Origin of the sequence: Marinobacter nauticus (genome assembly GCF_003634635.1) — a bacterium.
GTDB classification, from domain to species: domain Bacteria; phylum Pseudomonadota; class Gammaproteobacteria; order Pseudomonadales; family Oleiphilaceae; genus Marinobacter; species Marinobacter nauticus.
Genome location: NZ_RBJB01000003.1, coordinates 1,078,140 through 1,193,482 on the forward strand (window position 1 = coordinate 1,078,140; position 115,343 = coordinate 1,193,482).

Genomic DNA, 115,343 nt, shown 5'->3' on the forward strand with positions numbered 1-115,343 from the left:
TAGATCCTCACCTTGTTGAATTCCTCAAACTCATTCAGATCCGGCCAGGTTCTGGCTTCGATCACAGCCTGCTGCACATAACCGGAATGACCAAGATCCTTCACTCGCGAATCCGCCAGCAGCACTTGGGGCGCGGCTGCTTCGAAGGCCGCCAGTAACGGGCGATTTTCAGGGTCGTACAGAACATCCGCAGCGGTAATCAGGTCGACGCTCCCGGGCCGGTTTGCCCAGTCGTCACACAGATCAATCTCCACATTGTTCAGGCGGGCATTGGCAGCCGCGGCATCCAGCGCTGCCGCGTCGATGTCGCAGGCTATGGACCGGGCAGCACCGGCCAGTGCGGAGGCGACAGCCACGACCCCTGAACCGGAGCCAAAATCCAGCACGGTCTTGCCAGCCACCACGTCCGGATGCTGCAGAATCCACCGGGCCAGCACCTGCCCGCTGGCCCAGCAGAACGACCAGTACGCCGGCTCGGCCACCACAGCCTGGGCTTCATCATGGCTCAACGGTCCATCCAGCACCCCCGGGTCAAACAGATACAGCTGGATATCCGGGCAGCCCGCAGGCGCCGAAACCGCCACCCGACCTCGACTCAGTGTTTTCTGAAGATGCCGATTGAGAACATCCGGGCTCATAATTTTCCCTCGCCAGTGCTGAAAGGACGTGGGATTGTACCCTTGTCCGGGATGCCGGGATATCGCCGGTTCGGTATACTGCCGCCTCACCCTGAATCACAGTGATCCGTTGATATGGCCAGCAGACCCGATACCGACGACTACCTCAACCTGTTCCTGAACGATGTGCCGCTGATGGACGTCCGGGCGCCGGTGGAATTTGCCAAAGGTAGCTTCCCGTCTGCAGAAAACGCCCCGCTGATGAACGACGAAGAACGGCACCGGGTGGGCATCTGTTATAAGGAAAAGGGCCAGGACAAGGCCATTGAACTGGGGCACCAGTTGGTCTCCGGCGACATCAAGGCCCAGCGAATTGAAGCCTGGAAGCGCTTTGTGGCACAACACCCGGAGGGGTATCTGTTCTGTTTCCGGGGCGGATTGCGCTCGCGCCTGACCCAGCAGTGGATCAGGGACTCCGGCATCGACTACCCGCTGGTGAAAGGCGGCTACAAGGCCCTGCGTCGCTTCCTCATTGACAGCCTGGAAGCACAGATCGAATCAGGTCAGTTCCGGATTCTCAGCGGCCGCACCGGTACTGGCAAGACCCGGGTACTGATGCAACTGCCCAATCCGGTCGATCTGGAGGGCCTGGCGAATCACCGGGGCTCCAGCTTTGGCCGGCAGGTAACTCCCCAACCCTCCCAGATCGACTTCGAGAACCGGCTGGCGGTGGCCATGCTCAAGGCCAGGCACCAGGTGGGAGGGCCAATCTACCTTGAAGACGAAAGCCGCCTGATTGGCCGCTGCGCCCTGCCGGAAACCCTTCGGGCCCGGATGTCTGAATCACCCCTGCTGATTCTGGAACAGGCCATGGAAGAGCGTATTGCCATCATCCGGGCCGACTACGTTGAAGGCATGCTGGCCAGTTACCGGGCCAGGGACGGTGAAGACGCCGGCTGGCTGAATTTCCGGGACTACCTGTTGAGCGCCATCGACCGCATTCGCAAACGCCTGGGCGGCGAGCGTTACCAGAAACTCCGTAACCTGATGCTGCAGGCTCTGGATCAACAGGAAGCCAATGGCTCCCTGGAAGGGCATCATGGCTGGATTGAGGCCCTGCTGACCGACTACTACGACCCCATGTACGACTACCAGCTTACCCAGAAACATGGCGAAATACTGGTACGGAGCGGCCCCGAAGTCATCACCGAGTGGGCCAGATCCCGCACCAGCACGTAATCCTGGGCGTTGGCAGTAATGCCGTGTACAGCTTTCTCTGCTATATAGTTGGTTCAGACAAATCCCGCTGAACCACGTCATTTGTCGATAAGAACTCACTCAGAAAATATTAACGATCAAGGAGTTTTCCCTATGGAAGAGTTATTCGGTGCTAACGGGCAGGCCTCTGAATGGGCGGATCAGGCCATTGCCCTGATCATGGCTTATGCCCCAAAGGTTCTGCTGGCGATTGTTACGCTGATTATCGGCCTCTGGCTGATCAACCGGTTCGTCAGGGTGCTGGACAACCGCCTTGGCAAAAAAGATCCGACCCTGAACAAGTTTCTCTGTGGCCTGATCAGCGCCATTCTGAAGATTCTGCTGCTGATCTCCGTCGCCTCCATGGTGGGCATCGCTACCACTTCGTTTGTCGCCATCATCGGTGCCGCCGGCCTGGCGGTGGGCCTGGCCCTGCAGGGCAGCCTGGCCAACTTTGCCGGTGGCGTGCTGATCCTTATCTTTAAACCCTTCAAGGTCGGCGATGTTATTGATGCCCAAGGCTTTCTGGGCTCGGTGCGGGAAATCACCATCCTCTACACCATCGTCGACACCTTCGACAATCGCCGGATCGTGATCCCCAACGGCCAGCTTTCCAACGCCAGCCTGACCAACCTGAGCGCCTACGAAACCCGCCGCTGCGACATGAGCTTCGGCATTGGCTATGGCGATGACATCGACAAGGCCAAGGCCATCTGCAAACGCCTGATCGAAGAGGATGAGCGCGCCCTGAAAGACCCGGCGCCGCTGATCGTTGTTGGCGCCCTCGGCGAGAGCTCGGTAGATCTGACGGTGCGCGCCTGGACCAAGGGCGCCGATCTGTGGCCGTTCTACTGGGATATGCAGGAGCGGGTGAAAAAGGCCTTCGACGCCGAGGGTATTTCGATTCCTTTCCCGCAACGGGACGTGCACATGTACAAGGCTGATTAAACGGAACCGTTTCACATGGAAACATCCGGTAACTCGCAAAGTGCGTATCCTGAACTAAGCTGACGACAAGGCGGGGTTAAAAACCTCGCCTGCCATCGGGGCCCGGCCCGGGAAAGGCGGATGGCTCCACAACACTGTCGATGCTGTCAGGAGGTTGTGAACATGCCGGCAAAGCAGCTGAAAACATTTCTGGATGAGGCAGGTGTGGACTACATGTGCCTCTCTCACCCCCCAGCCTTTACCGCCCAAGAACTGGCCCATCACGTCAGGATTGCCGGAGACCGGGTAGTAAAAACCGTCATTATCGAACTCGATGGCAAAATGGCCATGCTGGTCATGCCGGCCACCTGGCGTATTCGCTGGGACAGACTGAGCAAGATTCTGGACACCGATTTTGTCGACCTGGCCGACGAACAGGCCTTTCAGGATCGCTTCCCCGATTGCGAAGTGGGCGCCATGCCGCCGTTTGGCAACCTCTTTGGCATGAGCGTTTACTGTGCCGAGGCTCTGACCGAACAACCGGAACTGGCCTTTGCCGCCGGCAGCCACAGCGAATCCATTCACATGAACACCCGGGACTTCCTGAGTCTGGTTCAACCCATGGTCATCAACCAGGGCTTCACCCGGCCGGGCGCCCGCAAACCGGCCTGGCTGGTCCGCAACCCCCGCCGCTCCGGCAACCGGGAGGAGACAGCGGCCACCTCCATGGCAGGCTACTGATCCACCCGGGATTGACCCCGGTCGCTTGTCTGCAGCACGGCATCGCGTAAACTGAGGCCAGCAGACAGGAACCGGATATGACACAGACCTTTGACACCATCATCGTAGGCGCCGGCATGGTCGGCGCCGCACTTGCCACCGGGCTGGGCCAGCAGGGCATCCGCGTGGCCCTGATCGACCAGGCTTCCCCCGCCCCCTATCAGCCAGACAGCCACCCGGATATCCGGGTATCTGCCCTCAGCGCCGGCAGCGAACGCTATCTGGCCAGCCTGGGTGCCTGGCCGCGAATACTGGCCATGCGCGCTACCCCATATTGCCGCCTGGCGGTCTGGGACGAGACACCAAATCCGCTCAAACGACTGGTGCCCCGAAGCCTGACCGAGGTGGCATTCGACGCCAACAGCCTGGGCGCGCCGCATCTTGGCCATATCGTTGAAAACAGCATTACCCAACTGGCCCTGTGGCAAACTGCCGAAACGGAACCTGACGTCACCCTGATCACAGGCCACAGCGTTCGGGATCTGGTCCAGAGCGCAGAGTACGCCACGGTGACCCTGGATGATGGCCGCCAGTTGCAGGCCCAGCTGGTGGTCGGCGCCGATGGCGCTATGTCCCGGGTGCGGGAATTGGCAGGTATCGGCGTTACCCGGGATCAGTATGAGCAGCAGGCCATGGTGATTTCGGTGCGCTATCGGGGCGGCGTGGAAGACATTACCTGGCAGGGCTTTTACCCCAGCGGCCCCAGGGCCTTCCTGCCCCTGCACAGCGCCGGCGAGCAACACCCCGGAGAGAGCTGGGGCTCCCTCGTGTGGTACGACCACCCGGCCCGACTGGACGAACTCAAGGCCATGGACGAACAGCAACTGATGACCGAGATCCAGCAGCATTTCCCCGAACGACTACCGGAACTGACCCACATTGACGCCAGGGCCAGCTTTCCCATCGCCCGCCAGCATGCCAAGCACTATTACCAGAACCGGGTGGTGCTGGCAGGCGACGCCGCCCACACCATCAATCCGCTGGCGGGCCAGGGCGTCAATCTGGGCTTCCAGGACGCCCAGTGCCTGCAGGGCGTGCTGAAAGAAGCCCGGCGCGGGGGCGAAGACCTGGCCAGTGCGCACTGGCTCAAACTCTATGAACATCGCCGCCGGCCCGCCAACCAGCGGATGATGCTGACCATGGATCTGTTCTACCACCTGTTCAGCAATGCCATTCCGCCGGTGCACCTGGCCCGCAATCTCGGGCTTGGCGCGGCCCGGGTACTGCCGTTCGCACGCAATCGCGTCGCTCGCTACGCCATGGGCCTGGATGAACAGTTGCCCGCGCCGATTCAACAAATCGTTAATCGCCTGCCCGGCCTGGGTGGCCTATAGTGGCGTACGCGCATTTACTCGACACAAGGAGCCGTTATGTCTGAAACCATCTTCACCAAGATCATCAACCGGGAAATTCCCGCCGACATCGTGTACGAAGACGACATCAGCCTGGCCTTCAAGGACATCAATCCACAGGCCCCGGTGCATCTGCTGATCATTCCGAAGAAAGCCATTGCCACCATCAATGACATTGAGGAAGACGACCGTGAGCTGGTCGGCCATCTTTACTGGGTGGCGGCAAAGCTGGCCAAAGACATGGGCTTTGCCGACGATGGCTACCGGGTAGTGATGAACTGCGGTGAGAATTCCGGCCAGACCGTGTTCCACATTCACCTGCATCTGCTCGCCGGCAAGCCCCTGGGCTGGCCGCCATACACCGACAAGATGAAACAGGCCTGAGCATCCTTCTCACAGACTTGTCTCACAGAATGACAAAGGGCAGCACCGAGGCTGCCCTTTTTGGTTACTGTACGGCCGACCGCTTCAATCGTCGGCTCCAACGCTGTTTGGCATAGCGGCGCAGGTTGGAGACATTATCGGTCTCATCCATGATCTCCGTACCCAGCAGGGTTTCCAGAATATCCTCCAGAGTCACCACCCCAAGCCAGGTCCCCAGTTCGTCGTACACCACCGCAATGTGCTGGCGCTCCCGCAGCATTTCCGAAAACAGAAATTCGATGTTGGTGTTGGCTTTTACCTGCTTGATCTGGCGCAGCCGGCTTTGCAGGTCGTCATCGTCGCTCATGCTGATCAGGTCTGCCCGATGCACGTACCCCAAAGTCTCCCCGTCTTCGTCAATCATCGGGTAGCGTGAAAACGGCGACTTCATCACTTTATCCCGGAATTCCGGCACGGTGGTGTCCGGATCAATAAATTTGCACACCGTGCGGGGGGTCATGATGGAACTGACCTTGATCTCGTGGAAACGAAGTACGTTGTGGATAATCCGGCGCTCTTCCTCATCCAGAGCCTGCTGATCACGGCCGATCTCTACCAGCGCACTGATTTCGGCCCGGATGTCGGTATCGCCGTCACCCGGGGCAATCCTGCGCGTAACCTGCTTCGACAGCCAGACAAACGGCAGCAGGGCTTTCATCATGAATCCCAGCACCGCCGGCAGCGAAGGGGCGATCACACGCCAGTACTTGGCGCCGATGGTTTTCGGGATGATTTCCGAAAAGATCAGGATCGCCAGGGTCATCGCCGCTGACGCCGCACCCAGCCAGACCTCACCGAAGACAACCGCCACCTGGGCTCCAACGCCGGTAGCGCCGGCCGTATGGGCAATGGTATTGAGGGTCAGGATCGCGGAAAGCGGATCGTCGATTTCATCCTTGAGCCGGCGCAAGCGTGCAAACAGTTGCGGCCGATCATTTTTCAGGGACGCGATGTAACTGGGCGTGATAGACAGCAGGGCTGCTTCGAGAATAGAACAGAGAAATGAAAAGCCGATGGAGATAATCGCGAATGCGACAAGGAGAATCATAGGGCCTCAGAAATGGATTTGTCCCCGCCATGATAGCGCAACTGCGGGCAGGGACAAGAGCGGAAACGGCCACCAAAAGCAGCCGTTTCCAGCCACCTGGGATTAGCGGCCAACCACCCGTTCTGCTTCCTCCATCGGGGTATGGCGAACGTCTTCGCCCTTGACCATGAAGATCACGTTCTCGGCAATGTTGCAGGCATGATCGCCCACCCTTTCCAGAGCACGAAGCACCCACATCACTGACATGCAGCGGGAAATATTGCGGGTATCTTCCATCATGAAGGTCAGCAGGGTGCGGGCAGCAGCCTGGTACTCTTCATCCACTCGCTTGTCCTCTTTCATGATCCGCAGTGCCTGCTCGGAATCCAGCCGGGCAAAGGCATCCAGTGCATCATGCAGCATGGTCAGCACATGGTTGCCAATGTGACGGATTTCGACGTAACCGCGGGGCGCCTGACCTTCCTCCACCAGCTTGATGGCCATTTTGGCAATCTTTTTGGCTTCGTCTCCAACCCGCTCCAGATCCGCCACCATCTTGATCACAGAAATCACCAGGCGCAGGTCCCGGGCAGTGGGCTGACGACGGGCGATGATCAGAGTGGCCTCTTCGTCCAGGTCCACTTCCATTTTATCGACTTTCTTGTCGTTGGCGCGCACTTCCTCCGCCAGGTGGCTATCGCCATCAACCAGGGCCTGCACTGCCCTTTCGACCTGGGTTTCCACCATTCCACCCATCTTGAGGAACTGGGTCTTCAGCTCCATCAGTTCATCATTGAACTTGTGGGAAATGTGATCCCCGTAAACGTCGTCCTTTTTATTAGGCATAGTGTCTGTCTCCGTTATCCCCGAACATGCATCAGCCGAAACGGCCGGTAATGTATGACTCCGTCAGCTCATGTTCCGGAGAGGTGAATACTTTGTCGGTTTCGTTCACTTCCACCAGGTGGCCAAGGTGGAAGTAGGCGGTGCGATGGGACACCCGGGCCGCCTGCTGCATGGAGTGGGTCACAATGACAATGGTATAGCTCTCGGACAGCTCCGCAATCAGCTCCTCAACCTTGGCCGTGGCAATCGGGTCGAGTGCGGAACAGGGTTCGTCCATCAACACCACCTCCGGGCTCACGGCAATCGCGCGGGCAATACACAGCCGCTGCTGCTGGCCACCGGACATCCCGGTGGCGGTGGCATCCAGACGGTCTTTTACTTCGTTCCAGAGCCCCGCCTTGCGCAGGCTGTTCTCCACAATGTCATCCAGATCGGACTTGCGATTGGCCAGGCCGTGGATGCGTGGGCCATACGCCACGTTATCGTAGATCGACTTGGGAAACGGGTTCGGCTTCTGGAACACCATGCCCACTCGAGCACGCAACTCCACCACATCCCGCTTGGAATCGTAGATGTCCTGCTCGTCCAGCTGCAGCGAGCCCTTGACCCGACAGATGTCGATGCTGTCGTTCATGCGGTTCAGGCAACGCAGGAAGGTGGACTTGCCACAGCCCGACGGCCCGATAAACGCAATCACCTCGTTACGGGCAATATCCAGGCTGATGTTCTTGATGGCCCGGTCTTCACCGTAGAAGACCTCGACGTTGCGCAACTTGAACTTGGGATCGTCGGCAAACGGCGTTCCGACCGTTTTACCCTCTTCAATCACTGTCTCTGCCGGTCGTTCATCCTGCACCGGAATGGCCTTCTCTTCAGGCACATCAGCCTCACTGGTTACCGTTGTATTCAGGGTATTCATAAAACTCCTCCTCACCACCGGCGCTCAAGACGCTTACGAAGCCAGATGGCCAATGCATTCATTCCAATCAGGAAAGTCAGCAGCACCATGATGGCTGCTGACGCTCGTTCGATAAAGGCAAGCTCCGGGCTGCCGGCCCACAGGAACACCTGTACAGGCAATACCGTGGCGGAATCGAAGAAACCATCGGGCACATCCACGATAAAGGCCACCATGCCAATCAACAGCAAGGGTGCAGTTTCTCCCAGCGCCTGGGCCATGCCGATGATGGAACCGGTCAGCATACCCGGCATGGCCAGCGGCAGCACATGGTGCAACACCACCTGCATTTTGGAGGCACCGATGCCCTCGGCCGCCTCACGGATGGAAGGCGGCACACTCTTGATCGCCGCACGGCTGGAAATAATGATAGTGGGCAGGGTCATCAGGGTCAGTACCAGACCACCCACCACCGGCACCGAACGCGGCATGCCGAACAGGTTGATGAACACGGCCAGACCCAGCAGACCGAAGATGATTGAGGGTACCGCCGCCAGGTTGTTGATGTTGACCTCAATGAAGTCGGTCAGTTTGTTCTGGGGCGCAAACTCCTCCAGATAGATGGCCGCAGCCACCCCGATCGGGAACGACAGCGCCAGAGTCACAACCATGGTCAGCAAAGAGCCAACAATCGCCCCGAGAATGCCGGCACGGGACGGATCCCGGGAGTCGCCACGGCTGAAAAACACATCGTTGAAACCGGTATCCACCACGCCGCGCTCATACAGAGCATCCACCCAGCCGCGCTGCTTTTCATTGAGCTTGATGGAGTAACTCGCATCCCCGGCATGTTTGACGTACACATCCACATCGGTATGGGACAGGAAGGTCATGGTCTGGGTGGTGTTGAGCAACTCGGGGTTTTCCCGAAGCGCATCCCGTAACTGATTGGAGGCATAGGGGTTGATCAGATCACGGACATCGTCCCTGTCCGACTCCCCGGCCTCAGGGATTTCTTTCATCAAGGCGCGGATCAAGGGCTCGACAAAGTCGGCCATTTTCATCTGGCGTTCGTCGGACGCGTCGTCCAGATACATGGCCTCACCGTCGATATCCACCTCCAGGGTAACGGTGGTTTTGATAAAGGCGGTATGGCCCTTGCCAATAATATCGGCAAACAGGATCACCAGAGCCGACAGGGCAATGGCGATGGCAGCGATACCATAGGCACGGAAGCGGCGTTCCTTGCGGTAACGGCGCTTGAGCGACTGGCGGACAAGTTCCGCCTGTGAACGTTGATCAGTCATACTGTTCCCGATATTTGCGGACAATTTTCAGAGCAATAACGTTAAGCAGGAGCGTGGCCAGGAACAGCATCGCACCCAGGGCGAAGGCGGCCAGAGTTTTGGCGCTGTCGAACTCCTGGTCACCGGTCAGCAGGGTGACAATCTGCACGGTTACGGTGGTCACCGATTCCAGCGGGTTAGCGGTCAGATTCGCCGCCAGGCCTGCAGCCATCACCACGATCATCGTTTCACCAATGGCCCGGGATACCGCCAGCAGTATCCCGCCCATGATCCCGGGCAACGCCGCAGGAAAGATAACCTTTTTCATGGTCTCGGACTGGGTGGCGCCGAGCGCCAGCGAACCATCCCGGAGCGTTTGCGGCACGGCGTTGATAACGTCGTCGGAAAGAGAAGAAACGAAAGGAATAATCATGATGCCCATCACCCCACCGGCTGCCAGGGCACTTTGGGAAGACGCATTGATACCCAGGGAAGCGGCAAAATCACTGATAAACGGCGCCACCGTCAGGGCGGCAAAAAAGCCGTAAACCACAGTCGGGATACCCGCCAGCATTTCCAGCAGCGGCTTGAAAATACCCCGTACCCGCTTGTTGGCATACTCAGACAGATAGATGGCCGATAACAGCCCTACCGGGACCGCAACCACCATGGCAATGGCAGAGATCAGCAGCGTGCCTGTAAACAGGGGCACCATCCCGAAGGCGCCCTCGGCTGCCACCTGATCGGCGCGCAACGCCGTCTGGGGGCTCCACTGGGTGCCGAAGAAAAACTCAAAGAAGGAAATCTTCTGGAAGAAACGGAAGGTCTCAAAGGCAACCGAAAAGACAATGCCAACCGTGGTGAGGATCGCCAGCGCAGCACAGGCGAAAAAGATCCACTTCAGGGTGGTTTCAACCTGGCTCCGGGCATTCAGCTTCGGGCTGATCCGGATCCAGCCCAGAAAGCCGGCCAGCACTGCAACGGCCACAACCAGAACCGACATGTAGAGCCGACTTTGAGCACGCAACGCCTGCAACCGCTCGGCTGCCTCGGCAATCGGAGCCTCGACAAAGCCCGGAGGCAGGGCGCCACTGGCCACATTGCTGATTTTGCTGAGCAGCAGACTGGCCTGCCCTGCCCCTTCCGGCACCAGGTCTGGTGGCAGGGAGCCGATCACCAGCAACTGAATGACTTTACCCTGAAATGCCGCCCACAGTGCCAGCACAATCAATGCCGGAATGCCGCACCAGAGCGCAGCACGGGCACCGTAATAGAACGGCAGGGATTTGAGATGCCGGATACCACCCATAGGCATGGCCAATGAGCGGGAGCGGGCATATCCAAGACCATAAGCCACCACCACGAAGGCAATGACCAATAGCATGAGGTTAGCCGGTTGCATGAAAATTCCTGTTTGACACGTTTAGCAGGTCACAAGTGTAAAGCGTAAAAAACCAATTCGCACTTTCAACTATCTTACGTGCGAAAGGGTGCGGCCCTTCAGAGACGCACCCTTTCGCTCACTACTCGCGGTAGTCCGCGCTTACATCAGCTCGTCTTTGGTCAGGTTAGGCATCTTTTCAGCCTTCTCCTGCAGATCCATCAGCGCATCGCGCGGCGGAACGATCAGACCAACGCTTTTCAGGTAGCCATTCGGGCCCATGGCGCCCATGCCGGTGAACTCCTGAGCGTATTCCTGGATACCGGGAACCACGCCCACGTGGGCTTTCTTCACGTAGAAGAACAGTGAACGGGCAACCGGGTAGTCATCGGCAGCGATACCTTCGGCAGTCGGAACCTTGCCGTTCAGAGTAGCGGCCTGCAGACGATCAGCATTCTCTTCCAGGAAGCTGTAACCGAAGACGCCGTACATGCCGGTATCACCAATCAGTTTCTGGACGATCAGGTTGTCATTCTCACCCGCTTCGATGAAAGCGCCGTCTTCGCGAATGCTCTGACACACACCTTCCATGTCATCTTCACTCATGTTGGCAACCGCAGGCAGGTCTTCACAGCCGCCCTGCAGAGCCAGCTCGTTGAAGGAGTCACGGGTACCGGAAGTCGGAGGCGGCCCCATCACACGGATCGGCTTGTTCGGCAGACTGGAATCGATGTCGCTCCAGTTCTTGTACGGGTTGGCGATCAGCTCATTCTCGTTTTTCGGGTTGGGTACTTCTTTACCCAGCGCCAGGAACAGCTGCTCCAGGGTTACTTCAAGATTTTCGGCTTCTTTGGAGCTGGCGATCACGATGCCGTCAGAACCAATGCGGAACTCGGTGATGTCCTTCACGCCGTTGCTCTGGCACAGATCAAACTCGGACGGCTTCATACGACGGGAAGCGTTGGTGATGTCCGGGTGCTGGGTGCCTACGCCCTGACAGAACAGCTTCAGGCCGCCACCGGAGCCGGTGGATTCCAGCTTGGGTGTCGGGAAATCGGTGTTGGCACCAAAACGCTCGGCTACCACAGTAGCGAACGGATACACGGTGGAAGAGCCCACGATGCTGATGGTGTCGCGGGCCATGGCCGGTGCAGACAGGGCGGCAACAGAGCCGGCCAGCGCAACGGTTGCAAGTGCTTTGTTCAGTTTCATCACGTCGAGTCTCCATTATTTACTTTGGACGTTGTGTCGGATGTGCTTTACCGATGACTGCATCCTAGGGGCACTCTGTGACAACTTTGTTACAGCTTTTGAAATATAGCTGTCATTGTTCAAATTTTCTTGCAGCCCCGCGCCAGCCCGTTACCATGCACAGAAAACAACTCACAAGCTGTACAGGCGATCCTGATGACTGCGTACGATGATGACAAACCGGCCCCCCGGGGCGAGATGATGCTGCAGGTGGTGCCACTGCCGTCAGACACCAATGCCAACGGCGACGTCTTCGCCGGCTGGCTGGTCAAACAGATGGATATTGCGGCAGCGACCATGGCCGGTCGCATTTCCCAGGGCCGTAATGCCACCGTCGCGATGGACAGAATGGAGTTTCTGTCACCCTTGCGTGTGGGCTCCCAGGTGGGCTGCTACTGTGAATTGGTGGACATCGGCCGCAGCTCCATGAAAATCAACGTGGAAGTCTGGACACTGGACCGCGCCTCCAAGACACCCCGCAAGGTGACTGAAGGTCTGTTCGTGTACGTGGCGATTGATGAGCATGGGCGCATCCGGGAAGTCCCGGAGCAGAATCACTAAGCCCGCGCCATCAGCTGCTGAATCAGCGCCTGGTACTTCGGGGCCAGTTCTGAAGCCCGCCAGGCTTGTGGCGGGTTAAGCTCGGGAGGTTGCTTTAACAGCAGCACCAGCCGTTCAGCGGCCGCCAGGGCTTCCCCGCCGGGATCGGATTCCAGGCTCCGGTATCGGCAGTCTGCCGGCACATATTCCCGGTAGGCCAGCCGGTCCGGTGCCAGCGGCAAGCATCCCGATGCCATCGCCTCCAGCATCGCCAGACCCTGGAAATCGTGCAGGGCGGTCGACACCACGATATCGGCACTGCGCAACAGCTGATCGTAATCTTGCCGGTGTTCCAGAAAGCCCCAGTGTTCAATGCGGCGGGCAAATTGCTGGTAAATCCGGTCAAAGGCTTGCGGGCGGCTGCGAAAGCCTTCACCCACCACACTGATGCGATAGCCCAGCTTGCGCTGCTCCAGCTGTTCCAGCAGGCCGAACAACCGGTCGGGCCCCTTGTCGTATTCCCAGCGATGATTCCATAACAGATGCGGCCGTTCCCGGTTCACGGACCGTGGCTGCTCGATAAACAACCTGTCTTCAATCGGCACCGGCAGCACCGAAGACCTTTCCCTGAGCGTTTCCATCACACCGTCGGGCACCGCATCCGGCATTTTGTTGAGAAAGTCTTCGACACCCTGCAGAAAGCTGTCCCGGTTCCAGGCACTGTTAAAGACCACTGCATCGGCGGCCAGAGCGCTGTAGAGATTGACCATCTGCGGCTCTACCCGGCCTCGCTGCTGATCGCTGACCGGAAAGGCAAACTGGTTCTCATGCATATAAAGCAGGCAGGGGGTGTTCGCGATTCGAGGGTGCAGCCCGCGCAAGGTGGCCAGATCAACCATGGAAGTGGCAATGACCAGATCCCAGGATTCGTCCAGGCCGGGCTGATGCAGCCAGCTCACCGGATTACCTCGAATCCGCCACTGAAAGAATCTGGGCGGAAGCGCCAGCGTCTGCCAATGATAATCGGGCAGCATGGTGACCAATTGCTCGCGCCAGCGCTGATGACTGGCAGCATCATAAGCGGACAATAACAGAATGCGTTGGGTCATGACGGTCCAAAGCAGGAGGTCGACGTAATCGGCAAGTATATCAGGCCTCGGGCTTTCCCCGGCTCAGTGACCACAGGCCGAACACCGGTCCCGGCAAAAGCAGCAACGCTACCCAGCCCCCCCAGGCATTCCAGAGCCCACTGGTGAGCCAGATGGCGGGCAGGGTCAGGCCAAAGCCGACCGCGTTCATGACCGCCAGAGATGAGCCAACGGTTTCTTTCGGGGCCGTGACTGCAGCCAGCGCGGAGAATTGCGGGGAATCGGCCACCACAGCGACGCCCCAAACCAGTAACGCCGCCATCAACAACTCCGGGGGCAGCCCGTTCATCCAGGGATAGAGCAGGCACAATACCCCGGACACCATCAACGCCCGCCGGGCAACCCACTCACTACCCCGAGTCCGACTGATCCGGCCGCCGCCAATACATCCAGCCGCACCCATACCGATCACCGCAAACGACAACCAGGGGATCAAGGCATCACCCTGTCCCAGCCGCTGCAGTTCTCGCCCGATCAACAGCGGCACCAGCGTCCAGAAGGCGTATAGCTCCCACATGTGGCCAAAATAACCACCGGCCACGGCCCGGAACCGGGGCAGGCGCAAAGCAGACAGTCCCTGTCTCAGGGGAAGCCGCCCACTGGCTTTGGGCAGGTGCGGCCCGTCACCCAACAGAAACACCAACAGCCCGCCCAGTAGCGCCAGACAGGACGATGCAAACAGTGGCCACTCCCAGGGCATACCTGATGTTGCCCCTCGCATCAGATGTGGCAGAGCGGTACCCAGAGTCAGCATACCCACCAGCCAGGCCAGGGCGGCGCCGGCGTATTTGGGTGTCCAGGCAATCACCAGTTTCATACCCAGGGGATAAATTCCGGCCAGACACAGGCCGGTAGCGAACCGGAACAGGCTGTCCAACGGAAACACCCCGGCCACCACTACAAAGCCGGCGTTCGCCAGTGCGCCCATCAGGCTCGAAATAAGGAAGATGCGGCTGGCGCCGAAGCGATCCGCCAGGCCGGTCACCGCCAGAGCAAGCGTACCGGCAATAAAACCCGCCTGAACAGACAGCGTAAGCCGGCCCAGATCCGATTCCGCTAACCCGAGTTCGGCTGACAGGGATAGCCAGACCCCGTTGATACTGAACCAGAGGGAGGTGCCGAACAATTGTGCGAGCACAATGACTGGCAAAGGATAACGTTGCAGTAGGCTGGTCATATTATTGTCTTTGTGGTTACCGGAAAGCCAAGCCTAGCTCGAAACCCGACTGAGACCCCATGCGACTTTGGTGCCCGGTCACGGTTTGGTTAAACGATCCAGCCGCAGGCGCTCCCGGTCATCAAACAGCCGCCGGCCTCCCCAACTGACCGCCATCATCGCGCCAAACCCCGTGCCGACGGTAATAATCAGCATAACCAATATCTGGTACTTAACGGCGACCGCGGGCGGGCTGCCCGCCAGTATCTGACCGGTCATCATGCCGGGCAGGCTGACAATGCCGGCTGCTGCCATGGCGTTAATGGAGGGCATCATGCCACTGCGCATGGCTTCCCGACGGATGTCTTCCAGTGCCTGTTGCCAGGTCTGGCCCAGCATCAGCCGGTTCTCGATTACCGCCCGCTGGCGCCAGACCGAATCATTCAGACGATCCAGGGCCAGGCTGACCCCGGTCATGGTGTTGCCCAGCATCATACCCAGCAAAGGAATCGCGTACTGTGGGGTATACCAGGGCTCCGGACCAATCACCACCGCCAGTGCCAGCACGGTCACGGTAAACGACGACACGAACATCGCGCCGGTGCCGATCCCGAACGCCCACCCGTCTTTCAGGCGTCGGCCCTGGCGCGCCACCACTTCCCGACCAGCCACCAGCAGCATGACCGCCGCCAGCAGCGCAATCCAGTAGAAGGCGGAAGAGGCAAACAGGGCTTCCAGTACCAGGCCAATCAATGCCAGCTGAATAACCGTTCGTATGGCCGCCACCAACAGGCTGCGGGTGATGCCCAGCCGCCCCAGGTAGGCTGTCGCTGCCAACGCCAGTACCAGCAAGGCCGCCAGGCCCAGTTTCCACCAGGCCAGGTCAATCACTTCCATGGACAGGCTCCAGTGCGGATCCTCGAATCCGATAGTGAACGTTGGCTACCCGATGAATCTGGGCGGAATCATGGGCGACCCACAGAGTGGCGATCTGCCGCTGTTCAATCTCCTGCAACAGCCAGCGTTCGATCGCCTCTGTCGATTCGTTATCCAGATTGGCGGTCGGTTCATCCAGCAGCAGCGCGTCTGGTTCCTGAACCAGGGCCCGCCACAACGCGAGTCTTTGTCGCTCACCGGAGGACAACCGGCTGACCGACCAGTCCATCACCTCGGCAGGGAAACCCAGAGCGGCAGGCAAACGCTCACCAGCCCCCTCGGGAAAGTGGGCGCTTACCTCATCAAACCACCACTGGCTTTCCGCCGGCACCATCACCACCTGGCGCCTCCACTGATGTGCCGGTACGCTCTGTTGATTGAGGTTATCCAGAGAAATCTGACCGCCGTGGGGTTCCAGATCGGCCACCGCGCGCAGTAACCGGCTCTTGCCACTGCCAGAGGGGCCCGACAGGCACACCACCTGTCCGCGGGGAACAGTTAGCGATACCTCATTCAGCACGCCAATGCTGACACCTTGAAGCAACAACCCTGTCAAAGCCGGCTCACCAGGGCAGTTCCTCACCGTTGCTGTGCCAGAACGACCCGGTGTTCTCCAGAGTCAGATTGGCAATGCGCTCGGCCAGCCCCCTGGCAGACTCCTCCGGCGTGATCAGCCCGCCAAAGTTCACCATTCGCGTTTTCACATAACCGGGGTGCAGCTGCGCCACGGCAATGCCCCTGGGTTTGAGATCCACCGCCAGGGATTTTCCGAAAGCGTTCAGCGCAGCCTTCGATGCCCGATAGCCATAACGGCCGCCGGAGTCGTTGTCGGCGATAGAGCCCATCCGGCTGGTTATATTGGCGATCTTGCTGCCCTGCCCCATCAGAGGCGCCAGGGCTTCGGCCACGCGCAGTGGCGCGTAGGCGTTGATTTCCATCTGGGTGCGAATGGAGTCGAAGTCGATACTGCCCAGCTGCTCGTCCTGAAGCAGGCCGGCGTTGTTGATCAGCAAGCTGATACGCTTGCCCGCCAGACCGGATTTCAGCTTATCGATGCCGGCATCGGTGGTGACATCCACGCCATCGATCACCTGACCCGCCACACCGGCAAGCTCTTCCGAGGACTGTCGGCATACGCCAATGACCTCGCAGCCCTCAGCGGCATAATGCCGGGCCAGCTCCAGACCAATACCCCGATTGGCACCGGTAATGACCACCACATTGGAATCAGACATAGCCTTTTTCTCCTATTGGTTTCTCCGCTCGTTCCGGCAACCATACTGACAACGCTGCCGCTGTGGCTACCAGGGCAGCGGAAATCCATAAACAGGCTTCCAGCCCGTAGGCCTGGTACACCCAGCCAGAGAGAATGGTGCCCAGCAGCCGGCCGGCGGCGTTAGACATATAATAGAACCCCACATCCAGCGATACACCGTCACCCCGGGCGTAGCTGACAATCAGGTAGCTGTGCAGCGAGGAGTTGATGGCAAACAGCACCCCGAACAGCAGCAAACCGCCAATCACCACCACCTGTGCCGGCCAACCGGCCAACAGAGCCCCGGCAATGGCGGCAGGAACCAACGCCAGCACTGCCGCCCAAAGCACGGCACCGGACTTACCGTTGGCGTGGCCGGTGATTCTGGGCGCAATGGTCTGGATAAAACCGTAACCGATAATCCAGCTGGCCATAAAGCCGCCAACTTTCCAGTGGTCCCAGCCGAACACCGTGGCCATGTACACCGGCAACGCCACTACAAACCACACGTCCCGGGCGCCGAACAGGAACATCCGGGCCGCCGACAACACGTTGATGGCCCGGCTCTTGGACAGGATCTCGCTGAACTTTGGCTTGGCCTTGCTCTTGCCCAGGTCCTGCCCCAGCAGGAACAGACTGGCCAGCCAGACCAGGCCCAGCGCTACCGCCATGAGGATCACCGCACCGGTAAACCCGGCGGCCATCAGCAACACGCCACCGAGGAAGAAGCCCACCCCTTTCAGGGTGTTCTTGGAGCCGGTGAGAATGGCCACCCACTTGTACAGGGTGCCCTGCTGCTCATCCGGCACCAATAACTTGATGCCGCTCTTGGCGGACATCTTGTTCAGGTCCTTGGCAATACCCGACAACGCCTGCGCCGCCATCACCCAGGGCACCGTGAGCATGGCCGCCGGCACCGCCAGCATGGCCAGCGCGACGATCTGCAGGAACAGCCCGATGTTCATGGTGCGGTTCAGGCCCATGCGGGCCCCCAGGTAGCCGCCCACCAGGTTGGTCACCACCCCGAAGAACTCGTAGAAGATGAACAACAGGGCGATTTCCAGGGGCGAATAGCCCAGCTGGTGAAAGTGCAACACCACCAGCATTCGCAGGGCGCCATCGGTCAGGGTGAAGGCCCAGTAGTTGCCGGTGATCACCAGGTACTGGCGAATGGCGGCATTCATATCAGGCCTGGCCTACCTTGCGTGCCAGTTCGACGGTGCGGTTGGCGTAGCCCCATTCGTTGTCATACCAGGCGTAGATTTTCACATGGGTGCCGTTGACCACCAGGGTGGACAGGGCATCGACGATGGAAGACCGGGGGTCGGTTTTGTAGTCGATGGACACCAACGGCCGCTCTTCGTAGCCCAGAATGTCTTTCAACTGGCCCTCAGCCGCCTCTTTCAACAGTTGGTTGACGGTATCCCGGTCCGTCGGCGTCTCTACTTCAAACACGCAATCGGTCAGTGACGCATTGATCAGCGGAATCCGCACCGCGTGGCCATCCAGCTTGCCTTTCAGCTCCGGGAAGATCTCGATAATCGCCGTGGCGGAACCGGTGCTGGTGGGGATCAGCGAGCTACCACAGGCACGGGCCCGGCGCAGGTCCTTGTGGGGCGCATCGATATTGGTCTGGGTGTTGGTCAGGCTGTGGATGGTGGTCAACGAACCGTGTTTGATACCGAGTTTCTCGTGGATTACTTTCACCACCGGTGCCAGGCAGTTGGTGGTGCAGGAAGCCGCGGTGATGATGCGGTCATTGGCCGGGTCGAAGATGTGCTCGTTTACGCCCATGACAATGTTCTTCGCGCCCGACTCTTTCACCGGCGCAGTCACCACCACCCGTTTTACACCCTGATCCAGGTAGCCCTGTAGAACAGCCACCTTCTTGTTCACACCGCTGGCTTCGATCACCAGGTCGCAGCCGGACCAGTCGGTATCGGCAATGGCTTTGTTGTGGGTCACGCGGATGCGCTGGCCGTCAATCACCATGTCATCGCCATCGGCGGTGGCTTCGTAGTTCCAGCGGCCATGCACGCTGTCGAAGTTAAGCAGATGTGCCAGAGTATGGGTGGGTGCACCCGGGTCGTTGATGGCAACAAATTCCAGCTCCGGCCAACCCCATGCGGCCCGCAGCGCCAGCCGGCCAATGCGGCCGAATCCGTTAATTCCTACCTTGATCTTGCTCATGGTGTTCTCCTTGCGCGATTCGCAATCCGTGTAATGGTTCTGTTCAGGAGCATTGAACTGCCGGGCGGTCGGCCATGGCCTGCAACCTGGCCAGGGGCTGCGCGATCAATGCTGTATTGTTCCGTGAAGTTTCATCCAGAACCCGCACTATCCAGTCTGGCAGGTGCGGATGAAGGTAATAATAGACCCATTGGCCCCGGCGCTCTGTTTCCAGAAGGCCGGCATCCCGCAGGGAGGCCAGGTGACGGCTGACTTTTGGTTGGGAGACGTCAAACGCCTCGGTAAGCTCACACACACACAGCTTGCCCTGGTCTTTGATCAGCAGCAGAGCTGCCAGGCGCAGGTCGTCGGCCATGGCCTTGAACACAGCCACCGGGTTGTAGTCGGCCGGTTTCAGGCCGGTCTCTTTCTGGTGCACCAGGGTGAACAAACCAATACGCTCCCTGATCTCTTTCAGCGTCAAGGCAAAAGTGGCGTGCCGATTGGCCTCAGCCGGGTCCGGAAAGTCCCAGGCAATCTGCTGGGCACCGGACGATACCCTGGCGCACTCCCGGGCAGCTTTTTCACACAGGGTAATCACGTAATCCCAGTACTGGTCCTGCAGTTCAGACAGCGACTTGCTATAAAGCCCATCCACCGGAATGCCGGCTTCCTGCAGCACCTGTAGCGCCAGCGGGTGCGGTTCACCGGGCTCGGTGCCGGCACTGGCCACCTCGAACCGGTCGCCAGCCATGTGTCGAAGCAGCGCTTCTGCCATCAAGGAGCGGGCGCTGTTGGCCGTACAGACAAACAAGACTCTTCTTTTCATACGAGATTCCGTATATTCGATTTGCCACATATTCATTTTTTGGGATAATAGCCGTCAACTGTGACAGAGTAAAGACGGCAAACGGACCCATCATGAACATCGACAACCTACCGAGTATTGACGCCGAACTAATGAAAGCACCTACAAATGAGGATCTGTTCGCCGCGGTGCCTTCCGACCACAAACCCAGAATTCTGCTGCTGTATGGCTCCCTGCGCGAGCGCTCGTTCAGCCGCCTGGCGGTGGAAGAAGCCGCCCGGTTGCTGGAAGCCATGGGCGCGGAAACCCGCATTTTTAACCCCCGAGGACTGCCCCTGGCCGATGCCGAGGATGCCTCCCACCCCGAGGTTCAGGAGCTGCGGGAACTGGTGCAGTGGAGTGAGGGTATGGTGTGGTGCTCCCCTGAACGCCACGGCGCCATGACCGGCATTATGAAAACCCAGATCGACTGGATACCGCTGTCCCTGGGTGCGGTTCGGCCGACACAGGGCAAAACCCTGGCAGTGATGCAGGTATGTGGTGGCTCCCAGTCATTCAACGCCGTTAATCAGCTGCGGGTGTTGGGCCGGTGGATGCGCATGGTCACCATTCCGAACCAGTCCTCGGTGCCCAAAGCCTACATGGAATTTGATGGCAACGATCGCATGAAGCCCTCGCCCTACTACGATCGCATCGTGGATGTCATGGAAGAGCTGATAAAATTCACTTTGCTGGTACGGGACCGCAGTGATTACCTCACTGACCGCTACTCCGAACGCAAGGAAAGCGCCGAAGAACTGTCGAAACGTGTGAACCAACGTTCCATTTAAGGGTGTGCCATGAGCAGTAACAGCGATGTGAACACGGTTGAAACCACTGACGGCGGCCTGGACCTGTTCGGGCGCTACCTTTCCGTGTGGGTGGCACTGGCCATTGTCGCCGGTGTAGCTATCGGGCAGCTTGCCCCCTCGATTCCCGAGACCCTGTCCCGCTTTGAATACGCCCAGGTGTCCATCCCTATCGCCATCCTGATCTGGGCGATGATTTTCCCGATGATGGCACAAATCGATTTCAGCGCCGTGGTCGGGGTGCGAAAAGAGCCGAAGGGCCTCGCCATCACCACTATCGTGAACTGGCTGATCAAACCCTTCACCATGTTCGCCATTGCCTGGTTTTTCCTGATGGTGGCGTTCGAGCCCTGGATCGCCCCGCAACTGGCCAGCGAGTACCTGGCCGGTGCCATTCTGCTGGGGGCTGCGCCCTGCACCGCCATGGTATTTGTCTGGAGTTACCTGACCAAAGGCGATGCCGCCTACACCCTGGTGCAGGTGTCCCTGAACGACATCATCATGCTGTTCGCCTTTGCGCCGATTGTGGTTCTCCTGCTGGGGATTTCCGACATCCAGGTACCCTGGGATACGGTGATTCTGTCGGTGGTCTTATACATCGTGATCCCGCTTACCGCCGGTTACCTGACCCGCCGGGCCCTGATCGACCGCCACGGCGAGCAGTGGTACGACGACGTGTTCATGAAGCGCATTGGCCCGGTGACACCGGCGGCGCTGATCATCACCCTGGTGTTGCTGTTCGCCTTTCAGGGTGAAGTCATTCTGCAAAATCCGTTGCATATACTGCTGATTGCCGTGCCACTGGTTATCCAGACGGTGCTTATCTTCCTGCTGGCCTACGGCTGGGCCAGGCTGTGGAAAGTACGCCATTGCATTGCCGCCCCTGGGGCCATGATCGGTGCCAGCAACTTCTTTGAACTGGCGGTGGCGGCGGCCATCGCCCTGTTCGGCCTGCAATCGGGCGCGGCCCTGGCCACGGTGGTGGGCGTACTGGTGGAAGTGCCGTTAATGCTCGCACTGGTGCGCATTGCCAATAATACCCGGGACAAGTTCCCGGCCTGATCACAAGGACTTTCAGGAGCAAGCATGCCCCCCGGTTCGACAACAGGACGAATTCGCGAAATCTTCCTGGCCTTCCTGGCCCTGGGCCTGACCTCTTTTGGCGGCCCGGCCGCGCACCTGGGTTATTTCCGCAATGAATTTGTCGCCCGGCGCCGCTGGCTGTCCGAGCAGGACTATGCGGACCTGGTCGCCCTGTGCCAGTTCCTGCCTGGCCCCGCGAGCAGCCAGGTGGGCTTTGCCATTGGCCTGCAGCACGGTGGAGGCTGGGGGGCCGCGGCGGCCTGGACCGCCTTCACCCTGCCCTCGGCGATCATTCTGGTGGCCTTTGCCCTCAGTGCCAGCCTGCTGGATGGCCCGGTCAGCCAGGGCATTATTCATGGTCTGAAAGTGGCAGCCGTCGCGGTGGTGGCTCATGCGGTGCTGGGCATGGCTCGTACCCTGTGCCCGGACCAGCAAAGGGCAGGCATTGCGCTGGCGGCGGTTCTACTGGTGGTGTTTGTGGGCGGCACGGCAGGGCAGATTTCTGCGATCACCCTTGGCGCCCTGGCCGGGCTGGCTCTGTGCCAGTCTGCCGATGATGGCACGGCCGGGCATTCCGGCCTGTCTGTGTCTGCGGCTACCGGCAAGCTTACGGCCTTTCTGTATGTTTTGCTGCTGGCCGGACTCCCCCTCCTGGTGTGGCTGACACCCTCTACCCTGCTGGAAATGCTGGACGGCTTCTACCGAACCGGTGCCCTGGTGTTTGGCGGCGGCCATGTAATGCTGCCCCTGCTGGAAGCGGAAGTTGTGCAAACCGGCTGGGTAACCGCCGACGAATTCCTCGCCGGCTACGGCGCCGCCCAGGCCATTCCCGGCCCGCTGTTTACCTTTGCTGCCTATCTGGGGGCGGTCATGGGGCCCTCAGCACCCATTATCTGGGCCCTGCTGGCCCTGCTGGCCATTTTCCTGCCCGGTATGCTGATTCTGTTGGCGGTACTACCCCACTGGAACAACTTTCGCCGCTGGCACCGGGCGCAAGCCCTGATGCGCGGCGCCAACGCCGCCGTAGTGGGCATTCTCGGTGCCGCGCTTTACCAGCCGGTATTCACCAGTGCCATCGTCGGCCCCGGCGAGTTTGCCCTGGGCCTGACCGGTTTTATGCTGCTAAGCATATGGAAGCTCCCGGCCTGGGCCGTGGTGATTGTGATGGCCACCGGCGGCGTGCTGCTCGGTGCGTAACCTGCCGCGCCTGTTCAGCCGGCAGCCACCCTGCTAATATCGCGCTCGTTTTTTGAGCGCGCCGAACCCGTTAATCAGCACCACCGACCGGAATTAAAAGAATGGATATTTTCCAGGCCCTTTTCCTTGGCCTCCTCCAGGGACTGACCGAATTCCTGCCCATATCCAGCTCCGCCCACCTGATCCTGACACCGGCCTTCTTTGGCTGGGAAGACCAGGGCGTCGGCTTCGACTTGTCGGTGCACGTGGGCACGCTATTGGCCGTGGTGCTCTACTTCCGCCGGGATGTCTTCGGCATCGCCCGGGACGGCCTGATTTCCATGGGCCAGCGCAAAATCGTCGGCCAGGGCGCCCTGGCCTGGTACCTGGTGATCGGCACCATCCCGGCGGGCCTCGCGGGCCTAGCCCTGCTCGACATGATCGACAACGAACTGCGGGGCGCCTCGGTGATCTTCTTCACCACCCTGGTGTTCGGCATCCTTCTTGGCATTGCCGACTGGCTCCCCAAACGCCAGCGCACCATGGATTCCCTGAACTGGAAAGACGCTGTTATCGTTGGCGTCGCCCAGGCCATGGCTCTGGTCCCCGGCACCTCCCGCTCGGGCGTCACCATCACCGCCGGCCTGTTCCTGGGCATGACCCGGGAAACCGCCTCGCGGTTTTCCTTCCTGCTGGCGATTCCGATTATCGTGCTGGCGTCGGCGGTAAAGCTGCTGGAAGTGGCCACATCCGACGTAATCGTGGACTGGAATGGTTTCCTGATTGGCGGCGTCACCTCGTTCCTGATGGCCATTACCGCCATCCACTTTTTCCTGAAGTGGCTGAACAAGGTGGGCATGTGGCCGTATGTGATCTACCGGATCATTCTGGCTGGGGTGATTTACGCGGTTCTGATGTAAACCGTTTTCTTTAAATACTTGGCGGCCTGCACAGCACCAAGAGTGCCGGGTTGGGGTTGGCTTTCCAAAAAATTTGTGGAGCCAGGGATGGCGGAACACAAGCGCCACAGGGATGTGCCGAAGGAGCGCTTTTTGGAAAGCCAACCCCAACTCGGCACCGACTCCACACTTGGCAGGCTTCTAAATCAGCAGGCCTCCAAAGGCGCATAAGCCAAAACAAGCCACTTGGCGCCCTCATCGAAATTCACCTGCACCCGCGTATGATGCCCCGTACCCTCGGAGTTCATCACGATACCCTCGCCAAACTTGGGATGGCGCACCCGCTGCCCCAGGCTGAAACCGGACTGCTGGGCCGAATCCTGGGCAAACAGACTCTCATTCGGTCGCTCCACCATCGCCGGCCGCGTCACCGTATTACGCAACCGCACCTCCTGCAGGCAGTCCCCCGGGATCTCCCGCACAAACCGGGACAGTGCGTGAAACTTCTCCTGACCATACAACCGACGGGATTCCGCGTAAGTAAGTACCAGCTTCTTCATGGCCCGGGTAATGCCCACATAAGCCAGGCGGCGCTCTTCCTCCATGCGCCCGGGCTCCTCCAGCGACATACTGTGCGGGAACAAACCCTCCTCAACACCTGCCAGGAACACCATCGGAAACTCCAACCCCTTGGCCGAATGCAGCGTCATCAACTGCACACTGTCCTCATGGGCATCGGCCTGTGATTCGCCGGCATCCAGCGCCGCCTGGGCAATAAACTCCGCCAGCGGATCTACGCCTTCTTCTACATCATAATCCGCGAGCGCGCTGACCAGTTCCTCCAGGTTTTCCACCCGGGCCTGACCCTTCTCGCCCTTCTCACTGGCGTGATAATCCTTCAGGCCACTGGACTCAATCGCCTGCTTCATCAGCCCCTGCAGGGACGCGTGGCCAGCCATATCGGATAGCGTGTTGATGATCTCCATAAACTGCTGCAGGCCGGTTTTCGCCCGTCCCTTCACCTGGCCTGCGGCCAGCAACCGCTCGGACGATTCCCACAGGGAAATACCCTGGCCGGTGGCGTATTCACGAATTTCCTGCAGGCTCTTGGCACCAATGCCGCGGGTGGGAATATTCACTACCCGCTCAAAGGCGGCATCGTCCCGGTGGTAATGCACCAGGCGCAGGTAAGCCAGCGCGTTTCGGATTTCCTGACGGTCGTAGAACCGCAACCCGCCGTAAACTCGATAAGGAATACCCTGGCGCATCAGGGCTTCTTCGAGCACCCGGGACTGGGCATTGGAACGATAGAGAATGGCGCACTCGCTGCGCAGATTGCCCTCGCTGACCCAGGCCGAGATGGAATCGGCAATATAATTGGCTTCATCCTGCTCGTTGAACGCGGCGTACAGGCTGATCGGCTCACCTTCCACCCCGTCAGTCCAGAGTTCCTTGCCCAAACGCCCCTGGTTGTTGGCAATCACCGAGTTGGCGGCTTTCAGAATGGTCTTGGTGGAGCGGTAGTTCTGCTCCAGCCGGACCAGCCGGGAATTGGGGAAATCCCGCTGGTACTGCTGGATATTCTCGATCTTCGCGCCCCGCCAGCCGTAGATGGACTGGTCGTCATCGCCCACCACCGTCAGCGGCACCCGGTTGCTGGCCAGCACCTGCAGCCAGGCGTATTGAATGGTGTTGGTGTCCTGGAACTCGTCCACCAGTATGTGCTGGAAGCGCTGCTGGTAGTGACTCAGCAATTCCGGACGATGCAGCCAGAGTTCGTGGGACCGCAGCAACAGTTCGCCAAAATCCACCAGGCCGCCCTGCTGGCAGAGCTTCTCGTACTGGCGGTAGATCTTCAGCATGGTATTGGTGAAGTGATCGCCCGGATTCTCCTGAATATGATCCGCCCGCAAGCCCTCATCTTTCTGGCTGTTGATAAACCACTGGGCCTGTTTCGGCGGCCACTGGCTTTCATCAATGCGGTTTTCCCGCATCACCCGCTTGATCAGCCGCAACTGATCGTCGCTGTCCAACACCTGGAAGTTTTCCGGCAAGCCGGCGTCTTTCCAGTGGGAACGAAGCAAACGATGGGCAATTCCGTGGAAGGTGCCGATCCACAGACCACGGGTGGGAATCTGCATCATCTGCTCCACGCGATAACGCATTTCCTTGGCGGCCTTGTTGGTGAAAGTCACCGCCAGAATGGACGTGGGCGGCACCCGGTCAACCGACATCAACCATGCCATCCGGTGCACCAGCACTCGGGTTTTGCCACTGCCGGCACCGGCCAGCACCAGCAAATGGTCGTTCTGCGCCGTCACCGCTTCGCGCTGGGCGTCGTTCAGGGAATCAATAATATGAGAGACATCCATGGAGCAAGGCTTCATTACTGGTTAAATTTACAGCCCAGTATACCAGCCAAGAGCCCGGCTGCCTCCCCTGGCACAAACTACCCCCTCAAGAGTATATACAGGCCAATTCAAGGCTCTAGGCTTAAAGAGACAGCCAGTGTGGCCGATACAGCACTTAACACACTGACACATTAATTCTGTGTCATGCGTTCAAAAAACAACCTACACTCGCGCCGTTCAGAGTTGTGGGCCACGCATACAGGGATTTCATACATGCTTTCATCTCTCAAAATCTCACACAAACTCGCGCTGCTGGTGATTGTAGCCGTGGTGGCTTTCGTAGTGAGCCAGGCCTTTTCCATCATCACGGAACGAAACAACTCGGAACGACTGGGTGAGGTGCGCAACCAGCTCTATCCGTCCCTGGAACTCTCCACCATCAACCGGGGTCTGCTGCAACTCATCGAAAACCAGATCAACAGCGCCGTGACCACGGGCGACGATCAGCAGATCGCGGCTACCCGAGAGCAACTCGCCGAGATTATTGAGAATCTTGACCGCATTGCCCAGCTTAACCCGAGCCAGCAGAGCGACGTAAAAGCGCTGAAATCCGAGCTGAACGGCTACTACAGCACCGCCACGCGCATCGCCACCGCGATTATCGAGGGCACCGCCGATTTCAGTCGCATAGGCCAGGAAGCATCCGCCAACGCCGAGCGCCTGGCGGGCTTGCGCTCGGATCTCGACCAGATGCGTAATGCCATGGAGAGCCGCCTGACCCAGGCCATCGACGACACCACGGCGGCCAGCAGCGAAGCCGCTACCGTCTCCGTGACGATCGTGGTGGTCGCCCTGGTTGTCCTGATTGCACTGAGCCTGATTATCGGTCGATCGGTCTCCGGCAGCCTGCAGCAAATCATCAGTTCCCTGCGGAACATGGCTTCTGGCGAAGGCGATCTGACCTCCCGCATCGAGTACACCGGCAAGGATGAACTCCGGGATCTGGTGGACCAGTTCAACCGCTTTGTTGAAAAACTGCATAAATCCTTTGCCACCATCCAGCAGGACATCGGTGAGCTTAACGGCGTCGCCACTCATCTGGGCAGCACCAGCCGCACCAATCTTGAACGCATCAGCCAGCAGGCCCAGGCCATCTCCTCCACCCGCAATTCCGTGGAAGAGCTGGTAAAAAGCGTTGAGGAAGTGGCGGGCTTTGCCTCCAGCGCCTCTGACCAGACCCAGGACGCATCCAAGTTTGCGACCACCGGGCAACAGAAGGTCGAGGGCAACATACAGACCATCCAGCGACTGATGGCAGAAATCGAGAACACTGCCAGCCTGGTCAACCAGTTCGACGAGTTCTCCGTGAAGGTGGGCGGTCTGCTGGAAACCATTCAGACCGTGGCCGAGCAGACCAACCTGCTGGCCCTGAATGCCGCCATTGAAGCCGCCCGCGCCGGTGAACACGGCCGTGGCTTTGCCGTGGTCGCAGATGAAGTACGCGGCCTGGCGGTGCGCACCCACAAGGCCACCGAAGAAATCCAGCAGGTGATTTCAGAACTCTCCAAAGCCTCCGGCGCCGCCGTGCATTCCATGCAAGGCAGCGTAGACATGGCCAGGCAGGGCGTGGATGCGACCACCGAGTCTGGCGAGGTCCTGCGCAAGATTCTCGAGAACGTTCAGCAGATCAGCGAGCTGAACGAGCAGATTGCCGCGGCCACCTATGAGCAGAGCACCACCTTCAGCGAAGTCACTGGCCATATGGGCGACATGCATCGCAACGCCGAGGCCGTGATGGAAAGCACCGATGAGCTGGATACGGTCAGCCGCAAGATCCAGGACGTCAGTAATGGCTTGCAGAGCGTGGCCGGGCAGTTCCGCGTTTAAGTAAAACCCCAGAAAAAGGAAACTCCTGATGAAAAAACTGTTTACTGCAGCGCCCCTGGCGCTCGCCATTGCCGCGACCCCGGCTCTGGCACAGAGTACCGAGGACACCCTCGAGCGCATGCAGCAGCAGCTGAATGCCATGCAACAACAGCTGAACTCCGCGAAAGACACCGGCATTCGCTTCAACGGCTTTTTCAGCACCGGTTTCGCCCGGGCCAGCAACGATGCCGGTTACGCCGGAATCACCGACGAATCCGAAGTGGCGGATCTGAGCCTGTTCGCCCTGCAGGGCACCTTTGACGTCACACAGAAAAGCCAGATCGTGATGCAACTGGTCGGCCGGGGTGAAGATGACTGGGAACCCCAGGTGGAGTGGGCCTACCTGAGCCACCGCCCCACCAACAACCTGCAGATTCGGGCCGGCAAGATGCGGATTCCGTTCTTCATGTACTCCGACTCCCTGGAAGTCGGCTACGCCCAGCCGTGGGCCCGCCCGCCCCAGAGTGTGTATGGCCCGATTGCCGTGACCAGCTATGTCGGTGCGGATGCCAGCTACAACCTGAATTTCGACAACTCCTCGCTGACCGCGACCGGCTTCACCGGCTTTACCGATGAAGATGGCAACTCCGGCGATGTGCAGTTGCGCAATGTCGCTGGCGTGAACCTGACCTGGACCGACTACGTTTGGACCCTGCGTGGTGTGGCGGCGACCGCCGAGGCGGATATTGATGCGACCCGGCTTGGCGCACTGGCAGCCCAAAGCGGCATTACCCTTCCGCCCGGCATTACTCAACTTGCCGACGGTGATCGCGGTAACTTCTTCGGCCTAGGCGCCAGCTACGACGACGGCAGCTGGCAGATCATCGGTGAAGTCACCCGCGTTGAAGTGGATGGCAAGTTTGCCGATACCGATTCTGCTTACCTGTCTGTGGGCCATCGGTTTGGCAGCTGGACACCTTACGTTGCAGCCGGCTGGACCGAGAGCAAGGATGACGACGAGCGCACCGGTTTCTTCATCCCCGGCGCCGTCCCCGAGTCCATCCTGAACTATCAGCGCAACGAATACAGCATCGGTACCCGCTGGGACATTACTCCGGGCGTGGCCATCAAGGCGGACATCACTCATGTGCGCGGGCTTGAGAAAGGTTATGGCAATCTGAACACGGCCTACATGCTGGCGGAAGACCCGGACAGCACCAACGTTTACACTGTCAAAATCGACTCGGCATTCTAAGGAGGCCCCATGAAAAAGCTTAGCCTGTTGTTTGCGGCCAGCTTGCTGGCAAGCCCCCTGGCCCTGGCTGAAGTCGTGGTGATCGGCAACCCGTCCGGCCCGGACAGCATCAGCGCCAACGAAGTACGGGATCTGTATCTGAACCGCAGCAAAGCCCTGCCAAATGGCCAGAGCGCGAAGCCGTTTGAACTCCCGGAAGGCAACGCCACCCGTGCCGAATTCCATGACAAGGTGACCGGCCGTAACGACGCCCAACTGAAGGCCTTCTGGTCCCAGCAGGTGTTCACCGGTCGTGGTCAGCCTCCGGCGGAAGCCGGCAGTGCTTCGGGCATGAAGGCCCAGGTCGCCTCCACACCAGGCGCCATCGGCTACATCGATTCCGCGGATGTGGACGACAGTGTCAAGGTTATCCTGACGCCCTGATCACAGCCGTGCAGAACGCAAAAAAGGCGAGCCGAAGCTCGCCTTTTTGCTGTTTGAAGGCCGGCTGCCTAGAAACCTCTCGGCACGGTTTGGGCTTCCACGAATTCAAACAGCCCTTCCAGACCACCTTCCCGGCCAATACCCGAGGCTTTCATACCGCCAAACGGCGCCTCCGGTGTCGGCCCGGTGCCGGTGTTCCAGCCCACGTGACCAAACCGCAGGCCGGCAGCCACCCGCTGGGCACGTTCGGCATCGGCAGTGAACACGTACGAGGCCAGGCCAAACTCCGTGTCGTTACCGGCATCAATGACTTCTTCCTCAGTCCGGAACAGCGCCATGGGCACCAACGGACCGAAGGTCTCCTCCTGGTAACAGCACATCTCCCGGTCCACGCCCTGCACCACCGTGGGTGGGAAAAACAGGCCATCACCCAGTTCCGCTGGCTGTTTGCCAGCCACCAGGCTGGCGCCCTTGTCGAGGGCGTCCTGCAGGTGCCGCTTCACCTTGTCGAAGCCCTGCTTGTTGATCAAGGGCCCAATGTCGATGCCATCGTTCATGCCGTCGCCGACGGTCATCTTGTTCACACGTTCGGCCAGCTTCTGACCAAAGGCATCCGCCACCTTCTCGTGCACAAAAATCCGGTTGGCGCAGACACAGGTCTGGCCGCCACCGCGGAATTTGTTGGCAATCAGGTTATCGGCGGCGGCCTCCAGGTCGGCATCGTCAAAGACGATGAACGGGGCATTACCACCCAGCTCCAGTGCCAGCTTCTTAACCTGCTCGGCGGTGTCCACGATCAGTTTTCGGCCCACTTCGGTAGAGCCCGTGAAACTGAGCATGGGTACATCTTTATGTTCACACAGCACCTTGCCGATCACGCTGGCCTTACCCATCACCAGGTTGACCATGCCATCCGGCAGGTCGAGTTTATCCATCACGCTGAAAAAGGCGATCATGGTCAGCGGCGTCTCGCTGGCCGGCTTGATGACCGAGGGGCAACCCGCCGCCAGGGCCGCCGACAACTTCTTGGCGATCATGCCAATGGGAAAGTTCCAGGGCACAATCAGCCCGGTTACGCCCACAGGCCGATAGTGAACCGTCCAGGTGCAATCCTTGGGCTTTTCCGGAATCGTGTGGGAATCAAGAGCGCTGATGTGCTTGGCACAGTAATCGAAGAAACCGGCGGCGTAATCCACCTCGCCCTGGGCTTCCTTCCAGGGCTTGCCATGCTCCATACACAGGATGCGGCCAATCTCTTCGCGGTTTTCTTTCAGGCCGTCACGAATATCCTCCAGCCACTTGCGGCGGGTTTCAATCGGCCAGGGATTGGTGAGCCGGAGCGCTGATTGTCCAGCCTCCACCGCTGCCACAACATCTTCCTCCGGCATCGACGGCACTTTGGCAATCACCGAGCCGGTGGCCGGGTTGTAAACGTCGAACGTGGCACCGCCGGCAGAGTCTTTCCAGCGCCCGCCAATGTAGCCTGTGAGGTTTTCCAGTAGTGGTGACTCGATCATCTCGGCTCCTCTTGCATGACTGGTGACGCCCCGGACCGGGGCGGAGTTCATAAGCAACGCGTGCCTTTCATAGTGGATCCTGAGTAGCGGCCTGTAAAGTCAGGGGGAGATTTCCTGGCCGTCATTTTTGACCCGGGCGGGTGACTGCCTATACTCGAAGGAGAGTTTTTACAGGCTCTCCCTGACACCCCAAGGAGACGGATTCATGAAAGCATTTTTTCATCCGACGCAGGACCTGCACATCCCGAAGACGTATTTCACCCGAGGCCAGATGCGCCAGCCTCAGGAGGTGCCTGATCGCACCGGCCAGATGCTTGAAGGCCTGAAAGCCATGGGCATCCCGGTACTGCAGCCGGCCGACCAGGGCGCCGGCCCGATCTCCAAGGTGCACGACCTGGGTTACCTGCGATTCCTCGAATCCGCCCACCGGCGCTGGATGGAAATGGAAGACTGGGGCGACGAGGTAATGTCGAATATTTTCGTACGTTCCCCCAACGCCATGCGGGGCATCCTGGCAGAAGCCGCCTGTTACCTGGCAGACGGCAGCTGCCCCATTGGCGAGAATACCTGGAAAGCGGCCTACTGGTCGGCCCAGACCGCCCTGGGTGCCGCCGACGCGCTGATCGCCGGAGAGCGCAACGCCTACGCTGTGTGCAGGCCACCAGGCCATCACGCCCGCAAGGACGCCGCCGGTGGATTCTGCTACCTGAACAACGCCGCCATCGCGGCCGAGCACCTGAAGAGCCGGTTCCCGCGAACGGTGATCCTGGACACCGACATGCATCATGGCCAGGGCATTCAGGAGATCTTCTACGACCGCAGCGACGTGCTGTACATCTCCATCCACGGCGACCCCACCAACTTTTATCCGGTGGTCAGCGGCTTCGAGGACGAACGTGGGGAAGGCGAAGGCTATGGCTACAACATCAACCTGCCCATGCCCCACGGCTCCAGCGAGGAGGATTTCTTCGCCAAACTGGATGAAGCCGTGGCCGCCATTCGCCTGTACCAGCCGGATGTGCTGATCCTGACCCTGGGCTTCGATATCTACAAGAACGACCCGCAGGCGAAAGTATCGGTGACTTCCGAAGGCTTCTGCCGGCTGAGCACGCACCTTCGTCAGCTGGGCTTACCCACGCTGGTGGTGCAGGAAGGCGGGTATGATCTGGACGCCCTCAGCGAGAACGTCCAGCAGTTTTTCAAGGGGTTGGAGGGCTGATCAGACCGCCGGGGCATACACCTTGATATTGCCATGCCCCTCAGCCTTCAGGTGGCCGGCGTGCATGCGGCTCATGGTGCCCCGGTCACAGTACAGCAGGTACTGGCGGTTGCCCGGCAGTTCCGCCACCTGCTGATTCAGCTCGTAGAAAGGAATTTTGAGCACATCGTTGTTTGTCAGGGTCAGTGGCGAGCGCTCTTCTTCAGACGGGTGGCGAACGTCGATAATCACGTCGTCTACCGACGGCGTCTGGATCAACTCCACCTCTTCCGGCGTCTGGGTGCTGTCCAGGAGCTGGCTGACCATGGTGTCGGTACGGTTAGCGATGGCATCGGCCAGGGCGGCCGGGTCCATGTTCGCCTCTTCTTCCTCCACCCGATGCAACCTGGCGCGGGTGACCGGCTTGCTGGAAATCACGCCGCAATACTCCGGCATGCTGCGGGCAAAGGGCTCGGTACCGATGTCCTTGGCAATTCGAATGATTTCCTGCTTGTCCATGGCAATCAGCGGGCGCAGCACCACCTCGTCACTGGCACGGTCCACCACATTCAGGTTGGTCAGGGTCTGGCTGGAGACCTGAGCCACCGCATCGCCCATGACCAGACCCGAAGCGTTGTAATCCCGGGCGATCTCGGCAGCCGCCTTGAGCATCATCCGCTTGAGCACCACGCCCCAGTGGCGATGGTTGACCGAGCGCATGATCTCGGCGACCACACCCTCAAATGGCACAGAAATAAACTTGACGTTGTGGGACGAACCATAACGCTCCCACAGGTAGTGAGCCACCTGGCGCACGCCCACTTCATGGGCCGCACCGCCCAGGTTAAAGAACAGATAATGACTGCGAATACCACGGCGCATCATCAGGTAGGCAGCCACCGACGAGTCGTAGCCGCCGGAAATCAGCGTCATCACCGTTTCTACCGTCCCCAGCGGATAACCGCCAAGACCCTCGTGGCGACGATGGGCAATATGGTAGCTGTCGTCCTTTACCTCAATACGAACTTCCAAATCCGGTGATTTCAGATCTACGCCTTTGGCGCCGGAGCCCTGCAACAACGCCGCACCCACCAAACGCTCCAGGTCAATGGAACGGAAATCATGATCGCCATGGCGGCGGGCGCGAACGGCAAACGTCTTGCCTTTCAGGCGTTCGGCATAGGCCTGCACCGCCTTTTCGCCCACATCGTCAAGATCGACAAACGGAAACACCCCGATCTCCTGAATGGTCGAGATGCCGGGAATGCGCACCAGCTCATCAATGACCGGGCCGGCAAGGCTGCGGCCATCGGGCACATCCACATCCACCCGGTCCCAGCTGCCATCCACACGGATCTCCTGATCCAGCCGGGCCAGTAATTTACGGATATTCTGCCGCAACTGGCGCATCTGCTGCTGGCGAACGGGTTTACTCTTGATAGCCACTTCCGGGGCGGGACGAATCAGCAATTTCATAAAAAAGACTTTGATCGGAATAACGTCGGGTGGCGTAAAAGCCAGAAAGGCCTTAGTGTACCCTTTCGCCAGACTGGCTCAAAATCCGTCATTGCCGAAACCATCAGGAGCTTCACCAACGATGACTGAAACCACCATGAATGCCCTGGTCTCCCCCGAGGGCAGCCTCGAGATCCTTTCCAACTACGAGGTAAACCGGCTCAAGGACAAGAGCGAGGGTGGTCTGTATCGCCTGTTCCGTCAGTGTGCGCTGGCCGTGCTGAATACGGGCGTCGAAACCGACGACTGTAAGGAATTGATGGAAGCCCACGCCGATTTCGATGTACGGCTGGTGCCCCAGCCCCGGGGGCTGAAACTGGAGCTGATCAATGCGCCCGGCCACGCCTTTGTGGACGGCGAAATGCTACGTGCCATCCGGGAGCACCTGTTTTCTGTACTGCGCGATATCGTTTACAGCCATTCCCTGCCCAACAGCGTGGCCGGTTTCCGCAAAGACAACCCCGAAGACCTCACCAACCTGGTGTTCCACATTCTGCGCAACGCCAGGGTACTGGAGGCGGGGCGTCAGCCAGACCTGGTGGTGTGCTGGGGCGGCCATTCCATCAGCCACGACGAATACCAGTACAGCAAGGATGTGGGGCACCAGTTGGGGCTGCGCGGCCTGAGCATCTGCACCGGTTGCGGCCCGGGCGCCATGAAAGGCCCAATGAAAGGCGCCACCATCGGCCACGCCAAGCAACGGGTGAAGAATGGCCGTTACATCGGCATTACTGAGCCGGGCATTATCGGTGCCGAGGCGCCGAACCCGATTGTAAACGAGCTGGTGATCATGCCGGATATCGAGAAGCGTCTCGAGGCCTTTGTTCGCTGTGGCCATGGTGTGATTGTATTCCCGGGCGGCGTGGGCACCGCAGAGGAGATTCTGTACCTGCTCGGCATTCTGCTGCACCCGGACAACGTTGACCTGCCTTTCCCGGTGGTGTTTACCGGCCGCCAGGAAAATGCCGAATACTTCGAAATGATCGACAAGTTTATCCGCAACGCCCTGGGCGATGAGGCTGCCAGCAAATACGAGATCATCATCGATGATCCGATACGGGTCGCCCAGACCATGAAGCAGGGCATGAAAGACGTGGAGACCTTCCGCCGCGCCATGCAGGATGCCTACTACTTCAACTGGATGCTGAAGATAGATCCGGTATTCCAGCTACCGTTCGAGCCGAACCATGACAACATGCGGGCCCTGGAACTGCATCGCGATCAACCGGTTCACCTGATTGCGGCGAATCTGCGCAAAGCGTTCAGCGGGATTGTGGCGGGTAACGTGAAGGAAAGCGGAATCCGGCAGGTGCAGGAGAAAGGGCCGTTTGAAATTGCCGGCGACCCGACGCTGATCAAGCCTCTGGAGGCCATGCTGGAGCAGTTCGTGGCGCAGAACCGGATGAAGCTACCCGGATCCTCAGCCTACCGTCCGAGCTATCGCATTGTCAGTGGTGCGGCCTGAGCCGCAACACTGACAAACACAACGTCTTACTTGCCGCCGTCGGCCGGCAGGCTGGCGTAGTAAGCTGCCAGGTTGGCAATGTCAGCATCGCTCAGGGCTGTGGCCTGACCCTGCATCACCGGAGCCTGTCCACCCTGACGCTGGCCTGCCTTGTACGCCTTCAGAGCTGCAACCAGGTACTGCTCTTTCTGGCCAGCCAGGTTCGGATAGATGGGCACCTGAGAGATACCGTTCTGGCCATGGCACGCGGCACAAACGGCGGCCTTGGCCTTACCAGCTTCGATGTCACCCGCGGCCATGGAAGCGACCGGTACCATCGCGCCAGCTGCGAACAGGCCCGCTACTGCAAGATGCTTCAGATTCATTGTGTTAACCCTCTCATCGTTTTAACGTTCACATTCCGGCATAAAACCGGTCAGTAACTCAGGTTTCACTTATAGCACACCCGCCCGTGAGCTCAAATGTGATAGATCAAGGACTTTCGTGCGACCATAGTCCTCTTTTACGCCTGAGCGTAGTGAACGACAGTACGAACAAACCACAAATACCCAATCAGAGATACCACCGGAGAACCAAGCCATGCCAGTTGAGGTACAGGAGCTCCCCTGCCGGGAAGGACACATCGGCCTGCTCACCCTGAACGAGCCGGGCACACTCAATGCCCTGACCGAGGAAATGGTCAACCAGGCGCAGCAGGCGCTGGCGCAATGGGCCGAGGATTCCCGTATCTGCCTGGTGGTTCTGCAGGGGGCGGGAGACCGGGCGTTCTGTGCCGGAGGCAACATCCGGGCCCTGTACCCGGCACTGACCGGCGATGGCGATAAAGCCGCACCCGCGCGGTTCTTTGCGGCGGAATACCGTCTCGACTTTACCCTGCACCGGTTCCCCAAGCCGGTGGTGGGCATGGCCGGCGGCATTGTCATGGGCGGGGGCCTGGGCTTGCTGGCGGCCTGCCGTTACCGGTTAATCTACCCGAATGTCACCATGGCAATGCCCGAGATCAGCATCGGTCTGTTCCCCGATGTGGGCGCGAGCTGGTTCCTGAACCGTCTCCCGGGCCGGCTCGGATTGTTTATGGGTCTGACTGGCGCTCGACTGAATGTCGCCGACGCCTTGCGAGTGGGCCTGGCTGATATGGTGATCGAAGCAGACCAGAGCAGCGCCCTGCTTGAGCGGCTGCAGGAGGAACGCTGGAGCGGTGAAACCGCCGCCGACGACAACCGCCTGTTCCGCCTGCTGAACCAGCTGGAAGCGCTGGATTACCGCACGCTGGCTCCGGGGCACCTGGAACAGCACGAACAGACCATCGCACGCCTGAGTGCAGGCGATGAGCTACCAGCCATCGTTGAAAAACTGGGGAATTCGGAGAGTACCGACCCCTGGTGGCAGGCGTGCATCCATACCCTGAAGACCGGCTGCCCGGTCACCGCCTGGCTGATCTGGCACCAGATACAGAAAGGCCAGCAGATGTCGTTGAAAGATGTGTTCCGTATGGAACTGGCCATGGCCGAAGAGTGCACCCGGAGACCCGATCTGGCCGAGGGCATTCGCGCCCTGCTGGTAGACAAGGACCGCTCCCCAGAGTGGTCTTACGCCTCGGTTGCCGAAGTGCCGCAAGAGGTGGTTGAACGGCATTTTCAGCCGGTGTGGGATGACACGACCGACCCAATGATGCTGGACAGCCTCTGAATCAGCGGGCGGCGCCCGCCTGCACCAGCAGCATTTCAAGATCCTGATTTTTGCTGGCGCGGGCAAGATCCAGAGCGGTGGTGCCATCCGCCCGGCGATAGTGCACATCGGCACCGGCCGCTAGCAGCATCTCGGCGGTCAGAAGGTCACCGCTGGCCACCACTTTCATCAACAGGGATTCGCCACCCTGGCTGACGTTCACGTTGGCGCCCGCCGCCAGCAAGGCCCGGACCACCGCAAGATGACCATTTTCAGCAGCCTGGATAACCGCGGTATTGCCGTCGGCACTGCGTGCATTCACCTCTGCGCCCGCAGCCAGTAACAACCGGACAATGCGGCGGTTACCGTTGGTGGCAGCCACCATAAGCGGAGTTTGCTCCGCTCTGGCCTGGGCATCCGGCCTTACCCCCCTGGACAGCAGCTCAAGTACCGCCCGATCCTCATTGGCGCGCACCGCAGCCATCAGTTCCTCCGGGCCGGCACCGGCCTCTCCGGGTTCAGGTGCTGACCCGGTTGTACTGCATCCGGCCAGCAGCGTCAGTGCCAGGAAAAATACCAGGTGGAAATAGCTGCTCGCGTCCCTGCCCATGTCGGAAGTCTCTTGTTTGCGTTTTGCAGCTATTCTGCTCAGCCAGTCACCGGAATTAAATCGAACCGGTCACAACTCCGTCTCGTTTTGCAGAAGTTCTCGAGCCAGCAACCGCAGCTGCGCCTCTGCATCGCGCTGACCCCGGCACAGGCCGGCCTCCTGCAACTGCACCCAGGACCAGCCCTGCAATACCGCACGACACCAGAGCTTTGCCTCCGGATGGCTTTGAATTCGATGAGCCATACCCTTGCAGGCAGAGAGCTCCTGCAAAACCGGCAAGGTTAGTTCAAAGCCGCGAAAGCCATACGCGAAGTTAGTCAGATCCCGGCGATCATCGTCGTCCAGCCACGCCGATGATGGCAGGGCGTCACAGATGGCCAGCAATAGCTCATGGTCCAGTTGGCACCAATGGCGGGGCACCAGATGTTGCCAGTGTCGGGCGAACCGGCTGTTCAGCTGTTGCTGAAGCTGCCGCCCCGGCTCAGAGGTGCCCATCAGCATTTGCAGGGGAAACTCTCCGGTGGACGCCTCCTGGCTCAGCCCCATACGCACGACGCGCAGGCCGCATCGGTGCCAGAACGCCAACAAACCCGGTTCGCCGCCAAAGCTGGTACCCAATGCATCCATTCCATCCTGAACACAGGCCTCACGGGCAGCCGCCACCAACCGTTGGCCGACCCCAAGCCTGCGTGCCGATTCCGCCACCGCTACGCGGACCACTCGAAGGGTTTTCAGGGTAGCAGCGGCGGGGGCGCCGCCATGATTGGCCAGTGACTGGGCCAGCATATGGCCCCTGAGCCGTCGTTTTCCAGCGACCACCTCTTCAGCCAGATCAGGTGCCAGGCCACCTTCGGTGGATGCCCAGAGCAAGCCGATGGTCCGCCCCTCTGCGCTGGCCCGCCAGGTCATCGCGGCGGGGTCATCCAGCCATTGCCGAAGATCGGCGGGCGTGGTCCGGTAATGGGCATTGACCAGCAGACCAAAGGCCTCCGCCAGGGTCTGTTCGCTGGCCGCGGCAGGTTGCCAGCGTTCAATGTGTACGTCGCCGGCGACGAACGGTTGCGGCTCCGGCGCGTCTGCCGATAACAGATACAGCTGGAAAACCAGTCGCTCCAGCGGGTCGCCCTGCGCCCAGCGAATGGGCTCGCGAACGCTGACGGCGCGCCAGTTCGGAGTTTCCTGCTCCAGAATCTGTCGAAAACGCAAGGCAAAGCCCCGGCCGGTACCTTCATAGCCATGCACCGTACTGGCAAACACCACCCTCGGCCAGCCCAGCAACACGGCTTTCAACCACTGGGCCGGCAAACCCGCCGCTTCATCGACCATGACCACTTCCGCCTCCGGCCGCTGTGACAGCAGTTCCTGTGGCGGCAGAAAGCAAAGTTCGTGACCGGACCGGGTGGTCAGATGGGTCGCCGTATCCAGTGCCAGAGCATCACCCAGTGCCTGCCGGGCGTGAGCGAACAGGGTAGCCACGTTATCAGCCGAAGGTGCCGTTACCAGCACCCGTTTCCGGCCGGTTTCGAGCAAGCGGGCAGCAGCCATGCCAAGGGCCGAAGATTTGCCTCGGCCGCGATCGGCAGTAATCACCAGCGGCCGTCGGCGGCGGCCCTGGCCAGCGCGCACAACGTCGGCAACCAGCGTCTGCTGCTCGGCCGTCTGCCCGGGTTGAAAGCCCGTCCTGACCGGTTCCGGCCGGTTAAGATCAGGCACGCTGGCATCTTCCGCCACAAGCCGAATGACATCGGGATCTTCGGCCAGTATCGCCGCCAACCGGGCAGCAAAGGGATGAGCACTCGTCCGATCCAGCCCGGTTCGGCTATAGTCCGGGTCATCAAAATCCGACCACTGCGCCAACGGCGGCATCAGCCAGAACAGCAACCCACCGGCCCGCAATGTGCCGGACAGTGCCGCAAACGCGTCCGGAGACGTTCCCTCCCAGCCATCCCAGACCAGAACTGGCAACTCCTGCCCCAGTACGCGCTGGTAATCTTTGACACGTATATGGCCAACCCCGGCCATGATCGCATCCTGTTCACGACCGACCCATAGCCCCTGCGCAGCCGACAATTCCGGCAAGATCCCGGCTACCCAGGCGATCGCCGCCTGCCGATCACCCTCAACCAATACCAGCCGGCGATGGCCGCGAGCTGCCAGGATGTGCTGGAACGCGCGCCAGCCTGAGGCGATTGTCTCGGTTTTATCATTCACGTCAATTCGGACCTGCTGGCGATAAGAAGGTATTTGCGCCTGAGTTATGCCGGGATTATGCGGCAGCGCTATCCGCACTACCAGTTGCCCAGTACAATAGCGACCATGCCGAGCGAAACCCAAGCCCCCGACCACCTGTCCTTACCGGATTACCTGACCGACGAGCAGCGCGCCATCATCACGGCCGGTTACGAGCATGCGGTGATTACGGCCGTGGCGGGCAGTGGTAAAACCTCCACGCTGGCCTGGCGCATCCGCTACCTGCTGACCCAGGGCCACGACCCGGACCGGATGCTGGTGCTGATGTTCAACCGCAGCGCCAAGGTAGACTTCGAACGCAAGCTGCAGTCCGTCTGCGAGCAGAGCGGGCTGGCGCTGCCGGAAATCCGTACCTACCACGCCATGGGCCTGCGGCTGTATCGTCGGTTTGTCCGGGAAGGCTATCTGCCGGGCTTTTCGGAAAAGATCCTGACCGAACAGGAGATCGGCTTCCAGGCCTGGTTGCTGACCCGGCGGCTGGCACCGGAGGAACTGGCCGATGAAATCCGCCGCAACAAGAAGGATTTTGTCGAAACCGCCACCGGCTTTATCGACCGGGTCAAAACCGGGCTGGCACCCGCGGAGGTGGTGTTCGAGGAGCTGGGCTACTCCGACAAACACCGCTACCTGATCGACCTGTTCCATTCCTTCGAGCAGTGGCGCAAAAGCGAAAGCCGCATCAGCTATGCCGACATGCTGTATGAGCCGGTGATGGCCATCCACCAGAACCCGCCGTTGCAGCGTCTGGTGGGCAATAAAATGGATCTGATCCTGGTGGACGAATACCAGGACACCAACGAGATCCAGCACCTGCTTCTGCGTTATGTGGCCGGAGACCGTGCCCGGGTAACCGTAGTCGGCGACCCGGACCAGACCATCTACGAGTTCCGGGGTGCCCGGCCCGAGTTCATTCTGCGCAAGTTCAGTGATGAGTTTGAAAGCCCGCTGGAGCAGACCCTCAGCTACACCTTCCGTTACGGCCACCGGGTGGCGCTGCTGGCCAATCACCTGATCTGCCATAATACCGGCCGCCGGGATGTGATGTGCCATTCCCATCCGGGTACCCCCGCCACCGAAATCCATCTGCATCAGGCCGAAAACGATGGCAACCAGGTGCTGGCCATCCTGCAGGGACTGGCGCCGGAACAACAAAGCCAGAGCGCCATCCTGTTCCGGGTCTGGAGCCAGAGCGTGCCGATTGAACTGAAACTGCTGGCATGCCAGATTCCCTACCGGATCGACGCCGGTAAGGGCGCGCTGTTCAGCCGCGAGGTTCAGGCGGTGCAGGCCCTGCTGCTGGTGGTTACCCGTCGGCTCGACAAGCTGGCAGAAAATGACCGACTGGACATTGCCCGCCAGATTCTGAGGTTCCCCCACGTAGGCCTGAAAGAACCGGAACTGGAAAACCTGGCCCGGTTCCTGGCGGCGTTCGACACCGGCTGGCACGAACGGCTGCTCAGTCTGGATTTCGACGCCCTGGCGCCCATGGCGGCCAGAAAGCTGAAAAAACTCGGTGAAGTCCTGCAGCAACTCGACCGCTATCAGGGGCCGGTAGCTGGCCTGATCACCGTCTATGCCGAGCACATGGATCTCTATGAGGGTATTCGCAGTCTCGCACTGACCCATGACAGTGCCGAGGAGCGGATTGATACCATTCAGGGGTTTCGCGACTACCTGAAAAGCCTGGAAGTCAATGCCGACGGGGCCCTGGACCATCTCAGTCTGCTGAAGCAACAGGCCAGCGAACATCGGGACGACGGTGTCCTGCTCTCCACCATTCACCGAACCAAGGGACTGGAATGGCCCGTGGTAATCATTCCCGGCCTGCAGGAGAAATATCTGCCCTATAGCCCGCGTCCCCAGGACGATGCCCGGGCCCTGCTGGAAAGCGAGCGCAGGCTGCTCTACGTGGGCATGACCCGCACCCGCCACCATCTGCACCTGATCACCCGGCCCACCCCGGCCAGCCCGCACCTGGCGGGCGAACAAGGCCCCAGTCGATTCGTTTCCGAACTGTGCTTTGGATTGGCTCAGGAACTCGGCTCCGCGCTGGATACCGGTACTGCCCCAAAAGACCAGCCCCTGAAGCTGGACCACCCGTTAACCCCCGTGAGTCTGCGATACGCTGAACGCGAGGGCGTTCAGCTGGAAAGCGAAGGAACAGTCAGCCCAAACACGGCGGAACCAGTGTGGCATCAGCAGCGTCTGACCCATGCTATCTTTGGCACAGGTGAGGTTATCTCGGAAGATGAAAGCTCGTTCGAGGTCCGGTTTGGCAATGGCGACAGGCTGAATTTCAGTAAAAAAAGCGCGCACCTGTATTTCACGCCAGCGGGTGATTGATCTGTCGCCTGTGAAGGCTGCGTACAAATGCGAAGACGTCGAGAGATGCCAAATTTTGTGTTTTATGGCTTACTGGCCTAGATTTTCAGTAACGTAGTGTTTTACCGGAGTTTATCCGTCTTCAACGGAGACAGCTTCAGGACATAATAATCAGACAGGAGGTTCTGCATGAAACTCATGCGCCCGGTCGCTCTGGCCGCCCTTGCAACATCCCTTACGACGCCAGCCCTGGCGGAACGCCAGGAAACCATCTACATCAACCCGTTTGCCGGCTTCCAGCTCTTTGACGATAAACGGGACCTGAGTGAAACCGGCACCTTCGGTGTTGGTGTTGAGTACCGTTTCCGCCCTCACTGGTCAGTTGAGGCCCTGTACTCACGGGCCGACGCCGACCGCAAATATGTGTCTGGCGAATCCGATTTCGACGAAATCCGGGTAGACGGCACCTATTACTTCGCCGGCCCGGAAGCTGCCTGGAACCCTTACGTTTCTCTTGGTGCAGGCCATGCCGACTTCGGGCTGGGAGATTCCATTTCCTACCGCTCGGCAGGTACCGATCACGATGAAACCCGTGTCAATGTGGGTACCGGCTTCCGCTACAACGTCAGTGATGGCATCTCCATTCGTGGCGATCTGCGGGAATTCCATGGCATTGATGAAAGCACCTTCGACACCATGGTCTCGCTTGGCTTGAGCTGGGCCTTTACCCGCACGGTTTCTGCCCCGGCCCCGAAAGCCCCGGCCGATGCCGACAACGACGGCGTGCCCGATAATCGCGACCAGTGCCCGGGCACACCGGCCGGGGCCAGCGTCGACAGCCGCGGCTGCGAGCTGGACAGCGACAATGACGGCGTGGCGGACAGCCGCGACCAGTGTCCCAACACCCCAGCCGGGGCCGAGGTTAACAGTCGCGGCTGTGAGCTCGACAGCGACAACGATGGTGTGGTGAACAGCCAGGATCAATGCCCGGACACCACCGCGGGCGCCACGGTGGATGAAACCGGCTGTGAGGGCATTACTGAAACGGTGGAAACCATTGAACTGCGGGTTCAGTTCCCCACCAACAGCTCTGTTATCGACAACGCCTATGACAACGAAATTCGTCGCGTCGCCGATTTCATGGAGGAATACCCGGAAACCACCGTTGAGATCGCTGGCCATACCGACAGCGCCGGTGAAGCGGGCTATAACCAGTTCCTGTCCCAGCGCCGGGCGGAAGCGGTTGCCGGTCGACTGACCGGGCCTCTGGGTGTCGATCCGGACCGTGTCAGCGCGGTGGGCTATGGTGAAGCCGAGCCTGTTGCCACCAATGATACGCCGGCTGGCCGTGCCCAGAACCGTCGTGTTGAGGCACGCATCCAGGTTCGCCGTTAAGGCAATCCGGGCAACCTCGGTAAGGCGCCTTCGGGCGCCTTTCTTTTTGATTCCGCAGTCAGAAAGCGCTCAGGCTTTCAACCGCCCTCACGTTCCGCATCCAGTAGCAGGTTTCTTGGCGTCAGCTGACGATCACAGAAGGTGCCCAGTCGAACCCGGTAACCCTGTTCTTCCAGAAACACGGCGTAGTCCAAGACCAGCCAGAGCTCCAGGGGCCGCCGGAAAAGATGGCGCAGCAGTTCATGCCGGCGCACCTGACGATATCGTGCCTCACCGCGTGCCAGCCATTCTGCCCAGTCAACATCGGCGGTCAGAGTCAGTTGTTTCTTCGCCGCCGCCCAGCGACAGAAGTCCTCGAAACGGCCATTATTGAGCCGGGCCGGGTGCGACGGCACCGGCAGGTAGTGCCCGTTACCGGTCAGCTCCCGTTGCAGCGCATCGAACCCCAGACGCCAGGTACTGATGCGTGTGGTTTGCTCGCGCACCCGCTCCGGTGCCGTGACCGTCTCCTGAACCGCCAGCCTCAGATCGTTGCGGTCTACCGACAAACACTCGCCATACTCCCGGGTTTGCCGGGCCTGAAGCTGATACCGTTCACCCCCGGTCAGGTGGTAGCAGCAAGGTGAGAGACTGAGCCGGGGCAAACGCGCCTGGGCACCAGATTGCATCAGCCGGCGGTGCAGATCGCCACAGGCGTGCAGCGCCACCCCATGGTGGCGCTCAGGCAATTTAAGCCCATCGACCATCACATCCTGATGAGACAAGCGAACCGGGTCGCCGTAGTGTTCGGCCAGGCGGTTGCCATCGGTCACCAGCTCCGGATTCCACTCAAATCCGGTTACCTGCCCCGCACCCCGCCGGGCCAGGGTCCGGCCCAGGTGCCCCTTGCCAGAACACCAGTCCAGTACCGGATAGCCCAGGGGTGAAATTGCAGCGGCGAATGCGCCGGCCTGCTGTCGTTTTCGGCCAGGCATATCAACGGCGGCCACCTCCGCCAGTTCCGCCTGCCGGCCCTCGGCCTCGGTCGCCAGACGGGGTAAATCAAGCAGATCCCGGTACCGGGCCAGCGCCGGGACATACCCGGCTAACAACGAGGACAGTTCCGGGAGCCGCTCCTCCCAGTCCTGACAGTCCCCCTCAGGAAGCGCCTCCAGCCAGTGCGCCAGGTCCGGATGCGCGTCGCGCCAGGCGGGGGCAGGTTCCATGAACGGGATGGGGCGCCAGAGTGGCTCCAGTTCCCGCAGCCAGTCATTCAAAGACTGCCAGCGCTGGTAAAAACAACCCGAGGCTTGGTGTAAACTCGCCGCCGGAGGTAATGTCATGAAACTGGCCTTTGTACTGGTTGAACCGAAAGTCCCGGAAAATGTCGGCGCCGCTGCGCGGGCCCTGTGCACCATGGGTTTTTCCGAGCTATGGCTGGTCAATTCCGACCTGCATACGCGGCCCGAAGCCCACTGGCTGGCCCATGGCAGTGGCCACATTCTGGATAATGCGCGCATTTTCCCCGATCTGGCCGCGGTTAGAAAATCCGCGGATTTGCTGATGGGCACCTCAGCCAAGCCCCGCCATCATCGGCAGGACTGGCATGAACCCGGCGCACTGCGCTCGGTACTGGCCAATAAAGGCGGCTCGGTGGCGACGGCGGCGCTGGTGTTTGGTCGCGAGGACCGGGGCCTGGCCAATGAAGAACTGGCCCTGTGCGATTTGCTTACCGGCTTTCCAATGGCGGTCAGCTATCCGTCCCTGAATCTGTCCCAGGCGGTCATGCTGTATGCCTGGGAGCTGTCCGGACTGGCGCGCCAGAGTGACAGCACGCCCGGGGTCGCCTCGGATGCCAGCCTCGGCGCCTTGCGACAACGCCTGGAAACAGTGTTACCAGCGCTGGAGGCACCGGCCGACAGCAAGCTGTCGCAGTGGGTATTCCAGCGCCTGCCCATGCTTTCCGAGCGTGACGTCGGCTTTGCTCACACCCTGTGCGGCAACCTCGAGCGCAAACTCTGAGCCTATTCCTGAAACCTCCCGGGCCGGAACGCATCCAGCGACACGGCCGGTTCTTCACCGTCGATGACCTGGGCAATCACCGAGGCGCTGCCCGCCGACAGGGTCCAGCCGAAGGTGCCATGGCCGGTATTCAGGAACAGGTTCCGGCGTGGCCCGCGGCCAATGATGGCCGGGCCATCCGGAGTCATGGGGCGGAAACCGGTCCAGGTTTCGGCAGCCTCAAGATCCGCGCAGCCGGGAAAGCGTGAACGCACGGATTTCTTGATGGTGGCGATGCGCGCCTCAGGAATGTCGCGATTGAAGTCCGCCAATTCGACAAAGCCCGTGGCCCGGAGCCGGTTACCCAACCGGGTAGACACCACCTTCAGGTTATCGTCGTGGATCGTGCTGGCCGGGGCCTTGTCCGGATCACTCAGGGGCACCGTCAGGCTGTAACCCTTGACCGGGTAGATCGGGAGGTCCAGCCCCAGAGGCCGAACCAGCTGCGGTGACCAGCATCCGGCACAAACCACCACCGCATCCGCTTCCAGGGTGGCTAACTCGCCGCCGCGGGCTCGATACTCGATCCCGTTCACCTTCTCGTCATCAAACAACAGCCGCTCAACCTCGACACCATAATGGAAGGTTACCCCTTGCTGTTCACACACCTGCGCCAGTGCCCGGGAGAACAGGTGACAGTCGCCAGTGCCGTCTGTGTCATAGCTGATGGCTCCATAGAGGGGCCCGTCTCCGGTCATACCCGGCTCTGTGGCTCGCACCTGCTCGGGCGTGAGCAGCTGCGAGGCGATGCCCAGCTCATTCAGCAGGTCGTGGATCTCACGATAACCGTCCATGGCCTCAGGGCTGCTGGCCAGGTGCAGAAGGCCCTTGTGGTCGCCATCAAAGTTCAGGTCATGCTCCTGTTCCAGAGCCAGAAATCGCTCCCGACTGTGGACACCCAGGCGCAGCATGGCCCGTTTGTTGAGGCCAAACAGGCCAGGACTCCAGGCGTAGCGCAGGGTGGCAAACATAAACTTGATGGCATCCACCGAAGGCGGCACTCGCAGCTTGAGTGGGCCGTCGGTTTTCAACAGCCAGGGCAGTGCCTTGAAGACCATGGAGGGATCAGCCCAGGGGTAAACCACGCCGTAAGACCGCTGGGCGGCGTTGCCTTTGCTGGTCTCGTTACCAGCAAGGTCGTGTCGCTCCAGCAGGGTTACCTGATGCCCCCGCCGAATCAGTTCCCTGGCGGTGGTGACACCGACCACGCCACCCCCTACCACTGCGATGTGCATATTGCCTCCATTAGCTGACGCCATTCGCTGCCAGCAACTGACGATAGTCTTCCAGTACATCCGGATGTTCCGCCGGGTAGTCCGGCGCAAGCTGTTTCAGCACCCCGGCCAGCAAGGCCGCCACAATCGCCCGGGCCTGGGGTTTGCGGTCCCCGGGCACAATGAACCAGGGCGCTTCCTCGGTGTGGGTCTGAGCCAGGGCTTCCTCGGCGAAGGCCTGATAACGGGCGCGCTGCTTCCAGCCCTCGATGTCGGAGCGGTCAAACTTCCAGCGCTTCCTGGGCTTGTCCAGGCGTTTGAGCAATCGCTGTTTATGTTCATCCTCGGAGAGGTTGAGCCAGATTTTTACGACACAGGTGCCTTCGCTGACCAGGTGACGCTCAAAATTCCGTATGGCCTCGAACCGGGCCGGCCAGTGATAGGTGCCGGCATCTCGCACGGGCCATACTCGCTCGCCGATGACGGCCTCGTGATGACTGCGGTTGAAGGCCACCATCTGGCCATAGGCGGGGAGATAGGGTGTCACCCGCCAGAGAAAATCATGAGCGGCTTCCGATGCATTGGGTCGCCCGAATGACCAGGCGTGAAAGCCGGCCGGATCAGCGTAGGTGGCCAGCGTCCGGATCAGGCTGTCCTTGCCGCTGGTGTCCGGTCCATGGATGACGACCAGCAATGCCTGCTTACGGTTGGCCCACAACCGCCGCTGGTACTCTCCGATCTCCTCCAGACTGGCTTCAAGCGCAGGCAACTTGTCGTCGCCCTCATACAGCGAGGGATAACCTTCGAGAGCCGGTTGGTCAGGATTCAAGAACCAGGAACGGGCAAATGCCGTATATTTCATCAAGGAAACTCCCTATCGCCCCGTTGCAGGTCAATAATCGTACAAAGTGATACACTTACGTGATCAGATTCTCAGAATAGCATCCATACACCGACCCTGATGGAGTCTAGTACCCTGGCATGAGCAAGAAACGTCGTGAGATTCCCGTATTTGATCATCCGATCATCGAGACCCACTGCCATCTGGACTACCTGAAAGACCGGCCGTTGTCCGATACTCTGGAGCAAAGCCAGCGGGTCAACATCGAAAAGGTGATCACCATTGCGGTGTCGCCAGATAACCTCGCCGCCGTGCGCGAACTGGCGGGTTCCGCTGACTGGGTGTTTGGCACCCAGGGCATTCATCCCCATGAAGCGGAAACCTATACTGATGAGGTGGAAGCGGAAATCCGCCAGCATGCCACCGACGACAAGATCGTGGCCGTGGGCGAGATCGGGCTGGATTATTTCTACGACAATGCCGATCGCTCCGTGCAACGAGAGGTGTTTCGCCGGCAGCTTCAGATTGCCTGCGACAGCGACCGTCCGGTGGTGATTCACAGCCGCGACGCCGACGACGATACCATAGCTATTCTGAAAGAGTTCGAGCATTCTCTTGAGCGCCGGGGGGTTATTCACAGCTTCACCTCCGGGCCCGGGCTGGCACAATACGCCATCGACCAGGGCTGGTGCCTGGGCTTCAACGGCATCACCACTTTCAATAAGGCCGAGAACGTGCGCGATATCGTACGCATGACGCCCATCGAACAGATCCTGCTGGAAACCGATGCCCCGTTCCTGACACCCGTACCCTATCGCGGCCGTGAAAACGCACCGTTTTACCTGCCGTTCGTGGCCGAGAAAATTGCCGACGTTAAGGAGTTGCCGATGGATCAGGTATTAAGTCAGACCTATCAAAACAGCCTGAGAACGTTTTTCCCCCACTAATGATCAAACGCATTCCCATCTCCGCCCTGAAGGTCGGTATGTACATTACCGACCTCAACAACGATTGGATCCCCCATAACACCCAGCGCAAAAAAGGGGTTATCAAGCGGGAAGAGACCATTGAGAAAATTCGCAGGATGGGTGTGCAGTATGTCTATATTGATGTCAGCCGGGGCGCCGACTGCCAGGATTCCGAGCCGGCGGCGCATGTGGATCGGCGTAATGAAACGGCCCTGCAGAACGCCGGAGCCCTGAAGCCGGGATACACCCCAAAGGCCCCTCTGGCAGAAGAAATAGTTATTGCTCAACAGGTGCACAGCCAGGCCCAAAGCCTGGTGGGCAGTTTCATGAACAACGTCAAGATTGGTGGTGCAATTGATGTGGCCCCGATCCACCAGCTTGCAGACGAGCTGCAAAATTCGGTACTACGCAATGCCAATGCCCTGAGCTGCCTGGGACGGATCCGCGAGAAAGACAATTACCTGTTAGAGCACTCAGTCAATCTGAGCGTATTGATGTCACTGTTCGGACATTACCGGAAACTCTCTCAGGATGTTCTGCACCAGACCATCGTAGGCGCTTTGTTGCACGACATCGGAAAAATTCTTACGCCCGATGAGGTTCTGCACAAACCTGGCCGACTGACGGCGGAAGAATTCGAGGTCATGAAGCTGCACGCCCGCCATTCCCGTGACATTCTTGCCAGCACCGAAGGCATCGGCGAGATCACCGTGATAACCGCCGCCCAACATCATGAGAAACTGGACGGCAGCGGCTATCCAGAAGGTCTCAAAGGCGACGAAATCACCGAGTACGGACGCATGGTTGCCATCACGGATGTTTACGATGCTATCACTGCTGACCGGGTTTACCACAAAGGCCTGACGCCGACTCAAGGGCTGAAGAAACTGCTGGAGTGGTCCGGGGATCATCTGGATCCGACGCTGGTGAAACAGTTTATCCGTTGCGTTGGGCTGTACCCGATAGGTTCATTGGTCTTGCTTGAAAGCGGCAAGCTGGGCGTGGTCATCGAAACGAATGAATCTGACCAGAGATTGCCCGTGGTGCGCGTTATGTACAATACGAAGTTCCGAATGCCTGTAACCGTGCATACCATCGATCTGTCTCGCCCCGGCAACCAGGACCGGATCGTTCGGGCGGTCGATCCAGACGACTACAAACTCGATATCCGGAAGTTTCTGGTCTGACGCTCTGAAAGCTGCCCGGGCTCTGCTAGGCTTGTGTTAATGCCCCATCCATAAAAAAGAAAATCCATCATGCTGTCATCGGTTTTCCAGGTTCTGGGCGGTCTGGCCCTGTTTCTCCTGGCCATGGAGATGATGACCAATGGTCTGAAAAACGCCGCGGGCCATCATCTGCGCCATATGTTGGGGCATTGGACCAGAACGCCTCTGCGGGCACTGTTTGCCGGCTTTGTTATTACCGGTATCGTGCAGCATTCCGGGGCGGTCACCGTGGCAACCATTGGTTTTGTGAATGCCGGCCTGATGACTCTGGCCCAGTCCCTGGGCGTTGTTTTCGGTTCCAACATCGGTACCACCATGACCGGCTGGCTGGTCAGCCTGATTGGCTTCGGCTTCAAGATCGAAGCCATGGCGCTGCCACTGCTGGCCGCCGGGGTGGGCTTCAAACTGGTCAGCCGCAACCCGAGAAACCAGTTTCTGGGGGAAGCTCTGGCAGGCTTTGCCTTGTTTTTCCTGGGGTTGTCGATTCTCAAAACCGCGCTCGAATCGTCGGCTCTCGGTTTCCAGAACGGCCACCTGATCAGCGCCGATTATGGCCTGCCGGCCTTCATGCTGATTGGCCTGCTGGCCACGGTTCTTACCCAGTCCTCCAGCGCCGCCCTGGCCATCGTACTCACCGCTGCAGCTGGCGGCCTGATCCCGCTCGACAATGCCGCCGCCGCCGTGATTGGCGCCAATCTGGGCTCAACCTCGACCGCCGCGCTGTCGGCCCTGAAAGCCACAGCAAACGCCCGCCGGCTGGCCACCGGCCATATCCTGTTCAACCTGGTCACCGGCGTCATCGCCCTGCTGGTGCTGCCGGCCATGCTCTGGCTGGTGAATACCCTGACCAACATGTTGGATCTGGAAGCCAACCCGGCGGTTTCTCTGGCCTTATTCCATACGTTGTTCAACGTTCTGGGTGCCGCCATCATGCTGCCCTTCACCCAACCGTTTGCCCGTTTTCTCGGCCGGCTGTTTCGCAGCAAGGAAGAGGACAACGCCGAACCCCGCTATCTCGATGACACTCTGGTGACGACACCGGAACTGGCCATCGGCGCCGTAGATCAGGAGATGAAGCGGTTGATTGGTCACAGTCGGGGTTTGCTGCGGGTATGCCTGGACCGGGAAAGCCTGGAGGAATCCGATGTGCGCCCGAAGGCCGATGCCGTGCGAAACCTGAACCTGGCCATCACCGACTACATCGGGCGCCTGAGAGCCGAGAAAATGCATCCGTCGGTGGTAGATGCCCTGACGCTGAGCATTCGCACCTGTCGTTACCTGGCTGAAGCCACCGAGCTGACCCTGCATCTGGTTCGACTCCGGGCGCTGGCCCGGCGCACGGATTTCGAGACGCTGGAATCGGTTTTCAACCGCTATTTCGAGGTTATTCGGGCGCTGGTGGCCTCAGAAACGCCCGTGCCGGAGCAGCTACAGGAAGCCGAAACCGTCTACCATCAGCTGAAAGCAGCCACCCTGCAGAAGATGATCCGGCGGGAATTCAGTTCCAGCCTGGGGGCCCAGGTTCTGGATGAGCTCAGTGCCGTGCGCCGGCTCACCGATCAGTGGAGCAAGGCGCTGTATTGGCAGGACGGCGTGGGGCTACTCAACCAAAGCCATGATCAGGCATCGGCATCCTGAAAACAGTAATAGCGGTTCTTGCCTTCACGCTTGGCCCGATACATGGCCTGGTCAGCCTGGCGAAGCAGCTGATCTCCGTCTATTTCCTCGCCTTGAGGGTACAGGGTGTAACCCATACTCGCAGATACTTCGACGCTGTGATTGGCCACCCACACCGGTTCGGCAATGACCGTTAGCAAACGCGAGAGCAATATATCCCGGGTAACCGCGTCCGGGACATTGACGATGATGGCGGCAAACTCGTCGCCGCCCAACCGTGCCAGACTGTCCTCCTCCCGGAGGGTCGCACGCATTCGCCGGGCCACTTCCACCAGCAAGCCATCACCGGCATCGTGACCAAAGGCATCATTCACCGGTTTGAACTGGTCCAGATCGATGTAGACAACCGCCAACCGGTAATTCTGCCGGCGGGCCTGGGCCATGGACTGGTGCAGACGATCCGAGAACAGTACCCGGTTCGGTAAATTGGTCAGGGCGTCGTAGTGGGCCATGATCCGGAGCTGCTTCTCAATCTCTTTCTGCCTTGTGATGTCACTGAAGACACCCACAAAATGGGACAGTTCGCCCTGCTCGTCCAGCACACTGCTCAGACTCAGGTTCAAGACAATGGCCTGGCCGTCCTGGTGCCGGGCTGCAAACTCCCCGCTCCACACCCCATGCCTGCTGGCGGCCACCAGTATGGCACTGCCCTCATCTACCGGCATGGGCGGCAGGCTGCCAATGGCAGACTTGTGATCCCGCCCGGTGATCTGGGTGTAGGACTCGTTGATGTCCATCACCACGCCGTGGGCATCGGTGATAAAAATCGCTTCCCGGGCATTCTTGAACACCCTTAACGCCAACCGCTGCTGTTCCTCAGCCTGCTTTCTGCGAGTGATGTCATGCCAGGAACAGAGTACGGAAGGGATATCGCTGCCGTGTTCATAAACCGGGGCCAGGGTCATGGCCACCCACACCCGTTCCCCGTTCGAACGCACAAACAGCCATTCCGTCTGGGACACCTCTCCAGCCGTCACCCGGGTAAAGAGCGCCTCGGATTTCTGTGACGACGGAGCTCCATCCGGCTGGCTATGAGGTGAGAAGGCCGCCAGGGACTTGCCCAACAACGAAGCTTCGGAGGTATAGCCAACCAGATCCACGGCCGCCCGGTTGCAGTCCACCAGTTCACCATTGCGGATCATCAGCATCGGCTGGGGCCAACTGGCAATCAGTTTGCGCAGCCTGCGCTCTTCAGAGGCCAGCTGCTTTTTCTTGCGGCCGAGCCAGAGACTCGTAATCACCAGCAGTACAAACAGCACAGCAACGGTAATCACCCAGTTACGGTATTGGTGGAGTATGTCGACCCAGGTTACCCTCGGCACCTGATCGTACGGCGGCATCCGCAGGCTTCGGCTCAGCATTTCGACCGACTGGTAATCTGCAGGCGGCGAAAACCCGGCCAGACCGGCCGCCTGCGCCGCCGCATGCTCTGGCTCCAGAGCAAACAGGGCGGACGCAACCCGGCGTACCGTCCTGCTGTCGACATGGGGCAGAGAAACCAGAGGCCACTCCGGGTACAGCCGGGTGGACAGAACAAACGGATAGCCTCGAAGCTGCTGCGGATTGATGATTTTCAGCTCATCTGCAAGGTTCGGGTTCTCGCTCAGCAGTTCTTCATAGATGCCGGTGCGGATGAATCCGACATCGGTATCGCCCGCCAGCACCGAGCGGATCACCCGGTCGTGATTACCCAGAAACACCATCCGGTTATGGCGCCGAACATCCACGTCCACGCTGGCCAATTCCAGCGCCTGGGCCTGATAGCCACCCAGATAGGTCAGCCCTGGCGTGGCAATACTCTTTTTCTCCAGATCCTGCAGGCGGTTGATATCGTCCCGTTCAGCACGGGTAATGATCACGCCACCAATACTGCCCGTGGTTTTTCCCTGCCAGCTGCGGCGCAGGGTTGCGAGGGCTCCGGTCAGACTGCGATCACTGCGAATAACCAGAAAATGGCTGGGATTGGTGAGGAAGAAATCGATCTGGTTGGCCGCCAGGGCACGGTTCATATCATCCTGATTGAAAACCTTCAGGTTCACTGCCATGCCGGTTTCCAGGGTCAGGTAGTCGGCCAGCGGCTGATAACGTTCGTTGATCACGTTATCAGGCCGGTAGCCAAAAATGCCGAGCGTGACCGAGTCGCTGGCTGCCAACTGCGCCGGTACATTGGCAGCAACCACCAACAGCCAAACCAGGCAGCGGTATATCACCCCCTTCATCATGGCAAGCTCCGAGGCAGGAAAGCCGGCTCGGTCAGATGCTCATAGTGCAGGGGCGCATCTATCAGCCCCTCACGAACCATAATACTTGCCAGCGTCTTCGCCACCACTTCCAGCCGGCCATTGTGGGTAAGGTAGCGATGGTTGGCAGACAGTTCCGGTAACATCACCGTCGCCAGAGACTGACGCACCATCTCCGGAGATACCTGCTGGCGCGTAGCAACGCGATAGACCGCATCGTGCGTGTTACGCACCAGATGCTGCAGGCCCAGAAAATGGCCTTTCACCAGATCCCGTACCGAGGCTGGCTGCCGACTGGCCGCAGCATCAGTGACCACCAGAAGATCGAAGATGGTTTCCGGCAGCTGGCTGCTGTCGAAAAGACGCACCGCGCCCTCGTCCTCCAGCCGGGAGGCCTCCGGTTCGTAGCTGATGGAAGCGTCGATATCACCACGCTGCCAGGCCCCGATATGTTCGTGGACCGGTAAATCCACCACCGATATGTTGTTACTGGTCAAGCCCGCGCGCTCAAGCACAGAAAACAACATGATGCCGGACACGCCACCGAGCTCCACCGCGACCCGTCGGCCCTGCAAATCCGAGAGGCTGGTAATTGCAGGCCGCACCAGAAGCACGTCCGCGCCCACGGAAACGTTAGTGACGGCAACGGCCTTTACGGGCACCCCGGCGGCAAGAACCCTGAGGGTTTCATCCAGGGTCAGGGCTGCGGCGTCCAGGTTGCCCGAGATCAGTCCACTGATGGAATCACTGGCCGCCTCACCCTTCACCAGCTGTACCGTTTCCGGGAGCCGGCCGAATTCTTCTGCGAGGTACAGGGGTTCGTAACCAATCCAGGGGTGAATACCGGTTCTCAGAGGATCTCGCCGGGAGCAACCACTCATTCCCGCAGCAACAGCGGCAGCTATCGTCAGGTGCAGAAAGTGACGGCGGTGCATCCAGAAGCTCCAGGACAGAGGTGGGTAGTCTTTGCATACTAATCCGTAGCCACTATAACCGTAAATCTGACCAAAGCATTGCACCGGGTCAAATTGAGCAAAATCAACCTATCCCAGCGACAGAAAAACCCCCATCAGCACCGGCGAAAGGAAGGACAGCAGAAAGCCGGAAGCAATGGCCACCGGCACGCAGGCCAGGCCACCACTACTACGGATGACCGGCAGTGTGAAATCCATGGCGGTGGCTCCGCCGTAGCCGATGGCCATGGCTGGCCGGGTATGGATTACCAACGGTATCAGGGCGAGGGCAATAATTTCCCGCAGCACATCGTTCAGGAAAGCGACGCCGCCCCAGGCGGGTCCCAGGGCATCACCAATGACAATGCCTGAGAGTGAATACCAGCCAAACCCGGAGGCCAGGGCCAAAGACTGATGCCAGGGAATATCCAGCACAGGCACCAGAGCCAGTCCCGCCACCAGGGAGCTAACCACCAGAGCCAGTGCAATGCCCAGCCCCTGGCGGTTCATCAGCAGTTTGCGCAATGACAGGCCAGCATTACGTAATTGCAGCCCGATCAGGAACAGCAACAACATCAGCGCCCAGGTGGCCACATCGTCCACCATCGGCAGATCCGGGAACAGGAAATACCCGAGCAGAGCACCGACAAGCACGGACAAAAGCGGTTTGAGGCCTGCCAGAAACAGGCGGCCATAACCGGGCCTGGAACCGGTTTCAGCCGCCTCCGTGTGCATGGGCTGCCAACGGTGAAACAGCCACAGGCCCGCCATGTTCGCCACCAGCAAGACCAGCACCAGCCCCGCTACCTGGGCAGCCATGGTACCCAGTTGGCCCAATAGCCCGTCCATCTGTCCCAGCCCCAATCCCAGCAGGGCCAGAATGAAATACACCAGGGCCTCCACCGAATAGTGAATCACGGTCATCAACTGACGATTGGAGAGGGCAATGGCAAAGCCCAGAAATAACGGGGCCAGGATCAGGAGCGCACCGGTCAGCATGAAAACCTCGAACGAATACAGGGATAAAGAGCAGGACAGCTAGGGAGAAAACCGGGGACGTTCAGTGAAGACGCTCACCAGACCGGTCCTGTACCAGCACCCAGGGGGCAATGACGACTGCCCAGAGTTCCGCATTGCGGTCGTACCAGGCGCGCGCGAGGTCAGGCGCCACCTCGCCCACCTGCCCACCGGACATCCAGTGCTCAAACTGGGCCTTGTTGTCCGCCGCCAACTGGGCCGCCACATTCAGCAGGTCCAGCTCTGGCGCCACTCGCACTACCTGGCCCCGGGCATAATAGGTTTGCAGCTCATGCCAGTGAATGCGGGAGGTCTCCAGGTTGAGCTTGGCCTTGATTTCGTCCGGCGACTGGGGGGATGACATGACAACCTCGGTGATCAGTTCATTTGCGGGGCGCCAGCCTACCCTAAAACCAATGACGACGCACCCGGTTCAACGCTCCGGGTTGTCGGCCACCAGACGCCGGATATCATCGGCCAGAGTCATGGGATCAAAGGGTTTCGGAATGACACCGATGGCGCCCAGCAACCGGTATTCCTCAATTTCCGAGGGCTGTAAACGAGCGGTCATAAAGATAACCGGAATATTCAGCCCCTCCGGGCGCTGCTGCAGGGCTTTCAGAGTCTGAGGCCCATCCATACCCGGCATCATTACATCCAGTAAAACCAGATCCGGCTCAAAGTCCGCAATGAGTTTCAGGGCTTCGGAACCCGATTCACACAAACACACCTCAAAGCCGCCGACATCCCTCAATGAAAGTTCAGCGATACTTCGTATATCAGGATCATCTTCAACGTAAAGAATTCTGCTCACTGTGTTAGTCGACGCGTCCATAATGCTCCCGAAAATCTATGGTTTATCCAGCCCCAACCGCCGAATGAGACGCTGGTATTCCTCGTTGTCTGGCTCATCACGAGCCGCCAGAGCGGCAGCTCTCATAATCAGTTGGCGATCCTGGGTACTGTCGCCGGGCAACACATGAACAGCGCCGATCAACTCTCTGAGGCCAAGCGGCAAATGCCACTGAACTTTCAAACGGTTCCCGAACGGTTTCGACCAATCTTCCACCAGTTTTTCCAGTTGGTCTTCCTCGACCTGCCCACCAGAGGCATGAAAAACGTCGAGCACCTTAATCACCGCCAACTCTCCAAGACGACTGAGCAAAGCCGCTTGTTGGAAAATTGCCGGCTGCAAGCCAAGCTTAATCGCCAGTTCGCGTGCCGACTGCGATACTCTCAGAATATTCTGATTTACCGCCTCAGCGATCTCTTTCAAGGGTTCGAGCCTTACCGACCCGGACACATCCAACGATAGAGCCAGGGCCTGATTCAGCGACATGGCCACCCCGATGGAGCTAATCGCATCGCGGAGACTCTCAACTGGCTGCCCGGTACGGCGGAACGACGTACTGTTGGCAACATCGAGCAATCTTGCGGTCAATGCTGGCTCGTCTCTCCAACGTTCAGCCAATTGAGCAGGGGAGAGCTCGCTCTCTCGATCAATTAGCTTAAGAAGCTCCACAAGATCCATCCCGGAGGAGAGCTGAACTACCCGCCCAAGAGACGCTTCCAGATACTCAGAAACACTGGCCTGTTCCTGTCCCTTAACAGGAAAGAACTGAGCCAATCGCGAATGAAGGAGGTTGATATCTACCGGCTTTGTAATGTATCCATTGATGCCATAGTGTGCTGCTTTCAACACAGACTCGCGGTCGGCCCTTGCTGAAACAACAACCACCGGGACCTGCTTATCCTGGCTCCGGATCTTCTTAACGAAATCCAGGCCTGAACCATCGGGCAGATTCCAATCTGTGACAACAAGATCGAACCCTCTTCCTAGCGCCATATACGCCTCAGTAAGAGAACTACACACCGTTACATCGACACTTCGGCCAGATCCGGCAAGAACCGTTTCCAACAGCTCGCCAAACAAGTCATCGTCTTCAAGCACCAATGCTCTCAAGATTTACCTCATACTAGAGTCCGGAGTGATAGACTGTGACGCCATTCCGGCCACCACGTTTCTGGGCATAGAGTGCCCGATCGGCGGCTTCGATAGCCTGATCTCCGTCATCAAAATCATTGAGCTGTGCGATACCGGCACTAAAGGTAACCTTGAACACAGTGTCTGCCACAGCAAACTCCAACTCTCTGAAGCTCTCCAGAATCCGTTGCACTAACGCACAGGCTGCCCGTGCGTCGCACTGGGGAAGTACAACCAGAAACTCCTCGCCGCCATACCGACCTATGGCATCTGACTCACGCAAACGGTTGCGAAGTAAGTTAGCAAGCGTTCGAATTACAACATCGCCCTGACCGTGCCCCCAGGTATCGTTGACTCGCTTGAAATGATCAATGTCTAGCAGAACGGTAGCGGCCTGATAGCCACCGCGCCGACAGCGAACTCTTTCCCTTTCAACCTCCTGCTTGATCAATGAGTGCTTGAGGAGTCGAGTCAGGCTGTCTCGATTCATCAAATCCGAGAGCTGACGCGCCCGGTGACAGCGCATTTTGACCGAGCGAATCAGATAATCGTCAGAGACCGGTTTTACCAGAAACTCATCAGCACCTCCGGATAACGCCTTGAGCTGGCGCTCGGGATCGTCCTCTGACGAGAGATAAATAATAGGCAGGCTGAGCCAACGAGCCTGAAAGCGGACCATTCGTGCCAGCGCCACTCCCGAATATTCGCCGAGCTCGATGTCCATAAGCAGTAACTCGGGCTCAAAGCTGTGCAGCTCCTCCATTAACACCAGCGGATCGGACACAGCTCGCGCCTTAACGCCCACAGATTCCAGAACCAGGCAATAATGCTCAGCCAGTTCCTGATCATCATCTACAATCATGACACGGGCTTGAAGTCCCGCGACTCGCTCTTCGACAAGGGACTCAATGCGCTCGACCAGTTCTGGCAAGTCGATGGGCTCAGGGAAGAAAGCCCGACCGCCATAATCCGCAACACGGTAACGGCTCTGGAATCCATCTTCGTGACCGACACATAAAATGGGCGGGAAAGAACGATACGGATCAACATCTATCCCCGTTACCACGTCGGCAACTTTGTCTACCTCGAGATAGTGGCAGATGATTGCGGAATAGTCCGACACAGTATCTGGCAGTTTTTCCGCAGTGCCACCAAATGTGGCGAGTTCACTCACCAAAACGTCAAACCCATATCGCTTGAGATCTGACGATAACGTTTCCAACTGGTCATACCGATCGCCATCCGTGATCATCAGCAGACGAACCTGCATACCATGAGAATCCGGATCAGGCATCTCAGGCGAGCTAACATTAGCAATTCCCGCCAACTCAGGACCTTGAGCATTGGCCATCGAAATCAACGCCCACAGACCTGAAGACAATTCCAGCACGTCAGGCTTCTGCGTGCTGCCTTGCTCCGGATCACGTCCCAAAAACCCTTTGAAACGCTTCTCGAGATCCCGGGCACATTGTCCAAGCTCTGGAAAACCGAAGGTTCCTGCAGATCCTGCTAGTTGATGTAAACGCTGGCTGCAACTGAGAAGTTCTTCAGCACTGGCCGTTCCATCATCAAGCCGCCTTGCAAGCTTTTCCAGATCGACCAATTCACCTTCTAGACGCTCAATAAATCGGCTTTTGAGAACTTTCAGTCGATTCGCTATGTGCTTCTGCTGTCGGCTATCCAAAAAAACACCCCAAGCTTCGGTTTTGTCGGCTATGGAAATACTCTAAGCTCTATCAAAGCATGTTTTCCAGTTGTCGACCACGCCATTAAGGAATACTTTTGAAAACCTTATCCCTTGGTCTTCGCGTAACGTTACTCACCATAACAACCAGTATTACGGCAGTAACCGCAGTGCTGCTAATAGCTTACAACGGGGTAGTGCAAGACTTTGAGAACGTCCTGACCCAGAGACAACTTCTGGAAACCGAATCTGCAGCACGCATGGTTGATCAGGAGCTTCAGATTCGACTGGACGCACTTCATGCTTTTTCGGAATTTCTTACCGACGGCGACAGGCTTCTCCCGACGCTTCGAATTTCTGAGCTCCTGGGACGCCAGGACCGTCTCAACGCGTATTTTCGAGCCGGACTACTAGTTTTCGACGAAAATGGTGTTGCTATCGCAGAGAACCTATTCGTACCGAATCGGTTAGGCACATCCTATGCCGATCGCCCGCATTTTCGTGAGTCCATCGGCAGCAGACGTCCCGTAGTCAGTCGCCCAATTATCGGGCGGACAACCGGACTGCCTCTGCTGTCTTTTCTGGCACCCATAGAATCCGACGAAGGAGATCTGCTTGGTCTTGCTGGTGGCGTTATCAATCTGGCCGCCTCAGGGGTTATCCCCGAAACCCTGGAGGAAGAGGAAGACGTCATTTTCAAAATACTGGATACCAGCCACTTCACACAGGTCGACTCTCTACGACCCGGCACACCTATGCCTGATCTCCCACCGCCGGGCGAGGATGCGATCATTGACGCAGCGCTCTCCGGTGTATCCACAGGCATTGTTGAGGATGCCACTGGCAAACGCTGGGTCTACGCAACAAAGCATCTTGATCGCGTTGGATGGCTCTTCCTCAGAGCAGAACCCTATGACCGCGTAACTGGTCCGGCGCGAGCTTCATTCAGCAGTTTTTTGCAGCTCAGTGTACTGGTGATTCTCGTGATCAGCATTCTGGCTTGGATAGCGGCAAAAACTGCAACGGTGTCCCTTGAAACCATGTCCTTACGCATTCGTGACATGATCCAGAAGACTTCAGGGCATAGGCGCTTGCCTCCCAAAGGCCCACCAGAAACACGGAATCTGGCACTGGCTTTCAATCAGCTCATGGAAGAAAGAGAATCCCTCGACGAGATGAAAGACCAGTTTGTCTCGACCGTGAGCCATGAATTGCGAACCCCACTGACTTCCATTAACGGATCACTAAAACTGTTGAGCGCGGGGGCCGCCGGCACGTTACCGGAAAAAGCCCAGGAGATGCTTACCATTGCGCTACGCAACAGTGATCAACTGCAACACTTGATTTCTGACTTGCTGGATTTCAATAAAGCTCTTGTCGGAAAGCTATCAGTCTACCCATGCACGATAGATATGCATGAGGCCCTGAGCCAAGCCGTGGACGGTAATCGTGGCATGGCTCACAGTTATGGGGTTGAATGCTCATACAACGTAGCACCTCATGCCGCGAAGGTCTGGGCTGACGAACAGCGTCTTCGCCAGGTACTCGACAATTTCCTGAGCAACGCAATCAAGTTCTCCCCCGAAGGCAGCACCGTGAACGTGGTCGGCGAGGCGACGAATTATGACATGATCAGGATTACCGTATCCGACCAGGGCAATGGAGTTCCGGAGTCATTCCTGCCAAGACTTTTTGATCGTTTTTCACAAGCTGACTCCGTTTCAAGGCATTCCAGATCAGGCACAGGCCTTGGCCTTGCCATTTGCCGAGAGCTGGCTGAACTAATGGAAGGAGAGGTTGGTTACTACTATCGAGCCGGAGCCCATTTCTGGATTGAACTTCCATGCCCCAGCAGCAACACAGAGGTGCTCCATGAAAACACCTGACTCACCGGCAAACGAAGCAGAACGCCTCTCTGCACTGGAAGCCACCGAGCTTCTTGATACGGCCCCAGAGGAACGATTCGACAGAATCACCCGTCTTGCAGCAAGCATGTTTGATGTACCTATCGCCTTGGTGTCTCTGGTCGACAGAGACCGACAATGGTTCAAATCCTGCTTCGGCCTGGGGGTTCGCGAAACCGGTCGAGACATTTCATTTTGTGGCCATGCCATCCTCGGCAAAGAAACGTTCGTCGTTGAAGATGCCCTGGGAGATGACCGGTTTGCGGACAACCCGCTGGTAACCGGAGAACCCCACATCCGTTTTTACGCGGGAGCCCTGCTCAGAGATCGCTCCGGTTACCACATTGGGACTTTATGCATTATTGACAAAAAGCCCCGCTGTCTGGAACCAGATGCCCGCCAAAACCTCCGAGATCTTGCCGACATCATCGAACGCGAATTCCAGTTTCAGGAGCTGGGCAGTTATTTCAGCGAGCGCACCAAAGCACTGAATATTCTCAACGACATCGCACTGGAATCAACCGCTGATCTAGAGCAGGCGATTGTCGACGCCCTGGAGAAAGCCAACCAATACCTTGGAACCGAAACAGGTATTGTCAGCGAAGTAACCGGCGATGCATACACGGTGCTGTGGCACCATCAGAGGCGAGATCAGACACTTGATAACGGCTTTACTATGCCGCTCGACAAGACTTATTGCTCTATTCTTCTCGAAAAAGGAGAAGTCCTGGGAATCAACCATATGGCAAAGTCCAGATACCGGGACCACGCGTGTTACCAGGCATTCAAACTGGAAAGCTACCTGGCGGCCCCTATCTGGATTGACGACGAGTTATTCGGAACGCTGAATTTTTCCTCCCCAAAACCGCGTACCGCTCCTTTCAGTGAAACCGAAAAAATGTTCGTTAATCTGTTGGCTCGATGGATAGGGGATAGTGTTCAGAGGTCCCGCCAGGCCGAAACCCTTGAGAAACTCGTAGCCAACACGCCGGGCATGCTTTATCAATACCGGCTATGGCCAGACGGTCACGCATCCTTTCCATTCTCGAGTGATCGTATTCAAGACATCTACGGAGTTAAGGCAGAGCAGGTTCAGAAAGACGCATCCGTTGTTTTTGAAAGAATTCATCCAGACGATCTCGATAATATCGCCAAGAGCATTGAAGAATCTGCCAGGACACTCTCCGAATGGCATTCCCAATACCGAGTTCGGCATCGTGATGTCGGCTGGAGGTGGGTTGAGGGCAAAGCCTCTCCCGAACTTTTGGCCGACAACAGCATCGTCTGGCACGGATATATAGCAGATATTGATGAGAAAAAAAGAATCGAACTGGCGCTGAAGGAAAGCGAAGACGAGCTCCGAAGGCTCTATGAGTTATCGCCAATCGGAATCTCGTTAAACGATTACAGCAGCGGACGATTCCTGGACGTCAATGAAGCCTTCCTGGTGCCCACGGGGCTCAAACGAGAACGGCTTGGTGATATGTCCGTGCTTGAACTGATTCCTGATGACAGGAAACAAAAAGCAAAAGAAATCATCAAAGAGCTTCGCGAAGCCGGCCGATTCGGCCCTTGCGAACTGGAATTCATTGGCGAGAACAATACTCGATATCCTGTCGTTATCCGGGGCATGCGCATCACGAGCGTAACAGGTCGTTCTCTGGTCTGGACTCTGGTAGAAGATATATCCGAACGAAAAAAAGTGGAGAAAATGAAAAATGAGTTTATCTCTACCGTCAGTCATGAGCTCCGAACACCTTTAACCGCTATCAGCGGCTCTCTGGGGCTGGTCACAGGCGGAGCATTGGGCAGCCTTCCCGAACCTTTAGAACGCGTACTTAGCATTGCTCATCGAAACAGCAATCACCTCAGGCAGCTCGTAGATGACCTTCTCGACATCGAAAAACTCGTCTCCGGCAAAATGCGCATGCATATCTCCAGTGAATTTTTGCCCCCTTTGCTTCATGAAATCGTAGACCGTTTAAGATCTTACGCGAGCGATAACAGAGTATGCGTGACACTGGACGAAAACATTCCTCACGTGTACGCCAACGTGGATAGGCAACGACTAACCCAAGCCCTGACCAACCTGCTATCCAATGCCATAAAGTTCTCGCCTGAAGGCAGCATCGTATCTGTGAAAACCAGCCATCTGAAGGATCATCTTCGTATTATTGTGCAGGATGAAGGACCGGGCATTCCCGATAGTTTCAAACCTCGGGTCTTCCAGAAATTTGCCCAAGCTGACAGCTCCGATACCCGGGGTAAAGGCGGCACCGGTCTTGGGCTGGCTATCACTCAGGAAATCATGATGCAAATGGAAGGTGATGTAGGATTCGAATCCCAAGAGGGGCACGGCGCCACCTTCTGGCTCGAGTTACCCCTGGCTTAAGGCTTTAAAATGAGCAACGACAAACAAGAACAGATTTTCTTCAGCCTGGTGTGGCTGGCCCGGATAATCGTTTGTTTGCTCACCATAGGACTGGCTCTGGCAATCGATTCAACTGCGACAGAAAGGCATCGAGCTGACCTTCGAGCGAAATGGCAGGAGCAAGTCGATGACCTTAGCCTGCAGCTCAGAGCCAGCATACTGCAGAATACTCAAACCGTTTGGGGACTAGCCGCCAACGTTTCCGTGCAGCCTGACATCAACGAGACACAATTCAAACGACTCGCTTCTGTAATTTTCAAGCTGGCACCAGAACTATTGAACATCGGACTAGCACCAGACTTCGTCATCAAGCACATCTACCCACTCCAAGGCAATCAGGCCGCTCTCGGCCTGGATCTTCGAACCCAGAGTCTTTCTCGCGAGCAAATGGCTCTGCTTCTGGAAACCCGGCGCGCCGTTTTCAACGGCCCCATAAACCTGGTTCAGGGTGGACAAGGTCTGGCTGCGCGTATCCCCATTTTCGAGAACCAATCCGATAAACCTTGGGGGGTCATCTCCGCTATTCTGGATTTGGAGCGCCTTTATGCCTCAATCGGCCTCAACACGATGCCGCCTGAATTTCAGTTCGTCCTGTCCACCACAGGAATCAGCAGCATTAATCAAGGCATATTCTTTGGTCCGCAGAACATCGATTGGCAATCGCCCGTTTCGTCGACCATGAGCATGCCCGGGTTTTCCTGGCACCTGTACGCTCAACCTGATGATGGCTGGCCGAATTATCCGGCCTCTCCGTGGTTGCTACGCAGCATTCTTGCCCTGACTACTCTGACCATTATCGCTGGTACCCTGTGGATTACAGCCCTCATCATCCATGATCGTAAAATGCAGCGCAGGTTCTGGGGACTGTTTGACCTGGCGCCTTTCGGCATTGCTCTCTACGACGCCATTGACGGTGAGCTATTGCAGGCAAACCCCAGTTTCACACGAATTCTTGGATCAAAGGGGGTAGCGCTCTCCTACTTCAACGCCATCTACGATTCATCTGGCAAACCAAAAAACTCGCAGCACGGCGTATCTTCAACACTGGCAACCCACTTCCGTTTCAATTGCTGAAGATCGCCCAAAGAAACAGCGATCAGCTGGGTTTTCTGATCAATGACCTGCTGGACATCGAGAAACTGATTGCGGGCAAGATGGATTTCAATGTGGTCGAATTTCCTGTGTCTGAGGCGATCACCGAAAGCCTGGAAAACATCCAGAACTACGCCACCGAAAAAAACATCACTCTGAACGCACAAGAACTTTCAACAACCACGATTAAGACGGACAAACAAAGGCTGGCACAGGCACTCAACAACGTCCTGTCAAACGCAATCAAGTTCTCACCGGTCAACGGCCAGATTCGTATCTGGACAAAACCGCATGGCCAAGGGCTTCGAATCTACGTGCAGGACGAGGGACCTGGTATCGCTCCGGAATTCAGAGAGCGCATGTTCCAGAAGTTCTCCCAGGCCGACAGTTCGGATCGACGCAGCAAGGGTGGCACTGGCCTGGGCCTGGCCATCACCAAAGAGCTGATGGCCAGGATGGAGGGCGACGTCGGCTTCACGTCAGAAGCTGGCCAGGGAGCCACCTTCTGGCTGGAAGTCCCGGCCGCCTAGGCGTTTTTCAGCATCTCCCGCACCACGTAATGCAGGATACCACCATGCTGGAAATACACTGCCTCGTTGGCGGTATCAATCCGTGACTTCAGCTCGCAGGTGTCGGTAGAGCCATCCTTGTATTTCACCGTCATGGTCAGGGTCTGGCCCGGTTTGATCTCGCCAGACAGTCCCTGAATGCTGATCGTTTCCTCCCCGGTGAGTTTCAGGCTCTTGCGATCAGTCCCCTCCGGGAATTGCAACGGCATCACGCCCATGCCAATCAGGTTGGAGCGATGGATGCGCTCATAGGATTCCGCCACCACGGCTTTCACGCCCAGCAACCGGGTGCCCTTGGCGGCCCAATCCCGACTGGAGCCGGTGCCGTATTCCTTGCCGGCAATCACGACCAGCGGCGTGCCCTGCTCCTGGTACTTCATGGCGGCATCGTAGATGGCCATTTGTTCCCCGGTGGGCACAAATTTGGTGAAGCCGCCTTCCACGCCGTCGAGCATTTCATTGCGTATGCGCACGTTGGCAAAGGTGCCGCGCATCATCACCTCGTGGTTGCCCCGGCGGGAGCCGTAGGAGTTGAAGTCTTTTGGGTCTACCCCATGTTCCTGCAGGTATTTGCCCGCCGGGGTATCCGGCTTGAAGGAACCGGCCGGTGAGATATGGTCGGTGGTCACCGAATCTCCCAACAGCGCCAGGATGTTGGCATCCTTTATGTCATCAATGGCCTCGGGCTGTTCACCCATGCCTTCGAAGAAGGGCGGATGCTGGATGTAGGTGGATTTGTCACTCCACTCATACACCTTGCTTTCCGGCACCTTGATGGATTTCCAGATGTCGTCGCCCTCGAAGACCTCACCGTATTCCTTGCGGAACATGTCGGTCTTGACCTTCTCGACCGCTTCCGCGATCTCGGCCTGGCTTGGCCACAGGTCTTTCAGGTACACCGGGTTGCCATCCTGGTCTGCGCCCAGAGGATCCTTGGTAAGGTCCACCCGTACGTTGCCAGCCAAAGCATAGGCAACGACCAGTGGGGGCGACGCCAGCCAGTTGGTTTTCACCAGCGGATGCACCCGGCCCTCGAAATTGCGGTTACCGGACAGCACCGAGGCCACGGTGAGATCCCCATCAGTAATCGCTTTCTCGACTTCATCCGGCAGCGGCCCGGAGTTACCGATACAGGTGGTGCAGCCATAACCCACCAGGTTGAAACCCAGTTGGTTCATGTCATCCTGAAGGCCGGCCACTTTGAGGTAGTCGGTCACCACCTTGGAGCCCGGCGCCAGTGAGGTTTTGACCCAGGGTTTGGTTTTCAGACCCTTGGCCACGGCCTTTTTGGCAATCAGGCCAGCCGCCATCATCACGCTGGGGTTGGATGTATTGGTACAGGAGGTAATCGCCGCAATCACCACCGCGCCCGGGTCCAGCCGGGTAGATTCACCATTCATGTGAAGTGGCTGACTGGCGGGGTGTTCGAAATAGGCGCTCTGAGCACCGACCGCTGTGCCACCCCCTTCAGATTCCAGCTTGGCCTCACGGCTTTCTGCCGGGCCTTCCGAGGTTTCCATCAGCAATTCAAACGACGCTTTCATGTTGGTGAGGGCAACCCGGTCCTGGGGTCGTTTCGGGCCGGCAAGGCTGGCTTCCACCTCACCCATGTCCAGCTCCAGGGTATCGGTATATACCGGCTCATGACCGGGCTCCCGCCACAATCCCTGGGCTTTGGCGTAGTTTTCAACCAGTTCCAGCAGTGCTTCATCCCGCCCGGTCAGGCGCATGTAGTTGATGGTCTGTTCGTCCACCGGGAAGAAACCGCAGGTAGCCCCGTACTCCGGCGCCATGTTGGCGATGGTGGCACGGTCGGCCACCGGCATGTCTTTCAGGCCATCACCGTAAAATTCCACAAACTTGCCCACCACGCCCTTCTTGCGCAGCATTTCGGTGACGGTCAACACCAGATCGGTGGCGGTGATGCCTTCCCGCAGCTTGCCCGTGATCTTGAAACCGATCACCTCCGGAATCAGCATGGAGACCGGCTGGCCCAGCATGGCAGCTTCCGCTTCGATACCGCCCACACCCCAGCCGAGAATGCCCAGACCGTTGATCATGGTGGTGTGGGAATCGGTACCCACCAGCGTGTCCGGGTAGGCGATGGTTTTACCGTCCACCTCCTTCTGCCACACCGTTTTGCCCAGATATTCCAGATTCACCTGATGGCAGATGCCGGTGCCCGGTGGCACCACCCGAAAGTTGTCAAAGGCCTGCTGGCCCCAACGCAGGAACTCATAACGCTCCTGGTTGCGCTCCATCTCGATGGCGACGTTTTCCTTGAAGGCAGACGGGTTACCATATTTATCCACCATAACCGAGTGGTCGATCACCAGATCCACCGGCGATAACGGGTTGATCAGGGCGGGATCTTTACCAGCGTTCTTCACGGCCTCGCGCATGGCCGCCAGGTCCACGACCCCGGGCACCCCGGTGAAATCCTGCATCAGAACCCGGGCCGGACGGAACTGGATTTCGGTATCCGAGCCCCGGTCTTTCAACCATTGCACCATGGCATCAATGTGGGAGCGGTCGACCGTCGTGTCATCTTCGTTGCGCAGCAGGTTCTCCATCAACACTTTCAACGAGAACGGCAGGCGGTTGAGGTCGCCCAGGGTGTCCGCTGCCTTGGGCAAACTGTAGTAGTGGTAGGTCTGGCCACCCGCGCTCAGGGTGGAGAGGGTATTCAGGCTGTCTTTACTCAGGGATGAACTCGACATGCGATGCCTCCTCTTCGGAAATCTCCTTTAACTATTGCATCGAATGGCGAGAGTTCAACTGCAGTCCCGTGAATGTTCCGCATTACCCCGGTGAATACTGTCAGTATCATCCGTGACCTGGCGTATACAAGTTAAACAAAAAGACGATACTTGAGCCATTCCCGTACTGATACCGTACACACCTTAGCTTTCCCCGACTTTTACAGGAATCTCGCTTGCTGGCGCTTGATCATTTCTTTGTTCTGAATCCCGAGGCTGACAAACTGGTGTCGGGCCAATACGACTATGGCCTGGTGATGTTGTCGTTGCTGATCGCTGTGGGCGCTTCCTACCTGGGGCTAACCCTGGCTGCCGCTGCGCGCCGCAGCAACACCCTCTACATGCAACGGCTCCATCTGTTCAGTGGTTCAGCTGCTTTGGGCTTTGGCATCTGGTCCATGCATTTTATTGGCATGCTGGCCTTTGAAATGCCCACCCATGTGCACTATCACCCCTGGATTACCGCGCTTTCCGCCGCTCCGAGCCTGTTTGCCTCCTGGGTAGCGCTCAGCCTCCTGGCCCGGCACGACCTGACCGGGCAGCGACTGATCGGCGGTGGCGTGGTGGTCGGGGCTGGCATCGGTGCCATGCACTATCTGGGCATGGCCGCTATGGAGATCGGGCCGGCACTTCGCTACGACCCAACGTTTTTCGCACTGTCGATTGTGGTGGCGGTGATGCTGGGCACCCTGGCGCTGTGGATCAGCTTCGGACTGCGCCACAGAACGCGCCTGCGCGGGTACAAGCGCCGTTTACTCGCCGGTACGGTGATGGGGCTGGCCATCGCCGGCATGCATTACACTGCGATGGAAGCCGCCCGGTTTATCGGCCAGCCCGCCCCGGATTTTCTGCCCGGGAGCAACAGCCACACCATTCTGGCACTGACCATTGCTTTCGTAACGGTAACCCTCAGCCTGCTCGCATCCGGGGTCAACGCGGTAGCCCGTTATCGCGCTCTGATGAGGCGCAGCCAGGAAACCGCCAGCGAACTGCGCACCATTGTTGATGCCGCCGTAGATGGCATTATCAAAATTTCCGATCGGGGCATTGTGCTCTCCTTTAACGAATCCGCTGAACGCATCTTCGGTTACCGCGCTGATGAAGTCGTGGGCAAGAATGTCAGCATGCTGATGCCGAACCCCCATCGTGATGCCCATGACGGTTATCTGAAAAACTATTTGCGCACCGGAGAACGTAAGATCATAGGCTCTGGCCGCGAAGTATGGGCCCTTCATAAAGATGGCCACCAGATACCGGTTCGGCTCGGCATTGGGGAATCCCGGCTGGGCGGCATCAGCACTTTCGTAGGCTTCATCACTGACATTTCCGAACGCCATCGAATGGAAACCGATCTGCGCCGGGCGAAAGAGGAAGCTGAGCAGGCTGCCGCCGCCAAAAGTGCGTTTCTGGCCAACATGAGCCATGAAATCCGCACCCCGATGAACGCCATTATCGGCTTCACCGACCTGGTACTGGACACACCGCTGGATGAAACTCAGGCACGTCATCTTGGCGTGGTGAAAACCTCGGCCCGGTCTCTGCTTAACCTGCTCAACGATATTCTGGACACCGCCAAACTGGACGGTGGTCATACCGAACTCGAACTGCACGATTTTAGCCTGCGTCGCCTCTGTGACCAGGTGATTGCCACGCAATCCCTGAACGCGGCGCGCAAAGGGCTGTATCTGACACTGGATTATCAGGCCGGAGAATACTACCAGGGCGATCCCCTGCGTATTCAGCAGGTGGTGCTGAATCTGTTAAGCAACGCGGTCAAGTTCACCCAAACGGGTGGCGTCATCCTGCAGGTGCAGGAGCCCGCCGCGGGCAAGGTTGTTATCCGGGTTGAGGATACCGGCATTGGTATTTCCGCCGATCGCATCGACAGGATTTTCGAGCCGTTTACCCAGGCAGATTCCAGCATGACCCGACGCTTCGGTGGCACCGGCCTGGGCACGACCATTGCCCGCCAACTGGTGGAACTGATGGGTGGCACCATCAGCGTGACCAGCAGCCCGGGTGAGGGCTCGGTTTTCCAGGTAGAACTGCCCCTGCCTACCGGCCTGGCCGTGGACGAGGATACGCTGGCAGACCAGGAAGTCGCTCTTCCCCCTTTGCGCATTCTGGTGGCTGATGACGTGCCACAAAATCTCGAACTGCTGAAAACCCTGCTGCTTCACCGCAAACATGAGGTCACCACGGCCGGGAACGGACAAGAAGCGATAGACCTCTATCGTAACCAGGTTTTCGATCTGATTCTGATGGATGTGCAAATGCCCGGAATAAACGGCCACGAAGCCACCCGGGCGATACGTCGACATGAAGCAGCCGCCCAGCGACGATACACGCCCGTAATTGCTCTTACCGCCAGCGTGCTGGAAGACGATCGGAGGCAGGCTTCGGAGGCAGGGATGGACGGCTTCGCCATCAAACCACTCAATCTGCCGGAACTCACTGCCGAGATGGCCAGAGTCCTGGGCATAGAGGCTTCGGCACCGAGCAATGCAGGTCATGATGTCGACGACAGTACGATAGATACCGTCACGCTCAGGCAGCTCTGGCCGGACGCCCAAAAACACCTACGGGCGGCAGGACGTCTGTTGCAAGCGCCAGAGAATCAACCCGAAGCAATCCGGCTCTGCCCCGATAACCCGACAGCCGAAGCCCACCGGGTTCGCGGCATTGCCGGCAATCTGGGTTTCCGGCGTTTAGCGGCAACGCTGGCAAACCTGGAGACCCGGCTGAAATCGGAAAAACCGGTGCCGGAGGCCCTGTGGCAGGAGCTCCAGAACGATTTTGATCGGGCACGCCAGTGGCTGACCGAACAAGCAGCGGACTCTGAAACGCGCCCCGCAAGCTGGACTGAACCGGATGCCATAGACCCGAAAACGCTGGCACAAGTGATCGAACGCCTGAGCCAGGGCGAAATTCCGGAACGCGCTATCGACCAGCTGAAGCCAGGACTGCCCACGGAGATCGCCGATGCGATGAACGAGGCTCTCGACGACTTCGAACCAGAGAAAGCGGCCGAACTTCTGATCACTTTTCGCGATACCCTGGAGGCCTCGCAATGCTGACCGACACCAAGACCCTGCTGCTGGTGGACGACGAGCCAGCCAACCTTCAGGTACTGCGCAACGTACTTTCCGACCACTACCGGCTGCTGTTCGCCAAAGAAGGTGAACGGGCGCTGGAACTGGCACGCAGCGAGAAACCGGATCTTGTTCTGCTGGATGTGATGATGCCGGGAATGTCCGGTTACGAGGTGTGCAAAACCCTGAAGGCCGGCCAGGATACCCGCGCTATCCCGGTGATCTTCGTCACCGCATTGTCTGATGCCGATGACGAGGCCCGGGGCTTTGAGCTGGGTGCTGTGGACTACATTACGAAACCCGTGAATGCGGCAATTGTCCGGGCCAGGGTGAAAAACCATCTGTCGCTGGTGCGTATGGACGAGCTGATAGAGACCCGGCTGGCCGTCGTTCAGCGACTGGGGCGCGCGGCGGAATACAAGGACAACGAAACCGGCCTGCACGTTATCCGCATGAGCCATTTCTCGCGGTTGATCGCCCTGGAGGCCGGCCTCGGCGAAGCCTGGTCCGACACTCTGCTCAATGCCGCCCCGATGCACGATATCGGCAAGATCGGCATTCCGGACGCCATTCTCCAGAAACCTGGCAAGCTGGAGCCGGATGAGTGGGTCATCATGCAACGCCACGCGGAAATCGGGGCGGAGATCATCGGTGAAGACGGCTCAGATCTGCTTAACATGGCGCGGGAAGTGGCACAGAATCACCACGAGAAATGGGACGGCAGCGGCTACCCGCAAGGCCTGAAAGGAGCCGCTATTCCCATCTCTGCCCGGATCGTGGCCCTGGCCGATGTCTTCGATGCTCTCACCAGCGAGCGCCCTTACAAGAAGGCTTGGCCCGTAGAACAAGCAACGGATTTGATTCGCGAGCAAAGCGGCAAGCATTTCGACCCGGAACTGGTCGGAGCCTTCTTCCGCTGCCTGCCGGCGATACTTGAGGTGCGCCAGCGTTGGCAGGAATCCTGATCGCGTCACAGGCGAGCGCGGCCATGTCCGCCTCTCAACTGTGAACACAGCGGGTGCGGCTCGGGTCGAGTTCTGTCATGATTGGCGGCTGATTTCTGACGGATCAGGAACTGTCTCACGTGAAGCACGATTGTCATTACCATCCGGGCGACCCTGCCAAGTGGCATTGTGGCGAATGCCAGATGCACTACTGCAGCCGTTGTATGCCGGATGCCGATACCCGCCAGCGTCGGGGGCTTTGTCCCCGCTGCAGTAAAGCCATGCGTTATCTGGGCGCAGCCACCGAAGTGGTGCCCTTCTGGCAGCGGGTCGGGGCCTTTTTCCGTTACCCCTTCCACACCGATCCGCTGATTGTCATCGCCATCTGCACGTTGGTTCCTGTAGTGGCGCCAGCCAATATTATTGGCCTGATCATCTGGCTGGTGCTGGCGCTGGCGCTGTTCAAGTACACCTATGCGGTGATCAATCACACCGCTGAAGGCCATCTGAAACCGCCAGCAGTGTCGGTGGCGTTTACCGGCAGCGGTTTTGACATTGTGGTGCTGCAACTGCTGGTGTTTGTGCTTATGGGCGGCCTGGTAGGCGCCGCCGCCATGCTGGGCGGGCCGATACTGATGATGCTTGCGGTGGCGTTTGTAGTGCTGGCACTGCCGGCCAGCATCATGGTACTGGCCATGGAGCGCTCGGTCGGCGCAGCTGTAAACCCCATGAACCTGGCGGTGCTGATCTCGCGCATCGGCACGCCCTACTTCCTGCTTTACGGGTACCTGATTCTGCTCACCCTGGCCTCCGGCGCGGCGCAGGACTTTGCCGTGAATCATTTCCCCATGTGGGTGGCCCAACCGCTGGCCGGTTTCCTGAACAGTACCTTTACCCTGATCCTGTTTCACATGCTGGGTTATCTGCTATTCCAGTATCAGGAAGAACTCGGCTTTGCCTCAGACCTTCAGGACGAGATCTCGGAAACCGACCAACACCAGCGGGATCGCAGCAGCCGGTTTGATGCCGATCTGGATATGAACCTGAAGGATGGCAACTACGACCGTGTGCAGAGCATGCTCAAGGAAGCCCTCAAACGGGACCGGACCAACCCTGCCCGCATCGGCCAGCTTTACCAGCTGCTGACCGCCCGCAATGATGCCGAAGAGCTGTACCGCTACCACCCCAGGATTATGGCCTGGCTGGCCCAACGGCATGATGGAGACGGGCTGAATCAACTGTTACAGACGCTGCAGATGGTGGAGCCGAAGTTCCAGCTGGACGACCCGGAACTGGCGGTGCAGTGTGCCGGCACCCTGTACCATCGGGGCCACCACAAAGCGGCCATCCGTTTGCTGCAGGATTTCCACAAACGCTTCCCGGACAGCGATCAGCTGGCACCGGCCTATCTGATCGTGGCCCAGGCCCTCGCTAATGGCCTGCAGCAGTGGGAAAAAGCCAGTGCGTTCCTGTCGTTCATCAAGAAGCGCTGCGTGAACCATCCGGCCCACGAGCACATTGATGTCTGGCTGGAACAGGCGGCGAACCAGCAACCGTTGAAAGGGCCAAAAGCGAGCTTTCAGGTTTCAGACTGAGGGCGTGCCTGCCATGCCTCAGCCGTGCAGCTGCAACAGCTGCCGGTAATGGCGCGCTTTCGGCTCCATTTGCAGTTTCTCGAACTCCGCCACCAGAAGCCGGCAGGCTTCGTTCACCATGTCCGGTTCGGCTTTGGCTCGCATGCGCTCAAACGCCTTCTCCGCAGCTTTGAAATCATGGCGCTTCAGGCTGGCGAACAGCACACGGTTGTGCGCCTCCGGTGCCAACGGATGATAGGCCTCACCCTTGCTCAGGTACTCCTGCCAGATATCCACCATCTGTTCCGGCTGCCGCCGGGCGATGGCGTCGGCCATCATTTCCTCGGCGAGCAGACGGTAGCTGTCCAGGTCCGGCCTTAATTTAGCCAGTTGGTACAGGTGTTCCAGCAGCACGGGCCGTTCCGGATAACGTTCCCGCAACGCCTCGAACTGGCGCCGGGCCAGGTCGAACTCCATGCGGCCGAGGCTGGCCATGGCCTGGCCATAGGCTTTGGTGAACTGTTCGTCCTGCTCTTCCTGCTCCGGTTCGAAGAACTCTTCTTTCACCTGCAGCCAGCTCTGGCCCAACAGCCACACCAGCCCGGCACCGGCCGCCAGGCCACCGGCGTGGGCCATGTAGGCAATACCGGTGGCACCGGCAAACCAGTAGTCATAGATTTCCTTGCCCAGCCAGACCGGCAGCATGGCAATAGCCGGCGCCCGGAAATAGTTGAAGTAAACGCCCAGGAAGTAGAAGAAGCGGATGCGCTGCAGCCCGTATATGGCGACGTACATGCCCATCAACCCGGAAATGGAGCCGGATGCGCCCACCAGCGGTACCTGACTGCCCATGGAAAAGGCGGTAAACACCAGGCCGGACAGGGCACCACACACCAGATAAGCCACCAGAAAGCGCCCCGGTCCCAGCGCTTTTTCCACGGTAAACCCCAGCAGGAAAAGGAACAGCAGGTTACCGATGATATGGCCCCAGCCGCCGTGCAGGAACTGGTAGGTAATGAGCGTGTACAGCGAAAGCTCCGCTGGCACCAGTCCCAGCTGATAGGCGCTCATCCGGCTGATCCACTGCTGCTCGATCGCCGAGCGCTGCTCCAGCCAAAGGTTGCGCTCGGCCGGGGCCCAGATCAGATCCCGGTTCTGCTGCAGATACTGGTAAAACTCACGATCCAGCAGCAGCGTCACCGCCTGCCAGAGTTCCTCCTCATTTTCCTGAAGCTGCTGGAACTCCTGCAACTCCAGAACCCGCTGCTGGTTGCCTTCGAACTGGATTTCCCGCTGCAGGTAGTCCTCATAGGCGGGGGCCTCCAGGGCCAGCAGATCGCTCTCCAGATAGTCTTCCAGGGCGGCTTCGAGCTTGCGGTCGTCTCCGCCCTGGTAGAACAGAAACACCAGCAAACAGGCCATGATCAGGCCCAGGGTTACCCAGGGCGGGCGTTTCCAGTTAACGGCATTCTCGGCAGGAATAATCAGCATGGGCGGTCACAATTCATCATAATCTGTCCCTGAAAAGCTGCTTTTTACCACAGCGGGGCCTTCTTTTCCCGGTGTAATCACACAGTCACACAAATGCCATTCAATCGGTAGCTACAGAACCCGGGTGGCTATCGACCATTCGCCAATTGCCGTTATGGCCTCTGACATCAATAGTGAAGGGGACATAACAAAAAACGCCGGGCACTCGACTCGAGGAAGCAGCAAATGACCGTACTTGTTCTGGACAACCCCGATATGCTGGCCAAGGCCGCCCTGGCCTTCGCCGGCGCCAACGGGCAACTGTCGGCCGACGCCGACCGTCCCCACCGTACCCGATTCCACTACGGTTTCAACAAACACACGCTGGATGCCCCGGATATCGATATGCTCAAGCGGCACGCGGCCTATATCAAAGGGCACCCCGGCATGCAGGTTCGCATCCACGGCCATGCCGACAATTTTGGCTCTGCCGAATACAACCGGTTTCTGGCCCGACTCAGGGCCAACGCCGTGGCCCGGCTACTGATTCAGGAAGGCGTGTCGCAATCGTCCATCCTGCTTGCCACCTGGGGCTCGGATCGCCCGCTGACCCGGCCGGAGGACCACGCCGCCAACCGGCGTGTGGAACTGGAATACCTGAGCCTGGACGTCGCCCGGGCGCTGTAATCGACAGAAACACAAACGGGGCCCCAAGGCCCCGTTCTTCAATGGCTGGACACTGTTTCAGCCATATACCTGCCAGACGTTCCAGAACAGCAACAGTGCCGCAACCAGAATCGCCAGCCAGGTTAGCAGGATCCCAATCATGCGTGCCCAATGCGGCCCGCCCTTACCGTTGATCATTCCCCAGGCATGGAGAATGCGGCCGACCACCAACGCCATCCCGGTCCAGTAGATCAGCGAACCGGAAACGCCATTGAGCTCCGCAATGGCGAGCATGATCAAACCCAGCGGTGCGTATTCCACAAGATTAGCGTGGGCCCGGACGGCAGCTTCGAACTCCGGATCCTCATTGACGCCCAGACCCTTGCGGTATTTCAGCCGGTACTTGACCACCTGAGCCGACAGCACCAGCAACAGCAGGCCAGTGACAGCCGCAAAAACAGCAGTGACAGGTACGATCATGTCAGCCCTTCTTGATCTTGTTGACGATGGCCAGCAGCAGCACGGCCCCGACTGTTGCGGTAACCAGGCGACCAATGGCACCGTGGGCCGACAGCTGCAACAGGCCAAACAGGAAGCCGCCAATAAACGAGCCGACAATCCCGATACCAATGTTGGCCAACACGCCAAAGCCCTTGCCCTTCATGATCAGCCCGGCCAGCCAGCCGGCCAGACCACCAATGATCAGAAACCAGATCAGGTTCATTATGTCACTCCCCAGATGTCCAGAATCAGCGTCAGTTTCGTCCGAAAGACTGCCCTGTTTTCACTGGCTGTTCAAGCAGTTCCGTGGGTAAGTGCGAGGTCAGCAATGGCCTCTTCCATCTGTTGGCGACAACGGTGCATCAGTTCGGGAATGTCTTCGCTGGTCATGCCCTGTGTTTCGACTGGCGGGAGAATCCGCAAAGGCACAGGCTCCCGTCGTCCGGTCCAGCCTCTGGATTTGCCATGGTATTCGCCCGCACACACCATGGTAATGGGTGCGCCAGCGGCAACGGCCATGTGAAATGCCCCTTTCTTGAAGCTACCCAGGCCACGGCCACGGCTGCGGGTTCCCTCCGGAAATACCCAGATGCTCTTGCGTTCCCGGTTAATGGCGTCGCTGGTGGCCTGCATGGTGGCCACAGCTTTCGCCGCACGGCCGCGATTCAGGATGATGTTGCCTCCCAGCCAGAATACCTGCCCGAAGAATGGCACCCAAACCAGTGAAGATTTACCAACCGCCACCCCACGCGGCGGTAGCAAATCACCCATCACAAACAGATCATCGTTCTGCTGATGATTGGCGATAATCACGGTCGGCCGATCCTTGGGCATGTTTTCAGCGCCGTAGAGAGGGCGCTTCATACCCAGAATACATCGGCCGATTCTTGCCACGACCCAGCCCAGGATACGGTTGTTGTCAGGATTGAAAGGCCGTAAGAGGTAGAGCAACATCATAACCAGGCATACGACAGGAACACTGAGCCAGGCCAGGATTTTTCGAACTTGTGACATTCTGTTTGATCCGATCCACTGCATTTTGGCGCACAAGTGTACGCCAACATCACAGAGCGGCGACAGTATCAATTTGTTCCATACCGTAAGCCGGCTTTGCCTCCACCACATAACGCAACGTGCCGGAAGCGTCCAGGCTGTCAAACGGGTAACAGGTGATCAATACCAGGGTATCCCGGGCCAGAGACCGGGTATCCAGGGACTCCCGGGAACTGTCCACCACCCGGGTGGCTGTCACCTGATAACGTCGCCACTGCCGGTCCATGCCCTGCAGCCTGACCGCATCGCCCGGTTCCAGATGCTGCAGATGGCGAAAGTGAGTGTCACGGTGGCCCGCGAGCACCACCGGCGCACCGGGGCCTTCACTACCGGGCACCCGCCCCGGACCAAACGCAAGGCTTTCACCATGAACGCCCTCCAGCACGATCATGGACACGCCTTGTTCCGGTATATCCAGCTTCGCCACTGGCCAGGTATCGGCCCAGGGCCAGGGCCTCGCCTCGCTCTGTCGGGCCTGGCTCTCGGCCCAGGCCAACTCCAGCATTTCCTGGGCCACCAGTGCCTTGAACGGAATCCACAAACCAAAGACCAGCAGGGTGGCGGAACAACCCACCAACAATAGCAACGCACGGCTCATAGCGACTGCCTCCGGCTGAGCATGACAATGGCCAGCGAGAACATCAGCCCCACCAGCCCCAGGGCGGTCAGCAACGGACCGAAGGTGGCAGTTTGCGGGTAACGCAGCATTCCGGGCTGGCTGCCGGCCGGCAGCAAGGTGGGCACGGCCTCCTGATTGAGGGATTCCCCCTCTGGTCGGGATACACGCTCCTCAATGGCGACGAAGCTGGTGAACGGCGACATCACACCGTGTCTCAGTGATAACTCGACGATGGCCGCTTCATCGGGCTCAGTGCCCGCCAGGCGCGCGCTGTCCATCACTGCATCGATGCGCCCCCGGGCCCACTGTCGGTCCAGGCCCTTGCCCGGCGCAGCACTGGCAAGATCCAGGCTGGTGCGCCACGACCGGCCACCGGGTAAACGGCCAGAGACCGTGAGCTCCCCTTCAGCCGGTGAGCCACGAACCACCTGCACCAGAGGCTGACCATGAAACAGATCCCCCGGTTTGGCCGGGACCGGTTGTGCAACAGTACCGGGCCATTGCACCTCGACATCCGTCATCACCGGCGCTTCCATGGCGGCAAACAGCTTACCCAGGGCTTTATCCACTTCCGCTGCGCTGTGTACCGCGGTGTACTGGCCCCGGCCCCAGCGCGCGGCTTCCCGGAGAAAATGCATATTTGGAGCAGAACCAATGGCGACGGTAAACAGCCGACGGTTTCCAAGCCCGGTGCGGATCTGATCGAACAGGGCCGATTCATTTCCGACGGCCCCGTCCGTCATGAACACCATCTGCTGCACATGGCCGGACGACTCCGAGCCGTCCATTCCCATCGCCAGTGACAGCGCACCGGCCATTTCTGTGCCACCGTCGGCAGTCAGATCCTGCACGTAATCCCGCGCCCGGGCCAGATAGTGGCCATTGGCAGGCACAGGTTGCGTATAAAGGGCATGGGCCTGGCTGTTGAACTGGATAACATTGAAACGGTCACCGGGACGCAGGGTGTCGAGCCCCCTCAACAAAGCCGAGCGGGCCTGGCGGATAGACTCCCCGGCCATGGAGCCGGAGGTGTCGATAACGAACAGCAGCTCTCGGCGAAGAACCTGACCGGTGGTCGACGGCGGCATGACCATGGCCATCAGAAAATCCTCGCCTTGCCATTGCTGACGGAACAACGCGGCCGTCGGCGCCCGGTTATCAGCGGGCCGCCAGCGCACGATTACATCCCGGTCCATCAGGATTTTCCCTTGTTCCGGCGCTACTGTTGCACGGCTACCCTCCAACTTGACCTGCAGCGGGTGGCTGGGGCTGGTCACCTCATCAACAGGCAATCCGGCTTCGATATCCAACTGAATGGTTGCGCGGTGACTGCCAGGGTTTACGTCATCCGGAAGCACCGTGAACGGACTGATTTCATCGGCATCGGCTACTTGCGTTGTGGGTAATGACCAGCCGGATTGCCATGCACTGGCGGGCGTGGAAACAGGGGCGCCCGGCATGTATCGGGGGGTAAGCGTGGTAGGCAAACGCAACTCGAATTCGCCATGACGATAATTTACCGGTTGCTGATATTGCACTTCCACGGTCACTTCCTCGCCCGGTGCGATGTTGGCAATCCGGCTGGTGAACAGGTTAGGCCGGTTCTGCTCCACGGTCGCCGCTTTCTGGCCAGCCCGCTTCGCCTTTTCATAGTTCTGGCGGGCCTGGGCCCGGGGCTGTAGCTGGCCCACAATCCGCCGCTCGCCAACGGTCATGGTGAGGCCATAGACACTGGCCTGCTCCGGTAACGGGAATACAAACAGGCCTTCCTGCCAGACATCGCTGGTGTTGCGAAAGGTACGGGTCAGGTGCGTCTGCGCCAGCAACCCGGTCACCTGCACGTCAAACCGGCTGTCCAGAACCAGGGCCGGTTCCTGCCATGCACTTTTGCGATCAACCAGATACAGCTGCCCGGGCTGCTCGGATTCCATGGCGCGGGCCTCGGCATACAACGGATGCACAAACAACATCAGCACCATGGCCAGCCAGAGGCTGATGCCCTCGGCGCAGCGGATCATGTTTCGTCTGGCCCGGGTCGACAGCAACGGTTTTAAGGAGGGATGATGACATTCCGGCCGAACGACCGGGTTAGCAAGCAGCGATAGCAGCATCATTGGATTTTCCTTGTCTTGATGGTGATGCCACTATTTCAGCTCAGCCACGGGGCAACCCGATGGCAGAAACAGGCAGGCCGACGATGAAAAATGATGAATTATGGCAATGGCTTCTACATCGCTTGTGTGCCATGGTCAGCGTGATTTAATGGCACTGCGATTTCGTCAACAAGGCAGACTGAACCGACCATGAAGAAGCACATCGTCCTGATTGAGGATGAAGCCGGCATCCGCGACAACTATCGCGCGGCCTTCGAACGCCGGGGTTACCGGGTATCCACCTATGGCGACCGGCCGGCGGCCTGGCAGGTGCTGCGCCAGAGCCTGCCAGATCTGGCCATTATCGATGTCGGGCTGGGCGAGGAAGCCGAGGGGGGCTTTACCTTGTGTCAGGATCTGCGCAGCCTGTCTGCCACCCTGCCGATTATTTTCCTGACGGCACGCGACAGCGACATCGACTCCGTACACGGCCTTAGGCTGGGCGCCGACGATTACGTCACCAAAGACATGAGTCTGGAACACCTGCTGGCGCGCATCACCGCCCTGCTTCGGCGCGCGGAAGCCTGGGCCGAAGCTCTGCAGAAACCCGATGACATCCTCACGCGGGGCAAGCTGACCCTGAATGTGGACCGGATGACGGTAACCTGGCAGGGCCAGCCTGTGGACCTGACCGTGACTGAGTTCTGGATGTTGCATGCCCTGGTTCAGCACCCGGGCCATGTACGCAGCCGCGAGCAGCTGATGGAAGCCGCCAGCACCGTGCTCGATGACAATACCGTGACGTCCCACATCAAGCGTATCCGCCGCAAGTTCAGCCAGCTCGATGACCAGTTCGACGGCATTCAGACCGCCTATGGCATGGGCTACCGCTGGAATGCCCGTGAGGTCTGAGTCTTGAGCCTGAAACGGCAGTTGCTACTGGCCAGTTTGCTGATGCTGCTGGTTCCCTGGGCAGGGCTACGCTTTGTGCTGGAACTGGACAGTGCCCTGCGCCAACAGGCCCTGCAGCAGCTTCAGGCCCAGGGCGCCCGTCTGGCAGACGTGGCCGGCGACCGGCTGCTGGATACCCCGGTCGCCACCGACCAGGGCGCCATCTACGCAGGCAGCACCGACCAGGCCATCACCATTGATGGCTACGGCCATGAGTGGCCCGGATTCGACGAGGGTGACCAGCCAGCCCCCTGGCAAACCGCCGGCACAACATCCCCGTTACGCTGGCAGGCCAGTCACGATGACCAGTTCCTGTATTTGCTGATCCAGCGACTGGATCAGGGCCTGGCGCTCTATAATCCCGCCCGACCAGACCAGGCCCATGAACGCTTCGAATTATGGCTTCAGGCCCCGGCCCGGGAACTGGGCACCCACAACCAGGGGCAACGCTGGTTTATCCGTGCGGTAGCCCCTGGTGACGTACCGGTGTACCGGGCTGAGCCGGCACAAGCCAGAGATCACCGGTTACAGGCCAGTTGGCAGGACAAAGGCGCAAGCTGGGAACTGGAACTTAAACTCCCCTTGCCATCACCAGGGAGCCGGCTTGGCTTTCAGGCCACCAGGGAAGGTCAGCCAAACAACAACACGGGCACAACACTGGCGCCACCACCGCTGCTGGTGCAACAGGACAACCGTCTGGAGCACCTGCTGAAGAGTCAGATCAGCCCCGGGCAGCAGGCCACAGTACTGGAACCGGGGTCCTGGATACTGGCCCACAGTCGGGTCGCTGCGCCAGCCCCAGCCTCGGTGTTTGATGACTTGTCCCCCGGGCAGATTCTGGAACAGATCAGCCTCAACGCACTGAGTGGGCTGATTCGCCTGTATCAGCCGGAACCGATGCACTTGCCGAAGGGAAAAAATCGGCTGGAGATGACGCGGTTGCCCGACAACGGTCTGGTTCGGCACGACGATGGCTCGGTCTGGCTGGCCACGCGACATGAGTTGTTCGGCGGCCGAATCCTGTTACTGGAGCAGTCCCTGGATCAGTTACTGACCCTGTCCGGTTCAACCCTGGGGAGCGTTCTGGCCCGGAGCCTGTTGATCATTCTGGCATTGATGCTGGTGCTTCTGGGTTATGCCAGCTGGCTCTCCTGGCGCATTACGCGGCTGCAGGCACTGGTTGAGGCCAGTGTCGACGACGATGGTCGCATTCTGGCCGCCATTCCCTCACCCCGAAGCCGGGACGAACTCGGGCAACTGCAACAGCACTTTGCCCAGATGGTAGCGCGCCTGCAAAACTACAATCAGTATCTGGAAAGCTTTTCCAGACGCCTCTCCCACGAGCTGAAAACCCCGGTCGCGGTGGTGCGTTCATCCCTTGAGAACCTGGCCCAGGGAGTCGCCGAGAAAGAACGGCAGCAATACCTGGAGCGTGCAGCTACCGCTACCGAACGCCTGCGACGTATCCTGCACAGCATGAGCGAAGCCGCCCGGCTGGAGCAGAGCTTTGAGGACACCGAAAAAGAGCCGTTCGATCTGGCCCGGGTGCTGGCCGAAGCCACCTCCGCGTACCAGCAGTTGGATACCGGGCATCGAATCGTTTATTCAGGCCCGGCTTCTGACTGTGTGATGAACGGCTCGCCGGAAATGCTGGTGCAGATGCTCGACAAGCTGGTGGACAATGCCCGGGATTTCACGCCAGAAGGCGGCGGCATTGATGTTTGCATGCACATTCACGATGGCCACTACCTGATCGAAGTGTTTAACGAAGGCTCCCGACTGCCTGACTATGACGGCGTCGATATTTTTGGTGCGTTCGTCTCGCAACGCAGCGGCGCCCACGACGGGCATCTTGGCCAGGGCTTACTGATCGTGCGACTGATTGCCGACTACCATGGTGGCCGGGTAGAGGCCAGAAACCAGCACCAGAGTGGCATTGACGGGGTCTGCTTCCGGGTTATCATCCCCGCTACCGAGGCCAAAGCAAGGACATTACCGTGAGTGCCGACACCAGCAGCCTGGATTTTCACCCGCTCCGGGCGGATCTGTACCAGGAACTGCATTCCCGACCGTTCCAGATTATTCCGCCCCATGCCCGGGTCACTCAGATTGCGGTGATCACCACACCGGAACAGCGAACCCGGCAGTTTGAACATCTCCAGAAACTGCACCGGCTGCTGGGTGAACCCTGGCCGGAACAAGAGGTAAGCTGCTACGAACAGAGCTTCGGCAAGCTTCGGATCCGGCGTGAAGTGCATATGGAGTTTACCTCCTACACCTTCATCAATCTGGCCGATTCAGACGCGGATCCGTTTGCGGAAACCGGCTTGAGCCTGTTGCCGGACGGCTGGCTGGCGCAGCTGGAGGGTACCGTGGTGGGGGCCTTTCACGTTGAGGTGCGCGCCTCCTCAGAGGACGCACGCAGCGAGCTGGCCTTTATGCGCAAACATTTTGAAGGTATGCGCCTGGTGGGTAGCAGCCCGCAGGAAGGGGCAGCCCGGGTACTCGGCTCATTCCAGTTGCACAGCGACAATTTCGGGCGGTTCATGGTGCTGAACCACCATATGTCCAACAGCCAGCTTGGTCGCCTGGTTCAGCGTTTGATGGAAATCGAAACCTATCGACTGATGTCGTTGCTGGCCTTACCCGTGGCCCGGGAAATCACTCCTTCCCTGAACGACATGGACCAGCAGCTTGCCCGCATCACTCAGTCCCTGGCGGACAACGAGAGCCTGGATGAACAGCAGATTCTGGCCGAACTGACCAACATCGCAGCCCGAATCGAAGCCTACCGTGCCCATACCACCTTCCGGTTCTCGGCAACCCGGGCCTATCACCGGCTGGTACTGACCCGGCTGGAGGAACTGCGGGAAGACGAAGTCTCCGGCCACCTGACCATCACGGAATTCATGACCCGGCGCCTGACCCCGGCGGTAAAAACCTGCGAAGCCGTCAACGAACGCCTGGAAGATCTGTCACGCCGGGTCGACCGGGCCTCTGAAATGATGCGCACCCGGGTTGAGCTGGCCATCCAGAGCCAGAACCAGCAACTGCTCAGTTCCATGGACCGCCGTTCCCGCATTCAGCTGATGATGCAGCATACCGTGGAAGGCTTCTCTGTGGTGGCCATCTCCTATTACCTGATTGGCCTGTTGAAACTTGGGCTGGACGCCCTAAAGGGCACCGGGCTACCGATCAACGAGTCGCTGGTGACAGCCCTTGCCATACCGGTGGTGATGGTACTGGTGTTCATCGGCATCCGCATCATCCACCATCGTTTCATCCGCATGGCACGCCGGCAGTAGCGGTTCAGCAGAAGCGCGGATCCCCGGCGAACTGGCGATAGAACTGCTGGGCAGTGCGGCCATTGCGCACGCCCTTGCCGGTGGCAAAACGCACCGCCTCCAGGTGCAGAGCTTCACGGTCCTGTACCTGGGAAAACAGCAGATCCACCGCCTGCAGATAGACATCCTGCGAAAACGGGTAGAACGACAACTGAAGACCGAACCTGTCGGCCAGCGACACCTGCTCCTCAATAGCCTCGGCCGGATGCAGTTCGCCATCCCGGACTTCGCTTTTGAGGTTGTCGCTCATGAACTCCGGCATCAAGTGGCGCCGATTAGACGTGGCATACACCCGCACATTCTCCGGCGGCAGCTCCAGTGAGCCTTCCAGCACGCTTTTCAGTGCCTTGTACCCGGATTCCCCCACATCGAACGACAGGTCATCGCAATAGATCACAAACCGGAACGGCAGATCGCAGATGTCGTCGACAATTTCAGGCAGATTGACCAGGTCGTCCTTGTCCACCTCGATCATGCGCAAGCCCTGATCGCAATAGCGGTTCAGCAAGGCCTTGATCAGCGAAGATTTGCCCGTCCCCCGCGATCCCCAGAGCAGCGCATTATTGGAGGGCTCACCCGCCAGAAAACGTTCGGTGTTCCTTGCCAGTGCCTGCTTCTGGTGGTCGATGCCGGTCAGCGCCGGCCACTGCACCGGGTCCAGCCGGCGAATGGCCCGCAAGCCTGAACGATGCCTCCGCCAGACGGCGGCTGGTGTGTGTTGCCAATCAAACGCCTGTTCTGCCATGGGCTGCGGTTCCTCGTTGAAGATTTCACAAAGTCTGTATGAATTCTGGCCAGTTATGACTGTCAGAGGTTACGATTTGCAACTACACTGTAGCGGTAAGCAACATAGAAGGTTCATTTTGACATTCCCCACGTTTTCAACGCTACAGCGCCCGATCTTAGTCGTCTCCCGGCTATCTTTCATGGCTCTGCTATTGTTGTTGGTTGTTGCCGGGCTCGCCCGGGCAGAGTCCCCTGCGGACAGGCCTCCGGTGATTACCATCGGCGTAGTCGCCGATAACGAACCATACAGTTTTTTCGAGGGACGCACCCCAACGGGATTTTCCATTGACGTCCTGCGAGAAGTCGCTCGTAACGCCAACCTGACCTTCGATTTCCGGGCCGGCAGCTGGCCAGACATTTACGCAGCATTCCTGAGGGGCGATCTGGACGCCATTGATGGTATTTCCTGGCGCCCGGAGCGGGCTGAAAAGATCCTGTTTACCGAACCCTACCATTTTCGCGAAGTCTACCTGATGCGCGACAGCGCTCGTTACCTGCCCCCAATCCAGAAACTGAAGGACCTGGCAGGCCTGAAAATCGGGGTGGTGGAGAACATATACTACCTGGATCGGCTGCAGGAAGAAGACCTCACCATAGAGACCTACGACACCCTGCCCAGCCTGGTGCGGGCCCTGGCCTTTGGCTGGGTGGATGTAGCCGTTGGCCCACGCCTGACCATGGAGTACCTGGCCAACCAGGCCGGCTTCCGTTTTCTGGAGATGGCCGGGCCCGCACCTCTGAACCAGTTATCGCGGGAAGACTTTCGAATTGGCGTCAGAGTTGGCGACCGGCTACTCCTCGACCGCTTACAGGCCGGGCTGGATGCCATTCCGACAAACCGCCTGAGTAATCTGCGCGAACGCTGGCAGGAGTTCGGTGGCTATTCTTCAGAACAATCCGCCAGGCTGCCTTTAAGTTCCGAACAACTACGGTTCCTGGCCAGCCTCGGGCCGGTTCGAGTTGGTTTCATGGACGATTATGCTCCGTTCAGCTTTACCGATGGCGGCCGAACCCTGGGCCTGAGCGTGGACGTTATGGATCGTCTGGCCGACCTTACCGGCCTGCAGATCATTCCGGTACGCGGCCAGTGGGACGAGCTGATTCCAATGCTGCAGAACGGCGATATCGATATCATGGCAAACATGTCCTATCGCCCGGAACGGGAAGCCTTTGCCCGTTTCACCGAGCCCTATCACACTATCCCCAATGTCATATTTACCCGCAGTGACAGCCTGAACTACACCCGGCTGGAAGACCTGAGAAACTACCGCCTGGCCATCGGTGCCGGCATCTATTACGAAGAGGCCGTCAAAGAGATTCTGGGCACAAAAAATCTGCTCACCTTCAGCACCCAGGAGCCTATGTTCCACGCCTTGGCGAAGGGCGACGTGGATGTAGTGATCAATGCCCTGCATTCGGGCAATTACTGGATACATGACCTTGGCATCAGCGGCGTGCGTATTGCCGGCGAACTGGTACTTCCCGGTTTTACCGGAGAGGATCTGCGCTTCGGCATCCGGCCGACCCTGTCGCCCCTGGCAGATATCCTGAACCAGGCTCTGGCGTCAATCTCACCCACCGAACAGAGAACCATCGAAACCCGCTGGCTCGGCGCCACCGCCCGCCGGGCAGATCAACCGAGTGGCCGAATTGAGTGGAACGAAACGGAATCCGACTGGCTGCGACAGCATAATCGCAGAGTCCGTATTTGTGTCGATCCGGACTGGAGCCCACTGGAAGCCGTCGAGAATGGCCAGCATGTTGGACTCTCAGCCCAGGTACTGGAGCTGTTCCGGGAACGGGGTGACCTCAATTTCCAACTGGTGCCAACCGACAGCTGGCGGGAATCCATTGACGCCGCCCGCGACCGCCGCTGTGACATGTTCCCTATGGCTATGGAAACCCCGGAACGCACCAGCTACATGAACTTCACCACACCCTACCTTGAAGTGCCTAATGTCATCATGGGGCGTATTGAGGCACCATTTATCGAACGGCTGAGTGACATGGGCGACAGGCCCGTTGGCGTGGTCGACGGCTACGCGTTTGCCGAGCTCCTCAAGCAACGTTACCCCTCGCTGCAGCTCGTTCCGGTTGGCTCCGAGCAAGAAGGGTTACGGCAGCTGCAAAACGGCAAACTGGCGGGCTACATCACCACGCTGGCGACCGCCAGTTATTACATGCAGTCACTCGGCCTGGCCGACCTGAAAGTGATCGGCCGGGTTCCTGCCGACTGGTCTCTGGCCATTGCTACTCGAAATGACGAGCCTATACTGCACAACATCATGCAGCGGCTGGTTTCCAGCCTCACTCGAGAGGAGAGGGAAAACCTGGAGAGTACCTGGCGTAATCTCCGGATTGAGGAACGGGTTGATTACACCCGTTTCTGGCAGATTCTGATTGCCGGCCTTGTGATAACGGCTCTGCTGGTGTACTGGAATCGCAAGCTCGGCCGCCTGAACCGGGAGCTGGCCGAGGCCAACGAAGCATTATCACGGCTGAGCGTAACCGACAATCTCACTCAACTGGGTAATCGCAGCTATTTCGACCGCGAGTTTCCCCGCAGCTTCCAGTGGTGCCAGCGCCATAAAACCGGCTTCGCGGTGGCCATGGTGGATGCCGACCACTTCAAGAAAATCAACGACACCTGGGGCCATGAAGCCGGTGACCAGTGCCTTCAGGCACTGGCTGATGTGATGCGGGAGCACTTCCGCCGGGAAACCGACCGGTTGTCGCGTTTTGGTGGTGAGGAATTCATAATTTTCACCAGTTACGAAGACGCATCCGATATCATGGACCGACTGGAACGTTTCCGGACAGCGGTTGCCAACCGGCAGTGCGATACCTGCCAGGGTAGCCCGATCGAGCTGACGGTCAGTATTGGCCTCGCCTATGGCGTGCCCGAGCCGACCGGCTCACCGGCAGAGTATCTGAGGCAGGCCGATCAGGCGCTCTACGCCGCCAAGGGCAATGGTCGAAACCGCCTGGAAGCAAGACAGACCGGGCGCAAGACATAAGGAACAGGAGCAGAACATGGCACGTATCTATAACGACAATTCCCTTTCCATCGGCAACACACCGCTGGTGAAGCTGAACCGGGTAAACGATGGCGCAACGATCTGGGCCAAGATCGAAGGCCGGAACCCGGCCTACTCGGTCAAATGCCGGATTGGTTCCGCCATGATCTGGGATGCCGAAAAACGCGGTACCCTGAAACCCGGCATGACTATTGTCGAGCCCACCAGTGGTAACACTGGCATTGCCCTGGCCTATGTTGCCGCTGCCCGCGGTTACAAGCTGATTCTTACCATGCCGGCCTCCATGAGCCTGGAGCGGCGTAAGGTTCTCAAGGCCCTGGGAGCCGAACTGGTACTCACCGAACCCGCCAAGGGTATGCCGGGCGCCATCGCCAAGGCCGAGGAGATTTTTGCCTCCGACCCGGACAACCACTTCCTGCCGCAGCAATTCCAGAATCCCGCTAACCCGAAGATTCACGAGGACACCACCGGCCCGGAAATCTGGGACGATACCGACGGTGAAGTGGATATCTTTGTTGCCGGCGTTGGTACCGGCGGCACGCTGACCGGCGTATCCCGATACATCAAGCAAACCCGGGGCAAAGCCATTACCACCGTGGCGGTGGAGCCGGCGGATTCACCGGTCATTGCCCAGACACTGCGGGGCGACGAGATTAAACCCTCCCCCCACAAGATTCAGGGTCTCGGGGCCGGCTTTGTACCCAAGAACCTCGACCTTGACCTGGTCGATCAGGTAGAGGCCGTGTCCAACGAGGACGCCATGGCCATGGCCCATCGCCTGATGCGGGAAGAAGGCATTCTGTGCGGCATTTCCTGCGGCGCTGCGGTGGTGGCCGCGATTCGGGTCAGCAAACAGCCGGAACACCAGGGCAAAAACATTGTGGTGGTATTGCCGGATTCGGCCGAGCGTTACCTCTCGTCGGCCCTGTTTGCCGATACCTTTGGCGAGCTTGAGAATCAGCAGTAATTCTCACCGTGCCTGAAAACAAAAAAGCGCAGCCTCTAAGGGCTGCGCTTTTTTTAACGACTGACGTCAGTGTCAGAACTGGAATTTCAGACCAACCCGACCGGTATCGAAATCCGGACCGTCGTTGGTTACCTGGCCGTTGAAGTCGTCTTCATCGATGTCCACATTGTAGCGGTTGTACTCAGCAAACGCCGTCAGCTGTTCGGTTACCCGGAAGTCGACACCGGCACCGACAAAAGGATTCACCTCATCGTAGGTTTCGTCCTCATCGAAGGCTTCAACATCAAACGCGGAAGCAAACGCACCGGCCTTGGCATAAACGCCAAAGCTGTCGGTCAGTGGCAGGCGACCGATGGCACTCAGGCCCGCGCCTTTAAGCTTACCTTCCACGTCATCATCGCCGAAATTGCCAAAATCGATGTATTCGGCTTCAAGGGCAAAGAATTCGTTGAACTGATAGCCCAGAGCCGCGCCAAGCAGATCGTTCTCGTCCTCGAATTCGCCACCGTGGGCCTTGTATCCCCCGTAACTACCACTGATGTACGGTCCTGACTTGTCGCGGCTGACATTATCCTGAGCCCAGACAGCAGGGGCAGTGAAGACGGCAGCAGTCAGAACAGTTGCACACGCAAATCCAGCTTTGTAGCTCATAACGCGTTTTCCTCTGTGGTTGGGTTTTCCATTCGTCGAAACGATCAATCGGAAATCCTGTTTCCCGATTGCGTAAAACCAGCCTACAGAAGAATTCAGGGGTACCGGGTTAAAACCGGACTAAGATTTATTCACATTCCTGTCATCTCGTTCCCGCAGATAACCGTCGGTAATCCGCGTCACGGCCGCTCCCGCCATCGCCACACTGCCATAACTCAGCCGGGAAATGCCGTGGTGCCATACCCGAACCACTCTCGCCCCGGGCCGGGTAACCGGCACAGTTTCCAGTATCCGAAAGCTTTCTTCGGCCACCGACAAATGAACCCGCTGCAGCTTCACCGCGCTGTGTTGCACCCCGTGAGCGAGAAGATCTACCAGGCCCAGCCACCAGTGCATGTCGCCATTACCCTTGTTCATACCAACCAGTCCTCCAGTTGCTGGCACACCGATGTATGGTGAGCCAGGCGGATATGATCCACACCCGGAAAATTCGCACAGCCCGCCAGCTGCCAGCCGGATTGGCCAGCGCCTTCAGCACTGGCCTGCTGCACCAAGGCGTCACCAAAGAGCAGGTTCACAGGGTGTTGTTGACCGCGCAGGAGCAAGCCACTGATCACATAATGCCGGGCCTCCGGTAACAGTGGCTGGGGCTCCACACCGGGTTCCAGGACATCGCCCCGGGACAGGTTACGGATACCCTCGCTACGCAGGTCGATCACTTCACCAATCACCCTCAGATAGTCCCGGGATCTCCGGTTTAACCAGCCGGCCGCCCGGTGGGCACCAACCGCCAGCCAGGAGCCATCGTGTGGCGAACCGATGTACACGCAATCCGGGTTCCGTGTGACCCAGGAGTGCCCATTCACCAGACCATAGTGGCAGGCACTTCGAATCAGCAATCCGCCCATGCTGTGCCCGATCAGGATCAACCGCTGCACCGGAACGGGCCAGTTACTGACCAGGGATTCAAGCAGGGCCGCCAGCTCCTGACCGTTACGATAAATCGGCCGACCGGTGTTGAAACGCAGTTTCAGGGCGCTGGCATCGCCAAGCTGTTCCGCAAGGTAGCTGCCATAGTGGTAACCCGGTCGCGAGGGAAAATCCCATACCGACTCCAGTTCCATGAGGCCGTGGATCGACAGGCACAGGGTACGGCCGGGCACCTCGGGTTCCGGTTTCTCTACCTGCAGCTCTGTATCTCCGGCAAATACGGACATAGGAGCGGCAAGACCATTGCCACGATGCTCCAGCCAGTCGCCAAGAAAACCACTGGCGATGGCCGCTACCTGTTGCTGGATTCGCCCGGTTGAGACCTGAGGTGCCATCATCATTCTCCTGTTGATAACTCCAGTGTACGCCTGCCAGGGACAATGGCTATGGCGATAATCGGGCCAGAATACGGCTCACGGGCGAATGGCTGCCAACGCTTCGGCTCAAGGAAGTTTAATCTGCCGGCAAGGGCGACAGAGAGGGAATCCTGATACGCTTTCGAACCGTATTTGTCGTTTAACCGGGAAAATACAAGGAAGCATCTAATGCGATCTGCTGTTCTCTTACTCACTCTGACAAGCCTGATTTTCTCCGCGCTTCCGGCATCGGCCGAAAGCACAGAAGAGGCCACACCGGAACCCGAGGTTATGGGGTTTGTGGAATGGGTGGTAATGGGCGAAACCGGCATACGCCTGAAAGCCCGTCTCGACACCGGTGCCAAGACCTCCTCACTGCATGCGGTCAATGTTGAACCGTTCGAGAAGGACAATGAAGAGTGGGTCCGGTTCCAACTTCCACTGGGCGACCACAAAGACCAGCCCAGTGAAGGGGATATTGATCACGAAGAAGTGATTCTCGAATTCGAACGGCCGGTATACCGGACCGTACTGATCAAGCGCAAGGGCGCGCCGTCACAACGCCGATACGTGATAAAAATGGACTTCTGTATTGGCGGCAAAACCCATGAAACCCAGTTTTCACTGACGGATCGGGGCAAGTTCTCTTATCCGGTGCTGCTGGGCCGTCGCTTCATGCGCGATGACAACATCCTGATCGACTCAGGCCGCAGCTTTATCGTTGAAAACGAGTGTGAATACAGCACCCTCGAGGAACTCGCCGAGAGTAAGAAGGCTCTGGCAGGCTGAACTATTCGATACTCTCCGGTTCGTCATTACGAATTCTTAGAAAGCTGGCGAACCGGGGTAAGCCTGTAGCCGTGAGGCCGCGATAGCGAAAAGTAACCCGGGCGCCAATAGCAGGCGGATTGTGCCGCTCCTCATCGGTAAACCCGGTGCCAAGCCGGAACCGGCGACCACTTTCCAGCTCTACCTCCAGTGCCCCCAATAATCCCTCATACTTGCCCTTGCCGGGAAGATGAGCAACCACTGTGGCTTCCGCATCCTGATGTTTTTTCACCTTGAGCAGGTCATCTGAACGGCCCGCCTGATACCAACTTTTGCGGCGTTTCAACATCAGTCCCTCACCACCGGCCGCGACCGTTTGCTCAAGCCGGGCCATCAGCTCATCGTGGCTGGCAACTACCCGCTGTTCCACCAGTACCAGATAACGCGAATCTGCTGCGGTCACCAGCTGTTGCAAGCGTCTATAGCGTTGCTCAAAAGGCCGATCTGGCTCGGGCAAATCAAAGACGTAGAAGCGCACCTGACGCCATTCCTGGTCTACTGGCTGAACTTTGCGGACTACGCCAGATAGTTCCGCAAAACGGCCACGACCGCTCCAGAGTTCGCCATCCAGGGGTTGAGCGGGAAACTGACGGGTAAACCAGGCCGGTGCGCTATACCTGTACCCGCCCCGAGACCAGAGCGTCTCGCCATCCCAGAATGCCCGGACACCGTCTAGCTTTTCACTGACCCAGTACTCTTCCAGATTGACCCCGGGATGGTAGACATTGGCGAGCGGAAGAGCCGGCGGCCGGCCACTGGCATGCCCAAACGCTGAAAGGAAGATTGATACAACAATAAAACTGAATGCCAGAGGCATCGCCCTGACACGGGTGGTATTGCAGAGTGGCATAGTCCTTTGCCCTGTTACGTCCCTGTTTACAGAATTCCGATATTACGGTTCTTAAGCCGTTACATACTTCAGCAGCTCTACCACCTGTCCCGGCGTTTTAGCCCATGCCATGGCGGCGGCGTCCACTTCTTTGAGCGGATGCACAATGTCTTCGTCATGCAGGGTAATGTATGGCGTGCCCATAGCCGCACAATAACCGGCGTCGAAGGCCGCGTTCCACTGCTTGTACTTGTCGCCAAAGCGGATGACCGCCAGATCACACTGCTCAAGCAGGGTTTTGGTGCGGATGGCGTTTACCTTGGACGACTGGTGGTCACGCCAGAAATTGTTTTCCGGTTTGCCCAGGAAGTCACCTGCGGCATCACTGGATTCGTGATCGGTATTGGCAGACGTGAATTCTACCGGCAGGCCGGCCGCCTCGGCACCCGCAGCAATCTGCTCGCGCCAGTCGGTGTGGATTTCGCCGGAGAGGTATACGGTCCAGATCATGTTGGGCTCCTTACGCCAGTTTAAAGCCGGCCAGTCTAACCTACGGGCCGGCTTTAATGTAGGCATCAGACAGGTGTTACAGGTGTTACAGCTCCAGCTAACGGCGCCCTTTCGGGTTCATCATGCAGTTGGCGTAATAGGTGGTCGTGGCCGGCCAGTCCGAGAATACACCAATGACGCCCACCTCCCGAGCCAGCACATCAATCACATTCATGACATCGCCGTCGTTATTGATGGCATCCGAAACTGTCTGGTAATACCAGCCACCGCCATTTGCCAGGGGACCACTACGCTCCACGGTCCAGGCGATCAGATCAAGACCAGCCATGCGGGCATTGCGGGCATACTCAGACGGTTCAATCTCGCCATAACTATCCAGCGCCAGCATTTTCCAGAGCGCTGGCGCCAGAATGTTCACGCCCCGGGACTTCAGGCTTTCCATGTGCGCCAGAGACTCTGTATCCGGCGTGATCGGCGACTGATCCAGAAACACTGCCTGTTCACCAAAGCGCGGCATTTCATTCACCCAGAAGAGTACGTCGTCCAGATTAAACGATTGCGGCCACACATCTTTCGGGTTAATGCCAGCGTCGATGTAATCCTGAATCATCTGACGGGCGTAGTCCCGCTGGCTGTACTCGCCCTCAAACGGCATATCGACCACTGGCGTTTTAAGCTCCGGTGTGAACTTGGCGCCCAGTGACTTGAACAGCTCTATACTCTCGCGGTGGGTCATCAAGGTGCCCCGGCTGGCATACAGATCGGTGCGCCAGTCAGCAGTGCCGCCGACATACTCTTCCGGTGTGGTCGCCATCGGATCGTAGGCGTCCATCTTACCCTCGAGGGTCTTGAACTCCGCCAGGGTGATGTCACTGGTCCGGCATTCAGCCTTGGCCGGAGTGCCGGATGCCGGATCAGCAGGGACGAACGGCTGGGTACACTTCGCGTTCAATTCCGGAATGGTGACAATGTTGGTGGTGGTGTGCAGATCATTCTGGGCGTGGCGACACACCAGCTCGCGATCCTTGGTGAAAGCAACATCACACTCCAGAATGCCAGCGCCCATCCTGGCGGCGGCGATGTAGGACTCCCGGGTATGTTCCGGGAACTGCAGGGGCGCTCCCCGGTGGCCAATCGAGAAGTCCGTAGCCTGGAAGTTGCGCACGTCACAGCTCTTGAGACGTTCCTTGAGCGGGCCGTCATCCATATCCTCAACCAACCAGTACGGCCTCGCGCCCACCTGAACCGATGGCTTGCCCTGATACTTGTGCCAACCTTTATGCCCCGGGTGATCGTGCCATGCCTTTTCCAGCCCAGGCGGCAACCACTGACGTTCATCATGCCAGCCCTGTGTGGCATTGGCGGCTCCGGCCATCAGAGTACTCAACACCACACTTGCGATAACGCGTAACTTCATAACCTGCTCCTTGTGAAATGAATGATACTGCAGCGTCAGTGTTCACAAGAGCCATGACCACCGCATGACGTTTTTTTGACCAGCCGATCAACTTCTCCTCATATGCAGACTTTTCCTACAAGGATCTGACTGATCTTCCTACACACTATTTACAACATTCCGGTACATTCGGCCGCCCCAAGAACCCATCTGGAGTATCGAATGGACGCCCCGGCAATCTCACGGACAGAGAAACTGCTCTCTGCTGTTCTGAATAATCTGAAAAAATATCTGTTGGCCATCGCAAGCTCGCTGTTCGCGGTCTTCCTGGCCATGTCTTCCTTTTTTACCACGGAGCTGGGCTACACCTATGTGGTTCAGGACACCCTGTTTGGCACCATCCGCGTGTTCACCGAGCCCGGCCTGCACTTCAAGGTACCGTTCTTCTCAAACGTTTATACCTACAATCAGGCCATGACCCTGAGTTTCGGTAACCAGGAGAGTGGCGAAAAAATCAAATCCACCCGGCAGCTGGGCGAAGTGGAGGTGCAGTTCGCTGACACCTACACCGCCCGGATTCCGGCCACTTTCCGGTTCCGACTGTCAGCAGATCCGGAAAAGATTGTGGCTATGCATCGTGAGTTCCGTAGCTACGACAACCTGATCGATTCGCTGCTGATCAAGAACGCCAAAAACGTGACCGTAGTGACCGCCACCCAGTACACCGGCGAAGAGTTCTTCCAGGGTGGTCTGAACAAGTTCAAGGTTCAACTGGAAGACCAGTTGCAGAATGGCCTTTACGAAACCGAGCGACAGCAGGTGGAAGTGGAACAGACCGACCTGGCTGCCGTATCTTCAACCAACGACGACGGCGACCGGCTGGAGCGGAAAGTGCAGCTGGTCTGGAAAAACATCATCCTGCAGGACAGCGCCGGCCAAGCCAAGCGCATTGCCAACCCGCTGGATGCTTATGGCATTCAGGTACGCCAGGTGACCATTGGCCGTCCGCTGCCCGAGAAGCGACTGGATGAGCTGCTGGTGAAAAAGAAGGACCTGGTCGCCAAGCGGATTACCGCGATCCAGGCCCAGGAAACCGCCCGCGCCGAAGCCAAAACCGCGCAGCTGGAAAAAGAGATCGAGAAGGCCCGGGCCATCCAGGACGCCCAGCGCAGCAAAGAACTGGCCATTATTTCCAAGCAGAAAGAAGTGGAAATGGAGCGCCAGCAGGCAGAACTGGAAACCGTCCGCAAAGAGAAAGAAAAGGCCGTAGCCGTGCTGGAGAAACAGAAGCAGCTGGAAATCTCGGTTGCTGAGAGAGACATCCAGAAAGCCAATGCCGAAGCCGCCACCTACGCTGCAAAAGCCATTCGTGAGCAAGGCCTGGCGGAAGCCGAAGTCGCCAAGGCACACCTGCTGGCCAAACAGGCCGCCCGGGATATCTACATGGCCGAAATTCAGCGCGATATCGCCCAGGTAATGTACCCGGCCCTGAAGGACGTAACCATCGATATGCCGGACTACTATGTCGGGGCCGACGCAGGCGCCAGCCCGGTCAGTAGCCTGGAAGTATTTACCAGTCTTGGTGCTATGGAGCAGTTGCGCCGGTCTTCAGGACAGACCATCCCTCAGTAAAGCCAACGCATTGATACCGGGGTGGGCGATCCAGACATTCGCCCCCGGTATCAACGTGGTCAACCGGCCAGCAAACGCTCCTGCAGCTCCCGGATCACCCGCAACACCCGGCTCATGTCACTCTGGGTTTTCAAATCCAGATCCAGCTTGCCATCCATGGTTTTCACCAGCGGCACAATGGATTCTTCAAAGATCCGGGCGAAGGCCATCAGCGCGTCGCCCACCTGGGGCGGGCTGTCCAGGTTGACGGTGACAGCGGGATTCAGCTGTACCGATTGCAGGCCTTCGGTGAGGCCGGTTTCGAGGGAACGGGACAGCTGGCTCAGGGCTTTATCCAGATCGGGTTCCGGGTGTTTTCCGTTGTCCAGTCCGGCAACCAGCTGTTGCCCCAGTTGCTGCAAATGTTCCGAGATCAGGCCCAGCTGGCGAACCACTTTCACCCCGGTTTCCTCGTCGCCACCGGCTTGCTGACGGCGGCGGTATTCCTCACAGATGGTCTGCCAGCGTGCCGCTTCTTCGTCATTCATGGTGCCGCGCATCTGCTTGAGCTTGAGCAGGTTTTCTTCGGCACCGTAGGTCAGCAGCTGAGCCTCGCCCTGGTAGTGGTCATCAATCAGGGCTTCCAGCTCCTGGTCACTCATCACCGGCGACAGCTTCTCCGCCAGTTTGTTCATGTTCCGGTAGCTGCCCTGCAGCTTGAAGGTGGGCTCGGTACGGTATGCTTCTGCCTGGGCGCTGGAGGCAATGTAAGCCTGATTGACCCGCAACACGGTTTCCCGCACCCGGATCATTTTCTTCAGCAGGGCAACGATTTCATCGCGCTCGGCGGCACTGTAGTCGTGTTCAAAGTCCGAATCCGCCACCGTTTTGCCTTCGGCCAGATCGGCGAACCGGTAAAAGTCCGCCATGCCCCGGGTGGCCAGCGGTGCCAGCACCCGGTTGGAGCTCAGGCTGTTCTCGATGTAGGACAGCGCAAAGGCATGCTCCATGCCCGAGAGCACGTCACCCAGGTTGTAGATGTCGGCCCGGTTGGCGAGCATGTCGGGGACCTTGAAGACTTCGCCGCTCTCGGTGTAGGGGTTACCCGCCATCACCACACAGAAACGTTTGCCACGCATGTCGTAGGTGCTGGTCTTGCCGCGCCACACCCCTTCAATGCGGCGCGTGCCGTCACACAGGGAGATGAACTTCTGCAGGAACTCGGGGTGGGTATGCTGGATATCATCCAGATACAACATCACGTTATTGCCCATCTCCAGCGCCAGGTTGAGCTTGATCAGCTCCGCTTCGGCGGTGGAATGGGGTGCCTTCTCCGGATCCAGCGACATCACGTCGTGGCCCAGGCTCGGGCAGTTGATCTTCATGAAGATCAGGCCCAGACGGTTGGCCACGTATTCCATCAGCGTCGTTTTACCGTAGCCCGGCGGCGAGATCATCATCAGCAGCCCAGACTGGTCGGTACGGCGGTCCTCACCCGCCGTGCCCATCTGCTTGGCCAGGTTATCGCCAATGATCGGCAGGTAACTCTCGCTGATCAGCTTGTTACGTACGAACGACGACAGCGGGCGGGGCCGGAACTCGTCCAGCCGTAACTGGCCACGCCATTTCTCCAGTACCTGTTGCCGCACCTCCTGCAACTGCTGCCAGCCAGGAATGATCTCCTGCTGGTGATATCGCAGACGCTCGTCAAATTCATCCAGTTGCAGACTGAGCGTGCGCTCTTCAATGCGAGGGTGTTGGCCCAGCAGACCCTCAATCTGGAACGCCAGTTCCACACTGCGAACCGAGGTTTTCACCGTTTCGCCTACGTTCAGCACAACCACGGCCTCCGGAAGATAGTGCAGCAGATGCTGCTGATCCGTCTTGGCCATCCAGGCTTTCAACCAGTGGCTGGTGATGCTCCAGCGAGCAGCCGGCTGATCGGCCACGACCTCCAGTGCCTGCTGATACTGGGCAAACTGGTTATCCCGTTTCAGTGCCTCGACAAAGCCGGTCGCCAGATCCCCGGCATAGCGAGTGATATCGAAGCCTTCGGATTCTTCCGCCAGCTGCCGCACCAGGTACTGGGCTGCGGAATGCACCAGGCTGCGACCATCGCTGCCCGGCCCGGCCAGGCTCAATTGCTGTTCTTCCACAAAGTTTGCGAGCTGCGGTTCCAGTTCCTGTTGCAGGGATTCCAGCAGCTCATCGGACTGCATCATGCGGCTGAGGATGCCGGCAGACAGGCACCGGGAACGCAGTTGCTGGCCCGCGCTCTGTTGCTGGCTCAACCCGGCCCAGAACAGCATGGCCAGTGCCCTCGCCCTGGGGCTGAAACGGAGCAACCCGGCGTTCTGAATCGCCGGCCACAGCGTACTGACAATCAGCGCTGCGTCGTGATCATGGATGCCTTTTTCGTAGCCCTCCCGGTATCGGGGCGAGGCGAACTTGCGGATGTAACCGGTCAGTTCATCCAGATCCGCGACGTTAACCGGCAGGTCTCCGGCCTTGCGGAACTCATCGATTACCAGTGCCGACAGATACTCCGCCCGGTACACCCGGTCGGATTCCGAAGGCTGGCTCATGTTCCAGTAGCCCCGGAGGCGGTCCAGCTCGGGCTCCTCCAGGCGCTCGTAATACTGGGTCCCGGTCAGGTGCAGCAGCACATAATCGTCCCGGGGAATCAGGGTCAGATCCAGCTCCCGCTGGTTAACGCTGAACTTGTGCTTGCCCAACCGGATTACGGCACCGCCATCCTCAAAGATATCGGCTTTATCCCGAACGCTGCGCAGGGCGGTGTCCTGAGCCGCTTTGAGCTGGCCCAGGCAATCGTCCGCTTCCATGGCGGCGCCCAGCTCCCGTAACTCTCCGGCCATACTGCGCAACCGGCTAACCATGGCATCAGAGGCGAAGAAGGCATGCAGCTCTTCCGGGCTGCTGAAACGTTCGGTACGGCGGCCCAGATTCTTGAGAATACGGGCGGAGGCATCGGTGAGCGTGGTTACCCGGCGCTGTTGCTGATCCTGGAGCTGCTGGCGCCGTGCCTCGATGCTCTCATGGGCGTTCTCACGCTGCTCCAGAATGGCCGCCAGGAACTCGTCATATTCGCCAAACTGGCTTTCCAGCTCTTGGAGCTGATCCAGCATCCGGGTCATCAGACCATCGCATTCGCGCACATCCGACAGCGCGCTGACGCCGTTCGCCAGGCTCTGCTCAAACAGCCGGATACGAGCCGCAAACTGGGCCCGGGCTTCCGCACTGCCCTGCTCTTTCAGCCGGATTTCCGCTTCGGAACGCTGCTGGTTGATGGTGGCGTAGATGCCGGAGATATTATCGGTGATCGCCGTTTCCAGCGCGGCATCGTCACCGCCCATCGACGCCAGCATGCCCTGGATCATGTCCAGGCCTTCGGTCAGTTCCCGATAGCGATCGACAATCTTCTTCAGGGCATCCCGGCTGTCGGCCTCGGCCAGCGCAGTCTGCAACTCGGTCAGGGTCTGGCGGTAGCCATCCAGCGCCTCCGGCGACGCCAGGAAACGGAAGGTGCGCTCGGTCAGCCGGCCCTCGGCCTCGGCCAGCTCCTCTTCAAGACTGTCGATACGGGCTTTGTCGGCATAGCGCCGATCATTGAGAGTTCGCACCCGGCCGCGATGATCGCGCAAACGTGCCAGGTAACTGACAAACTGATCCGGTGCTTTCCAGCTATCCGGTTTCAGGTCCCGCATCAACGCGCCCTGGTCCTGAGCGACCTCGGTAATGGCAGCTTCAGTCTGGGCGCGAATGCTCTGGACTTTCTCATACTCATCCAGCACCAGCTCTGCGGTGCTTCGGATGGTGCTGAGCTGTTGGTTTAACCCCGCAAACAAGGCTTCTTCCTGACGCGCTGACAGCCAGAAAAACTGGTCCAGAATACGGTCCACGGTACGAATCAGGTTGGTGAAATGCCGCTCACTGGCGCTGGCGCCCTCCACCAGGGTAACCACCGTATTCAGCTCGGCAATTCCCCGAACCAGCTCGGGATTGCCAATGCGCGCCAGCTCGGAATCGTTGGCGACGTTCGCCGCAGCGTGGAAACTTTCAGAAGTGAACGGCGTTTCCCACACCTGCAACGGGTGCACCAGCGTAGGTTCCTTGTCGGCATTGAAAATCACCAGATGCCCGTTTTCGAACAGGGCGTAACCGTGGCCAATCAGTGGCACATCCGCCTGTTTGCGAATCAGGTTGTAGCGGAACAGGATCACCTGACCGGTGCGCTGTTCAAAGAAGACATACAGCATGTCTTCGCCGTTGGGGGCCCGCAAGGTACGCTTGAGCCGGAAATCCCCGTCGGGAATCTGGAAGGTTTTCAGCTCGCCGGTACTCAGGTAATAACCCGACGGAAAAATCAGGCCGTGATTGTCCGGTAGCGACGCGACGGAACCGGCCATGGCGTCAACCCGCTCGATCTTGCGCTCGGTGCGGTTGAACAGGTAGTAGCGCCAGTGTTCTTCGTTAAACGGCAGAATCCGTACCAGCAGAATCTCGCCCAGATCGGCAAAATCGAAGCTGGCGTCGTCCAGTGACTGGGAATCGGACTCCACCGGGTCCGAGTAGATGCCTTCGCCGGTGGAGGTGTTGTTCTCCACCTTGAAAGTAATGTTGCCCCGCAGGTTATCCACAAACAGGGTGTCGGCGATGTTCAGGTGCGGAGAGCGGCCCTGAACCTGGCTGTCGCGGCCCACGGTTTTCCAGGGAAAACTGAAACGTTCCGGGAAAGACAGATCGCGCTCGCCGCGATTATCAATGTAGCGGCTGACCTCACCATCGGGCTTCAGCTCCCAGCGAAACACCCGAAGATCATCGAGTTTGTCACCGATGCGAAACGCCATCAGCAACATGCCTTTGAGAATCACCAGTTGCGACAGCGTGGCGGTGTTGTAGTACTGCTGGAGTTCCCGGAAGTCGGTGGCGAAGCGTTCATCCTTGAGAAACGAGCCCTCAATGGCCGCTTCGGTCATCTCGAAGCCGCTGTCGCCGTCGTTCAGGTGGTACAGCCGGAACACGTCCTCAATCACCAGCGTCTTGCGCAAGCCCAGCTGTAGATTGAAACCGAACAACAGCTTGTCGCCCAGACGCACCACATCCCGGGCGATGGCGTTGTTTTCGGTTCGCACCCGGGCCCGGCCCAGCACGTTCATGCCGGCACTGCCAAAGATCTCTTCGCGGGCCTGGTTCAGCCCGGACACCTGCTCACGCAGTTGGCCGCCCTGCTCTTTCAGCCGGCGCTTGATGGTTTCAAAGGCTGAACCTTCCTGAACAATGCTTTCGAGCTCGGTGCGATCCGTCGACATACCAAATCATCCTGAACCAAAGAGGGGAATGCGGTTAGGGGAAAGCACTCCCGGCACCTTGGGTCCGGTACCGGGAGCCATCGGCCTTATCAGGCCGTCTCGGAACTGCGGTTAGGCTTTTCACCTGCCACCCGGCCGGCAATGTTCGAGAGCGCCGCCTGCAGCGAGGGGGACTTGTCCAGCACGCCCTGAACACTCTTGCCGTAGCCAAGGCCCTGGGCAAACTTCTCGAAAATGCCGCCGTCGCCGCCGATCATTTCGAACTTGGCGTCTTTCAGGGCAGCAGCCATAACCCGGCCATTTTCCAGCATGCCAGCCTTCTGGGCGTCGATCTGGGCCATCACTTCCTTCTCATGAACTTCCAGGTTCATGCGGAACTCTTCAAAGTGACGGGATTCCTCAGACATGCCATCGTAGGCCTTGAGTTTCTCAACCAGACCAGCCGCTTCGGCCTTGGCCATGGCTTCGCGGGCTTCGGCTTTGGCGTGGCCCATGCGCTGCTCACCTTCGGCTTCGGCCAGAACCATAGCCTTACGGGCATCGGCCTTGGCAACACCCAGTTTCTCTTCACCCATGGCTTCGGTTTCCAGACGCTGCTCAAGCACCCGAACCTCGGCCATGCCGGCTTCTTCATCGGCCTTGGCGGTAACCGATTTGACCTCGGCGCGGGCCAGACCATCGGCCCGGATGGCAGACGCCTGAGCTTCCTTGACCTGCGCTTCAGCAAGGCCATCGGCCGCGGCCATAGCCTGGCGACCACGGGCCAGTTTCTCGTCAGCCACCGATTTTTTCTCGGCCGCGTCCATTTCCGCCTGGGCGGTGACCCGAATCTGCTCGGCTTCCAGCTTGGAGCGCTCAAACGCCGCCTCGGCCGCTTTTACATCTTTCAGCTTCAGTTCTTCGGCATCGGCTTCAGCCGCCACCACTTTCTTCACCTTCAGGCGGTCTGCTTCGGAGCGGTTGCGAACATCCTTGATGTTCTCTTCCTCTTCCGCCACGTTGCGCTCAACGGCAATACGCTGACTGGTAATATCGGCAATTTCCTTGCGCTCTTCTTCCAGCGCCTTTTCCATGCCAATGCGCTCGATTTCCACCGCCCGCTCACGGTTAACATCCTCGAGCTCCCGGGCCTGGCGAATACGCACTTCTTCAATCTGCACCGCACGCTCGCGGGCTTTCATGGCCATTTCAATCTGGCGCTGCTTGTTTTCGTCCGCAATCGCCAGTTCTTCATCCGTCTTGATACGAGCGGCTTCGGCACGGGCCCGCTCCTGCTCACGCACCTGCTCGGTTTCCGAAGTTTCACGGGCCTGCAGGGTTTCAATTTCCCGGCGCTGGCGCGCTTCGGCTTCGGCCTGGCTGCGTTCCAGTTCCAGCGACGCTTCCCGCGCTGACACATTTTTGCGCTGGATTTCCAGCTCCTGGTCCCGCTCCAGACGGTTGGTTTCCACATTGTGGAGCGCGGTGATTTCAGTAATCCGCTTGATACCCTCGGAATCCAGGATGTTGTTCGGGTCCAGTGAGGTCTTCGGCGTCTGCTCCAGGTAGTCAATGGCCACGTCTTCCAGCACGTAACCGTTCAGGTCTTCCCCGATGGTCTCGACGATGGAATCGCGGAAGCGCTGACGCTCCTCAAACAGCTGCATGAACTCGAGCTTCTTACCAACGGTCTTCAGCGCTTCACTGAACTTGGCATTGAACAGCTCGTTCACGGCATCGCGGTCTGAGGCACGGCCCACACCCACCGATTTGGCCACGCGCAGCACGTCTTCCTGGGTTTCATTCACCCGCAGGTAGAAGGCGACAGTAATGTCGGCCCGCAGGTTGTCCTTACAGATCAGCCCTTCCTTGCCGGTACGGTTAAGCTCCAGGGTAATGACCGAGATTTTCATGGTCTCGGCGCGGTGGATAACCGGCAGCACCATGGCCCCGGTGAAATACACCTTGGGCGTGGGCGACAGGTCGTTCACGATCAGGGCCTGGCCCTGGTCCACCTTGCGGTAAAACGCCTTGAACAGGGCCAGTATGCCCAGTATCAGCAGAACCAGGACCCCGACGGTCATGATTGCTGGCATCATCCAAGATAAGTCCATTTAGTCATTCTCCTGCGCTGATTGAAGGGAGTAGGTGCGGGGATTAACCGGCCGATTCGCCGGCAAGGAATTCAGCTTCCGGAACCACCCACCAGGCGTTCTTGTCCGGAATATGCTCGATCAGCACCGCGCGCTCGCGATGCGCCAAAGGCGTATGGCTGCGGACCTGCAGCACCAGATGGGCACCGTCCAGGATCGCTTCAGCCCGGCCTTTGGTTTCCGTAACCGTTGCTGAGGTAATCACGCAAGCGGTACCGATAATACGTTTCTGAAGCGGGGGTAAATACGCCCGCCGGAACAGTGGCCGCAATGGACGGATAATCACAGCGGTCACCAGAACACTCACCACCAGAGCCCCGGCAATGACTGCCAGGCCGAACAGGGCATGCAACAAGCCACCAGGCACCAATGCACCGAGCAACAGCTCCGCAAAATAGCTCGCCAACCAGGCAATCAGGAACAACAGAGTAAGCACGAGTGGCAGCGGGACACCCTGGAGCCCCAGGGTCACCATCAGGCCGGAGAAGTCGCCGGAGGCATCAATATCGCCATCGGCCTCGATATCGCCCAGACCCACAAGGGAAATCAGCCAGTAAACGATGGCCACGCACAACAATACGGAAAAAATGACCGTGGGGAAGGAGAAGGCAATTGCAAAGAATGTATCCATACGCGACCAGACATCCGTTCTGGTAAATCCACTGGGCGACAGTCCGTGTCAGACTGACGAGTTGTTTATAACGTAAACAAACTATTTCTTGCAAATGTTTAATTGCGAGGTATAGACTCGGATTATTGACATAAAATGTCAAGCGACAGGACAAGGTTCGTCCGGATCGGCCGAACCGATTCAACGCCACAGGAAGGAGCTATTCGTGGATACCCAATCTCTCACCCTGGCCCTGGGTGACGCCACCCATTCTGGCCGAACCTTCGATGTCATGCCCATTGCCGGCGAAGAACCGGTGCTGCAGGTGATCGTATCCGGCGCCGAAGAAACACCGGTGTATATTACCGTAACCGACACCCAGATTCTGTGCCTTGCGTACCTTTTCGACGAACAGGAACTGGCCCCGGAACGTCTGAACGAGCTGCATGAAAACATGTTGCGCATCAGTGTTCCCATGCCCTTAAGCTCTCTTGGCAAAACCGGCCAGCACTATGTGGTCTATGGCGCACTGAGCCCCACGTCCGGCACCAGCGAGATCATGCAGGAACTGGTAACCCTCGCCGAGAATGCCATCGACCTGTTACAGACTTTTGAAGACTACCTGGCTTGAGTGAGGGCTTAAACATGAGAACCGTACTTAAAAAAATCCTGACCGCCATGCGCGGGGGTGTGAACGAACTGGGTGAAGCCGTTGTCGACGGCCAGGGCAACCGGATTCTGGAACAGGAACTGCGCGATTCCGAGCATGAGCTGAAACAGGCCAAGCAGGAGCTGGCGTCACTGATGGCCGAAGCGGCCTCCCTGGCCCGACAGATCCGTACCGAGCAGGACAGCGCCGCCAAGCGTGAAGACGATGCCCGCAAAGCCATCGCGGCTGGCCAGGAAGACCTGGCCCGGGAAGTGGCCGAGCGAATTGTTGGCCATGAGCGCCGCGCCTCGGAGCTGACCCAAACCCGGGAACTGCTGCAACAGCGCATTGTGGGCCTGAAAGAGCGAGTTCAGAAAGCCGAGAAACAGCTGGCCGACTACCGCCGGGAACTGCAAGTGGTGAAGACCAACGAGCGGGTGCTACGCACCACCGCGCAGATTGACACCAACATAAACAGCCAGCAGTCCTCCCTGAGCACCGCGAAAGAGACATTGGAACGGATTCGCGAGCGCCAGGCCCGGGAAGAAGACCGCCAGACCGCCAGCGCCACCCTGGAAAAAGAGCTGACCGGCGCAGATCTGGACGAAAAACTGAAAGCCGCCGGCATTGACGGCGAACAGGATGCCGTCAACGATGTGTTGGCACGCCTCAAGGGCGGCAACGCAAACCCGTAAACCCTGAGCGCCCCGAGTTCGGGGCGCTCACTCAAGCATCTCAAAGGCGCTCTCACAGGCAACCCCATGGCGAAGAAACAGGACTGGTCCCGAGAAGAACAGGCCGTTCAGGCGGTACAGATGGCCTTCGACCTGTCCAACGACATCCAGCGCGCGTTTCGCGTGTCGGCGGCCATGCAGGATATGACGACCGCCGACATGGTGCGCAAGGTGCTCCACCTGCCCTACCGTAAAGGCCGTGCCCGCCCGCGGCTGACGGTAACCCTCAAAGACGAGGATTTCGAACTGCTGGCACGCAAGTACGAACTGGATCCGCAGGATCGTGCCGCTATTCGCCAGCGCGTGGCGGAGGAGTTGCAGGGATTTGCCAGGCAGTATCTGACTGCCTCGGATCAGTAATCGCCAGGCGCTTCAGAAACCGCTATACCAGGAAAAGGACGTCATGCCCAGAAACCGCTATCGACAGTGCCCGGCCTGCAATACCGCAAGCCTGGACTCCTCCAGCCATCCCTCCATATTCGACTGCCGCCTGTGCCACGGGCTATGGTTTGAAGATGGCGCATTAAATCAGGCGATTGCCGAGCATCATGACGGCGTAGACCAGTACGATCACGAGCAGCACCTCGGCCCCGCGCTTCGCACCAGCGACCGGCTTTGCCGGCGGTGTCGCGTGCCCATGACCCACTACCAATTGCTGGCTCACTACACTACGGAAATTGACTGCTGCCCCGGCTGTGACGGTGTCTGGCTCGACAAACACGAAGTCGATCAGGTAATGCAGTCGCCGCAACTGAAGCAGGCCCTTAAAGACCTGAACCAGAAGGTGAGCTGGAAATCCTGGCTGTTCCAGTTCCTGACCGCCATGCCGGTGGAATACAACGTAAAACCCCACCGCACCCCCTGGGTTACCCGAACCCTGGTGTTCCTCTGTGCCCTGGTGTTTGGTGTTGGAGCGCTGTCCGCTGAGGCTAATGAGTGGATCTTCGTAAACCTGGGACTGAACTCCGACACCCAAAGCCCGTCACATTTTGTGCTTCAGTTGCTGAGCTATCAGTTTGTGCACGGTGGCCTGATGCACCTGGTCGGGAACATGTACTTTCTGTGGATCATCGGCGACAACCTGGAAGATGCGCTGGGGCATGGTGCCTTCCTGGCACTCTACCTGTTTGCCGGCATTATGGCGGCCCTTGCGGAACTGCTGTTGTTCGATGCCAGCCAGGGGCCCCTGCTGCTGGTCGGGGCCAGTGGCTCCATCGCTGCCCTGTTCGGTCTCTACCTGATGTGGTTCCGGCACGCCAGTCTTACCTTCATGATCATTGTTTACCAGAAGAAACTCGCACCTCACTGGTACTTCCTGATCTGGAGCCTGATAAACCTGTTCGGGATGTTCACCGCCCAGGGCGGTGTGGCGTGGGCCGCGCATCTGGGTGGCTTTGGCTTGGGGTTACTGCTGGGCTACCTGTTGCGGGATTATGTGCTGCGGAAGAATCCGCTGATTGCGATGCTGAATCAGCCGGAGGCTGCGATTAACCGGTAGCCTTGCCGGTTAATCGCAATAGGTACCTACTCGCCGCAGGTTTCTTTAACCTTGGCGCGGAAACGGTCCCGAATCTGCTGATTTTCTTCCTCAGACACGTACTCCCGCTCACCCTTCTCATTGATATCGTAGAAGGTCGAAACACTCTCCAGGTGCTTGAGACGGGCCTGGAGATTCCGGCATAGCTCCTCCTGCTTTTCGGCCTGTTGCCGGGCTTTCGCTTCTTTGGCCTGACGCTCCTCCCGCTCCTTCTGTTGCTGTTCCAGGAACTCCGTCATTTTCTGCTGCCGGTCACGGGCTGTGGCATCAGCCTGGGCCGGCGCTGCATTGACGCGCACTTCTTTGGAACTGGCCTTCGCCGGGGGGCGATCGCCGAAATGGGTCTGACCGTTGGCATCTGTCCACTGGTAGACGGCAGCGTGAGAAAACGGACCAAGGGATAGCAGAAATAAAGAGATGAGAAGCTTGCGTGTCATAACTGAATTCCTTTTCGAATAATGCTTTGGACAACTTTCGAAGGAGTAGTCTACCCGATGATGGGTTTGGGAACTTTGACCGGGTAGTCACAAGCGCCGTCCTACCTGGTTGGCCATGGACGCCCCCAGTTCACAAGTCAGGACGCATAACTCAGCTTTGCCGCCATCAGGTCGGGCCTGCGTGTGGTATCGATGATGGAGACATCGGTAAACATGTCGTCCACTTTCTGCTTGAAGGTTTTATCATCCATATCCCGCCAGTAACGTGACGGACGGCCCGTCGCCTGGTCGTGCTTTGCGGTGGTCGGGTCAAGGTGTCGATACTGCTCCAGCAAGGGCAGCTCCGGCAGCGGCCTGGTGATGTCCATGTAGTTCTGAATGAAATCCCAGTAGGCGTAACACATGGTGGGACTGCCGTGGGCGCCGAGAATATCGCCAACGGTAACATCCAGTTTGCTGTAACGGTGGGAAAGCACCAGGTCAAACAAAGTGCCAAAGCGATCCACCCTCGCGCAGCACCAGGCATCGAATTCGTAGAAGGGCTTTTCAACCACTACCGGCGGCTTTCTGGGGAGAAAAGGAAACTTTTTCGGGTATTGCCAGACCTTGATCATGCCGGTGCGACGGTTGAACTCCCACTCAGGACCGCGGCCATTCCGTAAAAGCCATGTCGGGAAGAGGCGTAACGCCAGTTTGGCCATCAAAATGAGAAGCCAGCCGCCTCCAAGGAAAATCAAATAGGGCAACGCTTGGTCCAGAGAGTAGTCTAACCAGTTCCTTTCACGTTCACCAAACAAGGTTATTAAGACCAACATAAAAAAAGCGAATGGAGAAACAATATAGGCCCATAACGCACCTGTAACACTAATTATACTCACTAATCGAGCCTGGAGAGCCAATGGTGCATGCCGGAAGCATTCATGATTACTCTCAACGTGAAGTCCGTACTTCTCTGCCAGATCCTCTTTTTTCTCCAGGCGCCGCAACTTCTTGGGCGGGTTTCTTGACATGAAGGTGGGTGGCATCACTTCACGAGTATTACCCCACGGTAAACGTAAGCTGGCTGAGCGATCTAATCCGGTTCGGTTCAATTCCTGAGTTTGATTGCTTTGCTCGGGAATCGCGTCAGGGCGATAAGCATAGGAGCAGTAATAACTCGCCAAGGTGGAACCCGCGAGTTTGCTACGGCCTTTGAATCCGGGCTCAGAGACATTAAATTCCTCCCGGGGTGAGTGTAGGCTCATATCCATATAGTTCTTGTTGCGCAACGTGATACGCAGGCTCGGAAACCGCCACTTACTAATCTGAAGGAACACTCCGGATGGGCTCTTTCTTCAATCCGGATTTTGCTCGACGCTGACGAGATTGTCGTGAACCACGGCCATAGGCCAACATATCTTCCGGCGTCATGTGCGCATATCGCACCTTCTTGGCCATCAGGTTTGGGCGTTGTTCGGTGTTGATGCGCAAAACCCGACCGAGCATCTCGTCTTCTTTTTGTTGGAAGGTTTTGTCATCCATGTCCCGCCAATAACGTTCCGGACGGCCAGCCTCACTATCATGTTCGGCGGTCACAGGATCCTTGTGTCGATGGGGCTCCAGCACTGGGAATTCAGGTAATGGCCGCGTCACATCCATATAGTTTTGGAGGAAATCCCAGAGTGCGTAGCATGGACGAGGAGATTGGTGCCAACCTAACAGGATGTCTCCGATATGAACCTTGAGCTTGCTATATCGGTGACACAAGATGAAGTCAAACCTAGGCCCATACTGTGTCGCACCGCCGGCCACCCAGCCATCAAATTCATAAAACGGAGTCTCAGTGACGGTCTCCTGATAGTTCCAGAACAACGGAATTCTACGCCTATAGTGCCAAGTACGAACCATTCCAGTTCGACGGTTAAGTTCCCACTCGGGACCACGCCCAGCTTTGACACACCATCGCGGGAAGAGGGTAAAAGCAATTGTCGCTGACAGCCACATACAGGCAGGAATGCCCATTAAAACCAGCGCAAAATTCCAGAAGCCTAACAATACGGTAAGCCAAGACTCGTTGGACGAGGCATGACTTAACTCCACCAGATACACTACCAGAACAAGCGGTATCGAGACCCAGAAGAACGCTTTGCCGTATAGTTCAAACGCATTAACCAGCTTCGACCGGAAAGCCAACGGCGCATAACAAATGCTCTCATGATCCAACTGACCTTGGTCACCCGCTTCAGCAAGCAGATCCTCGCGCTTTTCGATTCTTCGAAGAGCCTCTGGCCGCCAACGGGCAAATAGATTTGACGGCATCACGTCTTGGGTGGTTCCCCAAGGCAATCGAAAGCTAGCCGAGCGCGCCAGCTCGGAGTGATTTAAATCTTGAAGCTGAATAGATTGATCGGGTACTGATTCGGGATGGTAAGCATTGGCACCGTAATACTCGCCATCAGCTGACGAAGCGTTCCTTGCTCTATCCATAATAACGGACCTCTTCGTCATACCAGAACGGGCGGTCTTTTTTTGTGAAGTCCGGTTCGGAATGCTTCAAATCATCCCTATTGTAGACCAGCGGGTCTTCCGGATCAGGCGCAGGAAAGACCATGGGCGCTTCCCCTTTTCTGGCTTGAATTTGCAATTGGAGCCGGACATTCCAATGATATGAACGGGTTTCCGTCAAATTGACTGCTCCCAACCAGCGCTGAGATTCAGTATTTTTTGTATAAGGGGTACTCAAATAAACGTAGGTTCCGCCAGCAAACTCCTCCTCGAGCAATACACGTGCCTGCGACTCGTTCTCTGCAATTGGCAAAACCCTTGTGTTAGACATATCGCTTACTCCTAGCAGATACCCCCTCTCTGCCATCGTCTCTACCAATTGCAGATGAGACTTCACCTCTACCATCTCAACTTCCCTAAACAGGCCGGGAATCGCGCTTTCCACCCTCAACCTTGTGTTCGCCTCGCGGAGAGCTGTTAACCGGTTTTCGTCTTGCTCGTCCAACTCTCCCCGAAGCGCCTTTCCTCGCAGAGGATTCGGCTCGATTACGACACTAACCCCCATTAACAAACTGATTAGACGATAATAGGCTTCACGCGGCTCTTTCAGAAAAGGCTTCTCCGCCATCTGCCCAAAGGGTCCATGGCGCATCCATATCTCTATAGACTCCTCACTGAACCACGCCATCATGGCGGTACCAGAGAGTGCCAGTACTACACCCAAAGCCAGCCAGCCTGCTGGCCCCAGAAATAATAGTCCTGTAGATCCCGTAACACTGGCAATTGCTAATGCGACCCCACCTGCAGCCACAATTCCAGCTCCCACCGCTCCTCCAGTATTACCCATGCGATACAGATACTCCGCGTCCAAGCCGTAGTCTAGTGCCATCAGGAGACCGCCTGCACCGCCGAAGAGTTTGCCCCAGGTTGGTGGACCGCCAAAAACCTTCGCGAACGCTTGAGCAAATCGGCCGTTCCATTCACGTGACAACAATTTTTTCGACACTCGTTCAACAAGAGCCACATTGTGCATAAAGCGTTCGACCAGCATTGCAGAGGCATAAGCTATATCAAAATAAGCGCTCGCAACCGCGATACGGGCACTGCCACTGCCCATTACCCTATAATCTCTGTCGAATTCAGCCGTAACACTTGTGACATTATGCAGCTCCATCAACATCACAGCAGTCGGCAAAAGCGGTGAGTTGAGTACTCTGTAGAGGCGTCTGTCTTCTACCTTCCGGACCGTATCGTCCAGAGATCGCACCTCAGCATCTAAAGCTGCCTTGTTCGTCTCGATATCATCGAACGCATCGTTTGCAGCTTCCAGACTTCCATCAACCTTCTCCAGATTACTCAACGCCTTTTCGAGTTTCGCCTCAGCGCCTGCTACCCGTCGAGCCACTGCTGCTGTGGCCGCCGCAGACAAGTCAGATGCTTGGGCAGCGTAACGTTCCCAGATATTAAGCTCTTTCAATGCCTTAGCGTACTGACGCTCTGCCGTATTGAGATGCTTCAGGATTTTTGTAATCTGTTCGTTTTCTGGGACAACCAAGACCAGTGCATCGTCTGCCACACTGGAAGGTATTCCCTGAGTCTTTGCACGGGTGCGGCTGGTCGAGGCCGTCGCTCGAACCCCACCTTCGCTTTGTTCCGTAATGTCGCCAAACATTCTTACGGCTCGCCCTTCACCGCCGCTGTCCTCCAAGCCACTGATGCCAATCACGAAGTAACCCTTCTGAGCGGCTTTTGAAAGCCGCTCTAACCTGACTTTTCCGGTAAGTAAAGGTAATGACGCGCGGAGCTGTTGAAAACATCCCCCGTAAAGTTTCATCTGTGCTTCGATCGCATGCGAGAACAATCGCTGCCTCTGAGTGAAAAGAGTCTGTGCGCGGCGATCAATCTCGGATTCTTGGATAGCTATCCGATTCAGACGTGCCTGCGCTTGTTGCCTTGCCTGCTCAGTTCGTTGGTTCTGTTCGATCTGCTCATCAACAGCTTGAACCCGTGCGTCTTTGATTTCTTTTTCAGCCTCAACCCTCTCCTGACTCAATCGATTCAGTTCCGACTCCGCAGCCTTGAGTTGGGTGTCGACATCTTTGAGTTGCTGATTGTGACTAACCAGGGATTGACTTGCACTTTGGACCGCGCCCCAGAGACTGCCATGGATACTCAGCAAGGCCTGGGTTCCTGTCCGAAGACTGGAGGCAAAGGCCGTAGCAAACGCACCCGCCTCGGCTGCTGCAGCCAGTTCCAGTCCGTCCCTAGTCATAACGATGTCTAGCTCTGGAAGGTCGGTGTTTTCCAGTGATGCCAACTCACTGGCTCGGAATTGGCCGTCACCTGAATTTTCATCGGGCTGCGCCTGAGGCTCGTAGGAGCGCTCCAGGTCATTGGCATCAAAGTCCGGGAAAAGCAACGAATACAGTAAGTTGCTTCTCCCTGCGCGACAGAGGTTCTGCAACCACTCTTTACCTATTCCGGATTTCCGAGCGTCTACCCTAGCAGCTAGTACATCACATTCTTCTGGATCCTTAATCGCCTCCTGAATTAGTGAGGACAGAAAATAGAATGCTCCTGCGTAGTCATAACCATCATGGGTAAAGAGATCAACCAAGCTATGCTGCACCCAACTGCGTTGCAGAAGGTCCAACAAATCCTCCTGCAAATTACTCCCATATTGCACCGCTAGTTTTCGTTCAGATACTGCGATCGAACGCTCTAACTCTTTCCGGCCCGCGCCATTCAACTCCCTCATATATTTATTGAGAGGATTGATTTTCCCTCCAAAGTTACTGGGGACAATCGCTGCGTTCACTAACAGGGCAGATTCAAAATAAGGTCGTGCCTTTGCGCGTCTCACTGCAGCATTAGAAAACCATGCGGCTACCTGGCGGCGCTGTTGCAGGTATCGCAACCTTCCAACAGGATCATCAATTCGGATCGCTCCAATTACGCGATCACGGGCATCCTTAACAACATCCTCAGCACTTTGGGTGTCCTCCGGCCAATCAAATACACCGCGATCTTCTGCCTCCGTTGTTTCATCGCCAACTGCTTCCACTTCCCTCAAGGTTCGATGAAGACACTTGGCGAGCACGGTCATTTCAGGGCGTTCGTCTTCATATATTGGGTCTTCCGGATCGGGGGCCTCCTGCCTCTGGTGAACCTGTATAGCTGCCTGCTCGGATAAGGCAGTGTAGTCTCCCGTCAGATCCAAGAGGTATTTTTCCGGACGATCAAACTGCGATTCCACCAAAGGGTTTCGACTTCGCTGAGGCGCGAGACAGCTCGCAAGGAAAGCGTTTCTAGCGCGCCTGCTCACAGTGACGGTGTCACCCTCGTCATGTGTTGGCTCTGCAAGAACCATCGAAATGGTATTGCAGCGATCCATTCTGACAAAAGGTTTACGCTGCAAGTAATTGACCCGAGCTCCCGGCCATTGAGACTCACTGAATGCTGCGTGAATGTTAATCCACTTCCCATCTACTCTCGCCGGCAACCAGATTTCAGCTAGTCCTGCACCGGTCACCGCTCGGTAACCAGGTTTTATATCTCCGTTGGTCTCTCGGTAATCGTCAAGAGCCACATCGTGGTAGCGTGTAACGCCCTTATCATCCATTCGCACTTCAAGTTCACGCCATAGCTTCCCCTCATGGAATAGATAAATAAATCCAGGCCGTGACATTACATAGTGAGCCGGGTTTCGGCCCTTGAGAGTCACACCGGATATCAGGGTGGTCGGAATGACGGGGAGAATGATATGGTGCTGCCGCTCTTCTTCTCGATCTATACCAGTTGCATCCTGGAGAAAAGGGACACGAATGGGGTCACCCTCTTCTGCGGCAATCTCCAGCCAAATGTTACGGTTTGGTTGACTCTGCCATGGCCAGATATGAAGGACCGACTCTTCCAAGTCTTCCTTAACCATCCGACTTTCCAGACCTTCTTGCAGCTCAGAATCTGTCTCCTCATAAATCCTGAAACTATGCCCTTCCGGATGCTCTTTGCCCATGACTTCGATAATCAGTGATTTACCCTCACAGGCCGGGCTACAACCAGCTGTAGACTGCTTTGCACTATTCTCAGACATCCCTGTCATTCCTTGCGTTCTAAACGTATCAATTCGGACTCAGGCCTCAGGAGTGTTCAATGCCTGCCACTGAGTTTCTGAAAGCGTTGGTACGGGCAACATAGTGAACAGATTTGGTCTGTCGGTGGTTTGCCAACGTTCCTGACCGCTTTCTCCGTACCAATAAATAACCCGTTCAATCACATCCGCCTGGTCTTGAGTACCCGGAGATAAGCGTTGCCATACCTCAGGGTCGTAAAGCCGCAGCAGGCCCTGTCTTTCCCCGTCAAAGCGCACTGTCAAGCGAGCCCTTAGCCAACTCGTCACGGACTCAAGGCTCTCAGAGGACTCCAGAATCAACCCGATAAGCCGCCCCTCTTTCAAGCCTTTCAAAGCCCACTGATACTCCGGGCTCTGCTGTTTAGCCTCCAGAACAACGGGGCTTTCGGCCAGATACTGTTGCCAGTCAGTCTCAGCAAACAGATAAAGCCACTTCGGAACGTCTGTCTGCTCATACAAAGACCGCACAACCGATGGTTTCTGCTGCGCCTCCAGCACTAAAAAACGCACCTTGTCAGTCGAAGGTTTTGCA

General features: G+C 58.3%; 94 protein-coding genes (2 of these 94 cut by a window edge). 41 read left to right on the forward strand and 53 right to left on the reverse strand.

Annotation, left to right across the window (positions count from 1 at the left end):
* Nucleotides 1-638: the 5' portion of a 50S ribosomal protein L11 methyltransferase gene (locus tag C7436_RS10960; protein ID WP_121207834.1), read on the reverse strand. 19 nt of this gene lie to the left of the window's left edge; only the first 638 of its 657 coding nucleotides appear in the window; its start codon is at nucleotides 636-638; the stop codon falls past the left edge of the window.
* 114 nt (nucleotides 639-752) lie between these two features.
* On the opposite strand from C7436_RS10960, the gene mnmH reads away from it, so the two are divergent.
* The 5 genes from mnmH (at nucleotide 753) to C7436_RS10985 (ending at nucleotide 5,317) form a co-directional block, all read left to right on the forward strand.
* Entirely contained in the window at nucleotides 753-1,856 is a 1,104-nt protein-coding gene (gene mnmH, locus C7436_RS10965; protein ID WP_121207835.1) for a tRNA 2-selenouridine(34) synthase MnmH, read from the forward strand.
* 132 nt (nucleotides 1,857-1,988) lie between these two features.
* Nucleotides 1,989-2,822 (forward strand): mechanosensitive ion channel family protein, encoded by an 834-nt coding sequence (locus C7436_RS10970; RefSeq protein WP_011787027.1) that lies wholly within the window; start codon nucleotides 1,989-1,991, stop codon nucleotides 2,820-2,822.
* Between the two features lie 162 nt (nucleotides 2,823-2,984).
* Nucleotides 2,985-3,542, forward strand: a complete 558-nt coding sequence (locus C7436_RS10975; protein ID WP_121207836.1) for an aminoacyl-tRNA deacylase — start codon at nucleotides 2,985-2,987, stop codon at nucleotides 3,540-3,542.
* Between the two features lie 77 nt (nucleotides 3,543-3,619).
* Nucleotides 3,620-4,915 (forward strand): FAD-dependent monooxygenase, encoded by a 1,296-nt coding sequence (locus tag C7436_RS10980; protein WP_121207837.1) that lies wholly within the window; start codon nucleotides 3,620-3,622, stop codon nucleotides 4,913-4,915.
* Between the two features lie 36 nt (nucleotides 4,916-4,951).
* A complete protein-coding gene (locus tag C7436_RS10985) occupies nucleotides 4,952-5,317 on the forward strand; it encodes a histidine triad nucleotide-binding protein (RefSeq protein ID WP_113879123.1) in 366 nt (121 codons plus the stop codon).
* 64 nt (nucleotides 5,318-5,381) lie between these two features.
* On the opposite strand, the gene C7436_RS10990 is transcribed toward C7436_RS10985, so the two are convergent.
* The 6 genes from C7436_RS10990 to C7436_RS11015 form a co-directional block, all read right to left on the reverse strand.
* Nucleotides 5,382-6,404 carry a CNNM domain-containing protein gene (locus C7436_RS10990; RefSeq protein WP_113879122.1) on the reverse strand — a complete coding sequence of 341 codons (1,023 nt, stop codon included), beginning with the start codon at nucleotides 6,402-6,404 and terminating at the stop codon, nucleotides 5,382-5,384.
* A 102-nt stretch (nucleotides 6,405-6,506) separates the two neighbouring features.
* The gene (phoU, locus tag C7436_RS10995) at nucleotides 6,507-7,229 is read right to left on the reverse strand and encodes a phosphate signaling complex protein PhoU (protein WP_011787032.1); all 723 of its coding nucleotides are present in this window, start codon (nucleotides 7,227-7,229) and stop codon (nucleotides 6,507-6,509) included.
* Nucleotides 7,230-7,260: 31 nt separating this feature from the next.
* On the reverse strand, nucleotides 7,261-8,148 hold the full coding sequence (gene pstB / locus C7436_RS11000) for a phosphate ABC transporter ATP-binding protein PstB (RefSeq protein WP_011787033.1): 888 nt from the start codon (nucleotides 8,146-8,148) through the stop codon (nucleotides 7,261-7,263).
* Between the two features lie 11 nt (nucleotides 8,149-8,159).
* Nucleotides 8,160-9,434, reverse strand: a complete 1,275-nt coding sequence (gene pstA, locus C7436_RS11005) for a phosphate ABC transporter permease PstA (RefSeq protein ID WP_121207838.1) — start codon at nucleotides 9,432-9,434, stop codon at nucleotides 8,160-8,162.
* The gene (pstC, locus tag C7436_RS11010) at nucleotides 9,427-10,815 is read right to left on the reverse strand and encodes a phosphate ABC transporter permease subunit PstC (RefSeq protein ID WP_011787035.1); all 1,389 of its coding nucleotides are present in this window, start codon (nucleotides 10,813-10,815) and stop codon (nucleotides 9,427-9,429) included. Before pstC ends, pstA begins: the two co-directional genes overlap by 8 nt.
* Before the next feature lie 141 nt (nucleotides 10,816-10,956).
* Entirely contained in the window at nucleotides 10,957-12,009 is a 1,053-nt protein-coding gene (locus C7436_RS11015) for a substrate-binding domain-containing protein (protein WP_121207839.1), read from the reverse strand.
* 192 nt (nucleotides 12,010-12,201) lie between these two features.
* Between C7436_RS11015 and C7436_RS11020 the strand changes: the two genes are divergently transcribed.
* On the forward strand, nucleotides 12,202-12,606 hold the full coding sequence (locus C7436_RS11020; protein ID WP_011787037.1) for an acyl-CoA thioesterase: 405 nt from the start codon (nucleotides 12,202-12,204) through the stop codon (nucleotides 12,604-12,606).
* Here the strand turns inward: C7436_RS11020 and C7436_RS11025 are convergent.
* The 8 genes from C7436_RS11025 to C7436_RS11060 all read right to left on the reverse strand — a co-directional run bounded on the left by C7436_RS11025 (nucleotide 12,603) and on the right by C7436_RS11060 (nucleotide 20,078).
* Nucleotides 12,603-13,694, reverse strand: coding sequence for a tRNA-queuosine alpha-mannosyltransferase domain-containing protein (locus C7436_RS11025; protein WP_121207840.1), 1,092 nt, complete (start codon nucleotides 13,692-13,694; stop codon nucleotides 12,603-12,605). The two genes, C7436_RS11020 and C7436_RS11025, sit on opposite strands and share 4 nt — an antisense overlap.
* 40 nt (nucleotides 13,695-13,734) lie before the next feature.
* On the reverse strand, nucleotides 13,735-14,910 hold the full coding sequence (locus C7436_RS11030; RefSeq protein WP_121207841.1) for an MFS transporter: 1,176 nt from the start codon (nucleotides 14,908-14,910) through the stop codon (nucleotides 13,735-13,737).
* Nucleotides 14,911-14,988: 78 nt separating this feature from the next.
* Nucleotides 14,989-15,786, reverse strand: a complete 798-nt coding sequence (locus C7436_RS11035) for an ABC transporter permease (protein WP_121207842.1) — start codon at nucleotides 15,784-15,786, stop codon at nucleotides 14,989-14,991.
* A complete protein-coding gene (locus tag C7436_RS11040; RefSeq protein WP_121207843.1) occupies nucleotides 15,773-16,381 on the reverse strand; it encodes an ABC transporter ATP-binding protein in 609 nt (202 codons plus the stop codon). Before C7436_RS11040 ends, C7436_RS11035 begins: the two co-directional genes overlap by 14 nt.
* A 7-nt stretch (nucleotides 16,382-16,388) precedes the next feature.
* The gene (locus C7436_RS11045) at nucleotides 16,389-17,060 is read right to left on the reverse strand and encodes an SDR family oxidoreductase (RefSeq protein ID WP_121207844.1); all 672 of its coding nucleotides are present in this window, start codon (nucleotides 17,058-17,060) and stop codon (nucleotides 16,389-16,391) included.
* Nucleotides 17,053-18,264, reverse strand: coding sequence for an organoarsenical effux MFS transporter ArsJ (gene arsJ / locus C7436_RS11050; RefSeq protein WP_121207845.1), 1,212 nt, complete (start codon nucleotides 18,262-18,264; stop codon nucleotides 17,053-17,055). The genes C7436_RS11045 and arsJ overlap by 8 nt, the downstream gene beginning before the upstream one ends.
* Nucleotide 18,265: 1 nt before the next feature.
* Nucleotides 18,266-19,270, reverse strand: a complete 1,005-nt coding sequence (locus C7436_RS11055) for an ArsJ-associated glyceraldehyde-3-phosphate dehydrogenase (RefSeq protein WP_121207846.1) — start codon at nucleotides 19,268-19,270, stop codon at nucleotides 18,266-18,268.
* 43 nt (nucleotides 19,271-19,313) lie between these two features.
* The gene (locus C7436_RS11060) at nucleotides 19,314-20,078 is read right to left on the reverse strand and encodes a metalloregulator ArsR/SmtB family transcription factor (protein WP_121207847.1); all 765 of its coding nucleotides are present in this window, start codon (nucleotides 20,076-20,078) and stop codon (nucleotides 19,314-19,316) included.
* Between the two features lie 92 nt (nucleotides 20,079-20,170).
* Between C7436_RS11060 and arsH the strand changes: the two genes are divergently transcribed.
* The 4 genes from arsH (at nucleotide 20,171) to C7436_RS11080 (ending at nucleotide 24,084) form a co-directional block, all read left to right on the forward strand.
* The gene (arsH, locus tag C7436_RS11065; RefSeq protein ID WP_121207848.1) at nucleotides 20,171-20,887 is read left to right on the forward strand and encodes an arsenical resistance protein ArsH; all 717 of its coding nucleotides are present in this window, start codon (nucleotides 20,171-20,173) and stop codon (nucleotides 20,885-20,887) included.
* 9 nt (nucleotides 20,888-20,896) lie between these two features.
* On the forward strand, nucleotides 20,897-21,967 hold the full coding sequence (gene arsB / locus C7436_RS11070) for an ACR3 family arsenite efflux transporter (RefSeq protein WP_121207849.1): 1,071 nt from the start codon (nucleotides 20,897-20,899) through the stop codon (nucleotides 21,965-21,967).
* A gap of 24 nt (nucleotides 21,968-21,991) precedes the next feature.
* Nucleotides 21,992-23,185, forward strand: coding sequence for a chromate efflux transporter (chrA, locus tag C7436_RS11075; protein WP_121207850.1), 1,194 nt, complete (start codon nucleotides 21,992-21,994; stop codon nucleotides 23,183-23,185).
* A 101-nt stretch (nucleotides 23,186-23,286) separates the two neighbouring features.
* Entirely contained in the window at nucleotides 23,287-24,084 is a 798-nt protein-coding gene (locus C7436_RS11080; RefSeq protein ID WP_023012092.1) for an undecaprenyl-diphosphate phosphatase, read from the forward strand.
* A 185-nt stretch (nucleotides 24,085-24,269) separates the two neighbouring features.
* Here the strand turns inward: C7436_RS11080 and uvrD are convergent, their stop codons facing one another.
* Nucleotides 24,270-26,435, reverse strand: coding sequence for a DNA helicase II (uvrD, locus tag C7436_RS11085; RefSeq protein ID WP_121207851.1), 2,166 nt, complete (start codon nucleotides 26,433-26,435; stop codon nucleotides 24,270-24,272).
* 252 nt (nucleotides 26,436-26,687) lie between these two features.
* On the opposite strand from uvrD, the gene C7436_RS11090 reads away from it, so the two are divergent.
* The 3 genes from C7436_RS11090 to C7436_RS11100 are packed head-to-tail and all read left to right on the forward strand — an operon-like array spanning nucleotide 26,688 to nucleotide 29,958.
* Nucleotides 26,688-28,301 carry a methyl-accepting chemotaxis protein gene (locus C7436_RS11090; RefSeq protein ID WP_014422897.1) on the forward strand — a complete coding sequence of 538 codons (1,614 nt, stop codon included), beginning with the start codon at nucleotides 26,688-26,690 and terminating at the stop codon, nucleotides 28,299-28,301.
* A gap of 28 nt (nucleotides 28,302-28,329) precedes the next feature.
* On the forward strand, nucleotides 28,330-29,535 hold the full coding sequence (locus C7436_RS11095; protein WP_121207852.1) for a hypothetical protein: 1,206 nt from the start codon (nucleotides 28,330-28,332) through the stop codon (nucleotides 29,533-29,535).
* Between the two features lie 9 nt (nucleotides 29,536-29,544).
* Nucleotides 29,545-29,958 carry a substrate-binding domain-containing protein gene (locus tag C7436_RS11100; protein WP_011787053.1) on the forward strand — a complete coding sequence of 138 codons (414 nt, stop codon included), beginning with the start codon at nucleotides 29,545-29,547 and terminating at the stop codon, nucleotides 29,956-29,958.
* A gap of 68 nt (nucleotides 29,959-30,026) precedes the next feature.
* Here the strand turns inward: C7436_RS11100 and C7436_RS11105 are convergent, their stop codons facing one another.
* Complete coding sequence (locus C7436_RS11105) at nucleotides 30,027-31,475, reverse strand: NAD-dependent succinate-semialdehyde dehydrogenase (protein ID WP_011787054.1); 1,449 nt, start codon at nucleotides 31,473-31,475, stop codon at nucleotides 30,027-30,029.
* Between the two features lie 205 nt (nucleotides 31,476-31,680).
* Here C7436_RS11105 and C7436_RS11110 point away from each other — a divergent pair, with 205 nt between their 5' ends.
* Nucleotides 31,681-32,694 carry a histone deacetylase family protein gene (locus C7436_RS11110; RefSeq protein WP_023012097.1) on the forward strand — a complete coding sequence of 338 codons (1,014 nt, stop codon included), beginning with the start codon at nucleotides 31,681-31,683 and terminating at the stop codon, nucleotides 32,692-32,694.
* On the opposite strand, the gene thiI is transcribed toward C7436_RS11110, so the two are convergent.
* Complete coding sequence (thiI, locus tag C7436_RS11115; RefSeq protein ID WP_121207853.1) at nucleotides 32,695-34,149, reverse strand: tRNA uracil 4-sulfurtransferase ThiI; 1,455 nt, start codon at nucleotides 34,147-34,149, stop codon at nucleotides 32,695-32,697.
* A gap of 121 nt (nucleotides 34,150-34,270) precedes the next feature.
* On the opposite strand from thiI, the gene ppnN reads away from it, so the two are divergent.
* Complete coding sequence (gene ppnN / locus C7436_RS11120) at nucleotides 34,271-35,653, forward strand: nucleotide 5'-monophosphate nucleosidase PpnN (protein ID WP_011787057.1); 1,383 nt, start codon at nucleotides 34,271-34,273, stop codon at nucleotides 35,651-35,653.
* Between the two features lie 26 nt (nucleotides 35,654-35,679).
* Here ppnN and C7436_RS11125 read toward each other — a convergent pair whose 3' ends face one another.
* Entirely contained in the window at nucleotides 35,680-36,018 is a 339-nt protein-coding gene (locus C7436_RS11125; protein WP_011787058.1) for a c-type cytochrome, read from the reverse strand.
* A 214-nt stretch (nucleotides 36,019-36,232) separates the two neighbouring features.
* Between C7436_RS11125 and C7436_RS11130 the strand changes: the two genes are divergently transcribed.
* Complete coding sequence (locus C7436_RS11130; RefSeq protein WP_011787059.1) at nucleotides 36,233-37,342, forward strand: enoyl-CoA hydratase/isomerase family protein; 1,110 nt, start codon at nucleotides 36,233-36,235, stop codon at nucleotides 37,340-37,342.
* Nucleotide 37,343: 1 nt separating this feature from the next.
* Here the strand turns inward: C7436_RS11130 and C7436_RS11135 are convergent, their stop codons facing one another.
* The gene (locus C7436_RS11135; RefSeq protein WP_121207854.1) at nucleotides 37,344-37,931 is read right to left on the reverse strand and encodes an ankyrin repeat domain-containing protein; all 588 of its coding nucleotides are present in this window, start codon (nucleotides 37,929-37,931) and stop codon (nucleotides 37,344-37,346) included.
* Nucleotides 37,932-38,000: 69 nt separating this feature from the next.
* Entirely contained in the window at nucleotides 38,001-40,142 is a 2,142-nt protein-coding gene (locus C7436_RS11140) for a tRNA(Met) cytidine acetyltransferase TmcA (RefSeq protein ID WP_121207855.1), read from the reverse strand.
* Nucleotides 40,143-40,199: 57 nt separating this feature from the next.
* Between C7436_RS11140 and C7436_RS11145 the strand changes: the two genes are divergently transcribed.
* Both C7436_RS11145 and C7436_RS11150 read left to right on the forward strand, forming a co-directional pair.
* A complete protein-coding gene (locus C7436_RS11145) occupies nucleotides 40,200-42,524 on the forward strand; it encodes an ATP-dependent helicase (RefSeq protein ID WP_121207856.1) in 2,325 nt (774 codons plus the stop codon).
* 168 nt (nucleotides 42,525-42,692) lie between these two features.
* A complete protein-coding gene (locus C7436_RS11150; RefSeq protein WP_023009458.1) occupies nucleotides 42,693-43,898 on the forward strand; it encodes an OmpA family protein in 1,206 nt (401 codons plus the stop codon).
* 77 nt (nucleotides 43,899-43,975) lie between these two features.
* Here C7436_RS11150 and C7436_RS11155 read toward each other — a convergent pair whose 3' ends face one another.
* A complete protein-coding gene (locus C7436_RS11155) occupies nucleotides 43,976-45,220 on the reverse strand; it encodes a methyltransferase (protein WP_121207857.1) in 1,245 nt (414 codons plus the stop codon).
* On the opposite strand from C7436_RS11155, the gene C7436_RS11160 reads away from it, so the two are divergent.
* On the forward strand, nucleotides 45,219-45,899 hold the full coding sequence (locus tag C7436_RS11160; RefSeq protein WP_121207858.1) for a tRNA/rRNA methyltransferase: 681 nt from the start codon (nucleotides 45,219-45,221) through the stop codon (nucleotides 45,897-45,899). The two genes, C7436_RS11155 and C7436_RS11160, sit on opposite strands and share 2 nt — an antisense overlap.
* 2 nt (nucleotides 45,900-45,901) lie before the next feature.
* On the opposite strand, the gene C7436_RS11165 is transcribed toward C7436_RS11160, so the two are convergent.
* Nucleotides 45,902-47,173: a D-amino acid dehydrogenase gene (locus C7436_RS11165; protein WP_121207859.1), complete on the reverse strand. Its 1,272-nt coding sequence runs from the start codon at nucleotides 47,171-47,173 to the stop codon at nucleotides 45,902-45,904.
* A 10-nt stretch (nucleotides 47,174-47,183) separates the two neighbouring features.
* The gene (locus tag C7436_RS11170; RefSeq protein WP_022993236.1) at nucleotides 47,184-48,014 is read right to left on the reverse strand and encodes a polyphosphate kinase 2 family protein; all 831 of its coding nucleotides are present in this window, start codon (nucleotides 48,012-48,014) and stop codon (nucleotides 47,184-47,186) included.
* 119 nt (nucleotides 48,015-48,133) lie between these two features.
* On the opposite strand from C7436_RS11170, the gene C7436_RS11175 reads away from it, so the two are divergent.
* The 3 genes from C7436_RS11175 to C7436_RS11185 all read left to right on the forward strand — a co-directional run bounded on the left by C7436_RS11175 (nucleotide 48,134) and on the right by C7436_RS11185 (nucleotide 51,825).
* Nucleotides 48,134-48,940 (forward strand): TatD family hydrolase, encoded by an 807-nt coding sequence (locus C7436_RS11175; RefSeq protein WP_121207860.1) that lies wholly within the window; start codon nucleotides 48,134-48,136, stop codon nucleotides 48,938-48,940.
* Nucleotides 48,940-50,148, forward strand: a complete 1,209-nt coding sequence (locus tag C7436_RS11180; RefSeq protein WP_121207861.1) for an HD-GYP domain-containing protein — start codon at nucleotides 48,940-48,942, stop codon at nucleotides 50,146-50,148. Before C7436_RS11175 ends, C7436_RS11180 begins: the two co-directional genes overlap by 1 nt.
* Nucleotides 50,149-50,217: 69 nt before the next feature.
* Nucleotides 50,218-51,825, forward strand: a complete 1,608-nt coding sequence (locus C7436_RS11185; protein WP_121207862.1) for a Na/Pi cotransporter family protein — start codon at nucleotides 50,218-50,220, stop codon at nucleotides 51,823-51,825.
* On the opposite strand, the gene C7436_RS11190 is transcribed toward C7436_RS11185, so the two are convergent.
* The 7 genes from C7436_RS11190 to C7436_RS11220 all read right to left on the reverse strand — a co-directional run bounded on the left by C7436_RS11190 (nucleotide 51,807) and on the right by C7436_RS11220 (nucleotide 59,742).
* On the reverse strand, nucleotides 51,807-54,086 hold the full coding sequence (locus tag C7436_RS11190; protein ID WP_121207863.1) for a diguanylate cyclase domain-containing protein: 2,280 nt from the start codon (nucleotides 54,084-54,086) through the stop codon (nucleotides 51,807-51,809). The two genes, C7436_RS11185 and C7436_RS11190, sit on opposite strands and share 19 nt — an antisense overlap.
* Complete coding sequence (locus tag C7436_RS11195; RefSeq protein ID WP_121207864.1) at nucleotides 54,083-55,039, reverse strand: ABC transporter substrate-binding protein; 957 nt, start codon at nucleotides 55,037-55,039, stop codon at nucleotides 54,083-54,085. The genes C7436_RS11190 and C7436_RS11195 overlap by 4 nt, the downstream gene beginning before the upstream one ends.
* 108 nt (nucleotides 55,040-55,147) lie before the next feature.
* Nucleotides 55,148-56,056, reverse strand: coding sequence for a LysO family transporter (locus C7436_RS11200; protein WP_121207865.1), 909 nt, complete (start codon nucleotides 56,054-56,056; stop codon nucleotides 55,148-55,150).
* Between the two features lie 61 nt (nucleotides 56,057-56,117).
* On the reverse strand, nucleotides 56,118-56,438 hold the full coding sequence (locus C7436_RS11205) for a DUF2288 domain-containing protein (RefSeq protein WP_121207866.1): 321 nt from the start codon (nucleotides 56,436-56,438) through the stop codon (nucleotides 56,118-56,120).
* A 69-nt stretch (nucleotides 56,439-56,507) separates the two neighbouring features.
* Complete coding sequence (locus C7436_RS11210; protein ID WP_121207867.1) at nucleotides 56,508-56,909, reverse strand: response regulator; 402 nt, start codon at nucleotides 56,907-56,909, stop codon at nucleotides 56,508-56,510.
* 15 nt (nucleotides 56,910-56,924) lie between these two features.
* Nucleotides 56,925-58,025, reverse strand: coding sequence for a response regulator (locus tag C7436_RS11215; RefSeq protein ID WP_121207868.1), 1,101 nt, complete (start codon nucleotides 58,023-58,025; stop codon nucleotides 56,925-56,927).
* Between the two features lie 25 nt (nucleotides 58,026-58,050).
* Nucleotides 58,051-59,742, reverse strand: a complete 1,692-nt coding sequence (locus C7436_RS11220) for a diguanylate cyclase (protein ID WP_121207869.1) — start codon at nucleotides 59,740-59,742, stop codon at nucleotides 58,051-58,053.
* Nucleotides 59,743-59,840: 98 nt separating this feature from the next.
* On the opposite strand from C7436_RS11220, the gene C7436_RS11225 reads away from it, so the two are divergent.
* Genes C7436_RS11225 through C7436_RS18940 form a run of 4 tightly spaced genes read left to right on the forward strand, consistent with a single transcriptional unit; the run spans nucleotide 59,841 to nucleotide 65,699 of the window.
* A complete protein-coding gene (locus C7436_RS11225; protein ID WP_121207870.1) occupies nucleotides 59,841-61,628 on the forward strand; it encodes a sensor histidine kinase in 1,788 nt (595 codons plus the stop codon).
* A complete protein-coding gene (locus C7436_RS11230) occupies nucleotides 61,615-64,038 on the forward strand; it encodes a GAF domain-containing protein (protein ID WP_121207871.1) in 2,424 nt (807 codons plus the stop codon). The genes C7436_RS11225 and C7436_RS11230 overlap by 14 nt, the downstream gene beginning before the upstream one ends.
* A gap of 9 nt (nucleotides 64,039-64,047) precedes the next feature.
* A complete protein-coding gene (locus C7436_RS11235; RefSeq protein ID WP_228198100.1) occupies nucleotides 64,048-65,151 on the forward strand; it encodes a CHASE domain-containing protein in 1,104 nt (367 codons plus the stop codon).
* A complete protein-coding gene (locus C7436_RS18940; protein WP_228198102.1) occupies nucleotides 65,145-65,699 on the forward strand; it encodes a sensor histidine kinase in 555 nt (184 codons plus the stop codon). Before C7436_RS11235 ends, C7436_RS18940 begins: the two co-directional genes overlap by 7 nt.
* On the opposite strand, the gene acnA is transcribed toward C7436_RS18940, so the two are convergent.
* Nucleotides 65,696-68,458, reverse strand: coding sequence for an aconitate hydratase AcnA (gene acnA / locus C7436_RS11240; protein WP_121207872.1), 2,763 nt, complete (start codon nucleotides 68,456-68,458; stop codon nucleotides 65,696-65,698). The two genes, C7436_RS18940 and acnA, sit on opposite strands and share 4 nt — an antisense overlap.
* A gap of 215 nt (nucleotides 68,459-68,673) precedes the next feature.
* Between acnA and C7436_RS11245 the strand changes: the two genes are divergently transcribed.
* The 3 genes from C7436_RS11245 to C7436_RS11255 all read left to right on the forward strand — a co-directional run bounded on the left by C7436_RS11245 (nucleotide 68,674) and on the right by C7436_RS11255 (nucleotide 74,128).
* Complete coding sequence (locus C7436_RS11245) at nucleotides 68,674-71,574, forward strand: MHYT domain-containing protein (RefSeq protein WP_121207873.1); 2,901 nt, start codon at nucleotides 68,674-68,676, stop codon at nucleotides 71,572-71,574.
* Nucleotides 71,568-72,554: a response regulator gene (locus C7436_RS11250; protein WP_121207874.1), complete on the forward strand. Its 987-nt coding sequence runs from the start codon at nucleotides 71,568-71,570 to the stop codon at nucleotides 72,552-72,554. Before C7436_RS11245 ends, C7436_RS11250 begins: the two co-directional genes overlap by 7 nt.
* Nucleotides 72,555-72,673: 119 nt before the next feature.
* Nucleotides 72,674-74,128, forward strand: a complete 1,455-nt coding sequence (locus C7436_RS11255) for a hypothetical protein (protein ID WP_121207875.1) — start codon at nucleotides 72,674-72,676, stop codon at nucleotides 74,126-74,128.
* An 18-nt stretch (nucleotides 74,129-74,146) separates the two neighbouring features.
* Here the strand turns inward: C7436_RS11255 and C7436_RS11260 are convergent, their stop codons facing one another.
* Complete coding sequence (locus tag C7436_RS11260) at nucleotides 74,147-75,598, reverse strand: rhomboid family intramembrane serine protease (RefSeq protein ID WP_121207876.1); 1,452 nt, start codon at nucleotides 75,596-75,598, stop codon at nucleotides 74,147-74,149.
* Between the two features lie 225 nt (nucleotides 75,599-75,823).
* Between C7436_RS11260 and C7436_RS11265 the strand changes: the two genes are divergently transcribed.
* Nucleotides 75,824-76,264 carry an OmpA family protein gene (locus tag C7436_RS11265; RefSeq protein ID WP_022993252.1) on the forward strand — a complete coding sequence of 147 codons (441 nt, stop codon included), beginning with the start codon at nucleotides 75,824-75,826 and terminating at the stop codon, nucleotides 76,262-76,264.
* Nucleotides 76,265-76,321: 57 nt separating this feature from the next.
* On the opposite strand, the gene C7436_RS11270 is transcribed toward C7436_RS11265, so the two are convergent.
* The 5 genes from C7436_RS11270 to C7436_RS11290 all read right to left on the reverse strand — a co-directional run bounded on the left by C7436_RS11270 (nucleotide 76,322) and on the right by C7436_RS11290 (nucleotide 80,530).
* Nucleotides 76,322-76,723, reverse strand: a complete 402-nt coding sequence (locus tag C7436_RS11270) for an MAPEG family protein (protein ID WP_011787087.1) — start codon at nucleotides 76,721-76,723, stop codon at nucleotides 76,322-76,324.
* 1 nt (nucleotide 76,724) lies between these two features.
* Nucleotides 76,725-76,967: a GlsB/YeaQ/YmgE family stress response membrane protein gene (locus tag C7436_RS11275; RefSeq protein WP_011787088.1), complete on the reverse strand. Its 243-nt coding sequence runs from the start codon at nucleotides 76,965-76,967 to the stop codon at nucleotides 76,725-76,727.
* 71 nt (nucleotides 76,968-77,038) lie between these two features.
* Nucleotides 77,039-77,758, reverse strand: a complete 720-nt coding sequence (locus tag C7436_RS11280) for a lysophospholipid acyltransferase family protein (protein WP_121207877.1) — start codon at nucleotides 77,756-77,758, stop codon at nucleotides 77,039-77,041.
* Between the two features lie 49 nt (nucleotides 77,759-77,807).
* Complete coding sequence (locus tag C7436_RS11285; RefSeq protein ID WP_023012123.1) at nucleotides 77,808-78,395, reverse strand: class GN sortase; 588 nt, start codon at nucleotides 78,393-78,395, stop codon at nucleotides 77,808-77,810.
* Nucleotides 78,392-80,530, reverse strand: a complete 2,139-nt coding sequence (locus C7436_RS11290; RefSeq protein ID WP_121207878.1) for a marine proteobacterial sortase target protein — start codon at nucleotides 80,528-80,530, stop codon at nucleotides 78,392-78,394. Before C7436_RS11290 ends, C7436_RS11285 begins: the two co-directional genes overlap by 4 nt.
* Nucleotides 80,531-80,719: 189 nt before the next feature.
* Here C7436_RS11290 and pdsR point away from each other — a divergent pair, with 189 nt between their 5' ends.
* Genes pdsR through C7436_RS11305 form a run of 3 tightly spaced genes read left to right on the forward strand, consistent with a single transcriptional unit; the run spans nucleotide 80,720 to nucleotide 84,765 of the window.
* Nucleotides 80,720-81,421 carry a proteobacterial dedicated sortase system response regulator gene (pdsR, locus tag C7436_RS11295; protein ID WP_121207879.1) on the forward strand — a complete coding sequence of 234 codons (702 nt, stop codon included), beginning with the start codon at nucleotides 80,720-80,722 and terminating at the stop codon, nucleotides 81,419-81,421.
* Between the two features lie 3 nt (nucleotides 81,422-81,424).
* Nucleotides 81,425-83,461: a proteobacterial dedicated sortase system histidine kinase gene (gene pdsS / locus C7436_RS11300; protein WP_121207880.1), complete on the forward strand. Its 2,037-nt coding sequence runs from the start codon at nucleotides 81,425-81,427 to the stop codon at nucleotides 83,459-83,461.
* A complete protein-coding gene (locus tag C7436_RS11305) occupies nucleotides 83,458-84,765 on the forward strand; it encodes a DUF3422 family protein (protein ID WP_022993258.1) in 1,308 nt (435 codons plus the stop codon). The genes pdsS and C7436_RS11305 overlap by 4 nt, the downstream gene beginning before the upstream one ends.
* Nucleotides 84,766-84,769: 4 nt before the next feature.
* On the opposite strand, the gene C7436_RS11310 is transcribed toward C7436_RS11305, so the two are convergent.
* Nucleotides 84,770-85,549, reverse strand: a complete 780-nt coding sequence (locus C7436_RS11310; RefSeq protein ID WP_023012126.1) for an ATP-binding protein — start codon at nucleotides 85,547-85,549, stop codon at nucleotides 84,770-84,772.
* Nucleotides 85,550-85,730: 181 nt separating this feature from the next.
* On the opposite strand from C7436_RS11310, the gene C7436_RS11315 reads away from it, so the two are divergent.
* Together C7436_RS11315 and cysK are read left to right on the forward strand one after the other, a co-directional pair.
* Nucleotides 85,731-88,607: a transporter substrate-binding domain-containing diguanylate cyclase gene (locus C7436_RS11315; RefSeq protein ID WP_228198103.1), complete on the forward strand. Its 2,877-nt coding sequence runs from the start codon at nucleotides 85,731-85,733 to the stop codon at nucleotides 88,605-88,607.
* Nucleotides 88,608-88,623: 16 nt separating this feature from the next.
* Nucleotides 88,624-89,595 carry a cysteine synthase A gene (gene cysK / locus C7436_RS11320; RefSeq protein ID WP_022993261.1) on the forward strand — a complete coding sequence of 324 codons (972 nt, stop codon included), beginning with the start codon at nucleotides 88,624-88,626 and terminating at the stop codon, nucleotides 89,593-89,595.
* Between the two features lie 72 nt (nucleotides 89,596-89,667).
* On the opposite strand, the gene C7436_RS11325 is transcribed toward cysK, so the two are convergent.
* From C7436_RS11325 to C7436_RS11335, 3 genes are all read right to left on the reverse strand, one after another.
* Nucleotides 89,668-90,246, reverse strand: a complete 579-nt coding sequence (locus C7436_RS11325; RefSeq protein ID WP_011787098.1) for an outer membrane beta-barrel protein — start codon at nucleotides 90,244-90,246, stop codon at nucleotides 89,668-89,670.
* A 120-nt stretch (nucleotides 90,247-90,366) separates the two neighbouring features.
* The gene (locus C7436_RS11330) at nucleotides 90,367-90,663 is read right to left on the reverse strand and encodes a hypothetical protein (RefSeq protein ID WP_121207881.1); all 297 of its coding nucleotides are present in this window, start codon (nucleotides 90,661-90,663) and stop codon (nucleotides 90,367-90,369) included.
* A complete protein-coding gene (locus C7436_RS11335) occupies nucleotides 90,660-91,571 on the reverse strand; it encodes an esterase/lipase family protein (RefSeq protein WP_228198104.1) in 912 nt (303 codons plus the stop codon). The genes C7436_RS11330 and C7436_RS11335 overlap by 4 nt, the downstream gene beginning before the upstream one ends.
* A 210-nt stretch (nucleotides 91,572-91,781) precedes the next feature.
* On the opposite strand from C7436_RS11335, the gene C7436_RS11340 reads away from it, so the two are divergent.
* Nucleotides 91,782-92,381 (forward strand): ATP-dependent zinc protease family protein, encoded by a 600-nt coding sequence (locus C7436_RS11340; protein WP_011787101.1) that lies wholly within the window; start codon nucleotides 91,782-91,784, stop codon nucleotides 92,379-92,381.
* A 1-nt stretch (nucleotide 92,382) separates the two neighbouring features.
* Here C7436_RS11340 and C7436_RS11345 read toward each other — a convergent pair whose 3' ends face one another.
* The 3 genes from C7436_RS11345 to C7436_RS11355 form a co-directional block, all read right to left on the reverse strand.
* A complete protein-coding gene (locus tag C7436_RS11345; protein ID WP_011787102.1) occupies nucleotides 92,383-93,270 on the reverse strand; it encodes a DNA ligase in 888 nt (295 codons plus the stop codon).
* A 51-nt stretch (nucleotides 93,271-93,321) separates the two neighbouring features.
* On the reverse strand, nucleotides 93,322-93,759 hold the full coding sequence (locus C7436_RS11350) for a YtoQ family protein (protein ID WP_011787103.1): 438 nt from the start codon (nucleotides 93,757-93,759) through the stop codon (nucleotides 93,322-93,324).
* 97 nt (nucleotides 93,760-93,856) lie between these two features.
* Nucleotides 93,857-95,176 (reverse strand): glycerophosphodiester phosphodiesterase family protein, encoded by a 1,320-nt coding sequence (locus tag C7436_RS11355; RefSeq protein ID WP_121207883.1) that lies wholly within the window; start codon nucleotides 95,174-95,176, stop codon nucleotides 93,857-93,859.
* A 201-nt stretch (nucleotides 95,177-95,377) separates the two neighbouring features.
* Between C7436_RS11355 and C7436_RS11360 the strand changes: the two genes are divergently transcribed.
* A complete protein-coding gene (locus tag C7436_RS11360; protein WP_023009428.1) occupies nucleotides 95,378-96,787 on the forward strand; it encodes an SPFH domain-containing protein in 1,410 nt (469 codons plus the stop codon).
* Between the two features lie 59 nt (nucleotides 96,788-96,846).
* Here C7436_RS11360 and C7436_RS11365 read toward each other — a convergent pair whose 3' ends face one another.
* The 3 genes from C7436_RS11365 to C7436_RS11375 all read right to left on the reverse strand — a co-directional run bounded on the left by C7436_RS11365 (nucleotide 96,847) and on the right by C7436_RS11375 (nucleotide 104,859).
* Nucleotides 96,847-102,096 (reverse strand): DNA repair ATPase, encoded by a 5,250-nt coding sequence (locus C7436_RS11365; RefSeq protein ID WP_121207884.1) that lies wholly within the window; start codon nucleotides 102,094-102,096, stop codon nucleotides 96,847-96,849.
* A gap of 89 nt (nucleotides 102,097-102,185) precedes the next feature.
* Entirely contained in the window at nucleotides 102,186-104,189 is a 2,004-nt protein-coding gene (locus tag C7436_RS11370) for a hypothetical protein (RefSeq protein WP_011787107.1), read from the reverse strand.
* 43 nt (nucleotides 104,190-104,232) lie between these two features.
* A complete protein-coding gene (locus tag C7436_RS11375) occupies nucleotides 104,233-104,859 on the reverse strand; it encodes a hypothetical protein (RefSeq protein WP_121207885.1) in 627 nt (208 codons plus the stop codon).
* A 205-nt stretch (nucleotides 104,860-105,064) separates the two neighbouring features.
* Between C7436_RS11375 and C7436_RS11380 the strand changes: the two genes are divergently transcribed.
* From C7436_RS11380 to C7436_RS11395, 4 genes are all read left to right on the forward strand, one after another.
* Complete coding sequence (locus C7436_RS11380) at nucleotides 105,065-105,469, forward strand: YjfI family protein (protein WP_121207886.1); 405 nt, start codon at nucleotides 105,065-105,067, stop codon at nucleotides 105,467-105,469.
* Between the two features lie 14 nt (nucleotides 105,470-105,483).
* Entirely contained in the window at nucleotides 105,484-106,182 is a 699-nt protein-coding gene (locus C7436_RS11385; RefSeq protein ID WP_011787110.1) for a PspA/IM30 family protein, read from the forward strand.
* A 66-nt stretch (nucleotides 106,183-106,248) separates the two neighbouring features.
* The gene (locus C7436_RS11390; RefSeq protein WP_011787111.1) at nucleotides 106,249-106,581 is read left to right on the forward strand and encodes a hypothetical protein; all 333 of its coding nucleotides are present in this window, start codon (nucleotides 106,249-106,251) and stop codon (nucleotides 106,579-106,581) included.
* Between the two features lie 43 nt (nucleotides 106,582-106,624).
* Nucleotides 106,625-107,719 carry a rhomboid family intramembrane serine protease gene (locus tag C7436_RS11395; RefSeq protein WP_011787112.1) on the forward strand — a complete coding sequence of 365 codons (1,095 nt, stop codon included), beginning with the start codon at nucleotides 106,625-106,627 and terminating at the stop codon, nucleotides 107,717-107,719.
* A 26-nt stretch (nucleotides 107,720-107,745) separates the two neighbouring features.
* On the opposite strand, the gene C7436_RS11400 is transcribed toward C7436_RS11395, so the two are convergent.
* The 5 genes from C7436_RS11400 to C7436_RS11420 form a co-directional block, all read right to left on the reverse strand.
* Complete coding sequence (locus C7436_RS11400; RefSeq protein WP_011787113.1) at nucleotides 107,746-108,195, reverse strand: DUF4124 domain-containing protein; 450 nt, start codon at nucleotides 108,193-108,195, stop codon at nucleotides 107,746-107,748.
* Nucleotides 108,196-108,332: 137 nt separating this feature from the next.
* Nucleotides 108,333-109,511, reverse strand: a complete 1,179-nt coding sequence (locus C7436_RS11405; protein WP_228198106.1) for a hypothetical protein — start codon at nucleotides 109,509-109,511, stop codon at nucleotides 108,333-108,335.
* Entirely contained in the window at nucleotides 109,495-110,661 is a 1,167-nt protein-coding gene (locus C7436_RS11410) for a hypothetical protein (RefSeq protein WP_121207887.1), read from the reverse strand. The genes C7436_RS11405 and C7436_RS11410 overlap by 17 nt, the downstream gene beginning before the upstream one ends.
* Entirely contained in the window at nucleotides 110,654-114,772 is a 4,119-nt protein-coding gene (locus C7436_RS11415; RefSeq protein ID WP_121207888.1) for a hypothetical protein, read from the reverse strand. The genes C7436_RS11410 and C7436_RS11415 overlap by 8 nt, the downstream gene beginning before the upstream one ends.
* A gap of 39 nt (nucleotides 114,773-114,811) precedes the next feature.
* A protein-coding gene (locus tag C7436_RS11420) for a DUF4123 domain-containing protein (RefSeq protein ID WP_011787122.1) crosses the window boundary here: on the reverse strand, nucleotides 114,812-115,343 show its 3' portion. It continues 11 nt past the right edge of the window; only the last 532 of its 543 coding nucleotides appear in the window; its start codon lies beyond the right edge, outside the window — the gene reads right to left on this strand; it ends in the stop codon at nucleotides 114,812-114,814.

Excerpts from the sequence above, each read along its gene's own strand:
- mnmH (WP_121207835.1), top strand. The coding sequence starts at position 753 with ATGGCCAGCAGACCCGATACCGACGACTACCTCAACCTGTTCCTGAAC.
- C7436_RS10970 (WP_011787027.1), top strand. The coding sequence starts at position 1,989 with ATGGAAGAGTTATTCGGTGCTAACGGGCAGGCCTCTGAATGGGCGGAT.
- C7436_RS10975 (WP_121207836.1), top strand. The coding sequence starts at position 2,985 with ATGCCGGCAAAGCAGCTGAAAACATTTCTGGATGAGGCAGGTGTGGAC.
- C7436_RS10980 (WP_121207837.1), top strand. The coding sequence starts at position 3,620 with ATGACACAGACCTTTGACACCATCATCGTAGGCGCCGGCATGGTCGGC.
- C7436_RS10985 (WP_113879123.1), top strand. The coding sequence starts at position 4,952 with ATGTCTGAAACCATCTTCACCAAGATCATCAACCGGGAAATTCCCGCC.
- C7436_RS10990 (WP_113879122.1), bottom strand. The coding sequence starts at position 6,404 with ATGATTCTCCTTGTCGCATTCGCGATTATCTCCATCGGCTTTTCATTT.
- phoU (WP_011787032.1), bottom strand. The coding sequence starts at position 7,229 with ATGCCTAATAAAAAGGACGACGTTTACGGGGATCACATTTCCCACAAG.
- pstB (WP_011787033.1), bottom strand. The coding sequence starts at position 8,148 with ATGAATACCCTGAATACAACGGTAACCAGTGAGGCTGATGTGCCTGAA.
- pstA (WP_121207838.1), bottom strand. The coding sequence starts at position 9,434 with ATGACTGATCAACGTTCACAGGCGGAACTTGTCCGCCAGTCGCTCAAG.
- pstC (WP_011787035.1), bottom strand. The coding sequence starts at position 10,815 with ATGCAACCGGCTAACCTCATGCTATTGGTCATTGCCTTCGTGGTGGTG.
- C7436_RS11020 (WP_011787037.1), top strand. The coding sequence starts at position 12,202 with ATGACTGCGTACGATGATGACAAACCGGCCCCCCGGGGCGAGATGATG.
- C7436_RS11025 (WP_121207840.1), bottom strand. The coding sequence starts at position 13,694 with ATGACCCAACGCATTCTGTTATTGTCCGCTTATGATGCTGCCAGTCAT.
- C7436_RS11030 (WP_121207841.1), bottom strand. The coding sequence starts at position 14,910 with ATGACCAGCCTACTGCAACGTTATCCTTTGCCAGTCATTGTGCTCGCA.
- C7436_RS11035 (WP_121207842.1), bottom strand. The coding sequence starts at position 15,786 with ATGGAAGTGATTGACCTGGCCTGGTGGAAACTGGGCCTGGCGGCCTTG.
- C7436_RS11045 (WP_121207844.1), bottom strand. The coding sequence starts at position 17,060 with ATGTCTGATTCCAATGTGGTGGTCATTACCGGTGCCAATCGGGGTATT.
- arsJ (WP_121207845.1), bottom strand. The coding sequence starts at position 18,264 with ATGAATGCCGCCATTCGCCAGTACCTGGTGATCACCGGCAACTACTGG.
- C7436_RS11055 (WP_121207846.1), bottom strand. The coding sequence starts at position 19,270 with ATGAGCAAGATCAAGGTAGGAATTAACGGATTCGGCCGCATTGGCCGG.
- C7436_RS11060 (WP_121207847.1), bottom strand. The coding sequence starts at position 20,078 with ATGAAAAGAAGAGTCTTGTTTGTCTGTACGGCCAACAGCGCCCGCTCC.
- arsH (WP_121207848.1), top strand. The coding sequence starts at position 20,171 with ATGAACATCGACAACCTACCGAGTATTGACGCCGAACTAATGAAAGCA.
- arsB (WP_121207849.1), top strand. The coding sequence starts at position 20,897 with ATGAGCAGTAACAGCGATGTGAACACGGTTGAAACCACTGACGGCGGC.
- chrA (WP_121207850.1), top strand. The coding sequence starts at position 21,992 with ATGCCCCCCGGTTCGACAACAGGACGAATTCGCGAAATCTTCCTGGCC.
- C7436_RS11080 (WP_023012092.1), top strand. The coding sequence starts at position 23,287 with ATGGATATTTTCCAGGCCCTTTTCCTTGGCCTCCTCCAGGGACTGACC.
- uvrD (WP_121207851.1), bottom strand. The coding sequence starts at position 26,435 with ATGGATGTCTCTCATATTATTGATTCCCTGAACGACGCCCAGCGCGAA.
- C7436_RS11090 (WP_014422897.1), top strand. The coding sequence starts at position 26,688 with ATGCTTTCATCTCTCAAAATCTCACACAAACTCGCGCTGCTGGTGATT.
- C7436_RS11095 (WP_121207852.1), top strand. The coding sequence starts at position 28,330 with ATGAAAAAACTGTTTACTGCAGCGCCCCTGGCGCTCGCCATTGCCGCG.
- C7436_RS11100 (WP_011787053.1), top strand. The coding sequence starts at position 29,545 with ATGAAAAAGCTTAGCCTGTTGTTTGCGGCCAGCTTGCTGGCAAGCCCC.
- C7436_RS11105 (WP_011787054.1), bottom strand. The coding sequence starts at position 31,475 with ATGATCGAGTCACCACTACTGGAAAACCTCACAGGCTACATTGGCGGG.
- C7436_RS11110 (WP_023012097.1), top strand. The coding sequence starts at position 31,681 with ATGAAAGCATTTTTTCATCCGACGCAGGACCTGCACATCCCGAAGACG.
- thiI (WP_121207853.1), bottom strand. The coding sequence starts at position 34,149 with ATGAAATTGCTGATTCGTCCCGCCCCGGAAGTGGCTATCAAGAGTAAA.
- ppnN (WP_011787057.1), top strand. The coding sequence starts at position 34,271 with ATGACTGAAACCACCATGAATGCCCTGGTCTCCCCCGAGGGCAGCCTC.
- C7436_RS11125 (WP_011787058.1), bottom strand. The coding sequence starts at position 36,018 with ATGAATCTGAAGCATCTTGCAGTAGCGGGCCTGTTCGCAGCTGGCGCG.
- C7436_RS11130 (WP_011787059.1), top strand. The coding sequence starts at position 36,233 with ATGCCAGTTGAGGTACAGGAGCTCCCCTGCCGGGAAGGACACATCGGC.
- C7436_RS11135 (WP_121207854.1), bottom strand. The coding sequence starts at position 37,931 with ATGGGCAGGGACGCGAGCAGCTATTTCCACCTGGTATTTTTCCTGGCA.
- C7436_RS11145 (WP_121207856.1), top strand. The coding sequence starts at position 40,200 with ATGCGGCAGCGCTATCCGCACTACCAGTTGCCCAGTACAATAGCGACC.
- C7436_RS11150 (WP_023009458.1), top strand. The coding sequence starts at position 42,693 with ATGAAACTCATGCGCCCGGTCGCTCTGGCCGCCCTTGCAACATCCCTT.
- C7436_RS11160 (WP_121207858.1), top strand. The coding sequence starts at position 45,219 with ATGAAACTGGCCTTTGTACTGGTTGAACCGAAAGTCCCGGAAAATGTC.
- C7436_RS11155 (WP_121207857.1), bottom strand. The coding sequence starts at position 45,220 with ATGACATTACCTCCGGCGGCGAGTTTACACCAAGCCTCGGGTTGTTTT.
- C7436_RS11165 (WP_121207859.1), bottom strand. The coding sequence starts at position 47,173 with ATGCACATCGCAGTGGTAGGGGGTGGCGTGGTCGGTGTCACCACCGCC.
- C7436_RS11170 (WP_022993236.1), bottom strand. The coding sequence starts at position 48,014 with ATGAAATATACGGCATTTGCCCGTTCCTGGTTCTTGAATCCTGACCAA.
- C7436_RS11175 (WP_121207860.1), top strand. The coding sequence starts at position 48,134 with ATGAGCAAGAAACGTCGTGAGATTCCCGTATTTGATCATCCGATCATC.
- C7436_RS11180 (WP_121207861.1), top strand. The coding sequence starts at position 48,940 with ATGATCAAACGCATTCCCATCTCCGCCCTGAAGGTCGGTATGTACATT.
- C7436_RS11185 (WP_121207862.1), top strand. The coding sequence starts at position 50,218 with ATGCTGTCATCGGTTTTCCAGGTTCTGGGCGGTCTGGCCCTGTTTCTC.
- C7436_RS11190 (WP_121207863.1), bottom strand. The coding sequence starts at position 54,086 with ATGATGAAGGGGGTGATATACCGCTGCCTGGTTTGGCTGTTGGTGGTT.
- C7436_RS11195 (WP_121207864.1), bottom strand. The coding sequence starts at position 55,039 with ATGCACCGCCGTCACTTTCTGCACCTGACGATAGCTGCCGCTGTTGCT.
- C7436_RS11200 (WP_121207865.1), bottom strand. The coding sequence starts at position 56,056 with ATGCTGACCGGTGCGCTCCTGATCCTGGCCCCGTTATTTCTGGGCTTT.
- C7436_RS11205 (WP_121207866.1), bottom strand. The coding sequence starts at position 56,438 with ATGTCATCCCCCCAGTCGCCGGACGAAATCAAGGCCAAGCTCAACCTG.
- C7436_RS11210 (WP_121207867.1), bottom strand. The coding sequence starts at position 56,909 with ATGGACGCGTCGACTAACACAGTGAGCAGAATTCTTTACGTTGAAGAT.
- C7436_RS11230 (WP_121207871.1), top strand. The coding sequence starts at position 61,615 with ATGAAAACACCTGACTCACCGGCAAACGAAGCAGAACGCCTCTCTGCA.
- C7436_RS11235 (WP_228198100.1), top strand. The coding sequence starts at position 64,048 with ATGAGCAACGACAAACAAGAACAGATTTTCTTCAGCCTGGTGTGGCTG.
- acnA (WP_121207872.1), bottom strand. The coding sequence starts at position 68,458 with ATGTCGAGTTCATCCCTGAGTAAAGACAGCCTGAATACCCTCTCCACC.
- C7436_RS11250 (WP_121207874.1), top strand. The coding sequence starts at position 71,568 with ATGCTGACCGACACCAAGACCCTGCTGCTGGTGGACGACGAGCCAGCC.
- C7436_RS11260 (WP_121207876.1), bottom strand. The coding sequence starts at position 75,598 with ATGCTGATTATTCCTGCCGAGAATGCCGTTAACTGGAAACGCCCGCCC.
- C7436_RS11265 (WP_022993252.1), top strand. The coding sequence starts at position 75,824 with ATGACCGTACTTGTTCTGGACAACCCCGATATGCTGGCCAAGGCCGCC.
- C7436_RS11270 (WP_011787087.1), bottom strand. The coding sequence starts at position 76,723 with ATGATCGTACCTGTCACTGCTGTTTTTGCGGCTGTCACTGGCCTGCTG.
- C7436_RS11275 (WP_011787088.1), bottom strand. The coding sequence starts at position 76,967 with ATGAACCTGATCTGGTTTCTGATCATTGGTGGTCTGGCCGGCTGGCTG.
- C7436_RS11280 (WP_121207877.1), bottom strand. The coding sequence starts at position 77,758 with ATGTCACAAGTTCGAAAAATCCTGGCCTGGCTCAGTGTTCCTGTCGTA.
- C7436_RS11285 (WP_023012123.1), bottom strand. The coding sequence starts at position 78,395 with ATGAGCCGTGCGTTGCTATTGTTGGTGGGTTGTTCCGCCACCCTGCTG.
- C7436_RS11290 (WP_121207878.1), bottom strand. The coding sequence starts at position 80,530 with ATGATGCTGCTATCGCTGCTTGCTAACCCGGTCGTTCGGCCGGAATGT.
- pdsR (WP_121207879.1), top strand. The coding sequence starts at position 80,720 with ATGAAGAAGCACATCGTCCTGATTGAGGATGAAGCCGGCATCCGCGAC.
- C7436_RS11310 (WP_023012126.1), bottom strand. The coding sequence starts at position 85,549 with ATGGCAGAACAGGCGTTTGATTGGCAACACACACCAGCCGCCGTCTGG.
- C7436_RS11315 (WP_228198103.1), top strand. The coding sequence starts at position 85,731 with ATGGCTCTGCTATTGTTGTTGGTTGTTGCCGGGCTCGCCCGGGCAGAG.
- cysK (WP_022993261.1), top strand. The coding sequence starts at position 88,624 with ATGGCACGTATCTATAACGACAATTCCCTTTCCATCGGCAACACACCG.
- C7436_RS11325 (WP_011787098.1), bottom strand. The coding sequence starts at position 90,246 with ATGAGCTACAAAGCTGGATTTGCGTGTGCAACTGTTCTGACTGCTGCC.
- C7436_RS11330 (WP_121207881.1), bottom strand. The coding sequence starts at position 90,663 with ATGAACAAGGGTAATGGCGACATGCACTGGTGGCTGGGCCTGGTAGAT.
- C7436_RS11335 (WP_228198104.1), bottom strand. The coding sequence starts at position 91,571 with ATGGCACCTCAGGTCTCAACCGGGCGAATCCAGCAACAGGTAGCGGCC.
- C7436_RS11340 (WP_011787101.1), top strand. The coding sequence starts at position 91,782 with ATGCGATCTGCTGTTCTCTTACTCACTCTGACAAGCCTGATTTTCTCC.
- C7436_RS11345 (WP_011787102.1), bottom strand. The coding sequence starts at position 93,270 with ATGCCACTCTGCAATACCACCCGTGTCAGGGCGATGCCTCTGGCATTC.
- C7436_RS11350 (WP_011787103.1), bottom strand. The coding sequence starts at position 93,759 with ATGATCTGGACCGTATACCTCTCCGGCGAAATCCACACCGACTGGCGC.
- C7436_RS11355 (WP_121207883.1), bottom strand. The coding sequence starts at position 95,176 with ATGAAGTTACGCGTTATCGCAAGTGTGGTGTTGAGTACTCTGATGGCC.
- C7436_RS11360 (WP_023009428.1), top strand. The coding sequence starts at position 95,378 with ATGGACGCCCCGGCAATCTCACGGACAGAGAAACTGCTCTCTGCTGTT.
- C7436_RS11365 (WP_121207884.1), bottom strand. The coding sequence starts at position 102,096 with ATGTCGACGGATCGCACCGAGCTCGAAAGCATTGTTCAGGAAGGTTCA.
- C7436_RS11370 (WP_011787107.1), bottom strand. The coding sequence starts at position 104,189 with ATGGACTTATCTTGGATGATGCCAGCAATCATGACCGTCGGGGTCCTG.
- C7436_RS11375 (WP_121207885.1), bottom strand. The coding sequence starts at position 104,859 with ATGGATACATTCTTTGCAATTGCCTTCTCCTTCCCCACGGTCATTTTT.
- C7436_RS11385 (WP_011787110.1), top strand. The coding sequence starts at position 105,484 with ATGAGAACCGTACTTAAAAAAATCCTGACCGCCATGCGCGGGGGTGTG.
- C7436_RS11390 (WP_011787111.1), top strand. The coding sequence starts at position 106,249 with ATGGCGAAGAAACAGGACTGGTCCCGAGAAGAACAGGCCGTTCAGGCG.
- C7436_RS11395 (WP_011787112.1), top strand. The coding sequence starts at position 106,625 with ATGCCCAGAAACCGCTATCGACAGTGCCCGGCCTGCAATACCGCAAGC.
- C7436_RS11400 (WP_011787113.1), bottom strand. The coding sequence starts at position 108,195 with ATGACACGCAAGCTTCTCATCTCTTTATTTCTGCTATCCCTTGGTCCG.
- C7436_RS11410 (WP_121207887.1), bottom strand. The coding sequence starts at position 110,661 with ATGGATAGAGCAAGGAACGCTTCGTCAGCTGATGGCGAGTATTACGGT.
- C7436_RS11415 (WP_121207888.1), bottom strand. The coding sequence starts at position 114,772 with ATGTCTGAGAATAGTGCAAAGCAGTCTACAGCTGGTTGTAGCCCGGCC.